Here is a 115343-nt window from a genome sequence, read left to right as displayed (position 1 = left end):
AACAACTAAACTGGATAAATGCCGCCGGGATGGTATGGGTTGCCGAGTTACCTTCAATAACAAAGCTGCCAAAATGGATGCTACTACCGCACGTCCTAACCCCACAAAGGTAGAGTCCAATTCAGCCACTGCAAGCAGGGTTAGCGCATCTCAAACCCTATTGACAGGGGAATTACAGTAGAGGAGAATAGTTTGCTATGGATGCTGCTAACACAGAAACCATGTACTGATCATTCATAGCAGCTCGCCTTGACTTTTGTCGAATACTGCGATGAAAAGTTGGTTCTCGGTCTAAGGCATTGAGGGCAATGCGACGTAATAAAGCAAAGTTTTGTGGACTGTGCATAGAACGAATCCGACATTCATCTTCATGAAAAGTGACATCTAATGTCCAATGAACAGAGTTTTCAATCCCCCAATGCTGTCGAATTGCACTACCAATTTTGTTAGCATCACTATCAAGACTAGTAATGTAAAATTGAACTTCATGGGTAGTTTTATTCCAATGCTGAATCTTACGAACTACCATGACTACTGTTGTTAGTCCTACCCACTGGTTTTGTTCATGAAGTGCTGGTAGTTGTGATAGTAGAACAGTATAACAGGTGCGATTTTCGATGCGGTGATGTCCTTTTTCAACCCGTTGACTAATACTGACATCAACACCTTTAAAGTCTAAAGATTGTGCTATTTCAAACCAATTTTTTACTTGTTGATGTAGCGTGGGATGATTATCTTTTAGGCTTAAAATATAATCAGCATTTCCGGCTATGATTTGTTCGGCAATTGATTTTTGCGTACCCATTGCATCAATGGTGATAATACAGCCAGACAAGTCCAGAGTCTCTAATAGTGCTGGAATTGCCGTGATTTCATTCGATTTACAACTGACCTTTGTTTGTCCTAGAATCAACCTATTTTCACTCTTCCCATGCGCTGACTGTATGTAAGGCTTTTAGTTTCGATTCTCGGTCATATGAGCCTCGATGAGTTTTACCATCTATAGCAACTACTTCTACACCCAATTTCTCCACTAATGATTGCACCCAATTCCGAAAACATTGCTCAAATTCTTTGGGGTTTATTCTCTCAAATACTCTTCTAAATGTATCTGGACTGGGTATTCCTTCTGGTAGTTCTAAAAATGTCTCTAACCACTCTTTTTTACTTAATCCATATTCTTCAATATCTTCCCAACCTTCAGCCCCTGCTATAACTGCCAACAAGGAAATAGTGATAATATCGGTGAGTAAATGCAGTCGAGTCCTTTCTGCTCTAGGGTCTTTTATTTCCGTAAAGTGTTGCTGAAACTTACTGGTAATCTCTTTACTGTCTACACTGGGTGTAACAGATGTTCTGGTTTTGCACTTCTTCTTAAATCCTGTTGACATTGCTTAGATACATTGACTAGATGGGTTATGTATTAACTTACCTTGAGTTGTTTCACTTGAACATCCTCCCACATATCAAATAAATCCCCTTGTCAATAGGGTTTGAGATGCGCTAACCCTGCCACTGCAAGGCGTGTTGCTGGAAGTGTCAAACTAAATATTAAAACACCCAGAAACCCATAAGCTAAACCCAATGTTTCTGCATCTATGCTTTCATTGATTTTATGGTTACGGACAAATTGATTGCCAGACTTGATTTTCATTTTTTTATCTTAAACAAGATAGGAAATATGCAGTATCTGTTCCCTTTAACTTTGCATTTTACCTTACAAAAAAAGGGAATAGGGAACAGAAAGTGTCCTGTTATCTGTTCCCTAAAACTTTAGTTCTGAGTTTAGAGCTTCAGTCAAAAAACATCTTTTTTTTAAGATGTTTAGCCCGAAGAAAACAGTGTCCAAATTTTCAATATCATGTTTTTAAACATGAGTTTTTTCTGGTCTCTGTTGCCCGCGATGCAATGAGCTTGTCGAAGTGTTCCCTGTTCCCTCTGAAACAGACTTTGCCGAATTTCTAGTATAATTCTGCACGTTATCTGGTAATTCAATCTCCGGTGATAAACGCGGATCTGGTATAGGCGTTGTGGTTGTTAATTGTAATGGCAATTCTCCCGCCCACACGCTTAAAGCGTAATCTTCCTCATCGTCGATTGGTGGTCCTGTTCTCACTTTGGCAGAGGCTTCTGTTATGGGTAGTGATAATACCAGTGTTCCGGCAAATTCCTGACTGGTGGGAGGACGCACCTCGTCCCAGCGACCAGAAACAACGTGTTCGGTAAATGCTTTCAATGCTGCTAATTTTTCGGCTTCATCTTCCACAACGGTTGCAGTTCCAAAGATGACAACAGAGCGAAAATTCATTGAATGATGAAAAGCTGAACGCGCTAACACTAACCCATCTAACAAAGTGACGGTGATGCAAACTTCGATACCCTGTTTCAGGTTTCGCAACATTCGACTAGCTGGGGAACCGTGGATGTACAAACACTCATCTATTCTGCCGTAGGCAGTAGGAATCACAAATGGTTGAGAATCAACTACAAATCCGACATGACAGACTAAGCCTTCATCTAAGATTTGGTAAATCTCTTGGCGCTCATACTTTGCTTTGTGAGGTAATCTTTTGATTTGATTACGTTGGGTAATTGTTAATAAATCAGACTGGGTTTCAGTTGGTAATGAATTCATATAGCAATCCGGTTTGATTGGTAAAATTACTGGTTAGGGCAAGGAATAGGGAATAGGCAAGAATGGAACTTCTTGTGTAGGGAATTTTTAAGTGTTTGTGCCTGTTCACTTAAAGGAAATCAATTAAGAGAATGCAAATCTAGCTTCATTAGATTGCTGTTCATAAATCCCAATTGTGAATAAACAGGTTCACCATCTGGTGAGGCATTTAAAACTGCATGGGTACAACCAATTGTTTTCAGATAGTTCATCGCTTTTTTTGTCAATTGGGTGGCAATTCCCTGACGACGGTAAGCTGGTTGCACATAAACGCCCCAAATATATCCATCGCAGCGTTCTCTCGCTTTCATGATATTTGGATACAATCCAGCAAATCGTTGACAACCGACAGAACCGACAATGAGACCATCTATTTCTGCGACAAATGCCTGATATTCTAGTTCTCGACGGGCATGATCAATAAAGTGCAACACTGTGTCCAACCAATCGGCTGTAATTGCTTCAGGAGAAATGCCGATATCTAGCCACATCTGATAAAAGTGTTCTGCAATTAGGGTATCTTCCTGGGGAGTTTCTGCCCTAATCTGAATCTTCTGTTGGGTTAGCATCATTGAGTTGTTGAAATCCTGTTATGACTAAGTTAGTCAGTTAAGTGGACTTTCACAAGAGCCAATTTTATACTTTTATATAAGTCCACTTGGAGATTCATATCGTGTCCGGTTAAACACTTATCATTAAGACAGCAAGGGTGCAGGGTGCTTTCTCGCAGGGAGAGAGAATTCTCCGCTTGTTGCACAGATGCCTAAATTACAACTAATCAGTATGGATTTAGCGATGCCTGCGGCGGGCGAAGCCATCGCTCTAGATAGTCATCTACCACAATCACTTCATCAACAAATCTACGAAGAATTACGACGGGCAATTTTGACTGGGCGGTTACTACCACGCCAAAAAATTCCCTCCACGCGATCGCTGGCTAAATCTCTAGGCATTTCCCGGACAACGGTAACACAGAGTTATGAACAACTTTTGAGTGAGGGCTATTTACAAACAATTATTGGTTCTGGTACTTATGTCTGCGCTCAACTACCTGATGACCTGCTGCATTCTGTGCCTGTGATTACGGATGAAAAACAGAATGCTTCCCCTATTCAGCTTTCACAGCAAGGAAAACGCTTAACCAAGACACTATTCTCATTACAAACAGAAGTGAATACTGCCCTCAGTTTTCGCTATGGAAGACCTGCGCTGAAGGATTTCCCTAGAAAACTTTGGTGTAAGTTGTTGTCACGGCACTGCAAGGCAGATTTAGAGTGGTTGGACTATGCGACGGATTTTCAAGGATATCTGCCCCTACGAGTGGCGATCGCTCATTACTTAGCACGAGCTAGGGCTGTACACTGTGATCGCGAACAAATTATTATTACCAATGGGACTCAACAAGCTTTGGATTTAGTGATGCGGTTGTTGGTTGATCCGGGTGATAGTATAGCGATGGAAGACCCTGGATATTTGAGCGCCCGACGGGTGTTTCTCAGTCATGGTGTAAATTTGTTGCCTGTGCCTGTAGATGCTTCTGGTTTGATGGTAGAAAAACTGGCAAACAGCGATGGAGAAAGAATTCGCATTGTTTATGTTACTCCTTCCCATCAGTTTCCTACTGGCTCTACTCTATCTCTACCCCGGCGTTTGGAGTTGCTCTTATGGGCGCAACAGCATGATGCTTTGATTTTAGAAGATGATTACGATAGTGAGTATCGTTATGGCGATCGCCCTATTCCTGCTCTCCAGGGATTAGACCAGAGCAATTGTGTGATTTATATTGGTACTTTTTCTAAGGTTTTGTTCCCTTCGCTGCGAATAGGTTATCTGGTTGTACCACCACATTTAGTATCGCTGTTTGCCCAGGTGAAGTGGTTGAGTGACAGACAGCTACCAACTTTAGAACAAAAGGTACTGGCAGAATTTATTGCTGATGGATATTTGGAAAGTCATATTCGGAAAATGCGCTCTCTATATGACCAACGCCGTCAAGTTTTGGTTCAAGCATTAAATACACACTTTGGCGAACAAGTTACTATTTTTGGTGAAAATGCAGGTATTCATATTATGGTGAAATTTGACACTCATTTGAGTGATGAAACCATAATTGAGCGTGCGGAAATGGTGGGAGTGGGTTTGATGTCTGCTCGTTCTTCTTATCTTAATTCGTGGAGTCACGAAGAGGAAAAGGGGCAGGGGGCAAGGGGGAAGACCGGGACGGAGCTTGGACTCTGCCCCGTATAAGCGTCCTAGAAGGACAGGGCTTGTTCCCCCCGCTCCCTGCTCCCTTTCCCCCTGCTTTTTCCGGTCAAGGTGAATTTATTTTCGGCTATGCTGAACTGGATGAAATGCAGATTCAAGAAGGTATTAGTCGATTGGTTGAGGTTTTTAAGTAGTTACGCCAAATCAGTAATCAGTGGTCAAGTCCGTAGTAGCAATGAGAGCATATCTATACGAAGGTCAACATAATTCGTAATTGATAATAATGCCGACCGCAGGCTATCGCCAACGTAATTCGTAGTTACAATCAATGGGGGCTTGTACCCTCTTTAATTACGAATTACGAATTACGAATTAGTAATTATTTGATCAATTTATAGCTCAAAATGGTTATCATGACAACAGAATTGAACATCAACTGCTGGGGATAAAACTCAAGAATGCGAGCTAAAATACGGGATACAGAAATCTATTTTGATGTTGACGGCTGTGGTTTGGTGGTTGAAGAACAAGGAATACGTCAGAAACCTGTTGCTTTCATAATTCATGGAGGACCTGGAGTTGATCATACAAGTTATAAACCGTGCTTTTCTCCCCTGGTGCATCACCTCCAGTTAGTCTATTTTGATCATCGGGGGCAGGGAAGGTCAGCCTGTGGACCAAAAGAAACCTATACCCTAGATAATAATGTTGACGATATGGAAGCTCTACGCCAATATCTAGGACTGGAGAAAATCGTTTTAATCGGTTCTTCCTATGGAGGTATGGTTGCTCTTTCTTATGCTGTGAAGTATCCCCAAAATGTTTCACACTTGATTGTCATTGCCACAGCAGCTAATTCCCGGTTTCTAGAACGCGCTCAGGAAATTCTGGCAGAACGGGGAAACGAAGAACAAAAAGCGATCGCTCTTCAACTTTGGTCTGGTAATTTTGAGAATGAAGAACAGCTACGCCAATTTTTTCGGGTGATGGGTTCAATGTATTCCCAAAGCAATGAACGAAAATTAAATTCCCCAGACTCAGACGAAACAATCCTCTCAGTTGATGCCATTAATGTTGCCTTTAGTGGCTTCTTAAATGACTACAATATCCTCAACGAATTACATAAGATTACCTCACCAACTCTTGTGATTGCAGGGCGGCATGATTGGATTTGCGCCCCAGAGTTTTCTGAAGAAATTGCTCAAGCTATTCCTAATGCTCAGTTGAAAATATTTGAAAACAGCGGCCATTTGATTCGTGTTGATGAACCACAATTAATGTTGAATGAAATTGCTAGATTTTTAAGTTTTGGTAATTTGGGGAACACAAAAAAATAAATTACGCAATTTCACTCCAATCAAAACGACTTTTCTGCCCCCTGCCCTAAAAGCGATTGGGTATTTTTTTATTTGGAAATCCCTTGATGTTCTATCTCATCCGGCATTTATGCAACACCAAAATTATCTGTTTATTTTCAACATTTGGTTGCCACCTTTTTGAAATTCATAAGCAACTGGCTGGACTTTTACATCAAACTGTTGACTAGAGAGGTTTTTGATCACTAACTCAAGATAAGGTGACGGTTCACAATCAAGTTTCAATAATGGAAAAATCCTCACTTCTTTTGAGATTCTCAAGAGTTCATGAATAGATGCAATATGAAAATCAAGAGATAGGTGATCTGAATAAAGAAATAGTAGATGAGAACAAACACATAGTTCAAATTGATTATCAGCTAGTTCTAATTTTGGTAGAGATTGCCACAAATAACGCCCTTTTATTCTACCGATTTCATAATCTAGCAAAAATTTCTCCATTGCGGACAGACGAGCATAACCAAGTTGTTCTGGATCATGAAAATTATTCCAAACATAGTGGTCTACATTTTGCTTAACTTGCGAGATGATTGGTTCATAAGTTTCTTGTACTCGTTGTCTAATTTGGTTTCCAGAGAACTCATAAATGGGATCAATGGAAACAACTGAATATCCAAGTTCTGTCATTTCAGCATTGAAACTTGCTGGACCATCACCACAGCCAAGAATTTTCTTGTTTAGGTCTGTTGCAGATAGATTAAACATTAACTTATACTCTTGTAGTGTTCTACCCCAAGGCACAACTTCATTTAATTTCATAATTTTTCTGATTTAGTGATTGACAAGCTAGACCACAGATACCAACAAGCGATTGTGCGGTAGGGTTTCCAATTTTCTCCTAATTTTTCTACAGTTTGTTTGTTAGGAATTTCTGATAGACTATAAAGGCGATGGATAGCATTACGAATACCCAAGTCATCTACAGGTAAAACATCCCAACGATGTAATCTAAACATCAGCAACATCTGTACTGTCCACCGTCCAATTCCCTTAACTTCAGTTAAGATTTTGATGATATTTTCATCATCCATTAACAGCAAATCATCTATGTGGGTAATTTATCAAATCGTTGTGCTAAGTCTTTGAGATATGAAATCTTAGGACGAGAAATGCCAACTTCTCACAAAACATCGTCTGGGGTGTTGAGAATCTCGCTGGGGGTTAAAACAGTGTAAAGTTGTAAAAATCTCTGGTGAATAGCTGTTGCTGCTTTACCTGATAATTGTTGGTAAATAATAGACCGACAAAGTGAAGATAATAAATCCCCTGTTTGCTGGACTTGATTGAGTCTACACTCCCCCACCTGTTCTATTACCTCGGCTAAAATTGGATCTGCTTGTTTTAATGTGTCAATAGCAACTGCGTAATTCATGAAAATTTGAAGTCATCCACTCTGATTGGTTAATTGGTTATAATTCCCACATCTGTGCAAAAATTTAACAACCGTTTCCCTTCGTTTTTAAGGTCTTATACTTTCCTTTGGAGAGCATATAGAGCAAAATTCAGGAGTTAGTCCTATGGCTACAGCTTGCATGACGACGTAGGAGTCACGAAGAGGAAAAGGGGCAAGGGCAAGGGGGAAGACCGGGACGGAACTTGGACTCTGCCCCGTATAAGCGTCCTAGAAGGACGGGGCTTGTACCCATGTTCCGCTCCGCTCCACCCAGAGGGAAAGGGCTTGTTCCCCCTGCTCCCTTTCCCCCTGCTTCTTGCGGTCATACACTACGCGGCACGTCTAAGTTTTCAATCTAACCCTTCTAAGGGTGAAGGGTGGGTTTCACTGTTAAGAGTTCCCTTTTGCCTATTCCCTCTGACTTCTTGACTTCTTGACAGACTACTAGCTTTCTACTTCATTTACTTGCGATATGCTGTAAGTTTTTTGTGTTGCTCCCCGTTATCCTGATAATTACTGAAAAAAAAATCAACCATGCCAAAAAACTGGATTATTAAACCAATATAATGCCCTTTTTAACACTCAAAATAATCTCAACCTACCCAGAGAAATTAAAGCTGACCAGTACGGAATAAGATTTGCCATTATTGTTGATGAAAATCTGATTAAATTTGAGATAATTATGGAAGGACGTATTGAATTAGGAGAAGCAGATTATCCCAGTTGGTCGCCTGTCCCATGCTTAAATCAAATTGACAGTTTTGCGGAAAAACTTTTAGCTAATTCTGACAGATGGAATGATTCCTCGGTAGAGTCGAGAGATTTAATTGATTTGGCTATTCAAAGGCTCAATTCTCCCATTCCTCAAGCAGCTATTGAGAAGGCAGAATCAGCTTATCCTGTAATTGAACCTTTAAAAAAAGCGATATCCTTTTTCCAAAATCACCCCAATTATCGAGATAAATGTTTTACGGCTTTGGGAATTGCCGAACCCAGTAAAATTATTGATGGTATTGATTTAATGGCGGCTGATTTCAATTTAAACAAGACACATCGAACATTTAGCGAATCTCAACAAGACTGGAAATGACGAAACTATTTGCAATTAGGCTTAAACCCAATGAAGATTTAAAGCACAGCCTCAAGTATTGGTTGTTTTTCTGATTCAGCCGTCAACACAGTGTTCCAAGCTATTGCAGCCAAACTGAATAATGCCTTACGTCTTCTCAATGTGCTTATATTATCTAAATACGGAGCAACGAACTGTTGGAGAATTTCTGACATTTTTGGAGCGCCCTTGGGTTCTATCGGTATATTTGCAGCCAATTCCCCAAATCCCCCCTCTTCCATCTTCTTTCTCAGTGCTTCCAGATTTTTATGTTTCTCTTGGGAACTCTGTTTTACGATTTTCATAACCCAAAACAATATTAACAAATAGTTGTGTCTCTTATTTTACTTGATATTGAGCGATGTATTTCCCTTGCACGTAGTTGTGGTTTTGACATTCATATTTCCAAGTGCAAGATATGAGTTATGGCCAAAATTGTGATGAGTCTTCTATAGTTTGAGATATGCCCCATCGTACTCATCTCAAAAAGCTGTATGGTTGCTCTATCAGGGATTGCTATCCAAAGCAAAATTTACGAAAGCTCTAATTCTCTGGTGTATCGGGGCATCAGCGTGCAACATGAGCGGGCGATCATCGTCAAAATGCTCAAACAAGATTATCCCTCTTCTCAAGAATTAATTCGCTACAAACAAGAATATAAAATTACCCGTTCCCTTAATCTGGAAGGTGTGGTCAAGGCATACAGCCAGCAGAAGTATCAACGCACGCTCGTCATTTTATTGGAAGACTTTGGTGGAGAATCTATCGAAAGATGGATGCGGGAACGCTCAGAATTCCGCCCAATGCCCCTATCCACTTTTCTGCGGCTTGCCATTGACCTCACACACATTCTGGGCAAAATCCATGCCGCCGATATCATTCACAAAGATATTAATCCAGGAAATATTGTTCTCAATCTAGATACTGGTGTTGTCAAAATTATTGACTTCGGGATTGCCACTCAATTTAACCGTACGAATCCGACGTTCAAAAGCCCTCATGTGTTAGAAGGCACACTTGCTTACCTGTCACCAGAGCAAACAGGGCGGATGAACCGTGTGCTCGATTACCGCACCGATTTTTACTCGCTCGGTATAACGTTCTACGAATTGCTCACTGGGCATCTGCCGTTTTCAACAACAGACATTCTTGAGTTAGTTCATTGTCATATTGCCAAACCACCCATTCCGCTGCATGAAATGAATGCAGCGATTCCTAAACCCATTTCAGATATCGTTCTGAAGCTGATGGCGAAAAATGCGGAGGATCGCTATCAGAGTGCCTGGGGCATCAAAGCGGATTTAGAAAGATGTGTTCACCAACTAGCAGAAACAGGGCAAATTGATGGCATTGAGTTAGGTCTTCAAGACATTTGGAATCAGTTTCACATTCCCCAAAAACTGTATGGACGCGAAGCGGAGATTGGAGCATTATTGGCGGCATTTGACAGAGTAGCAGGAATGGGGAATGTTGACGAAGCCTGCCGACCAGAAGAAGGTATAGAAGATTATCAGTTCAAAGTCGAAATGATGTTAGTCTCTGGCTACGCTGGCATTGGCAAATCAGCATTGGTGCAGGAACTCTACAAACCAATTACGGCAAAACGCGGCTATTTTATCTCTGGTAAATTTGATCAATTTGGGCGCAATATTCCCTACAGCGCGATCGCTCATGCCCTGCAAAAATTGGTGCAGCAACTGCTCGGTGAACCAGCCGAGCGAGTGCAACAGTGGCGATCTCGACTGCTCAAGGCGTTGGGAACTAACGGACAAATCATCAGTGATGTGATTCCTGAAATAGAACTGATTATTGGTCAGCAACAACCTGTACCCGAAGTTGGAGCGACGGAGGCTCAAAATCGCTTCAATCGAGTTTTTCAGCAGTTCATTCGAGCGTTTTGTTCAAAAGAACATCCCTTGGTGATCTTCTTGGACGATCTTCAGTGGGTAGATTCGGCAACCCTTAAGTTAATCGAGTTGATGATGACGGATGCAGAGACACAATACCTGTTTCTGATTGGGGCATATCGAGATAACGAGGTTAACCCATTACATCCATTAATGATGACACTGGAGGGACTTAGAAAAGAGAGAGTAATAATCGGTCAGATTACATTAGCACCTCTAGGACTGAAAGTAATCGCACAACTCATTGCCGATACCTTACAGAGTGACATCAGTACAGTCAGTCCACTGGCAGAATTAGTGCTGCGGAAAACAGGCGGGAATCCCTTCTTCGCTAGTGAGTTTCTGAAAACGCTATACACAGAAAACCTCTTGAATTTTGACTTTGAGCATCTTTGTTGGCGGTGGAATATCACTCAGATTGAAGGCGAGAACATTACTGATAATGTAGTGGAGTTGATGCTGGGCAAACTGAAAAAACTGCCTACAGCGACACAGCAGGTATTACAATTAGCAGCTTGCGTAGGGGCTAATTTTGACTTAAGCACCCTCTCGATTATCTGTGAAAGCTCACCCAAAAAAATTTTCTCAAAGCTGGTAACAGCAGTTCAGTCTGGTTTAATTGTGCCTATATCTGAGTTAGATAAACAACTATTGGTTCAGGATTATAAATTCCTGCATGATCGCGTACAGCAAGCTGCTCATGCCTTGATTGATGAGTCGCAAAAACAAGTGGTTCATCTCCAAATTGGTCGTAATCTCCTCGAAAAAACTTTACCAGCGCAACTATCAGAGCGGTTGTTTGAAATTGTGGATCATCTCAATCATGGAATTGAGCTTGTTACCGATCAAACCGAACGAAATGAAATTGCTCAATTAAATTTAGTTGCAGCTCAGAAAGCAAAGGCAGCTATCGCTTATAGTGTAGCAAAAAAATATTTAGCGACAGGGCGAGCGTGGCTGGTAGCTTCTAGCTGGCAAACAAACTACGATTTGACCTTAGACCTATATTCAGAAACTACAGAAGTTGCGTTCCTCTGTGGCGATTTTGTAGAGGTAGAATCCTGGATGGCGATCGTTTTACAAAAAGCCAAGACGGTTCTCGATACAGTCAAAGTTTACGAAATCAAAATTCAAACCTACATCGCACAGGAGCAGCTATTAGAAGCGATCAATACTGGATTGCAAGTCTTGCCACAACTGGGTATCAGTTTTTCTAAAACCCCTAGCCAGTCAGATATTCAGTGTGAACTCAACGCGATCGCATCACTCTTCAAAGAGAAGCAGAGCAAGGATTTGGTTCATTCGCCGAAAATAGCCGAGCCTGACAAGTTAGCGGCGATGCGAATCCTATCTAAGATAACGCTTCCTGCCCATCTTGCTGCCCCCGATATGCTGCCACTATTTGCATCTAAACAGGTCAGCTTATCAATCCAATATAGCAATGCGTTGGTGTCTCCGTTTGTCTATGCCTTGTATGGATTCATTATTTGTAGGACGATCAAAGACATTGAGTCTGGCTATGAGTTTGGGCAGTTAGCTCTAAGGCAGTTGTCACGACCTGATACCCAAGCGCTCAAAGCCAAGACATTATTGAGTGTCAATATCTTTATCATCCACTGGAAAAAGCACTTTAGAGAAACATTGCAGCCATTACTAGAAGGCTATCAAAGTGGTTTGGAAACAGGAGATTCAGAGTTTGCCGCCTACTGTGCCGAAGTTTACTGCTTGCAATGCGTCTTTGTAGGCAAGGAACTCGTGGAGCTTGAACGCGAGATCAGAATGTACAGTGAAGCAATCTGTCAACTCAAACAGGAAGCAGCACTCACTTGGAATCAGATGCATCATCAGGTTGTCTTAAATTTGATGGGACGCTCGGTCAATCCTATCTGTCTAGTTGGCGAAGCCTATAATCAGGAGAATAGACTGCGACAACATAAAGCAGAAAATAATGGAACCTCAATCTTTTTCGTACATTCCTACCAACTGTTCCTCTGCTATTTATTTTATGAGTATTCCCAGGCAGTTGAAAACTCAATTTTAGCAGCAGAGTATGTAAGCTATCTGTCATCGACACCCCCTGTTCCTGTGTACTATTTCTATAGCTCTCTAGCAAGACTGGCGACCTATCTTGAAAGCAATACTCAAGCGCAGGAAAAGATATTTGAAGAAGTTGCAGTTAACCAAGAGAAGATGCAGCAATGGGCATATTATGCGCCCATGAATCATTTGCACAAATATCATTTAGTCGAGGCAGAGAAAGCACAAGTTTTAGGTCAGTGGTTTGAAGCAGAAGAGTTCTATGAACAAGCAATTCAAGGCGCTAAAGACAATGACTACCTGCAAGAGGAAGCTCTAGCCTATGAATTGGCTGCCAAGTTTTACCTGATACGGGGTCGAGAAAAGATTGCCCAAACCTACATGAAAGAAGCTCGGTACTGCTATGAGCGCTGGGGAGCAACAGCAAAGGTCAAAGATTTAGAAACTCGCTACCCGCAGCTATTGCCTCAATCATCGGGTGTGGATTGGCAAGTAAGTCACACGACTTCTGGAACGACCTCTAGTCGCTCAAACAGCGCTTTTGATTTGGCGGCCGTAATGAAAGCATCACAAGCGATTTCGAGTGAAATTGAACTGGATCAGTTGCTCCGTTCTTTGATGCAGATATTAATCGAGAATGCTGGCGCACAAACAGGATTTCTGATTTTGGAAAATTCAGGAGAATGGGTAATTGAAGCGTCTGGTGAACTCAGTAACGATGACAATATCCATGTTACACAAGTGCTGCGATCGCTCCCAACCGCGAATCACCTCCCTGAATCAATCCTTCAGTATGTGATTCGGACTCATGAATCGGTCATCTTAAATGATGCAACTCGTGAAGGTAATTTTATCAATGAGCCATACATTCAACACCACCAAACTCAATCCATTTTATGTATGCCGCTGCTGAATCAAGGTAAGCTTGTCGGTTTACTGTATATAGAAAATCAATTGGCAACTGGGGCATTTACACCGGAGCGATCACAGGTTTTAAACCTATTATCAACCCAGGCAGCGATCGCGATCAAAAATGCCAAACTTTACTCAAAGCTCCGCACGAGTGAAAGTCTGATGACTCAATTTCTGGAAGCCGTCCAGGTGGGAATTGGTGTCTTGGATGCGACAGGTCGCCCTTACTATGTCAATCAACGAGGAATTCAGCTACTGGGAAAAGGTGTTGATCCTTCCGCAACACCAGAGGATCTTGCAGAGATTTATCAAGTTTATCTGGCGGGGACTGAGCAAAACTATCCAACGGAGGAAATGCCAGTTGTTAGAGCGTTGAGCGGTGAACATACCAGAATTGACGATATGGAAATTCACCAAAACGACAAAATAATCCCAGTTGAGGCATGGGGAACTCCTATCTTTGACGAAGTGGGCAATGTGGCTTATGCAATCACAGCCTTTCAAGACATCACAGAGCGAAAACAGACAGAACAACTATTAGCAAATTACAACCGCACCCTGGAGCAGCAGGTGTCCGAACGAACGGCGGCTTTACAGGAAAGCGAAGCTGCGCTGCGCGATCAAGAAAAAGAGTTACGACTGATCACCGATGCTCTCCCCGTTTGTATCTTTTATACAGATTCTAATCAGCGTTATCGATTTGTTAACCATACCTGTGAGGTCTGGTTACGGTACAGCCGAGATGAAATTCTCGGTAAGCATAACCGTGAAATTCTGGGTGAAGAGGCTTATCAAGTTGTTGAGCCGTATATTAAGCAAGCACTGGAGGGACAGATCACAACTTATGAAGTAGCACTTTCCTATTCGTCTGGCAAAAAGCATATCAGTGCTATCTATATCCCCGATTTTGATCGTAATGCTCAGGTGAGAGGGTACTACGGTCTGATCACAGACATTAGCGAACAGCGAAACGCTGCACTGCATGAACGCAAACGTGCTGAGGAAGCCTCGATTTTAGAAGAGCGCAACCGCATGGCGCGGGAAATTCACGATACGCTAGCCCAATCCTTCACAGGCATTCTGGTTCAAATCGGAGCAGCCACGCAGGTGATAGAAGACGATTTAGAAGCAACTCAGGCACACCTAGAAATAATCGATGAATTGGCAAGAATCGGACTAGCTGAAGCACGGCGCTCGGTGACAGCACTTCGTCCACAGCTATTGGAGGAGGGCGATTTACACAGCGCTCTGCATCGCCTCGTGACTCAAATGAGAGCTGCTGCCGATACTGCTCTGATTTATAAAATTACAGGCACATCCTTCCCATTGCCAGCCGAGGTTGAGAACAACTTACTCCGAATTGGACAGGAAGCATTAACCAATGCCATCAAATATGCGAATGCTAGCAAGATTCGGGTTGAGTTGGTGTATGAAGCTGCACAATGTATCTTGTGTGTTAAAGATGATGGATTAGGCTTTGGGGTTGGCAGTATCCCATCTGCCGACGGATTTGGACTACTAGGAATGAGTGAACGTGCCGAACGCATTGGTGCACAACTGACCATTGGCAGCCAGCCTGGGCAAGGAACAGAAATTATTGTCGTTGTAAATCGAGAGGGAGAATCATGATGAGTTCATCTACTCCGATTCGAGTTCTGATCGCTGATGACCATTATATTGTCAGACAAGGATTGGCAACCATCATTAACCGCGATCCAGAAATGACGGTGATTGCTCAAGCAGAAGATGGACAGCAGGCGATCGCGCTGTTTCAAGAATATCAACCCGATGTTGCGCTAATGGATTTACGAATGCCCCAGATCGGAGGCGTTGAAGCTATTACAGCGATTCGTGCTGAATTTAAACAGGCTCGAATTATGGTACTCACCACCTACGATGGCGATGAGGATATCTATCGCGGCTTGCAGGCTGGCGCTCAAGGCTATCTGCTTAAGGATGCAAAACCCAATGAACTGCTGAATGCAATTCGCAAGATTCATAGCGGGCAGAAGTATGTGCCACCAGAAGTAGGGGCAAAATTAGTGCAGCGGATGAGCAATCCAGAACTGAGTAACCGAGAGCTAGATGTACTCCGTTTGATAGCGCAGGGAATGAGTAATCTAGACATTGGTGCTGCTTTGAGTATTGGTGAAAGCACGGTCAAGTCTCACGTTAATCGAATTCTCAGTAAATTGGGAGTGAACGATCGCACTCAAGCTGTGATTGTTGCCATTAAACGCGGGATTGTGAGTTTGTAAGCAAGCTGTACTTTAGTTTGAATTTAGACCCCAACTTTAGTTGAAATCAAACCTCCGGCTTGAGATGGATGGATGTATCAATCATTTTGTCGGACAAAAGTCTCAACTCTGAGTGGACGACAAGCTAGTGTTAATTCTCTATATTGAATTCATGCAAACACGAATCGCAAAATCGCAATTTAGTTACAAAATTTAAGTTTTTTTTTATACAGATCGTCAAAAGAGGATTGTATGGCAATCGTTTGCGATGAGTATTCTTCCTCTCGGAGGTGACAGTGATTTATGATCACAGTTTCTTATTCGTCCCACCTTCCAGTTATGAGCATATTCAAGGTGAGCTGGATGCCACCGCAGTGCTGGTGATGTATGGGGACTATCAATGTTCTCAAAGTGCGGATGTTTATCGACTAATCAAAGTCATTCAGCGACAGCTTAATTCTTCTTTGGGAGAGAATTATGTCTGCTTCATCTTCCGTCATTTTCCCCAGATCCAGATCCACTCTCACTCGCAACATGCGGCTGAAACGGCGGTCGCGGCTGCGGCTCAAGGTCAGTTTTGGCAGATGCATGACCTGTTGTTCAGCCATTCGCAAGAATTGGGAAACGGCTATTTGGTGGAGTATGCCAATCATCTAGGACTCGATATTTCCCGATTTTTGCAAGATCTATCGAAACAAGCCCACGTTGATCGCATTAATAAAGATATCGAAAGTGGCTTGCAAAGCGGAGTAACGACTGCCCCAGCACTGTTTATTAATGGAACTCGATATCGCGATCGCTGGAACATTAAACAGTTGATGGCAGCGATGATCACTGCAAGTAACTGAAACTTTCAAACCAATATATATAGGAGTCAGTATGAGTACAATCACGACTAAAGACGGTACAGAAATCTATTATAAAGACTGGGGCAGAGGACAGCCCGTTGTTTTCAGTCATGGCTGGCCCCTAAATTCTGATAGCTGGGAAGCTCAGATGTTCTTTTTGGCAGACCACGGATTTCGCTGCATTGCTCATGATCGTCGAGGACATGGGAGATCAAGCCAACCCTGGAACGGAAATGAGATGGATACCTATGCTGATGATCTTGCCATGCTGATGGAAACGTTAGATCTGAGCAATGCAACCTTAATTGGTTTCTCCACAGGCGGCGGAGAAGTTGCTCGTTATATCGGTCGCCACGGCACAGCACGAGTCGCTAAAGCTGCGCTCATATCCTCCGTACCGCCACTGATGCTGAAGACAGAACATAATCCTGATGGACTAGCCATTGAGGTGTTTGACGGGCTGCGTGCTGGCTCATTAGCTGATCGATCGCAACTCTACAAAGATCTTGCTAATGGGCCATTCTTCGGCTTTAACCGACCAGATGCTAAAGTTTCGCAGGGCGCGATCAACTGGTTCTGGTTGCAGGGAATGCAAGCAGGACATAAGAACGCATTCGACTGTATCAAGGCATTCTCCGAAACAGATTTCACCGAAGATCTCAAAAAGTTTAACGTACCGACCTTAATCATTCATGGTGATGATGATCAGATTGTGCCGATTGGTGCCGCTGCAATCGCCTCATCAAAACTTGTGAAGAATGCCACTTTGAAAATCTATCCCAGCGCACCTCATGCCCTACTCGACACCCACAAAGATCAACTCAACGAAGATCTCCTCGAATTCCTCAAATCCTGACCGGAAGAAGCGGGGGGAACAAGCCCTTTCCCTCTGGGTGGAACAGAACGGAACATGGGTACAAGCCCCGTTCCAGTCTTGCCCCTTTTCCTCTTCGTGACCTACTCAACCAACACCATCATGTCAAAACTACTCCACATCCAATCCTTGCCGCGAAAATAGCTTCCGTATTTTAATCTTAACTATCGAGAAACATCATGAAACTTGAAGCAAAAGTAGCCGTTGTCACTGGAGCATCCAAAGGCATCGGAGCCGAGATCGCCAAACAACTCGCGGCGGAGGGCGCGTCTGTGATCGTCAATTACGCCTCCAGCCGAGACGGTGCTGACCGTGTCGTGGCGGAGATTACCGAAACCGGAGGAAAAGCCATCGCTGTGCAGGCAAATGTCTCGCAGCAAGCGGACATCATCCGGTTGTTCAAAGAAACCATCGGAGCCTACGGAAAGCTCGATATTCTGGTCAACAATGCCGGGATTTACGAGTTTCTTAACTTGGCTGAGATTACCCCAGAACACTTCTACCGCCAGTATGACCTCAACGTTCTGGGGCTGATCCTCACCACCCAAGAAGCTGTCAAACATATCGGTCCCGACGGCGGATCGATCATCAACATGAGTTCGGTGGTCAGCACGCTGTCGCCCGCCGGGTCTGCGGTGTACAACTCCACCAAATCGGCAGTGGACGGTCTCACCCGCTCTTTTGCCAAAGAACTCGCGCCCCGAAATATCCGCATGAACTCAATCAATCCAGGATTGATTGAGACCGAAGGATTTCGCGCCAGTGTGATCGCAGGCCATGGTGATGCCGTGGCATCAGCCACGCCGTTGGGGCGCATGGGGCAGCCTCAGGATATTGCTCCTGGTGTGGTGTTCCTAGCCTCCAACGACTCGTCGTGGATGACTGGCGAGACCCTTTACATCACCGGAGGGCTTCATTGACCCCATGAAGAAACTACAGCTTACCCATCATGCCCCCGCCTATCTGCGAGTGTCGATCAACAATCCACCCCTCAATCTCTTCGATCCAGAGATGAGTGATTCGTTGCAGGAATTAATCGCTACTATCGAGGGCGATGAGGATCTCAAAGTCGTCGTTTTCGACAGCGTGGTGCCGGACTATTTCATGGCACATGTCGATCTCGCCAGAGTTGCCGAACTGAGTACCGAGCCTGGCCCCACCGGTTTGTCTCCATGGCCGGATGTCGCGCTTCGATTGCAACGTGCGCCGTTCGTGACAATCGGAGTCCTGCGCGGTCGAGCCCGCGGTGTGGGCAGCGAGTTCCTCCTCGCCCTCGACATGCGCTTTGCCAGCCGCGAGCGCGCAATCCTCGCCCAGATCGAAGTCGGCTGTGGAATCATCCCCGGCGGTGGCGGGCTGGAGCGGCTGCCATCATTGATCGGCCGCGCCCGTTCCATGGAAGCCATAATTGGCGGTGAGGATTTCGATGCGGACACCGCGGAACGCTACGGCTGGGTCAATCGCTCAATTCCGGACGCGGAGCTTGACGGCTTTGTCGAGCGGCTTGCCCGGCGGATCGCCGGGTTCGACCGCCAAGCCATTGCCGCTGCGAAACAATCGATCAACGAGCGCACGGGACTCCCAACCTTGGCAGATATCAGGAGCAGCGAGACAAAATTTTTCGAGGCGGCGGCTCGCTCCACCACCCAGAGGCGCATAAGCTCTCTGTTGCAAAGTGGATTGCAGCAGCCCGGTGATTTAGAACTCCGTCTCGGTAAACTTCTCGGACCCTAATATCAATCAAACCATGATTCCAACCATGCCCGAATTCACACCCCCTGGAAATCCTTCATTTGATAATGTCTGTCGCTTTTTAGCAGAGTCATTTTCAGCCGATTTCGCCACCTGGTTAATCGGTGAATCTATTGAACTCACCCAACTCAGTCCATCAGAATTATCCCTATCAGGATGTATACATTTCTGACAAGTGAAAGTTATTCGTCATTTATAGCAATTCCCAATCTCATGAAATACACCCCACCCGCGCTGTCGCGCACCCTCCCCTTACCAAGGCTACCGTGTACACACAAGTGATCTGATTACCCAAAACAAGCCCTGGCGATTATAAATCACGGCTACACAAACAAAGTCCACCTGCGTGGACTAAGAAACAATACTGTTTTTCAACCCACGGAGGTGGTGAGACCAGTCCTGTAGGCGGGTCTCCCGCCGTAGGGAACTGGCGAATCCGAAGGAGTTTTGCCTGTGTAGTTGCGGTTTCTAACCGCCGATTTAATCTTAAATAGGACTTGTGTGTACACTGTAGCCTTACCAAGGGGAGGGTTGGGGAGGGGTAATTTTGTATCTAACTAGAGTGGGAAAGGCTATATCAATAAGCAATAATATTCAAAATGTCGTGAAAAAATGTGCTTTTAGCTAGGCATATTACAGACATGATTAAATTAAAACCCTTTTAGTAAACGTTGAATAGAAACTTTAATTTCTGGAAATGCTAACGGAGATATTTCACCTAAAGTCAAGGTTAATTCTTGGGAATAATTACTATTTATTGGCTCTCTAAACACTTTGACTTGTTGATTCTTTAAATCTACTACCCAATATTCAGAAATTGATGCAGCAGCATAGGTTTTGCGTTTTACATCTAAATCTTTATTCAGGGTAGTTTTAGAATATTCGATTAACCAAAATATATTTTCAGGATAAGGATGGCGACTGCGATAAATAGCACGCTGTGGTTCAAAAGAGTGCTAAATCTGGTTCTGGTTCTGAATTACTTTCACCAATAGTAATAGGTTTTGCATCTCTTACCAATGCTTTTGAACCGAGTAATTCCCGCAAATACTCAGCAGACTCAGTATTAATTTGTGCGTGTTCTGGTCCTTCCGGTACCATGTTGATAATTTTTCCATTAAGTAGTTCAACCTGACGACTAGCTAAAGGCGCCAATTTCAATCATGCGATGATAGTCGTCTAAACTCCATTTAGCAGTAGTAACTGTCATGGTGAGTTTTCCTTGCATCCAGGGTGTGATTTTCATTTTAATCTCAAAATTCAATACAAAGATGAGATATTAGGTACTGTGAACGGGTATCACTGCCGAACTGGATAATACAACCCATCTTCAGCCTGAAATTTCCACCCCAACTAGGATCTGCGTTATTTAGAAGAATGTGATCCATGGTTATATACACGTAAATAAATCCCTTAAACAACATCAACAACGTTCTTGCAAGAGATTGTTGCACAACGTTGTATAAAGAGTTTACATATTTATCCAACAACGTATACAATGTTCACCCCCTTCAGAACCAAACAAGTGAGCATATATGCAAGTCAAAAAGGGAATAACAACCGAAGGAAAAGAAATTTGGATGGTTTTAAATGATGATTACTCTCCCGTAATTCCAATCTATGACTATCTGCGTTACTTAGAAAATAAAAATTACTCACCAAACACGATAAAAGCTTACGCTAGAAATCTGAAGCTTTATTGGGAGTTTTTGGAATCATGAGAAATTGATTGGATTCAGATAACAATTTTGAAGCTATCCGAATTTATACATTGGTTAAAAACTTCCTCATCAAAAATAATTAATTTATCTTCATCAAAGATGGGAAGAACAGAGAAGACTATTAATCATATATTAAAAACCGTTAAATTATTTTATGAATTTCAGACGAGATTGGGAGTTACTGAACCTATTAACTTCTACCACGCTAAAAGAATAGATCCTTCTAAATTGAAGTACAAATCGTTGTTACATCATACACAAAAAGGAATAATTAAAACCAATATTCTCAAATTGAAAGAACCTAGAACTTTCCCTGGATGCTTGACAAAAGAACAAGTACGTAAGTTGATTGATGCTTGTAACAATATTAGAGACAAATTTTTAATCTGCCTACTATACGAAACAGGGATGAGAATAGGAGAAGCATTAGGGCTAAGGCACGAAGATATCTTCTCTAAAGGAGTTAACGAAATTCATGTAACCTATAGAGATGATAATGCCAATCATGCTAGAGCCAAAACAGGAAGTAGAATAATTCATGTCTCTAAAGATTTAATGCGAATGTATTCAAATTATTTAGTAGATAATTATCCGGACGTTGACAGCGATTATGTATTTGTCAATTGTTGGAAACATCCATTGGGAGAAGCAATAACAAAATCCAATGTGGATAATTTATTTATTCGTCTAGCTACAAAAACAGGAGTTAAAGCTTATCCCCATCTTTTGAGACATACTCATGCTACAGAACTAATTAGAGCAAATTGGGATATGGCCTATGTACAAAAACGGCTAGGTCATTCTGATATCCAAACAACAATTAATACTTATGTTCATCTCACTGATGAAGATTTAGCCTTAAAATATCAAGAATATTTGGAGAATCAAAATCATGATTGAATCTGCACAAATCAAATTTTCATCATCTCCATCTCTTGAATTCAACCCAACTGAATTTTTTGCATCTGATATATGGACTGCTGAGAACTTAGGATTAAGAGTACATCCAGGTAACACGGAGAGTAAGTTATACTTTCATCGCATCAAGCAAAAATGGTTAAAAGATTTAGTGAAAAAATATATTTTTTATCGCAGCATCAATCTACAATTTTCCAGTCTTTGTAGAAATTTAAAAGCTCTCAAGAATTTTGGATTATTTTTAGCCAAGTTTTTGCCAGAATTAATCAATGCCAATCAAATTAATGAAAAAACTTTAAATGAATACTACATCTACTTAAAACAAAAGCAATTTAAACCGTCCCATTTAAAAAAGGAATTAATTACCTAAAAGTGTTTCTAGATGTAGGTAATACTCAAGATTGGTTTAATGTTTCCTATAGATTTTTAAATGATTGGATAGCTACAGCAAATAGGGAGATAAAAGTAATACCTCGGTTTATTCCTAATGATGTACTTCAACAGCTTAACCAGCATCTTGAAGCTTTACCAGAACCAGTTCAACGAATGGTGTTAGTGATCCAAGAATGTGGATTGAGGGTAAGTGAGCTTGTTGGTCTAAATTTTAATTGTTTACAGGAAGATGCTAAAGGAGGATGGTTTATTAAGTTTATACGGTGGAAGATGAAAAAAGAAGATATTATTCCTATTTCCAATGAACTAGCCGGAGTAATTAAAGCACAACAAAACTACATTATTAAGGAACTAGGGCAGAATTACAAATACTTATTTTGCACAAGTAGCCAACATTTCAATAACAAAGATTTAGCAGATTTTAATCCTCAGCCCCAAATCATGATATCTCAAAGGTTTAATGACTATTTAAATTGGTTAGCTAAGAAGTTTGAAATTCGTGATAGCTCTCAAGAAATCTGGCATTTCCAAAGTCATCAGTTTCGTCATACTGTAGGAACTAAAATGATTAATAACAATGTTCCACATCATCATATTATTCAGCGATATTTAGGACATAGTTCGCCAGCTATGACTTCAGTATATGCTCGCATTATGGATTCTACTCTTAAACAAGAAATTAAAAATTATCATAGCAAAGTAGTGAATATTTCTGGACAAGTCATGGAATCAAAATTTCCCGAATTAGACAATGATACAGAACTGCAATGGATGAAAAAGCAAGTTTTAGGTGAAGTTTTAGGTGAAGTTTTAGCTCATGGTTATTGTGCTTTACCTGCACATTTAGACTGCTCTAAGGGTAATGCTTGTCTTCAGTGTGGTGATTTTCGTACTACCAAAGAGTTTTTAGATAAACACAAAGAACATCAAGAACGTACTCGTAAAGCCTTGGAAGTAGCAACCAACAACAACTGGAAGCGCCAAGTTCAAATTAATGAGGAAGTTCTAAGTAACTTAAACAAGATTATTGATGAGTTGGAGAAAGATTCTCATGAATGAGGCTAAAAATAAACGTTTAGCTGCTCTGAGTAATGCTGCTTTAGAGAAAAAACGTTTAGCTGCTGAGGCAACAGATAAAGCTATTAGAAGCTTAACTATCTCAAATCAACCGATAACTGTAGCTAATGTAGCAAGATTAGCTGGAGTTTCTACTAGTTATATATACAAATACCCAGAGTTAAGAGAAAGAATTAACTCACTGAGAACACAACAACATCCAATTAGATTGTCACAAAATACAGCATCTATTTCTTCTCAGGCTACAGTAATCTATACTCTCCGGGAAGAAGTTAAACGATTAAATTCTCTGTTAATAAAGTCGAAACAAGATAATCAGTTACTGATTGGTCAAATTTATCAGCAACAAGATAGTCAAAAGCTAATTGAGCATTTACAGAGCGAAAATAAAAAACAAGCAGAACAAATACAGCAACTTCATCAGGAAATTAAATTAATCAATCAAGAATTGAAAATTTCTCCCAAGATTTATTTGTTGTCAACCATCCTAGTCAATCTACTTCTGAAGAAATAAATCCTGTTAAAATGGTTGACAAGATTATTAATTCTGAAATAACATTTCAATTAGAGAAGATGGGAATTAAGCTCAATCCAGGATTAACTGAATTAATTGAATCATCAACAGAGGAACAAGTACAATATGCTATCGCGGTAGTCAAAGAAACTTTATCTAAAGGTACAAAAGTCAGATCAAAAGTTGGATTATTTAAAACATCATTAGCTTCTGTTTAAACACCCATAAGATTAGCTTTAAATATAGGCACGTTTAAAACAGATAAAGCCGCAATGATGTTCTACGTTGTGTAAACTCTGCATAACGTCAACCCCTTGTACAGTAGGCATTGTGTACGTTGTGGTGTATATAACCATGGATCACATTTTTGAGTTGCTTTGGGAGCAAGGCTTGTGTGTACACCGTAGCTACCGACTCCTCTAGTTTGAGCCAGTTCTTTTAATCTTGTGTGTTTGTCATCTGGTAAACGGATAGTTAAAGTACACATTTTTTTAGCTCCTAATGATTTCTTCGGGTTTTAATATTGATAAATTCGGAAATTAGCAATTCCGCATTTTGGAAATCTTTGATGTTATTAGTAGCAATAATTTCTGCATTCCCAGCAACGGCTAATTCAATTAAGTGGTTGTCAGATCAGATCAGTGAAACAGTGCTAAATCAGAATGATTATGAAATATTTCAGGGACATAAATATTTTAGTTTTCTTCCAAAGTAAATTATCTTTGGTGTTGATTTGATTAGTACTTAACATCCCTAGATTTAATTAAAAACCCGTTGCTATATCAGTATTTGGTATCTTTGCTATTTAATTTAACTGGAGTTTAGACTAAATTTTTTTGTAGGCTCAAAGCCTTGTCTGGAGAGACTTTGGCGGATTAAGGGGGGAGATTAGTCTAAACTCCAGTATTTAATTATTTGGCTCTTGCGTTCTTTTTATGGTGATTGAGGATTGATTATAACAAAACCCTTACGGGGCAAGGATTATAAACAATTATGCCCATATTTTCAATAAAATGCCCACACAATATAGCCTTTCCCACTCTAGTTAGATACAAAATTACCCCTCCCCAACCCTCCCCTTACCAAGGCTACCGTGTACACACAAGTCTTGAAATCATACCTAACGCTTGGTTTTGCCACTCTAAATCCCAATTTTATAGAGAGATGGAGGTTTGAGTTTCGCAAAATATCAGGCATTTCAGGGGCTAAAAAACCTGAAACCTATGAGGCAACCACTTGTGTGTACACGGTAGCTTACCAAGGGGAGGGTGCGCGACAGAGCGGGTGGGGTGTATTTCATGAGCTTGGGAAAGGCTATAAGGCTTTCAATGGTTTTGAACCAGGTTTTCTATAAAAAGAACCGAAGAGCCAATTATTTTAGCTAATATTAAACATTAATTCTTCATGCCTAGTCCAGCAAAACCAAGTTTTTTGAAATTACTGCGGAATAAATTTGGACTTTTAAGGACATTAGTGTTTTATTATTGCTTGATTATAAAATATTAGAGATTGACTTAGATTTTAATCGTATTGTTTAATTTTATTGGAAACAATTTATTAAGGAGTAGCTGTACAATGGCTAAGATTGTGATCTCAGATATCCATGAACCTAAGTTAGATAATTCTTTTTTAGCTGAACTTTCTTCCCAAGAATCTGATCTTATCGTTGGCGGCGGACTTCTTGGAAGAATAATTGGATCTGTTATAGGAGGCGTTGCCGGATTTTTACTGGCTGGCCCAGCTGGTATTATTGGAGGTATATCCGCTGGTGGTGCTTTGGGTGATGAAATTCAAGACGCTTTATAGCAATAATCTTGAATACAATACAGTTTTGATAAAGTGGGAAGTTTTTAGAATCCCTTTCAGATAAACATCCCAGCAGTACAAGACTCAACCCTGTTAGTGAACTGGCAGGGTTTATTTATGTAAAATTCCTGACGGGATAATGATTCCTACCAGTGGTTTCTGTCCCAATGTAAATTCCCAGGATTCACTACTAATAGAAAAGCTGAAACTATCGCCTACATCAATTAATCCTGACTTGGTTAGTGGGAGTTCACAGGCAATCATTGATTGTCTAACTCTCCACCAGTGAGAATCACATACCCTTACACCGAGCAATGTTTCGTAAATAATTCGCTCCTGTTGTTCCATAAAATTTATGCGTTATGCGTTAGTTGAATTTTGCATAAATGCAGTGGATGAATTGCACATAACGCGTATCTGCATTTCATATCCTGCATTTTGAGGATGGATGCCTGATCAACTAGGGTATATATGCGTTATGTGCATTGCAAATTTTGGCGGTTTTCATTCCTCCATTGCTTGATATTTGGTGCTTTTGCCTATGCGCTTGACTTGCATAGTGGACATGATGCTATACTAATCATCAAGTACATCACTTGTCAATATAGTATATTGGTGATGTACTTAAGACGTATTGGTGCTGATAGATGATAATGGCAGTTAGATAGACAAATGATGCTATTATTCATGGCTACCAAACGACCTAGAACAACTATCAGCTTTGACCCTGATGAGTACGTGGCACTGGAGAAGTGGGCTAAATCTGAATTTCGGTCAGTCCCTCAGCTAGTAAGTGCAATAGTCAAAAGGGCGCTGCTTGAAAAAAACCAATTTGAGGTAGAAATACAAAACCAAAAATAAAGTTAGCGATTTACTGAGAGTGGGCGTTTCGTCATCGCCAACCAACAACGCCAAAAACAGAAAGGTAGGTAAATTATGGTTCAAGTCTTACCTAAAATCAAGCTAGTAACCTTTGAGGAGTTTGCCCAATGGAAACCAGAGGGAGGACGGTATGAACTGCATGACGGGGTAATTATTGAGATGTCACAGCCTACAGGGGAGCATGAAGATATTGTCGGTTTTTTGGCACTAGAAATATCTGCCGACATTAAGCGATTACATCTTCCCTACTTCATTCCCAAAACTGCACTTGTCAAACCACCTGAAAATGAATCCGGTTATTCACCAGATATATTGGTGGTCAATCGCCCCAATCTCGTAAATGAACCTCTGTGGAAAAAGCAATCTACAGTTACTCAGGGTGCGTCAATCCCCTTGGTGATTGAGGTAGTTAGCACAAACTGGCGTGATGACTATTTCACAAAACTAGGTCAATACGAAGCTGTAGGCATTCCAGAATACTGGATTGTAGACTACGCTGCATTGGGAGGTAGGCGTTTTCTTGGCAATCCTAAGCAACCCACTATCTCAATTTACTCGTTAGTTGAAGGGGAATACCAAGTTAGTCAGTTCAGAGGTGACGACCAGATAATTTCAGCAACCTTTCCAGAGTTGTCCTTAACTGCTAACCAGATTTTTCAAGCTGGTAGTTAGGGGATGCTGAATAAATGTAAAACCTATATAAATCAAGGGATATAGGGGGATAAGATACAATAAAGTGCAAGGAATAAGTGATGAAACCATCAAAAACCGTTCATTTACCCAAATTTGAGACTTTCCAGAAGCCAAAACTGTAGAGAACAATTGGCAACAGTTTGAGCTTGATTGTGATGGACGCATTATTAGCGTCAAAGTCAAACCCAAAATGTGGAAGAAGCTAACGGATGCACAGGCAAACTTTCCGATGTGGGTAGCGGCTATTGCCGGGAAAATGGGTGAAGTGACTGATAACGGGTTTGTGCTAAATGAGCCTAATATCCAGGTTTTTGAGAAATAGGCGAATTGCCTTGAAAGTGCAATTAGTAATAAGTGTGATCGCTCATTTCCCCTCTTACCTAAAATCAGAAATCTTTATATTACGCGGCTTTGAGCAACTGAGAATAGTAGCTTTATTTCCGCCGCGTTGTACTAATACCCTAACCCCGCATCACTGCATCTAACAATAAACCAGCATCAAAACGCACAGGATCTGTGCAAGGTAGCCCGGTTTCTATTGTAGTTTGAGCGATCGCACTCCTGGCTTCAGCTTCATCTAAATTTCTAGTATTCAACGCTATACCCACCACAGGAACTTTAGCAAAAGCACCCGCAGCACTAGCCACCATTTCATACATTTTAATTACTTCTGGTAATGGTGGAATTGGTACATGAGGATTATTGCGGTTATGAGTTTGTCCTGCTTGATGAACTAATACCAAATGTGTTGGTTGAGAACCACGAATTAACGGTAAAGTTGCAGTCGAACCGGGATGCAACAAAGAACCTTGTCCTTCAATTTGCAGAATATCGTAGTGTTTACCAAAACGCATTACCAACTGTTCTACAGCACCCGCAGCAAAATCTACCCGCACAGCATCCAAAGCTACACCATCACCTTCTAACATTAAACCAGTTTGGCCAGTTGCCAAAAACTTAGAACGCCAACCCCGCAACTTTGCAGCCCAATGTAATTCTAAACTAGTGGACATTTTACCAATCGCCATATCAGTCCCCACCGTCAACACCCGACGACAGGGAAGAGTCCGGGCTAACCCGGAAGCGACATCTAAATTAGCCGGTTCTTTGCGTACATCCCAAATTAACTGTCCTGGTTTTAAAAGTGCATTCAACTCCGGGATATTAGCTAAAGGTGTGTGTAAACCGTTAACCAAAGACATTCCCCCTTTAAGAGCCTCTTTAATATCAGGCCAGTAATTATCTGGTACTAACCCACCTTTGGGAGCAATACCAATTACTAATACTTCCGGCATATACTGAAACGTTGCCGCTACAGATGCCACAATGGGAACATCACGCTTGATACCTGTTAACTCTGATAAAGATTTACCAACAGATTCACGGTCAATAACTGCGACAATTGGGGCTTCACTGTAGCGTAAAATGGACAAACCGGTTTTACCCTGAGTACCACTGAGTCCCTCATGCAGTAAAATTGCTGTTTTTTGATTAAGCGGCAGACGCACTATATTTTACTCCCAAACCAGGTAAATCATTAGGTAAAACTCGTCCTTCATGCACCACTGCACCCATAAAAGGGTCATCAATTAAATTGAGGTGGCTATCTAAATCTAAATAATCAGCTAAAGGTGCAAGTTGTAAAGCTGCTGTATTAGCCAGTGAACTATCGGAATAACAGCCAAACATCACTTTTAAACCATGTGCTTTGGCTGTATGTACCATTTTCATGGCTTCGCTTAAACCCCCAGATTTCATAAGCTTGATGTTGATACCATCCACATAGTCGGCTAATTCAGGAATATCAGTACTGGTAAAGCAACTTTCATCTACAAAAATTGGTAAAGGGGAATGCTCCTTCAGGGTAGCTAAATTGTTTTCTTGACCCCGTGGTAATGGCTGTTCTATATATTTTATACCTAAATCAGCTAACCAAAGAGACATTGCGATCGCATCTGCGAGATTCCAACCCCCGTTAGCATCTACAAATAATTCTGTTTCTGGTGCTTCTTGCTGCACAGCTAACAACATTTTCCTGTCTGCATCTATCCCTGCTGGGGAACCTAACTTCACTTTTAACAGCCGCACATCCATGTATTCTAACCAGTCTCTCGTCCTCGCAGCAGCCCCTTCTGGGGAATTAATACCAATTGTTACCGAAGTTGGTGCGATCGCCTTTCTATCCAGTCCCCAAAGTTGCCATAGAGGTAGCCCCAGATGTTTACCCATCCAATCATACAGAGCCATATCTACAGCCGCCCTAGCCGCAGAAGGAAACTGTTTTTGAGCCAATACTTTCTCTATCTGCTGCCGTTCCCAAGGGCTAAATGCTTGCAATATAGGGGTGATTTGCAGCAAAGATTCTTTTATTGTATCAGTAGATTGTCTGCGATCGCCCACACCAAAAGGTGATGCTTCCCCCCAACCTTCAATCCCATCATGGGAAATCTGCACCCACACATTAGTTGTCTGTGCTGTTGTTCCTCTACTAATGGTTAATGGAAATCGTTTGTTAACAGTGAATAATTTGACAAGTATTTTCATATTCAAGATTTATGCTCACGCAGAGACGCTGAGGCGCTGAGAGAAGGATGAGAATGTTACAATTTTATTGTGTTGACTGTATATCTTAACTGTAAACATGACTCATTTACGAAAATGGAAAACCTTAGCATCAAACATGATTATAGATCATCACTGGTGTAAGGTTAGACAAGATAAAATAGAATTGCCTAATGGGCAAATTATAGATGACTATTTTATCAGTATTAAACCAGATATTGCACTGGTTTTACCGATTACTAATCAACAAGAAATAATTTTTGTTCGTCAATACAGACACGCTGTAGGGGAATTTTTTTTAGAACTACCCGCAGGAAACTTTAATCCCACCAAAGAAAGTGCAGAAATAGCAGCAATCAGAGAATTAAGAGAAGAAACAGGTTATACTATCCAGAATTTACAAAAAATTGGCACTCTTTATGACAAACCGAGCAAAGACACCAATCAAATACATTTATTTTTAGCAACAAATGCCGTCAAAGTAGGCGAACAAAATCTAGATATTACCGAAGAAATTGAAATTGTTTTAATTCCCATAAAATCAGTATTAGATAAAATTTCTCAAGGAGAAATCTCTGTAGCTGGAACTGTAGCAGCCCTTTTCTTAGGTTTAAATTTCCTCAAGCAGGGATAATTACGAATTATAAATACCGTTTTATCTCGTTTATCTCGTTCCCAGTCTCCGACTGGGAATGCTATATATAGGCTCTGCCTAAAGCTATAGTGGTATGCACTTGAATGAGTTACATCATAGCCCCCTCATCGCTTGCAGGGAGGGGATGAGGTTCTTGTATCTCACTCAACCGAGAACCGCTATATAGCAATTCCCAAGCGCATGAAATACACCCCACCCGCGCTATCGCGCACCCTCCCCTTACCAAGGCTACGGTGTACACACAAGTAATCCTGGCATAGGTTTGAGCCTTTTTTCAGCCGGAAATTTAAGCTTCACCACCGCATAATTTCAGAATTAGGGAGTTAACATCAGTTGTGAGTTGAAGATTACGGCTTAACTTGGCGGTTAGTCTGGCTATAAACCTCAAAAAATTCGTGTAATTCATGCTTTGGTTTGGGGTCTGCGGTGACTTGAATCCTTTTCTCAGGACTGGAAACCATCTCTGGATAAGGATGTGTGTACACCGTAGCCTTACCAAGGGGAGGGGTAATTTTGTATCTAACTAGAGTGGGAAAGGCTATATCATGGGAAGGCAGAGCCTTATAGAATTCATTCCCATACAGAGTATGGGAACGAGAAATAATTACGAATTACGAATTACGAATTACGAATTATTTATCTTGCCCATTGCTGTAAAATATAAGCGTAAAAAGACTCTTTATCTACTTTATCCATCGCGTAAATTTTCTTACCTCCTGATACTACTTTAGTTCGTCCTTGGCTAACACCAGTAGTAATAATTTCTGTTTCCCATTCTCGCAATTCATAAAATTCAGGTTTACCTAAATAAGCCGCTGCCAAAACATCCCAAAAATAATAATCTTGATGTGCAACTAAAGCATAACATTGACCTGCTAAATCTGAAATAGGATATTGGCGTTGTCTAGTAATTTTTTTTAATAACTCTAATGCCATAGGTACATTATTAGTTAAATCCAAAGGACACATAATAACTTCAATTTGTGTTTCCCAAACTCGTGCGGCTGAAACTGCATCCCAATAAACATTCCATTCCGCAGAACCATCTTGTCCTGCTTCTAGACTTTTTTCCACATTTCCTGGTACATTCAAAGCACCTCCCATCCAAACAATTTTGGCAATTTTTTCTTCAATTTCCGGTGCTTGATCTAAAGCTACAGCTACAGTTGTTAAAGGGCCAGTTACCATCAACGTGACTGGTTCTGATGCTTCCCGTAACACCTGCACCATAAAATCTTGACCTGTTTGTGCAACTAAAGGCGTGTTAATAGTTTCTTCTTGATTGAGAATAGGTAAACGATCAATAATAAAAGAATCACGACGATAAAGACGAGGAAAAGGATTAATTCCCCGCACAGTACTTTCTGCAACTGGAATATGAGAAAATCCCATTAAATCAATAATTTTACGAGTAGCACTAACAGATGCTTGAATATAACAATCAGCGGGAGTTGCAACAATGCCAAGAAGTTGGATATGATCCATTGTCAGCAATAGCATAGTTGCTAAATAATCATCTACACCGCCATCATGATCTAGTAATACCAGTTGTTTTTTCATATCAGGAGTTTATCAAATGGACGAATTTATGCAAGCTGCAATTAGCGAAGCTAAACAAGGCAGAGAAGAAGGGGGAATCCCTATCGGTTCTGTTTTGATCAAAGACGGTAAAATTATCGGTAAAGGACATAATAAGCGGGTACAAGATGGTGATCCTGTCACCCATGCCGAAATTGATTGTTTAAGGAATGCTGGGAGAATTGGCAATTACAAAGGTACAACATTATATTCTACCTTAATGCCTTGTTATTTATGCGCTGGTGCGGTGGTACAATTTGGCATTAAAAAAGTAATTGCTGGAGAATCAAAAACCTTTCCTGGTGCGAAAGATTTTATGATTTCTCATGGGGTGGAAGTCGTTGATTTAAACCTTGATGAATGCGAAAATATGATGAGTGAATTTATTACAGAAAAACCAGAATTATGGAATGAGGATATTGGGAATTGAAGAAGTCGGGAATCTGCTACGTTTTAGCAGGATTAAAAATCTATCTCAGAGATAAGGAGTAATTCTAACTTGGAAACTGAAGATTTAAATATTTTATCGGCAGATAACCCTTTAACTAATCCAAAAGATGACAAATTAGGATATGCTTCCTTTGCTGAGAATCTGGCTAAAAGCATTTGCAAAATGTCTCCTTCAGATGGTTTAGTGATGGCAGTTTATGCTCCTTGGGGTTCAGGTAAATCAACCTTATTAAATTTTATAGTTCACTATCTTGAACAGAAGCCAGAAGAGGAACAGCCGATTATTGTACCTTTTAATCCCTGGTGGTTTTCAGGACAAGAAGATCTCACTAAAAGCTTTTTCGATCAATTGCTAGGTGTTTTATATGATAAATGGCAATCTTTAGATGCAAATGCTAAAGAATTACTAACAAGTTTGGCTGAAAGGGTTGCACCAATTCCCGGTTTATTGACAAAAGGCTTTGCTGCGACTGTAAATACAATAATACAACCAAAAGATATCCATAAATTAAAGAAAGAGGTAGAGGAATTACTGAGGAAAGAAAATAAGAAAATATTGATCGTAATTGATGATATTGATAGGCTGACTGCTGAAGAGATTAGACAACTATTTCGAGTAATAAAAGCAGTCGCTAATTTTCCTAATGTTATTTATCTGTTGCTATTCGACAAAGAAGTTGTCGTTAAAGCACTTGAAGATATACAGAAAATTGATGGTGAAGCCTACCTTGAAAAAATTGTTCAAGTTCCCTTTGAGTTACCTCTTCCAGATAAATTCTCACTTCGCAAAATATTTGAAGTAGATATAGAGAAAATATTTGCTGATACTCCAGAAGAGCTATTTCAAGAAGACCATTGGCGAGATGTCTATTTGCAAGGCATAGAACATTTTATCACTACACCTCGCAGTATTCGTCGGTTAATAAATACTTTGATGGTAACATATCCAGCAGTCAAGGGAGAAGTTAACTTTGTTGATTTTATTGCAATTGAAACTATCAGAGTATTTTGTCCATTGATTTACAATATAGTCCGCCATAATTCTGAATTATTTTCGGGTTATATGCTTTATGAGACAGCCTCTAGTTATATGAGTGAAGAAGAACGTAAAATATTTCATGATTCTTGGATTAGCCAAATCAATAAGAAGGATAAAAAAGCAGTAAAAAATATAATGAGGCTAATTTTTCCCGGAATCAGAACTCCTATAGAACACCCAGGTGTCATCATAATGAGTCAGGAATTAGCAAAAGATAATAACCAACTTCGTATATCTGTTGGAGAAATATTCCCTCGATATTTTCACCTATCAATACCAGAAGGTGATATATCAAATTCTGAAATGAAAGCTATATTAACATTAGCAAGTGATTCTCAGGCATTTGCTGAAAAATTATTAGAATTTTCCAATCAAATCCGCCCTGATGGTACAAGTAGAGTAAAATTGTTTTTGAACCGTTTGAGGGATTTGGATGAAAAAGATATTCCTTTAAATTGTGTCCCTTCAATTTTAGAAGCTTTATTTAAAGTTGGTGATAATCTGCTGAGATTAGAGGATCAAATAAACTCAAGTTTTGCTATGGGTAATGAATATGAAATAGAGTTTTTGATTCATCAGCTTTTAGAAAGAATAGAAAAAGAGAAACGTGGGATAATTCTTCAGGAATCAATGCAAAAAGGACAAGCAATATTTACAATAGTTTGGCAAGTTATTTCTCTTGGAGAACAGCATAGTAAATATGAAGCTACAAGGAGTAAACCCGAAGAAGAAAGGCTTGTTAATTCACAACAACTAGAAGAATTAGAGCAAGTAGCTTTAGATAAGATAAAAAAAGCTGCATATCAAGATAAAATACAGTTCAACTTTTTAAAAGTTCCTAAATTACGATCTGTACTAGCTTTTTGGCGTGATTTATGTGGCGTAGAAGAAATCAAACAATGGGTTCAAAAAGTTATTGAAAAAGACAAAGATTTAGTAGAAGTAATAGAAAATAATTTTGTCCAAAATACAAAACTTTATAGACTATATCCTCAGTGGCTTTCATATTATTTAGAAGCATCTGAAATTATTAACAGAGTTAGGAGTTTAGCAGAAGATACAGGTTTAGCAGAAAATCAGAAACTAGCTCTACAGCAATATATTAAAGAATATGAAATGATAGAAAGAGGAGAAAGTCTAAGTCAACCATTTCCTTAAAATCAATAATTATCCATGTAGCGTGTGTTAATCAAATATTATGCACCGTTTTTTATTAAAATTTAATTGTCTGAATCAGGATATCCAGGATTAAAGGATTAACAGGATTAATTTTCATATTATTATATTACATAGAAAGAAGCATAATTGACAGATGGAGGACTATGATTCCAATTAATGATGCTCAACAGCAGTTACAGGATCTAATTGATTCGGTGAATCAGTCTCATCAACCCATTATTATTGCTGGACAAAGTAGCAATGCAGTATTATTATCGGAAGCAGATTGGGCATCTATACAGGAAAGCCTCTATCTTCTCTCAATTCCGGGGATGCGGGAATCAATTAAAGAAGGACTAGCAACACCGATTGAAGAATGTGATCGGGAGTTACAACAGTGAGTTAGAATGAGGATATTGGTAATTGAAAGTAGAGATATATTGAACACGCCTACATTAGTAAAAACTTCTCTAAAGTCATTCTATCAGGTAAAGAACTCTGCGCCCCTAATTTTGTTGTTGCTAAAGCACCTGCTGCTGCACCCCAAATCACTGCTTCGCGTAAAGGGAGTTTGTGAAAAAGTGCTGCTGCTAAACCTGCATTAAAAGCGTCACCAGCAGCAACTGTATCAACTGCTTGAACTGGAAAAGCTGGGATAAAGAAATTTTGATCAGTAGTGGCACAATAAACACCTTTTGCACCCAACTTTATCACCGCACACTTTACTCCCCGTTGCAATAAAATAGTTGCTGCTTTTGCTGCTGTTTCTTCTCCATTGACAGGAAAACCTACTAATTGACTCGCTTCTATTTCGTTGGGTGTGATAATATCTATGAGTGGGTAAAGTTCATCTGGTAATTGAGATTGTGCTGGTGCAGGATCAAGAATTACGGTAATATTTGCTTTCCTTGCAGATTTGGCAGCTTTAACAACGACATCAATCGGAATTTCTAATTGTAAAAGTATGGCTGTTGCTTCTGGTAATAAATGAGTTAATCTTTCTATATCATCTTGATTAACTTGTGCATTTGCACCGGGAATGACAACTATGTGATTTTCTCCACTATGATCTACAGTGATGATAGCAACCCCAGAACTAACATTTTCAGTAATTAAAATATTATTAGTTTGGACACCGGAGACTTGCAAATTTTCGATGAGTTCTTCACCAAAACTATCAGCACCTATACGTCCTATCATGTGGGTAGGAATTCCCAATTTTGCTAATGCGACGGCTTGATTTGCACCTTTACCTCCTGGTGTTTTAAAAAAGGTTTCTCCTAGTAGGGTTTCACCAGCAATTGGTAAGCGGGGGGTTGTTGTTACTAAGTCTATATTGATGCTGCCAAAGACGATAATAGTCATAATAAAGTGAAAGGTTTGAAAACCAGGGACGTATTGCGATACGCCCCCACAGGCTAAAATTTACCTGTAAAGACCCGTTCGGCTGGCCCGGTCATGTAAATTCGTTGATCAACTTCTGACCATTCGATTTCCAAAAGACCGCCTGGTAATTCAATTGTAGCTGTGCGATCGCACAAATCATTCAAAACTCCAGCCACCAAAACAGCGCAAGCACCTGTACCACAGGCTAAAGTAATACCCGCACCTCGTTCCCAAACCCGCATTTTTAAATAATTACGGTTAACAACTTCAATAAATTCTGTGTTGATTCTTTGGGGAAAAGCTGGGTGATGTTCAAATTTGGGGCCAATGGTTTCTAAAGGAATAGCCGCAACATCCTCAACAAAAGTGATACAGTGAGGATTTCCCATACTGACACAGGTAACATCCCAAGTTTTTTCTGCCACTTCTAGAGGTTGATTAATCACCTTACTATCAGCAGCAGCAAGAGTAGTAGGAATTTCTTGCGCGAGTAACCGAGGTAAACCCATATCCACCTTAATTTGACCATCATCAGTGAGTTGGGGAGTCATCACACCTGCTAAAGTATGAATGCGATAATAGTCTTTAGTGCGGGATACACCTTCTAACTCAGTTAAAAATGCTGCCAAACAACGAATGCCATTACCGCACATTTCTGGTTCTGAACCGTCGGAATTAAAAATCCGCATAGTGTAGTCAGCACCATTTTCACCTGGTAAAGCAAAGATAACACCATCAGCGCCAATACCAAAATGGCGATCGCACCACTTCACAGCTTCCTCTGGTTTAATGACTGGTGTAGAAGCAGAACGGTTATCAATGAGGATGAAATCGTTACCCAGACCATGATACTTAGTAAATTCGATTGCCATTTTTCCCTAGATGAATTATCAAAGATAGATGAGTGCTGATTTAAACATTATCCCTCGTACATATATCATTACCAAAAATGGCAACAACCGACTTTAATACGAGCCTACCTAGCATTCGACAAGTGCAAACTTGGATTAAACAAAAACCAACAGTCGAATTCAAACTAGTGACTGGGGACCTAATCATAGGTCAGGTTTTTTGGCAAGATCACAATTGTGTGTGTATTGTAGATAGCAACAACGAGCAAATAATTGTTTGGAAACTAGCGATAGTCTATATGAAATCTCGCAGTGAAGCAGTATTAGAAAGAGGATTAATTCCACGAGAAGCCAGCGTTGAAGTTGCCAACATAGACTAGCAGGAAGGAAAGAGGCAGGGGGCAGGGAGCAGAGGTGAAGACAGCTTAATTCAGTTTTTAAACTTTTTTGCAATGTACGCCTTACACAAGCAAAATTACTTATCCTTCTTCCTTCTTCCTTCGCGGTTCATTTAATCCATATTCTTCTTGTAGCAAAAGAGTAAAAGCTAATTTAACATCCCCCACCGCTACGGAATCACAGGTAACTCACAAGAAGGAGTAAAAAATTCTTGGAGTTCATTCAAACTGGTTAAACTACCGCAAAGCAGAACTTGATCACCTATTCTCAAATCCATATTGCCACGAGGAAAGCGGATAAATTTGCCATCTCGCCGAATTGCCTGGACTTTTACCCCATAATGTTCATCAACAGTTAAATCTGCCAGAGTTTTGCCCAAAATAGGACAATTTGCGGGAACACTTATCCATTGACAAGCATTACGTTCTCCAGGAATAGCAGCATTTCCCTGAGCAAACTCTGCTAAAGCTGCTAATTCCTCACTGGCACCCACAACTAACAAGCGATCGCCCGCTTCTAGTTTAATCTGACTATTAGGATAATCAATCTCCTCCCCAGTATGGCGACGAATAGCCATTAAACTCACCCCAATGAGATAGCGCATATCGGCTTCTTCTAAAGTCATCCCAATCAACGGAGAACCCGACGGTAAGTCATACCAACGACGATTTAAATCGCGGGTTACTTCCTGTAAATATTCAGAAACCTCAGCAGCAGAACGTTCAGGACGCAAATCTAAATAATGGTCTTTGCGGATTTCCTGCATTTGCTGTTGTACCACTTCTGGCAACAAACCAACACGACTGAGTAAGTAAGTAGCCATTTCTAAACTAGCTTCAAACTCTGGTTGGACAACTTCCCTAGCCCCCAATTGGTAAAGGATCTCAATATTTTTATCTTGGGTAGCACGGACAACTAAATCTAATTCCGGTGATAATTCCAAAGACCGTTTCAAGCATAAACGGATACTAGCAGGATCTGGGAGAGCGATCGCCATTCCTTGAGCATCATTCACCCCAGCAGTTTCCAAAACATGAAAACTCACCCCATTTCCATAAACATAAGGTATTCCCGCATCCCGTAATTGCTGAATCCGACTTTCTGCTTGATCAATGACTACCACAGGTAAATTATTTTGTTGTAACAACTTCACCAAATTCTTACCAATGCGACCATAACCGCAGACTACTATATGGTCTTGGCGTGGTAAATCTTCCGAAACATCACGCACCTGATCTTCTTCTAAATAAGGTTTCAACCAAGGCATTGATTCCGCAAAATTGAATAAAAATGGTACCAACCGCAAAACAAAAGGAGTCAACATCAGCGTGACTGCGGTAGTTCCCAAAATTAGTAAATATATGCGTCGGGACACCAACCCTAAAGCCTGTCCTTCACTAGCCAGCACAAAGGAAAATTCCCCAATTTGTGCCAGTCCCAACCCCACAATTAAAGCTGTTTTCAGTGGATAGCCGAACAATTTAACTAGGGGAGTGATAATTAAAAATTTACCAATAAAAACGAGTCCCACCAAGCCGAGAATCAATTCTAGATTGTTCCACAAAAATACTGGGTCGATTAACATCCCAATAGCAGCGAAAAATAAACTAGCGAAGATATCCCGTAAAGGTTCAACAATAGTTAGAGTTTCGTCAGCGTATTCCACCTCAGAAATCATCAAACCGGCGACAAATGCCCCCATTTCAATTGATAAACCCAAATATTCAGTCAGTAGGGCAATACACAAACATAAAGTCACCACCCCTAATAAAAATAACTCCCGGCTTTCAGTGCGGGCTATGAGTTTAAGCAAAGGGGGAATTAACCAAATTCCGGCCACAACTGCACCGGCTGCAAATAGACCAATTCGCACCAAAGCTGTTAGTACTGCCATCCCCAGGACTTCTCCAGGTTCGTGCAGGGCTGGTAATACTGCTAACATCAGCCCCAAAGCCAAGTCTTGGACTACCAAAATCCCTAGCATGACTTGACCGTGGGGTGTTTCTGTTTCGTTGCGTTCCATCAAGCACTTGAGAACAACTGCGGTGGAAGACAAGGACAGAATTGAACCTAAAAATACACCTTTTGCGGGTAAAGTTCCCCAAGCACCTGTGATCCCACACACCAAAACGGTGATGAGAATAGTGAGGATAATTTGTAGTCCACCTCCTCCAAGTGCGATCGCTTTTACTTTCTTCAGTTCCCCAAAGGAAAACTCCACACCCAAAGCGAATAACAAAAAAGCCACTCCAAACTGAGCCAGAGTTTCTACCTGCACAACCTCTTTAATTACCCCCAGTCCGGCAGGCCCCACGACCATACCGCCAATCAGATACCCCAGCAGTACAGGTTGTTTTAATAAAGCAGCCAGCAGTCCACCACAGGCAGCGACTGCAAGAACCGACACCAAATCAACAATTAACCGAAAATCCTCTTGCACCAGTTTTTATCAGAACTATGAAGAACTATAAGAATCCTAAATCATTTGTGAAAAATCTTAAGTAGTGTAAGTGGGCATTTCCCAACTATGTAAATTTCAACAATCAAATAGGAATCCTATATATCAACTCAGCATACAAACTTTTATGTCCTTCAGGGGAGGGGAGGTGAATATGTTTATATAATCAGCGGCGCGAGAAAGAAATTAGTAGATGCTTTTAAATGTGTTTTCATATTTTAATGAAACTTTCTCAGCGTGGTTGATTGAGCAAATCACTCAACTGAGTTCCTGTATAATTTGGCATCCAACCCTCTACAGTTGTGAAATAGCGAATCACTTTAAAATTCAACAATGCAGAAGGACTACTCCAGTGTTCAACTGCCGATGGAATGTGAATATAGTCTTGTGCCTCAATTAATAGCTTTACTTGACTACCATCAGGTTTAACAAAACCATAAATCATCTCTCCTGCTAATAAATAGACAGCTTCAGCCGCAGTATGAGTGTGGTAACGTCCATAGGTTGCTATCAGTGTTTCTAGATTGGGTGAACCTGGATGAACATTCAGCAAGTCACACCATACATAACCGTTTTCTTGCTGTAGAAACTCAAACACACTGTTATGCAGTCCCACAGCATAACGCTTCTCTGCTTCTGTCACCACATCTTGGTCTAGTAGGTGTGGAAACAGCAACGATGTTCCTGGGTCATAATGTCTGATTTCGATTCCTAAAGGTGCTAATTCATCTATTATTAGATTTAAATCAGTCTCAATCGTCCCGTCGTCCAGTAATAGAGTCGCCATGACAAAATCAAAATACTAAATAATCTGTTAAGGATAGTATACTTAACTTTACATAAAAACGCCACTATTCCGACCGAGTAAATGGCGTTTTTTAAAATACCTAATTTTCATAAGTGTATCTTATAAATTTACTCAGTGGAGTGATGCTAAATACTACTTTTAGTTCTAAACTAGTACAAATAAACTGCATCAAGAACGAATGTCTGACCTAATTTTATTTTGGCATCGCCGGGATTTACGTATTTCCGATCATACAGGACTGGCTAAAGCCAGAGAACAGAGTGCAAAGGTAGTAGGTGTGTTTTGCCTTGATCCTGATATTTTACAACGAGATGACATAGCTCCAGCTAGAGTCACTTATATGATTGGATGTTTACAAGCACTGCAAAAGCGATATAACCAAGCTGGCAGTCAATTGTTAATTTTGCAAGGTAATCCAGTCAGCGTCATTCCCGATTTAGCGGCAGCATTACAAGCAAAAGCAGTATTTTGGAATTGGGATGTAGAACCATATTCGCAAACACGAGATATAGCCGTTATTGATTCTTTAACAGAAAAAGGGATTCAGTTTCTCAACCACAATTGGGATCAGTTACTTCATTCACCAACAGAAATTTTTAGTGGTTCTAAAACTCCCTATACTGTTTATACTCCTTTCTGGAAAAATTGGATTAGTAAACCGAAAGCAACTCCAGTAGAAACGCTACCAAATTTTGCAGGTTTAACAGCACAAGAACAAGAAATTGCTCAACAAGCAGGTGCAATTAATTTACCTTCTGCTCAAGATTTAGGCTTTATTTGGGATGGAGAATTAGTTATTGAACCAGGGGAAGCAGCAGCACAGGAACGTTTAGAAACTTTTACCCATTCTATGATAAATGGATATCAAGAACAGCGCAATTTTCCTGCCATTGATGGCACATCACAATTAAGTGCAGCTTTGAAATTTGGTGTCATTGGTATCCGTACTGTTTGGCAGGCAACAATAGAAGCATTAGAAAATAGTAATAGTGAAGAAGTAACAGCAAGTATTCGCACCTGGCAACAAGAATTAGCTTGGAGAGAATTTTATCAACACGCCATGTACTATTTCCCAGATTTAGCTGATGGCGCATATCGAGATAGTTTCAAAAGTTTCCCATGGCAAAATAATGAAAAACATTTTCAAGCTTGGTGTGAAGGGAAAACGGGTTATCCAATAGTTGATGCAGCCATGCGGCAATTAAATGAAATAGGTTGGATGCACAATAGATGTAGGATGATAGTTGCCAGTTTTTTAACTAAAGATTTAATTATAAATCCCCAATGGGGAGAAAAATATTTTATGCAGAAACTCATTGACGGTGATTTATCTGCTAATAATGGTGGTTGGCAATGGAGCGCTTCGAGTGGCATGGACCCGAAACCATTACGGATTTTTAACCCAGCAAGTCAAGCACAAAAATTTGATGGAGAAGGGGAATATATTCGCCAATGGGTATCAGAATTAAAATCTGTAGATACAGAGTATCTAGTAAGTGGTAATATTACACCTTTAGAGCGTCGTTCTATTGGTTATCCTGCACCAATTGTAGATCATAAAAAGCAACAGGCTTTGTTTAAGGAGATATATAAAGAACAGAAAGCTACGATTTAAAACTACGCCCTACTCCCTTAAATAGGGGATCTACAAGTGTTAGATACCACACGACAAAGTTTTCAAACATCCTCTAACGGCACGCTCCGCGAACAGCAAGTCCTAATTATTAAATTATTCCCGTTAACAGTTTTTGGATCATATTTGCCATCTGTTTCAGTTTTACGGGTTTACTTAAATACTCGTTAGCACCAGCTTGGAGACATTTTTCCTTATCACCGGGCATAGCTAAGGCAGTAAGGGCAATAATTGGCATCGAGACTAGTTGAGGATTAGCGCGAATCTGGCGTATTGCTTCTAAACCGTCCATATCTGGCATCTGGATATCCATGAGAATAAGATTGGGGGTTTGAGTAGTAGCCTGAGCGATCGCTTGATGTCCATTATTTGCTAGGATCAACCGATAGCCACAAGCTTCAAGATAGGCACAGAAAGTCTCAATATTGTCGGAATTATCCTCTGCTAGAAGGATCACTGGTTGCTTAATTACTGGTTCAGGGGTGACATCCGTCTGCTGTAGGTTCTCCATAGTGGCTGCAAATTGCATTACACTGGAACCAAGAGAAGTTTGTGGCTTAGGACTTACAGTCCGTCTGGGGATGTGAGGTAAACGCACAGTAAAGCAACTACCTTGGTCTAGTTGGCTATTGACAGTGATGGTAGCACCATGAAGTTCGACGATTTGCCTAACTAAGGTTAGTCCTAACCCTGTACCTGCATACTTACGATTCAGGCTGCTGTCAATTTGCATAAAGGGCTGAAAGAGTTTATCTATATCTGTAGCGGCTATGCCAATGCCTGTATCAATAATGGAAAAGTAGAGGGAATAAAGAAAATTTGGCTGATCTGGAGGACAACTTTCATCTGATCGATAGACTTCTAAATACTCTAGACCAACATCCAGTATCACCTGGCCACCGGCAGGAGTAAATTTAACTGCATTCATGAGCAAGTTAATCAAAACTTGTCGCATCCGTCGTTCATCGACAATGATTTCTCCCAGATCTTCTTGAAAAGTAGTTTTAAGTTGAAGATTTTTCTGCATTGCCTGTTGTTTGACAAAGGCCAGACTGGAGTTGCACAGTTGTAGAACAGAAACAGAAGTCATGTCAAGTTCTACTTTGCCGGCTTCAATCTTCGAGACATCCAGAATGTCGTTAATCAATTCCAGTAGGTGTCTGCCACTGCGTTCAATCGTCGAGATCGATTTTTTCTGGCGTTCATTGAGGTTTCCAAAAACCTCCTCCTGTAAGCTTTCAGATAAACCCAGAATGGCATTCAGGGGGGTGCGGAGTTCGTGACTCATGTTGGCAAGGAACTCATCTTTGAGGCGGGTAGCACGAAGCAGTTCAGCATTGGAACGTTCTAACCTCTGTTCATATTCCTTGCGAACCCGGATATCACGGATAATAGTCGAGAAAAACTCTACCACTCCTTGGGGAGATTTATGGGCGATGAGCAATTGTGATACGGGAATTTCTTCTCCTTGGGCGTTCAGTAATGCAGTTTCTCCCACCCAAGTGCCATTAGCGATCGCTCCAGGTAATCCTTCTTCCAACACCAAATTTAGCGCCCATTGGGGATGATAATCAGAAATACGTCTGTCTTTTACTGATGCGTCGCTATCTAAACCCAAAAGTTTTCCAAACTCACGGTTGTGCCAGAGTATATTACCATCAGCGTTGGCCATGCCAATATAATCGGTAGAGGCTTCTAGCATGGCAATGAGTCGGTTTTGTTCTTGTTCTAGACGTTTACGTTCGCTCACATCTTTCATAAAGCAGTGATTGCCAATGAATTCCCCCTGCTTGTTATAGGTAGAAATCATCGTTACTTGCTTATAAAACACTGTGCCATCTTTGCGAATCCCCCTGGCCTCGGCTTCTACTTTGCCCATTTTCAGCATTTGGTAATAAGCAGCTTCCATGTAGGCAATGTCTTCTGGATGCACGGTTTGTTGCCACATCATGCCAATCATTTCATCTGGTTCATAGCCACAGGTATGAGCATAGGACGGATTAATAGAAGAATAATATCCTTGTGTATCTAACCGCGAGATTCCCTCAACAGCATTTTGCATTGCTGTATTCATTTCTTGCAGTGCGGCTGTTCGTTCTTCAACCTTAATTTCTAGTTCCTGGTTTAACTGTTCCAATGCTTTCTCTGTCTGGACACGCACATTAACATCCTGTACAGTGCCAAATAATCGTTTAATCATTCCCTGATCATTAAGTTCGGCTCTAGCGATCACTTCTACGAATCGGAAAGAACCATCAGGCTGCAAGGCTCTCAGCTGTAGTTGATAAGATTCTCCTTGATAGATTGTCCGTTCCACGGCTTGGTGAAGTTTTTCAGCATCTTCTGGATGGTAAAGTTGCAGGTTCTCTACATAAGTAGGTTCTCCCAAAGACGGATCACGTCTTAAAATTCGGAATAGTTCCGCAGACCAGGTAATTTTTTCAGTTTCAATATCAAATTCCCAGTTGCCAATCTTGGCTACTCGTTGGGCTTCTGCTAAACGAGATTGACTTTGGAGTAGGGCAAGTTCGGTTTGCTTGCGTTCAGTAATAGGCGTGCTTGTACCAACAATGCGATAAATTCGGTCTGAAGCATCTTTGATTGGGGTTAAAGTGGTAATCCACCAGGTGATGCTTCCCTGAAAGAAAATAGATTCTTCATAACAAATAGGGACTCCAGCCTGGACACAATCAGTATAATTTTGTTTTATTGCTGTTTTTGGGGATTTTCCTTGCATTTCTTGAGTCAACATCCCCGTTAAACGTTCGCAGGCTGGGTTGAATGTCAGAAATCGAAATTCGCCATTTTCTAAAACATCGATGGTAAAAACGGCTTGTTCTATGCCTTCATAGATGCCGCGTAAAAACTCTTCTTTTTCCCGCAGGGCTGCTTCTGCTTTTTGCCGTTCTGCTAGTTCAGTTTGGGCTTTTTGGTGAGCAGTGGCGTGTTGAATAGCGATCGCTAGTTGGATAGCTATTTTGTCTAACAAAGTTAAATCAGTAGTATCCCAGTGGCGATAATCTGCACAGTGATGCCCAATTAACAATCCCCACAGCTGTCCCGAAACCAAAATTGGCACAACTAAATTAGCTTTTACCTGATATCGCTCTAAAAGTTGCACGTGACATTCTGCATAACCGGTTTTGTGGATGTTATCAATAGCAATAGTCTGCCCTGAGCTAAACATTTCTATTATCTGCTGCTGAAAACAGGTATCTTCAATGCAATGGGCGATGGATGCAGCCCAGCCTTCACCAACGGACTCAGCGACAACAATACCGCTCCAATCTGGCTGAAATTGATATACAAGGATGCGATCGCACTTTAAGAACTTCCGCACTTCTGTAACGGTTGTGCTGAGTATTTCCTGTAAGTTCAAAGAAGATCGAATTTGAGTAGAAGTTTTGGTCAGCAAACGTTCCCGTTCTATTTGTACTTCTAAAGCTGTGGTACGCTCTGTTACCTGGCGTTCTAGTTGCTTATTACGGGTTTGCAGTAACTCTAGTTTTTCAGACTCCAATCGAGATACTTTTTCTTCTAGGGTTTCTACCATGCGGTAGATTTCCATCGGATTCAGCACATTTAATAAACTTGTCTGGGTGACAATGCCCAATAAGCTATTTTCTTCATCTGTCACCACTACTCGATTAATTTGTCGTTCCTGCATCAACATCCGTACTGACCATAGGGAAATATCTCCCCCCACAGAAAACACAGGGGTACTCATGACTGTCTGTGCCTGTATAGTAGAAAAATCTAGCTCTAAGGCTAAAAACTGGACGATATCTCTCTCAGTGATCATTCCTACAGGAATCAACCGCTGCTCGTTGGCGATTACAATCACTACTGAACTCACCCGATTTGCCGTCATTAATTGAGTTACTTCAAATATGGTGGCGGTGGGTTGAGTGTGAATTACCTCTGTAGTCATCACCTCCGATGCTACACGCAAATGTAATAAATCAATGGGGCGTAACAGTTGCCGCAAGCTCTCAGGGGTAATCAATCCTAGTACTGTTCCCTGTTTATTTACCAAGGGCAAATGGCGAATATGATGACGCTGAAATAGATTAAGAGGCACAAATAGGTTAGTGAATTCTGAAGCTTCCAGAGTCAGTACTGGAGATACCATAACTTCAGAAATGGTTAAACCTGCTAGATTAATTCCTTGAGAACTCAGTCGCACCAAATCGCGCTCAGTGATAATCCCCATCAACTGATTGTTTTCCACGACCAGTACACAACTACTTTGAGCATGAGCTAGTATTAGTTCTGCTTCTGCGTTGATTTCGCAACTAAAAGAGCAATTTGTACCACCAGCACTCATCAAAGTGATAGCTTCTACCACACAGGCAGTTGGTGCGATCGTCAGAGGTTGGCGAGAAATTGCAGGTTCTAAATCAATTGCTGTCAGAATAGTTCCAGCCACCTTGTTACCTCATCCAGAAATGGTGGTTTTGCTTCTTACCTGCTAGGATATAGCGGTTTTATATAGACAATATCTATGCTTACAGCAAATAGAGTTGATTGTAGACAGACAGAAAGAGAGTTTATCAATTTTTGCACAGATGAGCTAATCATAAACTAATTAACCGGACTTGATAGAGCGGTTATCTATCGGTTGAGTGAGATACAAGAATCCCTCCCCGCAAGTGATGAGAGGGCTATGATGTACCTCAAGTTAGATACAAAATTACCCCTCCCCAACCCTCCCCTTGGTAAGGGTGCGCGACAGCGCGGGTGGGGTGTATTTCATGAGATTGGGAATTGCTATATTATGAGACGCTACTAATAACTATCAAGACAGAATTAATTATATATTGCTTATTTGCCAATTCTTTGCCAGTCCAGAATTTCCGACAGATTTTGTGTAATTAATTCTGTACGATTACTTAAGTGTCACAATTTGCGCCAAAATAAACTTTAATTGCCACCATAATTACAGTATCCACTTATACTATTGCGGCTTATGTCATCACCCATTGACCATCCGCTCAACATTCAAGTCAGCTTACCGTCCGATCATCCCCAGTTATTGGCAGGATTAGATCATTGGCTAAGTTTGGGTTTAATATCTGATGCCCAAGTTAAGTATCTATGTCGCCAGTATCTCGTTTGTGCAGTGGTATTTGCACCCCAAGCCGAACTTGAACAACAAGTAGCTATGACTACGCCTACATTTGTAGGTAGACAATTAATTGCGTCCTTACCTCCAGAACCGAGACCACCAGCAAAACCCAATTTCGTCACCTCAATGTTGCAGTCATTGGGAGAAGAGTTGAGTGTCCGCTGGTTGCTGTTTTTAGGGATATTTTTGGTAGTAGTTTCCTCTGGAGTGCTGGCCGCAAGTCAGTGGGAAAGGTTTCCAGCGGTTGGACAGTACGGGGTTTTATTAGCTTATACTTTGAGTTTTTGCGGTTTTACCTTCTGGGCGGGTAAACAAAGTAACTTAAGATTGACAGCACAGACTTTGTTAATTGCGACTTTGTTGCTAGTTCCGGTCAACTTTTGGGCAATGGATAGCTTGAAGTTGTGGCAAAATCCTATTAATTGGGTGGTGATGGCTTTTGCTGCTGTGTTGTTATCGACAATGACTATTTTACTTTGTTGCGATCGCACAATTATTAATAATTTCCCCAGTGGTAAATTACCTTTGGTCAATATTCTGGGTTTGAGTTATCTGCATTGGGGTTGGAATTTAGCTGGATTTCCCCTAATTGCCGTATATTTGGCCATGGTCGGCACAACTATTATTACTGTTTATCAAAACCCACAACAAAATCAAGGTGAACAGCGTTTTAGTGGGAGTTTTGGTTTATATAGCTATGTAATTATTTATGCTTTAGTATCTCTGTTAACACGGGCAATTTTTCTAACCGACGTAAATATCACTCAGTTGGGTTTAGCTATTGGTATTTGTGGTGGGTTAGTGATGTGGTTATCAGAAAAGAATCTCACCCCCAACTCCCAAGCAGAGAAGAAGAAAAGAAAGACAACAGAAGCGACTTCACCTCCTGAACTCACCTTACTTTGGGAAAAGCTAGGGGAAATTTTGCTGTTTTTAGGTTGGTTGATGTCGGTATGGACACAACCAGCACAAGCTGTGGTTGTCAGTGGTATAAGTTTGTGGGTTTGTAGCCGTCGTTTACAAAGGTGTAGTTTTAAAGTTGATGTCGCGGCTATTTTCTTGATTGGCTTACAAACAACTTGGCTAATTTGGCGGTTAGTACCTGATCAACTACAGCAATTAGCAATTAATACAGCTACTTATCTTACCCATTCTCAAAATCAACCCTGGGCATTATTGAGTATTGCTTTATTTCCTTACATCATTTTAATGTTGGTGTTAACAGATCGTCTCTATCGTGATCAAAAGCAGGAATTAGCAACGTTTGGCGAACAGCTAACCCTATTACTAGGGGTTTGTTTAACGATGTTCGCTTTACTAAATCCTATATTACTAACTCTCAATTTACTATCTTCTACCATCACTCTGGCTCTTGTCACTAAACGCCATTCTTTCCTGCCTTTTCTAGTTTATTTAACTCATATCACCGGAATTTTGACACTTTTTTCTACTATCAATTGGCTGTCACCAAATTTAAATCAGGAAATTTGGGCAGCAATTTTGTTAACTGTGATGGTTGCAGAATGGGTATTTAGTCTGGGTGCAGGCATCTGGAAACGTAGTGCTTGGTATATTGGTTTAGGGCTGGCTGCTTTCAGTTTTGCCTTGTTATTTGTAAATCTGCAATCATCTACCTATGGCGTGATTTACAATTACAACAATTACAACCGCTGGGGAGTAATTTGGTTAATTACACCTATAGCATTAACAGGTTTAGGGATTCGCACTACAGAACAGCGTCGCATTATTAATGCTTATTTGAGTATTTTAGCTGTCATAGTTGCCCAATTTCTCACTTTACTCCTACCAGAAACCCGATTAATTGGTTTAGGTGTGGGTATAGGTGTGATGTTTGTGAATACTAGCTATTTGAGAAAAGAAGAGACTGCGGGGTTAACAATTGGTTTTGGGTTGGGTTTTATTGCAGCCTTATTGTGGAGTTTTCCAAATTTAGCAGTATCTACTTGTTTGATAGTGGGAGCTATAAGTACCTTAAGTTTATGGTTAGGGCGTACCGGACTTTTACGAAAAGGTACAGAATTAGCGGTTATTTATGCAGCTGCGAGTGATAAATGGGCGATCGCACTCACTATTCTAGAATTATTAGGCATCACCGTACATTCATTCCTCATTTATTCAGGAAATACCATTGCCGGAATCCCCTATTTGATCGCCACAGCTATAACTTTAACCGCAATTATCTATCGCAGTTGGCAACAACCAACAAACTGGGCATTTTATGGTATCGGTTGGTGTTTAGAATTATTAACCGCCGAAATACTAGGGTTTGGAGAACACTCAATTATTAAAATCGGCATTGCCAATATCGCCCTTGGTTTAACAACCCAACTATTCGGGGAATGGTGGCGACGAAAATATCAATCAACAAACTTACCCAGTAGTTTCCACATTCTCCCACTCATCTATGGTGCATTTAGTGTCCTGTTGCGATTAACTACCTTCACCGACTGGACAGGTTTATATAGTTTAGGTGTAGCCTTAATTTTAATTGGCGTAGGACGCAGAAGAGAAGAATTCAAACCCCTGCTTTACTTCGGCATCATTGGTGTATCCATCTCTGCCTATGAACTCCTCTTTTATCAAATGTCCCAAGCCTCAGGAGGAGCATTAGGTGATGGATTAATTGCCATGTCAGCCCTTGGTGCTACCATCATGTATGCTTACCGCATCCTCTCTCCTTGGCTGATTAGTTACTTACGTCTCACTCCTGGAGAACTCAAAAATATTGCTCATCTACATTGGGTTTGGAGTAGTTGCTTATTCCTAGCTGCTATTACAGTTCCCATTCAAATTAACCTCTCTGTAGGAATAGGCACAGGGATATTTTTGATGCGCTATGCCATTTGGCAAGGAAGAAAAAACACTCTAAATATTCCTGTACAGAGGTATTGGGGCGTAGAAATAGATGAAATTTGGGTTTACCTGGGTTTAATAGAAGCAGCCATTGTAAATATTTACTTGCAGCAGTTACCCGTATTAAGTTTTATAGGTAAACTGTTGCTGCCTTGGCGTGGTGCATTAGCTTGTATAGTCGCCTACTTCCTTTACATCATACCTTGGGAAAATTGGGGTTGGTCAAAAACACCTTGGCAACGAGCCGCATACATCTTGCCATTATTTATTATTTGGCAAACCCAACAACAAATCTACCCCATTACCCTCGTTCTGTGTGCTGGGTTTTATATCTTTCTAGCTATAGTCACATCACAATTGCGTTTTACATATCTGAGTGTGGCATTAATTGATTGGGCTTTATTTCGTGAATTTAATCATTTAGGCCTTACAGATAGCTTGTGGTATGTCACACCTATTGGTTTATCTTTCTTATATATTGCCCAAATAGATCAACAACTCAGACTACCCGAATCTAAATCAATTCGCCACAGCTTACGAATGCTAAGTAGTATTTTAATTTGTGGCTGGCCAGTCTTTTTCCACCAAAATCTCCCTCTCATACCTGGAATTTTCAGCCTCATCGCCATTTTTGCCGGATTAGCTTTGCGAGTACGTGCCTTTCTCTATGTTGGTACAGCCGCTTTCTTGATCACCAGCATTTATCAATTAGTGATTTTCAGTCTTAGTTATTCCTTTCTAAAATGGATAGTAGGTTTGCTAGTTGGTATTCTCTTAATTTATATTGCTGCCAACTTTGAAACCCGACGTACCCAAATAAATATCCTCATTCGCAACACCATCAACGAATTTGAAAATTGGGAATAGGTTAATTATCTAAAGAAGCAGAAGGAGTATATAGCAATTCCCAAGCTCATGAAATACACCCCACCCGCGCTATCGCGCACCCTCCCCTTGCCAAGGGGAGGGTTGGGAGTGATTTTCAGTCTTAGTTATTCCTTCTTAAAATGGATAGTAGGTTTGCTAGTTGGTATTCTCTTAATTTATATTGCTGCCAACTTTGAAACCCGACGTACCCAAATAAATATCCTCATTCGTAACACAATCAACGAATTTGAAAATTGGGAATAGGTTAATTATCAAAAAAGTAGAAGGAGTATATAGCATTTTCTAGTTTAATGAGGTACAAATTTATCTGCGGTTATCTGTGTTCATCTGCGTTTAATTTTTACTTCTTGTATCTCACTTGAATGGGAATTGCTATATATTGGAAATACCTGCGAAGAAACTCTAACAGTAAAGACAAAGTGATGAAAGAACTAGGAAAAGAGCGATCGCTTTACGAGCAGGATATTCTGCTATGGGTGGAAGATACTGTGACTAAGCTCAAAGCAGGAGATTTTCAGAATTTGGATATTGAGAATTTGATTGAAGAGGTAGAATCCTTGGGGATTTCACAAAAAAGGGAACTCAGTAGTCGTTTGCTCGTTTTACTAGAACACTTACTCAAACGCCTGTATGTTCCGTTATCCGAAAATTATCGAGGCTGGGAAAAAACTATTCGCAATCAACGTAATGGACTAGAGCTTTTGTTTCAAGACGCACCTAGTCTTAAAAATCAGTGGCATACCAGCTTTGATAATGCTTGGAGAATTGCCCTCAAAACTGTGCGTAAAGAATATCCACAGGTTACTTTTCCCGAACAGTGGCAATATCCATCCGATTTAGAAACAATGCTTAATCTAGATTTTTGGGAAGAAGAAAGCTAGAGAGGTCAAAAATCATGACAGTAGCATGGGATGAACTGGTATTTAAATCACCATACTTAGCAGTACTGAAAGCAAAAGAATTGCTACAGGAAGGCCAAATGACAGAAGCCTACAATATTTTGGAGAGTTTAGCCGAGTCAATGGGACGATCAGAAAAGAGGGCAGTGATTAGTCAACTAACTCGACTCATGCTACATATAATCAAATGGAAATGTCAGCCTGAAAAACGTAGTGCCAGTTGGGTGATTTCGATTCGTTCGGCGCGGCGAGAAATTGCAGATAGTCAAGAGGAGATGCCAAGCCTCAATAGAGATTTTTTAAACTCAATTTGGGATAAGTGTTTTGCGGCAGCCAAACAGGATGCTAGAGACGAAATGGGTAAAAAGCCAGAAATTTTAGTTCTGAGTTGGGATGAAGTTTTTGAACAAACATATACACTTTGGGATGATTAAAATTACGGCTTTGATGACAAGTATCTCACCACAAAACATAACGAAACTAGCGATAAGGAACTTAATTTTAAGTGTGTTGGTTAATGTGGAGGTATATAGATGAGAATAACTGCTGAGGAGTTGTTGCAACGCTATGCTGCTGGCGAGAGAGATTTTTCTAGAATCAGCTTGAGACGTGCTAATTTGCAAGGAGTCAACTTGAGTAATATAAACCTGAGTGGGGCTGATTTGTACGCTGCCTGTTTGAGAGGCATAAACCTGAGTAATGCTAACCTCACTAGTGCCAACCTGCTTGATATCTTATTGGAGGAAGTCGAGTTCGATGATTCTAACCTCAGTGGTGCCAACCTGGGCGGTGCTACTGTCAGAAACTCCAGCCTAAAGCGAGTCAACGTTGAAAGTGGCAACTTGACTGAAGTTTGTATGGATTGCGTTGATTTGGCAAGTGCTAACTTCAGAGGAGTTTCCTTTGGTGAAACATCCTTCTACAACTGTAACCTCAGAAATGCTTTTGCAGACAGAAATAGCCTGTGTGCCTGCTATTTGAGTAAAACCATTATGCCTGAAGGAGATCTCCTCACCAACGTGATTGAGGAATAAAGTGGAGGCAGGATAAAGATCGGCTAAAAGTGGCGTACTAATAGGCAATAATCCGTTATCTCTAGATTCAATTGCTTCTTGAATATCATTTAGTGCGATCGCTGATCTTGTAGGTTGGGTTGAGGAACGTTCACGTAGTGTGCCGGAGGCATAACCCAACATTAAAGATATCTAAAAGAACTGAAAACTATAAATTAACTATACAAATATTTCTACATCAACAAACTTTTGGAAGAAATGTAAAAGGGGAAAAAGAAGAACAAAGCATCCCTTCCCCAAATTTAGGGAAAATCAAAAAAGATTTATGGTAACTGCCTCAACTATACAAACCCTTAACCCACTCCCATTCCTTACTCAAACCATCCCTCAGAGAAACTTGTGGCTGATATCCCAGAATTTTCCGCGCCTTAGATACATCAGCAGCAGTGTGACGCGCATCTCCCATCGCTTTTTCAATATGGTTGCGTTTGATAGGCTTACCAACAATTTCCTCGATTGTATCTAATACTTCCGCCAAAACTACTCTGCTACCACCACCAATATTAAAAATTTCCCCTATGGCTTCTGGTACAGTAGCAGCAGCTAAATTAGCAGCAACAGCATCACTGACAAATGTAAAATCTCGCGTTTGCTGTCCATCACCATACACAGGAATTGCTTCATCCTCTAAAACAGCTTTAAAGAACTTATGAAATGCCATATCTGGGCGTTGTCTTGGCCCATAAACAGTGAAATAGCGCAAGGATACAAAAGGTACACCAAAATTTTTATGGTATAGTCCACACAATCTTTCAGCCGCTAACTTGGTAATACCATAGGGTGAAACTGGTTGAGGAGCAATTTTTTCATGAGTAGGTAATAGTTTCGGCATCACCATATACACTCGATGTAGAAGCAAATACTAGCCTTTTCAGAGATTTTGCATCTTTTGCAGCTTCTAACAACACTTGTGTAGCACTAATATTGCGTTCAGTGTAAGCCCGAAAGCCTTGTCCCCAAGAATTTCTCACCCCAGCTTGTGCTGCCTGATGATAGACTACCTCTACATCTTGGAGAATTTTTGGTAAATCTAAAAATTGAATATCGCCTTCAATTAAGGTAAAGTTAGGCGATCGCTCGCAGGTAGCAATATTTTTTCGCTTTAACAGTGGATCATAGTAATCATTAATTTCATCAATGCCAATTACTTCTTCTCCCTGTTGCAATAACCTATCAACCAGGTGAGAACCTATAAACCCAGCGGCTCCAGTAACGATAATTTTAGTCATGTCGCTTAGTTTTTGATTTTTTTGATTTTTTTAAGCAGAGTCGAGCCAACTATTCAACAGTTAAACTAATTAAGGATATATTTTTAAGTACTCGTGTTCATCTTTACTTAAAAAATACAGGAATTAACAAAATCATTACAATTTTAATTTACAGTGATGAATTTTACTTGTGAATAAATTCATCAAAATACCAATTAATTCAGTCGTATGATCACGAAAAATATTACCCAACTCAATTTTAGAGGAATTTTTACCCGATTCCCAATCTCCAATTAACCCTTGATTAGAAGGATAATTAATGAAAAAATTGATCTGCGAGTAGCCTTGAGGCTTTCTCGTTTCGCAAGAGACGCACGAGGAAATCAGTGAAGGTTTTAATTGTAGGTAATGGGGGACGTGAACACGCTCTAGCGTGGAAGCTGTTGCAATCCAAGAAAATTGAGCAAGTTGTCTGTGTACCTGGAAATGGGGGTACAGCAAGTATGGAAGGTTGCCAAAACTTGCCCCTCTCAGTTAATGACTTTGCAGGTATCAGTCAATTTGCTTTAGAAAAGGATATTTCTTTAGTAGTGGTGGGGCCAGAAGTGCCATTGGCCAATGGCATTACAGACTATCTCCAAAGTCAAGGACTGATGGTATTTGGCCCAGTTAAGGCAGGAGCGCAAATTGAAGCTAGTAAGGCTTGGGCTAAGGCTTTGATGCAGAAAGCCGGAATTCCTACAGCCAAGGCAGCGGTATTTACAGAAGCAGCAGCAGCAAAATCTTATCTAAAAGCAGAAGGAGTGCCAATAGTTGTCAAAGCTGACGGACTAGCCGCGGGGAAGGGTGTAACAGTTGCTCAAACTTTAGAACAGGCAGAAAATGCCATTGATGCGATTTTTCAAGGGCAGTTTGGCAGTGCAGGCAATTTTGTTGTTATTGAAGAATGTTTGTTAGGAGAAGAGGTTTCTGTCTTAGCATTAACAGATGGTTTAACAATTCGTCCGTTATTACCTGCTCAAGATCATAAACGCATTGGGGAGGGCGATACAGGAGAAAATACTGGGGGAATGGGAGCCTATGCTCCAGCGCCTATTGCTACAGTGGAGTTGATGGCACGGGTTCAAACTGAAGTTTTAGAAAAAGCGATCGCAGCTTTAAGAACCGCAGGTATTGACTACCGAGGCGTTCTGTATGCTGGGTTAATGGTTTCACCTGATGGCAATTTTAAAGTTTTAGAATTTAACTGTCGCTTTGGTGATCCAGAAACGCAAGTCATATTGCCATTACTAGAAACACCTCTGGAAGATTTGCTCTTGGCTTGCATTCAACAGCGTTTAGGAAAAATGCCTCCAATTGTTTGGCAACAAGGGTCTGCCGCTACCGTAGTGGCTGCTTCGGGTGGTTATCCTGGAGATTATGAAAAAGGTAAAATAATCACCGGTATTGAGGAAGCTGAAACTGCCGGAGCAATCGTGTTTCACGCCGGCACGAACTTAAATACAGCCCAACAAATCGTGACAGATGGTGGTAGAGTTTTAAATATCACTGCAACGGGTGAAAATTTCCCCCAAGCGATCGCTCAAGCATATGCTAGTATCAAACACATTCAATTTCCAGAAGTATATTACCGTAGAGATATCGGTCATAGATTCCTGAAAAACGAATAATTAAGTTAGCAAGTTAGTAGTTTTTCGATTTTTCCACCACCCTATCATTACCCTTCGCCATTTCTCCCTAACACTTTTGTAGAATTAACTGCTAATTTTTAAGTTGTTAGGGTAGAAAACACAGAACTATTAACAATAATATTTTAAGTATATTTTAAGATGCTGGCTTTTTTAACAACAATCCGAGATGCATTTGCCAATGGCGTATCGAAAACACTCGCTCATTGGTGGTATGAGTTCACCCTCCAAACCAAACTCCTAGCTGTCGCCACCTTGGTCGTTTCCCTGGTAATGAGTGGTCTCACCTTCTGGGCAGTGAATACAATTCAGCAAGATGCACGTCTCAACGATACCCGCTTTGGTCGTGATCTAGGACTACTACTTGCATCTAACGTTGCCCCACTCATTGCTGATCAAAATCTCACAGAAGTTGCCCAATTCTCCCAACGCTTCTATAGCAGCACCTCCAGCGTGCGTTATATGCTTTACGCCGATGAAACCGGAAAAATCTTTTTTGGCATTCCTTTTTGGGAACCAGAGGTAGAAAACTCCCTCACCATCAAGCGAAAAATCCAACTACCAGAAGATTATCCTGGAAATGATGATCAACCAATGGTACGTCAACATAATACTCCAGATGGTGTAGTCACCGATGTATTTATCCCTCTAATCGTCAATCAGAAATATTTAGGTGTCTTAGCAGTCGGTATCAACCCCAACCAAACCGCAGTCATATCTACCAACTTCACCCGTGATGTCACCATAGCCGTCTTCATCACTATTTGGGTCATGGTGATTTTAGCAGGAGTAATTAACGCCTTAACCATCACTAAACCAATCAAAGAACTACTCGTAGGCGTAAAACAAATTGCTGCTGGAAATTTTAAACAGCGAATTGACTTACCTCTAGGAGGAGAATTAGGTGAGCTTATTTTTAGCTTTAATGAAATGGCAGAACGGCTAGAGCGCTATGAAGAGCAAAATATTGAAGAACTGACAGCCGAAAAAGCCAAGTTAGAAACCTTGGTTTCCACCATTGCTGATGGTGCAGTATTAATTGACAATAATATGCAGGTAATTTTAGTCAATCCCACAGCTCGGCGAATTTTTGCTTGGGAAGGGATTGATGTAGTAGGTAAAAATGTCTTGCATCATCTACCTCAAAGCGTGCAAATAGAAATCACCCGCACACTATACGAAATGGCCGCAGGAGAACGTGAAAGCGCCGAATTTCGTATCCCCCTCGACCAACCCACCAAACGCACAATCCGTATTCTCTTAACTACAGTACTTAACCTACAACGAGAAAGTATTAAAGGTATCGCCATTACAGTTCAAGATATCACCCGCGAAGTAGAACTGAATGAAGCCAAAAGCCAATTTATCAGCAATATCTCTCACGAACTGCGAACACCCCTCTTTAACATCAAAACCTATATAGAAACCCTACATGATTATGGTGAAGACCTGGATATAGAAGAACGACGTGAATTTCTCGAAACTGTCAATCATGAAACCGACAGACTCACCCGGTTAGTCAACGATGTCCTAGATTTGTCAAAACTTGAATCCGGTCGTACTTACAATTTTGATGGTGTTGATTTAGCGCAAGCACTAGAGCAAACATTACGTACTTACCAACTCAATGCTAGAGATAAAGGAATTGAACTCGTTCAGGAAGTTGCTTCTAACCTACCTCTAGTTATTGGTAATTATGATTTATTATTGCAAGTATTTGGTAACCTCATCGGTAACGCTCTGAAGTTTAGCCCAGCAGGGGGCAAAGTAGCCATCCGAGCCTACCAGGTAAATCCTCAACTCCACTCCACCTTTTCTGCTCCTGACGTAAACTTTGCCCTCTCAGAACTGCGACACGAAGATAATTCTCGTTCCAAAGTGCGGATAGAAATCAGTGATACAGGAATTGGTATTGGGCCAGAAGACCAACAAGCCATCTTTGACCGCTTTTTCAGAGTAGAAAATCGAGTTCACACTCTCGAAGGCACAGGTTTAGGTCTGTCCATTGTCAGAAACATCATGGAAAGACATCACAGTCAAGTTAATTTAGTCAGTGAAGTTGGTGTAGGTACTACTTTTTGGTTTGATTTAGACATTGTTGAAGAAGAAGTATCACCACCCCTCCTAGAAACTACCAATGAAGCTTCTGAAGTTACAACAACCTGAAGCTTGAGCAGAGAATTTATTTGGAATTTTGAATTGTACATATATTCATTGCTAGGATGCTAGGATGCGGACAGAGCAATGAGCAGACATACCAAAAATATAAAAATCAGTAGCAGCAAAGCTTGATGGCGTTGAAGCCAGTTTTTTACAACTACTATTCCACTGTTTTTACTCTGCTGTAGCAATAACTCTAATTTACTCTCTTCTAAATTTTGATAAAGCGTGCAGCTTTTGGCATAAGGACGTTGAATAAAATTACAACTATCATCTTGGTGATAGACGCAGCTTTCACACAAATAATAGTCCCCATTCGCTTGGTGTAAGGGAACTCCAGGGTGTCCATAAGCTTTGAGAGTAATCCGGCAATAGGGACAAGAAATTGCCTGACTATCAATAGTTTGATGACATCGGGAACAAGATACAGTACTCAAAACCTGAAGGAAAAATAGGTTAAGTCAACATTCTGATTCTAGCTATTTATGCAAATAAAGAGATACCCGCACATAGTCAAAGGATGAAACCCTTTATCTATAGGGCTATCAGCCATATCGAGCCTGTTCATAGAACCAACGCGAAAAAAAGTTTTCAAAACCCCTTGACAGAAAAGAGGAAGAATTGGTATGTTTATTAGGTGAGGGCAAAAGCCCAATGCGCTGAACCGAGAAAAGATAATAATACTTTGAAAGAATAAAGACGACCATTCCTCGTCAAAAAATCAACTGAACAATCCTGGAAAGAGAAATAGAGGATTGAAGAGGTTAAAGAATTAGAGCTTAAGAAGAACGAACCAAAATGGAGAGTTTGATCCTGGCTCAGGATGAACGCTGGCGGTATGCTTAACACATGCAAGTCGAACGGAATCCTTAGGGATTTAGTGGCGGACGGGTGAGTAACGCGTGAGAATCTGGCTTCAGGTCGGGGACAACAGTTGGAAACGACTGCTAATACCGGATATGCCGAGAGGTGAAAGATTAATTGCCTGGAGATGAGCTCGCGTCTGATTAGCTAGTTGGTGGGGTAAGAGCCTACCAAGGCGACGATCAGTAGCTGGTCTGAGAGGATGATCAGCCACACTGGGACTGAGACACGGCCCAGACTCCTACGGGAGGCAGCAGTGGGGAATATTGGACAATGGGCGAAAGCCTGATCCAGCCATGCCGCGTGAGTGATGAAGGCCTTAGGGTTGTAAAGCTCTTTTGTCCGGGAAGATAATGACGGTACCTGAGGAATAAGCATCGGCTAACTCCGTGCCAGCAGCCGCGGTAATACGGAGGATGCAAGCGTTATCCGGAATGATTGGGCGTAAAGCGTCCGCAGGTGGCCATGTAAGTCTGCTGTTAAAGAGTCATGCTCAACATGATAAAAGCAGTGGAAACTACAGAGCTAGAGTACGTTCGGGGCAGAGGGAATTCCTGGTGTAGCGGTGAAATGCGTAGATATCAGGAAGAACACCGGTGGCGAAAGCGCTCTGCTAGGCCGTAACTGACACTGAGGGACGAAAGCTAGGGAGCGAATGGGATTAGATACCCCAGTAGTCCTAGCCGTAAACGATGGATACTAGGCGTGGCTTGTATCGACCCGAGCCGTGCCGTAGCTAACGCGTTAAGTATCCCGCCTGGGGAGTACGCACGCAAGTGTGAAACTCAAAGGAATTGACGGGGCCCGCACAAGCGGTGGAGTATGTGGTTTAATTCGATGCAACGCGAAGAACCTTACCAAGGCTTGACATGTCGCGAATCTTTCTGAAAGGAGAGAGTGCCTTCGGGAGCGCGAACACAGGTGGTGCATGGCTGTCGTCAGCTCGTGTCGTGAGATGTTGGGTTAAGTCCGCAACGAGCGCAACCCTCGTTTTTAGTTGCCAGCATTAAGTTGGGCACTCTAGAGAGACTGCTTAGAGTGACAAACCGGAGGAAGGTGAGGATGACGTCAAGTCAGCATGCCCCTTACGTCTTGGGCTACACACGTACTACAATGCTACGGACAAAGGGCAGCTACACAGCGATGTGATGCTAATCTCATAAACCGTAGCTCAGTTCAGATCGCAGGCTGCAACTCGCCTGCGTGAAGGAGGAATCGCTAGTAATTGCAGGTCAGCATACTGCAGTGAATTCGTTCCCGGGCGCCTTGTACACACCGCCCGTCACACCATGGAAGTTGGTCACGCCCGAAGTCATTACCCCAACCGAAAGGAGGGGATGCCTAAGGTAGGACTGGTGACTGGGGTGAAGTCGTAACAAGGTAGCCGTACCGGAAGGTGTGGCTGGATCACCTCCTTTTTAGGGAGACCTAATCCATTGAGAAATCGAACACAATCAGTAATTAGATTCTTAATTGGTCTATCCTAGGTCGGTCGAGATTGGTTGAAAACTTTCAAAGTATTATTATTGGTTTGGTGAGACTGAATTAAATTGGAAAAGAGTCAGCAACTGACAGTTAGTCAGACTGCTGGATAAAAACCAGCCAGAACCTTGAAAACTGCATAGTAACGCGAATTAGCAGGCAGACGAAACTGAGTACTGAGGAAAGAGTACCGAGTGATGAGTTTTTCACTCATTGTAGAGTAGGAAAGAAACAGGAAAGCAGAAAAGTTTGCGAGTCGAAAAAATGTAATGAAGTGGTCAAGCTAATAAGGGCTAATGGTGGATACCTAGGCACACAGAGGCGAAGAAGGACGTGGTTACCGACGAAATGCTCCGGGGAGTTGGAAGCAAACTATGAGCCGGAGATATCCGAATGGGGCAACCCTATGTACTACCTGCTGAATATATAGGCAGGAAAGAGCCAACCCAGCGAATTGAAACATCTTAGTAGCTGGAGGAAGAGAAATCAAATAGAGATTCCCTAAGTAGTGGTGAGCGAAAGGGGAAGAGCCTAAACCAAAGGGTTTACCTTTTGGGGTAGTGGGACAGCGAGATCGAATCTGGAGGCTAGACGAAGCAGCTAAATACTGCACCAGAGGGGGTGAAAGTCCTGTAGTCGAAAGTCAAAGGATAGTAGCTGAATCCCGAGTAGCATGGGGCACGAGGAATCCCATGTGAATCAGCGAGGACCACCTCGTAAGGCTAAATACTACTGTGTGACCGATAGTGAACCAGTACCGCGAGGGAAAGGTGAAAAGAACCCCGGAAGGGGAGTGAAATAGAACATGAAACCATTAGCTTACAAGCAGTGGGAGTCCGATTAAACGGATGACCGCGTGCCTGTTGAAGAATGAGCAGGCGACTTATAGGCACTGGTAGGTTAAAGCGAGAATGCTGGAGCCAAAGGGAAACCGAGTCTGAAGAGGGCGATAATCAGTGTTTATAGACCCGAACCCTGGTGATCTAACCATGGCCAGGATGAAGCTTGGGTAACACCAAGTGGAGGTCCGAACCGACTGATGTTGAAAAATCAGCGGATGAGCTGTGGTTAGGGGTGAAATGCCAATCGAACCAGGAGCTAGCTGGTTCTCCCCGAAATGTGTTTAGGCGCAGCGGTAATGATTATATCTGGGGGGTAAAGCACTGTTTCGGTGCGGGCTGGGAGACCGGTACCAAATCGAGACAAACTCTGAATACCCAGAGCACACATTGCCAGTGAGACAGTGGGGGATAAGCTTCATTGTCAAGAGGGAAACAGCCCAGACCACCAGCTAAGTCCCCAAATCATCGCTAAGTGATAAAGGAGGTGGGAGTGCACAGACAACTAGGAGGTTTGCCTAGAAGCAGCCAACCTTAAAAGAGTGCGTAATAGCTCACTAGTCAAGCGCTCCTGCGCCGAAAATGAACGAAATTTAAGCGATGTACCGAAGCTGTGGACTTAGATATTGTCTAAGTGGTAGGGGAGCGTTCCGTCGTAGGTAGAAGCAGTAGCGGCAAGCAGCTGTGGACGAAACGGAAGTGAGAATGTCGGCTTGAGTAGCGCAAATGTATGTGAGAATCATACACCCCGAAACCCTAAGGGTTCCAGAGCCAGGTTCGTCCACTCTGGGTTAGTCGGACCTAAGGCGAGCCGAACGGCGTAGTCGATGGACACAGGGTCAATAATCCCTGACTATGATGTGGGAGCATGACAAGGGACGCATGAAAGATAGCCATACCCTGATTGGTTTGGGAGGAGTTTACGAACTCCGCATGGTGATGCGATTGTGCCAAGAAAAGCTGGTCATGTGATGAAGACATCATACCCGTACCCGAAACCGACACAGGTAGGGAGGTTGAGTATACCAAGGGGCGCGAGATAACTCTCTCTAAGGAACTCGGCAAAATGGCCCCGTAACTTCGGAAGAAGGGGTGCCCACCTAAGAAGTGGGTCGCAGTGAAGAGATCCAGGCGACTGTTTACCAAAAACACAGGTCTCCGCAAACTCGTAAGAGGACGTATGGGGGCTGACGCCTGCCCAGTGCCGGAAGGTTAAGGAAGTTGGTCAGCGAAAGTGAAGCTAGCGACCGAAGCCCCGGTGAACGGCGGCCGTAACTATAACGGTCCTAAGGTAGCGAAATTCCTTGTCGGGTAAGTTCCGACCCGCACGAAAGGCGTAACGATCTGGATGGTGTCTCAGAGAGAGACTCGGCGAAATAGGAATGTCTGTGAAGATACGGACTGCCTGCACCTGGACAGAAAGACCCTATGAAGCTTTACTGTAGCCTGGAATTGTGTTCGGGCTTCGCTTGCGCAGGATAGGTGGGAAGCGAAGAAGTATTCCTTGTGGGGAATATGGAGCTAACGGTGAGATACCACTCTGGCGAAGCTAGAATTCTAACCCATGACCGTAAGCCGGTCAGGGAACAGTTTCAGGTGGGCAGTTTGACTGGGGCGGTCGCCTCCTAAAAGGTAACGGAGGCGCGCAAAGGTTCCCTCAGCACGCTTGGAAACCGTGCGACGAGTGTAAAGGCATAAAGGGAGCTTGACTGCAAGACCGACAAGTCGAGCAGGTACGAAAGTAGGCCTTAGTGATCCGACGGCGCAGAGTGGAATGGCCGTCGCTCAACGGATAAAAGTTACTCTAGGGATAACAGGCTGATCTCCCCCAAGAGTCCACATCGACGGGGAGGTTTGGCACCTCGATGTCGGCTCATCGCAACCTGGGGCGGAAGTACGTCCCAAGGGTTGGGCTGTTCGCCCATTAAAGCGGTACGTGAGCTGGGTTCAGAACGTCGTGAGACAGTTTATCCATAACCGGTGCAGGCGCAAGAGCATTGAGAGGAGCCTTCCTTAGTACGAGAGGAATGGGAAGGACGCACCGCTGGTGTACCAGTTATCGTACCAACGGTAAACGCTGGGTAGCCAAGTGCGGAGCGGATAACCGCTGAAAGCATCTAAGTGGGAAGCCCACCTCAAGATGAGTGCTCTCACTACTAATAGTAGGTAAGGTCACGGGCAGAACACCCGTTCATAGGCTCTAAGTGGAAGTACAGCAATGTATGTAGCTGAGGAGTACTAATAGACCGAGGGCTTGACCTCTTAAATCATTACATTTTTCGCGTTACTTGCAGTCTTCAGGGTTTTGTTACCCAACAATCTTTCCTGGTGTCTATTGCGCGGTGGAACCACTCTGACCCCTTCCCGAACTCAGATGTGAAACGCTGCTGCGGCGACGATAGTTTGGGGGTTGCCCCACGCCAAAATAGCTCGATGCCAGGTCTATCAATTACTAAAGCCTCTTCTCGATTTGAGAAGGGGCTTTTTGGTTTTTCATCTTTCCTGTTTTCTCACTCAAACTTGCCGAAGGTGCTGGTTGTTCCTTTTTGAATAATTGCTTCTACCGTAACGTTGTTGACGGTGACTGTGACTGTAGCTTCGTTGGAAATGGCGTTGTTGTCTAGGACGTTGATGATGCCTAATAAGTGTCCCATTTCGTGGAGGATGGTGGTGAGCAGGTCGTATTTGCCTGCGGCTTCTCCTGTGGTGGCTCGGTAGGCTGTGTCGGTGAGGGTGGTGGTGAATTCGCTGTTGTCGTTGGGGGTGGGGTCTATGAACCAGCCGATGCCGTTGGCATCATGGTCGATGAGGATTGTGTCGCTGTTGGGGCGACCTTGGGTGTCGTAGGTGGTGATTTGGGCTTCGGCTAGTTGTCCGGTGGGGAGGTCGGTGATTTGCAGGGTGAGGTTGAAGGTGGGGTCGAAGAGGGTGGACTAGAGGGTTTTAGCGGTAGAGTTGATGGTATTGGTTGATGTAGAGGATGAGGTATGGAAAAAAAAGTCATAGAGGTTGAAGAGTTGCTGCGCCGATATGCTGCTGGGGAACGAGATTTCGCCTGGGTTAAGTTGCGTGTTCCTGATAGAGGGCAGGACTACTATTGGGCTATGGGGGCTGGTAGTCTTTTGAACGGAGCTAATTTGAGTGGGATTAATTTGAGTAATGCTGACCTCAGATACGCTGGCGAGATGAATGGTATCAACTTGAGTGATGCCAATTTGAGTGGTGCTTACCTGAGCGAGCAGTTCATGAGAGATGCTAATTTGAGTAGGGCTAATCTTAGTAATGCCCACATGACCAAGGTTTCCTTGGATAGAGCCAACCTGAGCGGTGCTAATCTGAGTGGTGCCAATTTGTCCTTCTCCCAACTTGGTGGTGCCAACCTGAGTGGTGTTAACTTGAGATCTGCCGATTTGGGTAGATGTGGTTTGAGTGGGGATTTGAGAGGTGTTGATTTGAGAGGTGCCGATTTGCACGCTACCGATTTGATGAGTATTGACTTGACTGGAGCTAACTTGAGCAACGCTATTTTGGAGCGTACCTACATCAAAGATGCTAACTTGACTGGGGTTAATCTGGAAGGTGCCAAGCTGGAGGGAGTTACTTTCATTAATACCATCATGCCAGATGGTACTATTCGGAATGAAACCCCACGAAGATAGCATTGTTTCTGTATCAGTGCGATCGCTGATCTTGTAGGTTGGGTTGAGGAACGAAACCCAACATTAACGATATCTAAAATAATTGACCAATATAAATTAGCCATACAAATATTGTAATTGTTCAAACCATAAGTTTTGATTGACTGTCAATGTATTTTCATTATGCTACTTTTTGAAGTGCGGAATGTGGGTTGTAAGTAACTTGAGTACAAAAGAAAGTCCCTCCCTCTACCTTAGCTCTGCGGTATTCCATAGATAATATTTCAGTACGATCGCGCAGACGCTGACTTCTGAGTTCGTTTGCTTGTAGGTAGGGTTGAGAAAGGCTAACAAAGAAAAGTATCCCTCTTTTGGGGCTGTATATGCCAAAATCCTATAATTTTTATCCATCAAAAAACCTGAAACCCTGATCTGTAAAGGCTTTACTCAGATTACGCTTTGGGAAGCTAAATCCCTGTAAAATACGTTCATCTCTCCAATACCTTGTCCATTTTCGGTAGGTTGGATTAAGCGACAGCGCAACCCAACGCATTTGTTGGGTTTCATGCTTCAACCCAACCTACAAATCAAGGTTTTTTCCAATTTGGACAAGGTATTGCTCTCAAAACCCAAAAAGTCTTGAGAAATTCAATTAGGGGATTTCAGCCTATTTCGTTGTAATTTTACTTTGCAACATTATCTTTTTACTCATACAATTTTAGACTAGGTGAAGTTCGTAAGAACAGAACCTTAAATTAATAAGTCCGTTAACAGGTCAGGGTGTAAGAGCTATCACTAAACTACAAATGGTAGATAGGATAAATGATATCGCTTGGCAAGCTCACCAGGGTAGCGTCGCTGCGATTATTCAACTGTTGAACGAAAAGCTAGTTATGTCTGGTGTCAGAACTAGAGCTATTTTTGCTGATGGTGTCTTACAACTTTTGTGTGAGGCTGCTACTGTAGAGCAACTTGAGCAATCTACGCTGGTACAAAGAATTCAGCAGATTCTTGATTCGACTGCACCGCGTAACATTCGCAAAGTCAATATTAACAGTCGAATTGTGCGTGAGGAGCAATTACTATGGTTGGAGGAAATTAACCGCGATTCTGAAAATCAATTACTGTGGTCACAGGAAATTACACTGGTACAGCCGGGTATTGTCAAACAATTAATTCAAGATTTTACAGCAGCCTATGCTGAATTAGGAAAACCGATTTTGCCCAAAGGCCAATCTTTACTGTCTACACCATATAAACATAAGACCTTAACTAAACAACTGATTATAGGGTCTACTGGTTTATGCACAGTGCTTTTACTGGCTTTGCTGGTTGATTTTGTAACCGGAAATCAACTAAAAAAATTTTTACCGTTATACATTTCCTCGTCTTTGAGGACAGCCAACGGAATTAAATCACAAGTATCACCTCATGCTATCAATAAAAATTTGTCTAACCCGTCCAATAATGATGTGTTGGGTGACGCATTTGCAGATGCTGTGAGACTTGCTAACCAAGCTTCTGCTTCTGGTAAAACAGCTACAACTTCAACTCAGTGGTTAGAATTAGCAGCTAGATGGCAAAGAGCTTCTGATTTAATGAGTCAGGTTCCTCCTAATCATACCCGTTATCAAGAAGCTCAAATTAGAACTAAGTTATACAAAAAATATAGTGAGACAGCCCAGAAAGAAGCTGAGAAGATGACATTTTAAGTTGAGCGTTTTGTTTGGAGACAGTTTTTAGACATCTGGTGGTAATTAAATGTGCGTGGCTTGAAACCCTTGTAGAGACGTTCCGGTGGAACGTCTCCACAGTCAATCATTTTCGGAGATGTCTATTAAATACTCATTTCTAACATCCGTTGCATTGGCCGCAGTGCAGCGAGACGAATTTCCTCTGACATGGTTATTTCGGGGGTGCGATTTTTCATTGCTAAATAGAGTTTTTCTAAGGTATTTAACCGCATAAACGGACATTCGTTACAATTACAATTATTCTGTGGAGGTGCGGGAATAAAGTGCTTCTCAGGTGCTAATTTTTGCATCTGGTGGATAATTCCTGGCTCTGTAGCGACGATAAATTCCTGTGTATGACTGTTTTGACAATAATTAAGTAGGGCTGCTGTAGAGCCAATAAAGCTGGCATGACGCAAAACACTGGTTTCACATTCTGGGTGTGCGATCGCTTCTGCTTCTGGATGTATAGTTTTTAATTGGACTATTTTCTTTTCGGAAAACGTCTCATGGACAATACAGCTACCTTGCCATAACAGCATTTCCCGTCCGGTTTGTTCAATTACATACCTTCCCAAGTTGCGATCTGGGGCAAAAATAATCTCTGATTCTTCAGGTATTTGCTGAACGATTTTCACAGCGTTGGAACTGGTGCAGATAATATCGCTCATAGCCTTAATTTCGGCGGAGCAGTTAATATAGGAAATGACTAAATGATTTGGGTGTGCGTCTTTGAACTCTGCAAACTCCTGGGGAAGACAACTGTCTGCTAAAGAACAACCAGCATTTAAGTCTGGTAGCAGTACCAATTTATTAGGATTCAGGATTTTGGCTGTTTCTGCCATGAAATGAACGCCAGCAAACACAATCACATCTGCATTTGTCTGTGCTGCGGCTTTGGCTAGTTGCAAGGAGTCGCCAATAAAGTCGGCTATATCTTGAATATCGGGGTCTTGATAGTAATGCGCTAATATTACCGCGTTGAGTTCTGTTTTTAGCTCCTCAATAGCGGCAAATAAATCTAATGGTAGTGTACCTTGTGGTCGAGCAAGTGTATTTGTAAACACAATTAGAAACTGCTTTTTTTACAATGAGATGATCTTGTGGATTCAATTATAGTAGTTTTTACCAAAAATAGTGGACGGTTGATGTCGGCAATTTATGTGCAAATCGGTTGGAGTTTCATATCCTGGAGATATACGGCTTTTTAAAGTGGCATGACCAGTCAGAAAACTCAATCAAAACCTGTGAAAATTGCTGTAATTGGCGATGTTCACGATCAATGGGAAGTAGAAGACGGCATAGCACTCAAGCATCTGGGTGTAGACTTGGTGCTATTTGTCGGGGATTTTGGGAATGAATCGGTGGAAGTGGTCAGAGCGATCGCATCTCTGGATATTCCCAAAGCAGCGGTAATGGGCAACCACGATGCCTGGTACTCGGCCACTGAATGGGGACGCAAAAAATGTCCCTATGACCGCACTAAGGAAGACTGGGTACAGGAACAGCTAGATTTATTGGGAGTGTCCCACGTCAGTTATGGTAAATTGGACTTTCCTGATTGGAATTTAACTGTGGTGGGTGGTCGTCCTTTTACCTGGGGTGGGCCAGAATGGAGATTTGCAGAAATCTGTCAGGAACGTTACGGTGTCTCTAGTCTGGAGGAGTCCGCAGATAAAATTGTTAAGGTGCTGAAAAGTACTGCTTATGACAACATTATTTTTCTAGGACATAATGGACCGAGTGGATTAGGCGATCGTCCTGAAGACCCCTGTGGTAAAGATTGGCATCCTATTGGTGGTGATTTTGGTGATCCAGATTTTGCTGAAGCCATTTCTCAAAGTCTCAACATGAAGAAAACCGTTTCTCTAGTCGCCTTTGGTCATATGCATCGCACTCTCCGCCATACTAAGAAGGTGCAAAGGAAGGCTGTGTTTAGAAGTCCAGAGGGAACAATTTACCTAAATGCCGCTACTGTACCCCGGATTATAGAGGAAGACGGTGTAAAGTTACGGAATTTTTCTCTGGTTTCTTTGGAGGAGGGTGTGGTAACAAAAGCTTCTCTGGTTTGGTTAGGTAAAGACTTCCAGGTGGCTGCTGAGGAAATTTTTTATAATTCTTCCCCTTCAGTAGTGCCAACTGTGTAATTATAGGTTATGATATTATTTGTCAGTTTTTGTGTTACACAATTCTGACAAATAATTTGGAGAGGTGGCAGAGTGGTCGATTGCGTCTGACTTGAAATCAGATGAGGTGAAAGCTTCCGGGAGTTCGAATCTCCCCCTCTCCGTTGATTAATTTAGTCGTATCGACTAACGAACTTTGCTTACCTGCTTGCGTAAACTTTGAACAGTAGATATTACTTGTTGTGCAACCGTATCTATTTCTTCCACTGTATTAAATCTGCCAATTCCAAACCGCACCGAAGCATAGGCTAACTTTTCTGAATTTCCCAAGGCTGTCAGAACATAGGAAGGTGCAGTATTTGCCGAAGAACAAGCAGAACCAGAAGACACGGCCATTAATTGTTGTAAACCCAGAGAAAGTGCAGCACCATCTACACCCTCAACACTGATATTTAAGTTTCCTGCTAATCGTTTTTGAGGATGACCATTTAAATAAATTCCTTCTACAGTAGATAAATGTTTCCACAATCTTTCTCTTAATTCCATTAGCCGCTGGTTTTCTGTTTCTTGCTCTTCTAAAGCAATTTCCACTGCTTTACCAAAACCGACAATCTGCGGTGTATACAAAGTACCAGAACGCATTCCCCGTTCGTGTCCACCTCCGTGTTGCTGGGAAGCTATTTGAACTCTAGGGTTACGTCTGCGAACATATAATGCCCCAATACCCTTTGGCCCGTATGCTTTATGGGCAGTGAGCGACATTAAATCAATGTTCATCGCTTCCACATCTAAGGGAATTTTACCAATTGCTTGGGCTGCATCTGTGTGAAAAATGATTTGGCGTTGATGGCAGATTTCTCCAATTGCTGCCAAAGGTTGTAAAACCCCAATTTCATTATTTGCCGCCATCACAGACACTAAAATTGTATCAGGACGCAAAGCTTTTTCTAAATCGTTTAAATCAATTAATCCATCTTTTTGAACTTGCAGAATTGTGATGCCAAAACCCAGACTTTTTAAATATTCGCAAGGATCTAAAATTGCTTTATGTTCCGTTGCTACAGTAATAATATGTTGACCTTTTTGGAAATAAGCTTCTGCTATACCTTTAATTGCTAAATTATTAGCTTCTGTTGCACCACTGGTAAAGACAATTTCTTCTGGTGTGGCGTTAATTGCAGTTGCTAGAATTGCTCGTGTTTGTTTAACAGCAGCTTCTGATTCCCAACCGTAAATATGACTAATACTAGCAGCATTACCAAACTTTTCAGTAAAGTAAGGAATCATTGCTGTTAATACTCTTTCATCTACAGGAGTGGTTGCATGATTATCGAGATAGATAGGACGATTAGACATAATTAACTCAAAATTTGACCTATTTTTTTTAAAATTCTTAGAACTTGATCAAGTTCATTATTTCAGATATAGCAATTCCCAATCTCATGAAATACACCCCACCCGCGCTGTCGCGCACCTTCCCCTTACCAAGGGGAGGGTTGGGGAGGGGTAATTTTGTATCTAACTAGAGTGGGAAAGGCTATAATAGAGGTGCTATTTCTATTTTAAAAGCTCTGGATAATTATGTTATTTTATTAACATGACACAGTGAGATAAAGTTTAAAGTACTTAACATTTTGAAAAAGAATGATAAAACTACTGTAGAAAATTTAACAAAATCCTGAGTAATTCGCAAAAATTCCTCTGTGGAAGCGTGTCAAGTCAGAAATACCTATTGCCAGAAAATCTGTAGTTATAGATACATGAATTTTATTGCTGTCAAAACTGTGAGCAAATTTATTGTAAAGGGTGATATCATGCACGATTGCAAGGGTTGATTGACGTGATAATAGGTAATGGGGAATAGGGGCTGGGAAATAGTTTTGGTGATTCGATACCCAATGCCCAATATACAATGCCCTATTGGGAAAATGCCATGACGTTAATATTAGCTCTTGATTTTGGTGGAACTAAACTGGCAGCAGCGACGGTGAAAGCTGGTTCTAGAGAGTGGTTACGCCATAAAAATTGCCTCTCACCTGCAAATGCAGATGCCTTGAGTGATGTAGAAATTATGCGATCGCTCATTGACTCTGTGCTAGATAGAAGTAAACCTGATGCTATCGGTGTCAGCTTTGGTGGCCCAGTAGACGCAGCCACCGGACTAGTCAGGCTTTCTCATCATGTGCCTGGCTGGGAAAATATTCCTCTCAAACTACTGCTAGAAGAAGAATATCATGCTCCTGTTAGCATAGATAATGACGCTAATGTGGCAGCTATCGGCGAACATCGCTTTGGCGCTGGACAGGGATACGATAGCCTGTTTTACATCACTATCAGCACCGGCGTAGGTGGAGGTTGGATACTTGACGGTAAGCCGTGGCGGGGTGCATTAGGTATGGCTGGGGAAATTGGTCATATAGTTGTAGATCCCGCTGGGCCAGTATGTTTGTGCGGAAAAAGGGGATGTGTCGAACGTTTAGCTTCTGGCCCCTATATGGCACAAAATGCACGGGAACTTTTAGAGAAAGAAGCTCATCATTCCCCAGCTAGTACAAGAGGAGAAATACTCAGGGATTTAGTAGGTAATGACTTAAACCTGATCACAGGACAAGTAGTCAGTACAGCAGCTGCTCAAGGGGATGAATTAGCACAGGCAGTTTTATACAAAGCCGCTTGGGCGCTAGGTGTGGGTATTGGCAATGTCGCCAACCTGATGAATCCTCAACGCTTTGTTTTAGGTGGTGGTGTCACTAAAGCTGGGGATAGTTTTTGGGCAACAGTACGCAAGGTAGCACAAGAAACAGCATTACCTGAAGTTAATTTTGAAGTTGTGCGGGCGTTATTAGGTGATGATGCGCCATTATGGGGGGCTGTTGCCTTGGGTTTAGATGTCAAAAGGCTCTCGATACAATAGACTTCACAACCTTGGACTTTGATTTTTATTTCAAAAAGCGATCGCATTTGGTCATCAATAAGATTTAAGTGATCTCAGTGAGATCACCTTAAATCAATCTAGTTGAACTACTATATTCTGTAGTGTAAAGATTTTCCCGTAAACATCTTTACATTCTTTGGAGTTAAAATTTACCTGAATTGTCACAATATCTAAAAATTCACAGGGCTAATCATGCAACTGGACTTTATAACTCAGTTTCTACCCCCTTATGTTAGTGGTTTTCCAGCTTTTGGAATCCTTATACTCCGATTAATTTGGGGAAGTGCAATGGTTTTATATGGATGGACTAAGGTCAAAAATCCATTTAATTGGATGAAAGAAGAAGGTATGCCAGAATTTCCCAGTATCTTGCAGTTGCTGGGTGCATTGGCTGTCTTTGGTGGAGGTATTGCGATTATTGCTGGATTTATGACACCGTTAGCGGCATTGGGTATTGCCGTATCAATGGGAATTGCACTTTCTATTCATTGGACTGTTTTTCACGATCCATTTGTGAAGTATCCACCCAATCAACCAGGGCCTTCCTATGATGTGCCTTTTATTTATTTTGCGATCGCACTTATGTTTATCTTTTTAGGTCCTGGTAAGCTTTCGATAGATTATCTGTTATTCGGGTAATCAGCTACTGTTAACGGTGTAGGGAGTGCGTTAGCGTATCCCTACCGAAAAGTAATCCTTGATGATTAGAAAAAGGTAGCTTTCTCTGGAATATACCTATGTTGTTGGTAATTGATTCTACAGCTAATCCGCAACTGGAGATCATTCTGGACTACCTTATCTGTGTGAAGTGCGATGCCTGCGGCAGTTCTCTTATTGTTAGGCAAACGCAGATAGTGAACTTTTGCTTACTTACTGACTACTGTATATTTTCTTTTCTGGAATTTCCAGGATATCGTCAAAAACAATTGACGACTTATTAATATTAGGACTTATGCACAAGTCCCTAAAAAAAACGTTTGCGTAGCGTGCGTGCAGCGCATACCACAGAGGCACAGAGAAATGAGGTTTCGAGAAATATTTTGCGTAAGTTTTGGATATGTTCAAGTGAATCCAGCTTGATATCTGCGAGCGCAAAGTGGGAAGGAATAGAAATTGATGAATAAGAATACAGAAAGGATCTGAGAAAGTAATGCTAAAAGCCGTAATTGGACACAGTAATGATCCAGAGACAGAAGTAGCGATCGCAGAAGTATTGGAGCAATGCCTGAGTGGACTGGCTGACATCTGCCCTCAGTCTGGAATTTTGCTAGCTGCCCTAGATTTTAATCATGTTGAAATCTTACGATGTATTCATCAGACCTTTCCAGGTATTCAATTAATCGGTGGAACAACAGACGGTGAAATCTCCTCAGTTTTAGAGTTTCAGCAAGACTCTCTTGTTTTAATTCTATTTTGTTCTGATGAAATAGAATTTCATGCGGCAGTTGGTCGTCATGTTTCCTCCGATCCTATAGCGATCGCTCAGAAAACTGTTCAAACTGCCCAAGCACAGGCTCAGTATCCAACCTCTTTGTGTATCACCACTCCCGAAAGTCTGACTACCAGTGGACTCTTAATCCTGCAAGGATTGCAGCAAGCCTTGGGAGCAGAAGTCCCTATTGTCGGTGGTACTACCTGTGACCAATGGCAGTTTAAGCAAACCTACCAATTTTTTGGAGAAGAAGTCCTCAGCGATGCCTTGCCCATTCTGTTACTCTCAGGTCACTTATTGTGGGGACATGGGGTATCAAGTGGTTGGACACCAATTGGCAAAAAAGCAATGGCTACCAAAATCGAAGGGAATGTGCTTCATGAAGTCGATGGACAACCAGCCTTGGAGTTCTATCGGGATTATTTAGGTGACATTCGCCCCTCTGCCGCCTATAGATTAGCAGTTTTTGAACCCAACCGAGATACTTGGTACATGAGATCTTCCAATGGAGACTACAACGAAGCCTCCGGTAGCATTACCTTTTTTGCGGATATTCCACTCCACTCGGAAGTTCAAGTCGTAAGATCTAATCGGGATGAAATAGTTGATTCTGCTCGTCTCTCTATGCAGCAAGCACTTGAGCATTATCCCGGAATTCAGCCAACCGTAGTGTTATTATTCTCCTGCACTGGACGAATGCACGTACTAGGAACCAGAGCCAAGGAAGAGTATCAAGTATTGCAATCTGCAATACCTGCTGGGGCAACTTGTGCTGGTTTTTATACCTATGGTGAAATTGCTCCGTTGCGACCCCATGCCGAAGCGCAATTTCACAATGAAACTTTCGTGACCTTACTATTGGGGGTGGAGTAATCCAATCCACCATGGATAATCTGTCTTTTGAACAACTGCAACAACGGTTGAAAGACTTGGAAAAGCATAATCGCCTATTGCAGAAAAAATTGGATCGATCAGAATGCAATCGGGTGGAGTTGGAAAACTCCTATGAAATCCAATCAAAGCTAGTCAACAGAGTTATTCAAGGCTTAGAACAATCAAGAGCAGAAGCCGAAACCCGTAACCAAGAGCTACAGGAAGCATTCAATAATCTGCAAATGATACAAACAAAACTGGTGGAATCTGAAAAAATGTCTGCCTTAGGTGTGTTGGTAGCAGGTATTGCCCATGAAATTAATAACCCCATTAACTTTATTCATGCCAATATTGACTACGCTTATACGTATGTGCAGAATTTGATAGATTTGCTTTATCTCTATCAGCAGATATACCCTGAGCCAAATGATCAGATTCAAGCTTTGATGCAGGAGTTAGATATAAATTTTGTTGTTATTGATTTGTTTCAGCTTTTAAATTCAATGAAGACAGGTAGCGATCGCATCACTAATATTGTTTTAGGATTACGCACCTTCTCCCGGTTGGACGAAGCAGAATATAAACAAACAAATTTGCACGATGGCTTGGATAGTACTTTGATGCTTCTGCAACATCGGTTAAAGGCTAAAAGCAATTGTCCCCCCATTACTGTGATTAAGCACTATGGTAACTTGCCCCAAATCCCCTGTTTTGCGGGGCAATTGAATCAGGTATTTATGAATATTTTAGCTAATGCGATTGATGCAATTGAAGAACGTTATTCCCAACAAACGCCAGATGAAAATCAAAATCATCCTGGTTGTATAACAATTAGTACATCTATAGTTGATTCACAATGGGCGAAAATAGCGATCGCTGATAATGGATTAGGTATGCCTGAACAGGTTCGACAGAAGATATTCAATCCCTTCTTCACAACAAAACCAGTTGGTAAAGGAACAGGTATGGGTATGGCAATCAGTTATCAGATTATCATTGAAAAACACAGAGGTAGATTGGATTGTCTCTCTAAAATGGCAGAAGGAACAGAGTTTGTGATTCAAATCCTTCTTAAACAGTGAATCTGCCATGCAACGTTCAGGAGTCAGGAGGAAAAATAGAATAATCTAGAATCTAAAAAAATGTTTGAATTTCCATGGTATCAAGGCAGATTACCTGCATATTATCAAACTTGAATATCCATCAAAGCATTGATTTATAAAGGTTTTAGCCTTATATGGCTATAACTTGCGTGACGACGTAGGAGTCATACACCACACTACGCCATCAGCAAGCCCTTATCCCCTGATATATTTCAGATATCAACGTTGATATTTTCAATCTGTCTAGCCGCTTTCTCCCAAAACTTGGCTGTAATCTCATCCTTCCAATTATTTCGGAGATTTTCTGCTTTTTTGTGGCAGATTCGTTCTAACATTTCTAGGATAGCGGCTAATGTCAACTTATCGACTAATTTTTCCAAAACATCCATATCATCGTTTTTCATCACAGAAACCTCCTGAAGGTTTTAAACTCTGTTCAAATGGTAACGGTGTTTTGCAGACATTCTGCCAAGACTTTTAACCAATCAAATTCTCTGACGGTTTTTATTCTCAGGTTTTTATCGGGTAATGCGGAGAATTTTATCCCGCTGTGGAGGGCAATTTCCTCGTCCATCACAGTTACTGGTGCTGACATATAATTCACCATCTGGCCCCATAATCGCCTCTCGCAGTCGTCCATATTGACCTTGCAAATACACCTCATGACGCTCAACTTGTTGGGAAAACTGGGGGTTGAAAACGACACGCTGCAAATGTTGAGAACGGAGGGTAGCAATAATTAAGCTCCCTTTCCACTCAGGAAGAGAATTACCAGTATAAATTGCTGCACCACCAGGAGGTAAAGCTTCACGCCAAACAATCGACGGAGTAACCATTCCTTTCTTTGATTCACAACGGTAGATAGTAGGCCAACCCAGATTATCTCCTGCTTTTGCTAAACTGAGTTCATCGTGACCCCTTCTACCCAAATCTCCACTAGGTCCGTGGTCTGTTACCCATAGAGTCGATTGATCACGCCAATCAAACCCCTGAGTGTTGCGAATCCCAGTGATATAGACAGGATTTTTAGCAAATGGATTATCTGGGGGTACTTGTCCGTCAGGAGTCACACGCAGAATTTTACCAGCAAGACTATTTACATCCTGGGAACTTTGCGGTTCTCTGGCATCACCAGTACCAATATAAAGCATTCCATCTGGTCCAAAGCGAATACGACCACCGTTATGAAATTGTGCTACGGGAATATTATCAACAATTACTCGATCTGGTGAAGCACTGAGTCCATTCTGCGATAGTCGCCATCGTTCAACGCGATTAACCTGTGATCCATTTTTATCAGCGGTATAGTAAATGTAAAAAAATTGGTTGTCGGTAAAATTGGGATGAGTGGCAATACCAAGTAAACCATCTTCACCACTCTCTGTCACATTGATAGTAGCCACTGGTTTAGGAATAAGTTTACCACCCCGCACCAGGCGAACTCGTCCAGGTCTTTCCGTGACTAACATATCTCTATTTGGCAGGAAAGCTATTCCCCAAGGAACTTCTAGACCTGTTACCACTTCTTCTACCCGCAGTTTTACCTGTCCTGGGGAACCGAAGCCATTTTCTACTAAAGTACAGGCTTGATTGTTAGTAGTAGTTTTTTGGCTGACTTGTTCAGAGGTTAGTGTTTCTTGATTGTTAGTGTTTGCAGAATCAGTTGTTGGTAAGTTGCAAGAAGAAAGTCCTAGTAGGATTAGTCCAAAAAGAATTTTTCCTGGAATAAGCATTCTGATTAGTTTCATGATTTGTCATCTTCATATAAGAAAGTACAAATTCTGATTAAGCCAAGGAAAGGTAGTTATGAAAAAAATGCTTAAAACACCTCATTGGGAGCATTTCACCTTTGCAGTAGTAATTTAATTTTAGGGTAATTCGTGGGAAATTGGTTTTAGAGGTGCTATAGCATTTTGTTATAAAGCTGAGAAAATTTCTAAAAATTGCGTGGCTGTAATAATATCAACTCCTCCAAAGGGATGAAGTTCTAATAAATCTTTGTCTCCTGTGATGATATGAGTTGCATTACCATTAATAGCAATTTCTAGAAATTTGTCATCTTTTGGATCTCTACACTTTTTGACCCTCTGGACTATTTCAATTTCTTCTGATTCAAGTTTGAATATAGATAAGAGGATGTTTGAAAACTTTGTCGTGTGGTATCTAACACTTGTAGATCCCCCTAAATCCCCCTTTTTAAGGGGGACTTTGAGAAATTTAGCCCCCCTTAAAAAGGGGTTGGGGGGATCTCAATCAATTCTGATACTTTTCAAACATCCTCTAAGAATTGAGTACGAATGCTCAGAGAAATATATTTATCGAATTTTGAGCGATTGATAATTTCTTGTATTTCTTGAAAAGTCGCATCTGAAAATAAAATTATTCCTAAGCTTTTGGCTTTTTTGAATGCTATACTAAAAACGGTTGGAAACTTTACTTTTAAACGCAGAGGTTCGCTGAGGTAAACGCAGAGTGACGCAGAGTTTTTATTGAAGTTTTTCCTTTGAATCTTGTTATCTATAAAGTCCAGATATTAGCCGTTTTTAGTATACATCTGGAATAGATGACTTAATCAAGATGGCACTAACTAAAATGTTTGTATCAATAACAAACCGCAATTCATCCATTCTGAAGAATCTCATCTAAAATTTCTTGAGGTAATCCCCGGTCTTTGGCTTGTTCTTGCATTTCTTGAATAATGTCATCTAGGGATTTATCTTGAATAATTAGTTTAAGCAAATCGTTAACAATAGTCTGAATTTTTTGTTGTTTTTGCGGTTCTGCTTCTTGATAAGCTTTGGCAATTTCTGCATCAACTTGAATTGCAATTGTTTCCATATTTTAATAGAAAAATAAATGTAATTTATTTAATTATAGCATTGAACAGCGACAAGAGAGGTGATTGTATTATATCTGTATCCAATAATTACATTAAGTTTACCTATGTTCGCTCCCTTGTTTCAGCTTGATGACGTAACTCACGAGAGTATGCTTGACTATTAGTAATATTAAAAAGTGAATTGATTACACCTTCATTTTCCCAATATTCAACAAGTTCTGATCCAGTTTTGGGGAGATTATCTGCAACTTTTCTTGTAAATAAAATGCGTAAAATATATTCGGATAACGGTACATTGAGTTGAGAAGCTTCGGTGTGAAGTTCTTTTTCTAGTTCTGGTGGTAGATTCAGGTTAATACTCATCTTGCTCTTTTATTTTGATTCTCATTATATCCTGTATAAATCAACATAAATAGGGCTTGCTGTAATAGTTGGGGGTAAATCATCAGTCCAGGTGCGAAATACCATTGCACTACCACCTGCGTAGGGTAAGCAGAATAAGCGTAATTTGGCTTGGGGGTTGGCGACAAGTTACCCAGGAGTTGAAGGTAGTTTTGGTTGTCATAATGGTTTTTTAAATCACTAGATATTTTTCAAAAATTGCGATACTCCCGATCTAATATATGATTTAAATGTATCGCTGGTTTAAAAAATAAATTAAGTACAATCCTTCATGCGTCGGGACTCTATTTTTTACAAACTGTTTCAACAATCTCCCACTTTACTATTTGAATTCTTGACAAATCCTCCGCAAAATGCAGATGCTTATAGATTTGATTCGGTAGCTGTTAAAGAACCCAAATTTGAAATTGATGGGGTATTTCTCCCACCAGAAAATGAAGGTGCGGGAGTTGTCTATTTCTGCGAAGTGCAATTCCAGAAAGATGAACAGCTTTACGAAAGAGTATTTGCGGAATCTTCACTTTATTTCTACCGCAACCGTGCTAGATTCAGTGACTGGCAAGCTGTGATTATTTACCCATCTCGTAATATTGAACAAAGTGAGATTTATCCTCATCGAACCTTACTCAATGGGAACCAAGTGCATCGAGTGTATTTAGACGAATTGGGGGATATTCGTCAATTACCTTTATGGGTAGCACTGATGGTACTCACTACAGTTGAAGAAGAACAAGCACCAGAAGCCGCAAGATATTTGTTAACCAGAACCAGTCAAGAAGTATCATCTCCAGCAAGTCGCGTCATAATAGAGATGATTACGACGATTATGGTATACAAGTTTGAACAACTAAGCCGTATGGAGGTAGAGTCTATGTTAGGGATAACACTAAAGGAAACAAGAGTTTACCGAGAAATCAAGGAAGAAGGACGAGAAGAAGGACGAGAAGAGGGACGAGAAGAGGGACGAGAAGTTATGGCTAATGCAATTTCCCGACAATTGACTAAGCGGTTTGGGAAATTATCTGAGGAAATGCGCTCTTCAATTTCTGGTTTAGCTTTACCTGTTTTAGAAGATTTGAGTGAAGCACTGTTAGATTTTAGCAGTTTAGCTGATTTGTCATCTTGGCTAGAGGCGCAAATCAATTAATAGGATAAGTTACCCAAGAGTTGAAGGTGGTTTTTGTTGTCATAATTGGGTTTAGGTGTGGATAATAAGATTTAACTAGGTTTTTTAGATATATTCACTGACTCACTATTATGACAGGCATTGAACCTTGGGTAATATCAGGTGTTAGCGGTTTAGCAGTTCCCATTTTCCAATCTCTTTGGGGAAGCGGTGGTAAATTTATGGGAATGTTTGGTAAAACCTTGGATGAAAAAACCAAAGAGGTAATTTTTAATGCTTCCAAGCAATATGTCCAGAACTATGCAGAAAGACACGGTATTCTTAAAGTATTGGGAATGCGTGAACCTGTCAAGCTAAAATCTGTGTATACAGCCGTGCAGTTTTTAAATGATGATGCTATTCGTAGTTTTGCATCTATTGAAAAATTAGAACAATCATATCGTGAAGCAAAAATACGGAAGTTGAAATCTGGAGATTGTGAAAAATAAGCAGGAATTAAAGTCGCTAATGAAAAACAATATCTGATGGTTTTGGGTGAACCAGGTGCGGGTAAGTCTACTTTTTACGGAAGATGGGACTGGAAGCACTCAAAGGTAAAAAAGGAGGATTTAAACATGGTTGTATTCCGGTTTTTATTGAATTGAAAAGGTTTACATCTAGTGATATCAATATTGAAAAATTTATTATTGATGAGTTTGATATTTGCGGGTTTCCAGTTCCAGATAAGTTTACAGCTAAAGCTTTGGAACAAGGTAAATTATTAATTCTTCTGGATGGCTTGGATGAAGTTCCCAGTCAAAACTTAACTGAAGTCATCAACCAAATTCAAAATTTTGTTGATAAACATGATCAAAATCGTTTTATAGCTTCCTGTCGTACAGCAGATCATCGCCATAATTTCCGGCGATTTAGTGATGTGGCTATGGCTGATTTTGATGATGAACAAATTCAGAAATTTATTAATAACTGGTTTCATGGAGAAGATGATAAACAAGCACAAACAAGTCATAAATGTTGGGAATTACTACAAAAGCCAGAAAACAAAGCTGCTAAAGAGTTGGCACATACGCCTTTGTTGTTGACTTTTCTATGTTTAGTTTATGACCGTTCGCAAAACTTTCCTAATAACCGTATCGAAGTTGGTTGTGTTGTACCATTACATAGCACAACTGTAGCCTTGGGAACGCTCAAAAGTATTCTCAATGAAGCTAGAGTTTCAGTGGAAGAATTTCTAGAAAATATCTAATTTATAACTATGCAAACAATTGATAAAAAGTCAACTAAAAAAACTTGGGCAAATGCCATATCTCAACCTGGAACCGAATTTCCTCCTACGCAGTTACCTGTGATTGCTGGTAAAATTCCTGATGGTTTGCGGGGTACACTTTACCGCAATGGTGCAGCGCGACTAGAAAGGGGTGGTGTGTCAGTGGGACATTGGTTTGATGGAGATGGGGCTATTCTGGCTGTCCATTTTACTGATGCTGGTGCCACTGGTGTCTATCGCTATGTGGAGACTGCTGGTTATCAAGAAGAAACTGCTGCGGGTAAATTTCTGTATGGTAATTATGGCATGACTGCACCAGGGGCTATTTGGAATCAATGGCGTAAACCAGTTAAGCACGCTGCAAATACTTCTGTTTTGGCATTACCTGATAAACTGCTGGCATTGTGGGAAGGTGATAATCCTTATGCGTTAGATTTACAGACTTTAGAAACGCAAGGGTTAGATAATTTAGACGGTTTGGCGAAAAAACAACCTTATTCTGCACATCCTAAAGTTGATTATGCCACGGGAGAAATTTTTAATTTTGGTATGACTCCGGGAGCAAATGCGATATTAAGTCTCTACAAAAGTGACTTGACTGGCAAGATTGTGAAAACAGCTAAGTTGACATTAGAAGGTTTTCCTGTCATTCATGATTTTGTGTTAGCGGGACAATATTTAATATTTTTTGCGCCTGCGGTACATTTGAATGTTTGGCCTGTTTTGTTGGGAGTTAGTAGTTACAGTGATTCTCTGCAATGGCTACCACAAAAAGGAACTAAGATTTTAGTAATTGATAGAGAAACTTTATCTTTAGTGAGTGAAGGAGTTACAGAACCTTGGTTTCAATGGCATTTTAGCAATGGTTATGTTGATGATAGCGGTACGGTAATTGTAGATTTTTCCCGTTATGCAGATTTTCAAACTAATCAATATTTAAAAGAGTTGGCATCTGGAGAAACTCAAACAGTTGCTAAAACTACGTTGACGCGGGTACAACTTAATCCGCTAACAGGGAAGGTGACGGGAATTGAAACTCTGTTAAATAGAACTTGTGAGTTTCCTAATGTGCCAAGGCAAAATGTGGGTAAGTTCTCTCGTTATAGCTATATGTCTATTTTTCGGGAAGGAACGGATATTGATGGGGAAATATTAAACGGTATTGCTCGTTTTGACTATCAAACTGAAACTCTGTCGGAAGCAGACTTGGGTGAAAATTGCTATCCTTCTGAGCCTCTTTTAGCACAAAATACTCACAACCTTGAGCAAAGTTGGATTTTGACGGTGGTTTATGATGGTAATACTAATAGTAGCGAGGTTTGGATATTCGAGAGCCAACGCTTGAATGATGAACCAATTTGCAAACTAGGACTACCTAGTGTAATTCCCCACAGTTTCCACGGTACTTGGAAACCTGGTTAAAATAATTCATAATTCGTAATAATTTGATAAAATGCTTCGATGTTAAAACTAAAACACCCCCAGAAGACAAAATTAGGGTGGTCTTTGGATGAGCGAGATCCAAAGTTCATCGAAAATCTCATGCCTGTATTAGGCGTTTTATATAACTACTATTTTCGAGTTCAAACCAGTGGTTGGGAAAATCTCCCAGAGGGAAAAGTCTTTGTTGTTGGTTCTCACAATGGAGGACTAGCTTCCCCTGATACATCCATGATGATGTATGACTGGGTGCGTCGCTTTGGTGCAGAAAAACCACTTTACGGTTTAATGCATCCTAAAGTCTGGGAAGTTGTTCCCCCGATTGCAGAAATGGCTATGAAAGCTGGAGCTATTATGGCTCACCCCAAAATGGCTTATGCGGCTTTGCATTCTGGGGCTAGTGTGTTGGTTTATCCCGGTGGGCCAGAAGATGTATTTCGACCTCATCAAATGCGGGACAAAATTTATTTTGCTGAACGTCGGGGATTTATCAAACTGGCTTTGCGTGAAAATGTGCCAATTGTACCGGCTATTTCCTGGGGTTCTCATGACACTCTGATTGTGTTGGCTGATGTATATGAAGTTATGCAGCAATTGCATAAATGGGGGATGCCTTGGCTGTTTGGGGTTGATCCTTTGGTTTTTCCCGTTTATCTGGGATTACCTTGGGGTTTAGCAATTGGCCCGCTGCCAAATATACCTATGCCAGTGCCTATGTACACAAGAATTTGTCCACCAATTGTATTTGAACGCTATGGTAGGGAAGCCGCAAGCGATCGCTCTTATGTTAACGAATGCTATGAGTTAGTGAAAAGCCAAATGCAACAGGAGTTGGATAATTTAATCAAGTTAGCTAGTTCGTAGTTATAGCAGGAGTTCGGAGTTCGGAGTCAGGAGTTCGGAGTCAGGAGAGAAATCAGAGTTTGAGTAGTTTTTAGGTAAGTTCCCTAACTGTCAAAACCTAAATCAACCTAAATAAATGTCGTCTTTAGTATATTGTCAAGGAATAATAGTATGGGTAACTGGCTAAGGTATTGCAGTGCTGGGAATAGTTATTGTTTCTCACAGTAAACAATTAGCTTTGGGAGTGCGGGAACTAGCCGCACAGATGGTTCAAGGACAAGTTCCTCTTGCTGTCGCAGCAGGTGTTGATGATCCTGCAAATCCACTGGGTACAGATGTAATGCAGGTTTATGAAGCGATCTCATCTGTATTCTCTGATGACGGTGTTCTAGTTCTGATGGATTTGGGTAGTGCTTTAATGAGTACAGAAATGGCTCTGGAGTTTCTACCCCCAGAACAGCGAGAAAAAATATATCTTTGTGCTGCACCATTGGTAGAGGGGGCTGTTGCTGCTACTGTTGCCGCTGCTGCGGGTATGAATATCCAGGAAGTTATGGCAGAAGCAAACGGGGCGTTAGGAGCGAAAGCCACACAGTTGGGTTTAGACGCGCATCCAATACTAGTGGTGAGTAGTCAACCCATCACTAACACCGAAGTTGCCACCAGAGAAATACGGCTAAAAGTCAGTAATCGCTTAGGTTTACACGCTCGTCCTTCTGCCCAATTTGTTGCTACTGCATCCCGCTTTCAATCACAAATCCAGGTACAAAATTTAACCAGAAAGACAGAAGCTGTCCGGGGTGATAGTATTAATCAAGTTGCCACCTTGGGGGTACGTCAAGGACATGAATTGCGGATTACTGCCACTGGTGTTGATGCCCAGGAAGCCCTGCAAGCCTTACAAGCATTAATTATCAACAACTTTGGCGAAGATGATCGCATTCCTGAATTAACCGCACCTCCCCAGGAATTTGTTGCCCCTACTCACGGTGAACTAGCAGGAATTGCGGCTTCTCCAGGAGTTGCGATCGCACCATTATTTCATTATCAATCTGCCTCAGTTGCAATAACCGAATATCATATAGAAAATGTAGAAATAGAGTGGCAAAGATTACAATCTGCTATACAAATAGCAAAACAGGAAATTGCAACTTTACTCTCACACACATCTATTCAAATTGGTGATGCGGAAGCGGCAATTTTTGATGCTCACCTGCTATTTTTAACAGATCCTGTCTTGCTCGATGCCGCACGTCATCATATAGTAGAACAACATCTGAATGCGGAATTTGCTTGGCAAGCCGTAGTTGATGAAGTAACGAATTCCTACCGCAGACTTGAGGATGTTTACCTACAGGAACGAGTTGATGATGTGGTCGATGTGGGTAGCAGGGTATTAAGAATATTACTGGGTAATGCTCCCACTGACTTACAACTGACAGAACCATCAATTATAGTAGCAACAGATTTAAGCCCCTCCGATACGGCCAAACTTGATCCAGCTAAGGTGATGGGTATTTGCATGACTTCTGGAAGTGCGACTTCTCACAGTGCGATTATTGCCCGGACATTGGGGATTCCTGCGGTTATGGGTGTAGATGCTCAGTTGTTAAACTGGGAAAATGGGACTTTGATCGCACTAGATGGCGAAATCGGTAAAGCTTGGGTAGCACCAACTGAAGATAAATTAAATATACTGATAGCCAAGCGTCAGATATGGCAGCAAGCCCAAGCAAAAGCTAGAAAGCTGGCACACAAACCAGCAATTACCCATGATGGTCAGCACATTAAAGTCTTTGCTAATATTGGTAGTATTGCGGATGCCCAAGCGGCAATAAATCATGGTGCTGAGGGTGTGGGATTACTTCGCACCGAGTTTTTGTATCTAGAAAGGAAAAATGCACCGGGTGAAGAGGAACAATTAGAAGTTTATCAAGCCATAGTCAAGGTTTTAGAAAATAAACCGTTAATTATTCGCACTTTGGATATAGGTGGAGATAAACACCTTCCTTATCTGAGTTCGGGAGTGACAGAAGCTAACCCGTTTTTAGGTGTGCGGGGAATTCGGTTTTGTTTAGAAAATCCCCAATTATTGAAAACTCAGTTACGGGCAATTTTACGCGCTAGTGTGGGAAATAGTATCAAAATTATGTGGCCGATGATTGCCACTTTAACAGAATTACGGGCAGCTAGGGCAATTTTGGAGGAGGTACAGAAAGAACTGCGACAAGGGGGGATTAGTTTTGATGAAACAATGAAAGTGGGGATGATGATAGAGACACCCGCAGCAGTAGCCATAGCTGATCAATTAGCCCAGGAAGTTGACTTTTTTAGTATTGGGACAAATGATTTAAGCCAGTATGTTATGGCAGGCGATCGCACAAATCCTAGAGTAGCAACTTTAGCCGATGCTTTGCAACCTGCGGTATTGCGAATGATTCAGCAAACAGTTCAAGCTGCTCATACTGCTAATATCTGGGTAGGATTATGTGGAGAAGTAGCAGCAGAAACCATAGTTGCACCCATTTTATTAGGTTTAGGAGTAGATGAACTGAGTGTCAATCCCCAAGCCATAGCCCCACTCAAACAGGTAATCTCACAGATAACCATAGCAGAAGCTCAAGCCTTAGCTAAAGTAGCACTACAGCAAGACTCAGCAACTAGCGTCAGAGAACTACTTTATCCCATCGGTTAAAATCAAATTCTCCTCTTTCCTCCGCGTTCTCTGCGTCCTCTGCGGTTCGTTATTTAAACCAAATCCTTCAACTTCTGAAAATCCCCATTCATCACCTGCCAAATTTTAGTTCAATTTCCTCAGTAGTTTTTGAATTTTGAAAATCAAATTTATCAAACTGAATTTGTGGTGCTGCGAGAAAAACTTTGAGTGGGACACGTTGACAATTGGGAGAAGAATCTAAAATTTGTGAAGGATACAATCGCAAAGGCCAGCTATCCAGAATTTTATGAACTTCGAGAAACTCAACAAACCCATAATAAAGAATGCGACAGATAGTTTGAGTAAAATCTATAAAAACCTAACAAATCTCTAAAAATGTTGGGTTGCGTTCCTTAACCCAACCTACACATCATTAATTATTATCTGAAAATGCAAAATTAGTTGAAATTGGTTGAAAATTAGAATTTAATTCCTAACTGTCCATTGAAACCACGTACAGAATTATAACCAGCACCAACAAAAACGTGTTTAGTTGCGTTGGCTTGGACACCACCGGAGAAAGCCACACCCTTATCTTCTGAATAGTAACCAACTCCAACATAAGGAGAAATTACAGGTAAATTGATGAATTTTAGGATATCTACACCTGTTGCACCGTCAGCACCAGTTCCCACCTCAAAACCCAAACTAAAAGCCTTCGCACCCACAGCATAGGTAACATCACCATCTTTTCCTCCCACGGAAACCCAAGGTTGGGGTACAATTTGTGCTGATGCTTGACTGGGGTTCAACAAAACAAACAAACCCAGTGATGTAATGAAAGTTTTGATTATAATTACTGGTTTCATTTATTGCTCCTCACTATTTGCTACAATAAATAATCATGACGTATTTCACCTAAACTAAGTGCCTGAATATTTTCGGTATTGCTATTTATTTTTCTATACAGCAGTTTGCGTAGTTATGAGGTACCAAATCTAAATTGAAACCTATACATGAAGCCAGTTTTACTCCTGACTCCTGACTCCTGAATTCTGCTGTATATTATTGGTCAATTTCTTTTGCTGCATTCCAACCATTCATACTGGGTGGAAAACCTCGCACATTGTCATAACCTAAAAGATGTAATGACATAACTGCCATTGCAGAACGATAACCAGAAGAACAGTAAACTACTACAGGCTTTTTTTTCGGAATTTTGTCCAGGTTTTGTACCAATGTCCGCAGGGGAATATTAATAGCATCACCAATATGACCCAATGCATACTCAGAAGGTTCTCTGACATCCACCAAAACAATATCATCTTGTTTTAGTATCTGTTTCAACTGTGTCACTTTCCCTACGGTGTAATAGTCTCCAGGAATGGATTTGAGATAACTATCTACTGTTGTTTTCAGGTCAGTATTAGCAGTGGAAACTACAGCAATTTTCTGTGTTGCTGCTAAGGCTGATGCGTCGTAGCTAACACCAAAAAAGGCATAAATAAATATGCACAAACTCGATATAATTACAGTTAAAAAACGTCGAATTTTCATGAGTCTTAATCCTTGCTAGTACAAACTTCCAGCCCTCATTGCCTCTACTCCATCATCCCACCACTAATATTAAAAACTTTCGTGTCTCAATGACTGGGAGAGCAATGCTTACGCCTTGAGGAAGCGATCGCAGATTTAGCTCTCCATAAAATCAAACTACTATACCCACCAGGGTTTTTCACCAGTCCGGGGGTCAATTTCTGTCCAAGGTGAAATGCGGATATACTCTTCTTCCACCTTCACACCAACAAGCTTGAGAGGAAGAGGTGCAGGTCCCCGTACTACTTTCCCATCAGCATCATAGCGAGAACCATGACAGGGACACTGAAATTGATTGTCATTGGCATTCCAAGGAAAGGTACAACCCAAATGCGTACAGTTATCGACAATTCCCCAAGGATGCAGAGTGCCATCAGACTGCATTGTTAGATAGGTAGGTTCTGTTGCTAAACCTCCAACTAAAGCACGAGTTCCAGCCGGTTCAGTCAAAATCTGTTTCGCAGGAATGAGATTTCCATGAATATCTTTAGCGAAAATAGAACCATCTTCACTTGCTTCTGTAGGGGCAACAAAGAATTTAGCCGCAGGATATAGTAAGCTGCTGGCTGTAGTGGCAACAACTGCACCTGTCAGAAAGTTTAGAAGTTGTCGCCTCGACATTGAGGGACTTTCTATAGGAAGACTTTTGGTCATGAATTTATACCTCCTAATTTAAGTATAATTCTTGAGTCCATTGGTTAATGTTTTGCTTCAGTAAACATTATTTATATTTCTATTATATTACTATTTAGTAATTTGCTCAAAGAGTAAATTAGTCTGTCTCAAAGATCATAAATGCTGTAAATTCTTGACAGAGCAAGCTTTTCAGACAAAAGATGCGCTCAAAACTCCTCTTGGTGATGAATTCTTATCTTTTTCACATTCATCAAAGTAAAACTCAATCCCAGCCTAGATTACACACCGTTTATCACCCCTCAACCTCTCTGGCTATAAAATATTATTTCAGCATAATATAAAAATTTACTTGACAAACTATATAACTATGCAGTTAAATAAAGACATAAGGTTAACTTGCCTTGAACAACGATTAACCTCGGAATTAAAAATTATGACTATTTCTCTGCAACAAAGCCAAAGTAACAATCTTTGGGATAAATTTTGCAATTGGATTACCAGCACCAACAACCGGATGTACATTGGTTGGTTTGGTGTACTGATGATTCCTACACTTTTAACAGCAACCATTTGTTTCGTTATTGCTTTTATTGCCGCACCACCTGTAGACATAGATGGTATTCGTGAACCGGTGAGTGGTTCTTTACTCTATGGGAATAACATTATTACTGCTGCGGTTGTTCCTACCTCCAATGCTATTGGATTGCACTTTTACCCCATTTGGGAAGCCGCTACTTTAGATGAGTGGTTATATAATGGTGGCCCTTACCAATTAATTATTTTCCATTTTCTGATAGGTATTTTCTGCTACTTGGGTCGCCAGTGGGAATTATCATACCGTTTAGGGATGCGTCCTTGGATTGCGATCGCCTACAGCGCACCTGTTTCTGCTGCCACTGCGGTGATATTAGTCTACTCCATAGGTCAAGGTTCCTTCTCTGACGGATTGCCTTTAGGAATTAGTGGTACTTTTAACTTCATGTTTGTACTGCAAGCAGAACACAACGTTCTCATGCACCCATTTCATATGTTGGGAGTAATTGGTGTCTTTGGTGGTGCTTTATTCTCTGCCATGCACGGTTCTCTAGTCACCTCCTCCTTAGTGCGAGAAACCACTGAAAACGAATCCCAAAATCAAGGTTATAAATTCGGACAAGAAGAAGAAACCTATAATATTGTTGCGGCTCACGGCTATTTCGGCAGATTGATCTTCCAATACGCATCTTTTAACAATAGTCGTGCTTTACACTTCTTCTTAAGTGCTTGGCCAGTACTTGGTATCTGGTGTGCAGCCTTGGGTGTATCCTCTTTTGCCTTTAACCTCAATGGCTTTAACTTTCACCATTCCCTTCTTGATTCTCAAGGTACTGTAATTAATACTTGGGCTGATATTTTAAACCGCGCTAACTTGGGAATTGAAACAATGCACGAACGCAACGTTCATAACTTCCCCTTAGATTTAGCTGCTGGGGATATTCAACCTATAGCTTTAGTTGCTCCTGCTATTCACGGTTAATTGATTCTGAATTCAGTTTTTTCTAATCCTATCAAAAACAGTCCAGGCAACCCAAGTAAAAAATACTTCGGGTTGCTTTTTCATAGATGAATTTTTTCTCATGAGTTATTTAAAGAAGTTTCATGTATCAGTGTGACATTAATAACTGTAACCTTTCACAAACACTTTAACCATCATGCTAAAATCAATTACTGGTGTAGCAATGACATTGATCGGACTTAGCACTAGTCTGATGTTCCCTCACGTTGCGATCGCAGAAGAAATAGCTTGTCAAGGAAGCTTAGGTGCAATCACCGTTGATAATGTGAAAGTACCTCAAGGCAAAACTTGTACACTCAAAGGAACAACTGTTAAAGGAAATATTGTTGTCGAACGCAGAGCAACCCTCAAGGCTATAGGTGCAAAAGTAAATGGCAGTATTCAAGCAGAGGGAGCAACTCTAGTAGATGTAAATTCTAGTGCTACCGTGGGTGGAAGCATCCAAGTCAAGCAAGGTAGTGCTGCTCGTGTGGTGAGTACACGCGTTACTGGAGATGTGCAGTTCGAGTCAAACTCAGGAAAAATGGTTGCTAACCAAAACCAAATCGGCGGAAATTTACAAGCCGTTCAAAATACTGGGGGAGTGACAATTCAGAAAAATCGCATTAATGGCAATTTGCAGTGTAAAGAAAATGCTCCTAGTCCAGTTGGTGGCGGTAATATCGTTCAAGGTAGTAAAGAAGATCAATGTGCAAAGTTATAACAATCACAGTGATTTTTGAGAAGAATACTTTGATAAACTCCACTTTCATTTACTAACTCTGTACCAAGAAGCGATGCCTACGGCGAGGGAAGCGTCGCTTCTTGGTAAAATTGTTTGACATAATTAGAGGATGTTTGAAAAGTATTCGGTTGTATCAAGATCCCCCCTAACCCCCCTTAAAAAGGCTACGGTGTACACACAAGTGATCTGATTACCCAAAACAAGCCCTGGCGATTATAAATCACGGCTACACAAACAAAGTCCACCTGCGTGGACTAAGAAACAATACTGGTTTTGCCTGTGTAGTTGCGGTTTCTAACCGCCGATTTAATCTTAAATAGGACTTGTGTGTACACCGTAGCCCCGTAAACGGGGAGGGTTGGGGAGGGGTAATTTTGTATCTAACTAGAGTGGGAAAGGCTATATGAATAACTAGATTTAATTCATAACTGTAATTAGTTTTATGTGGAATTATCGAAAAACTATATTTACTTCTATTCGGTCAAGAATTTTTATTTTTTATTTTATTTTATTATCTTTATTTTTAGTTATTACAGTACCGTTAATATTCAGATTTGTATCTTCTGCAATTGCTAATCGAGTTACTGAAGATATTAGAGAAGAAGTAGAGATATTAGAAGGACTCCTTGATAATGACAGTCGTATTAAATCTAAATTAGCTCTCAAGAATCAAGAAATAAAATATCCAAAAGATGCTGGGCAACTCGCTAACTTGTTTAATATTTATCTCTCACGACGCATCCCAGAAGATGACACTTATCTTATCGGTGTCTTGAATAAAGATTTTTATCGATCCAGTCCAGAAGCACTGCCTAAGATATTGCAGCCTGAATCACCATTGATGCAGTCCTTGATAAAAATACAAACATTCCAGGAGGGAATTAAACTACAACCTAATACGAAGACTGGCAATATTCTATATATCGTTAAACCTATTCATTTTCAAGAACAGATTATTGGACGTTTGATAGTTGTCCATGCTGTACGTGGAGAACAAGAAGAAGCTTTTGATACCCTCAAAATAGTTTTTTGGGTGATGATAGGTGTCTTTATCTTATCTGTTGTTGTTACCTGGTTTATGGCAGGAAAAGTCCTTTCTCCTCTTAGCTCGATTATTTCTACAGCAATTAAAATCACTGAGACAAATCTCAACGAACGAATCGAAGTACAAACAAGTGGAGAACTGGCTGAATTAACAAACTCTTTCAACGCCATGATGAATCGTTTAGAAGCTGCCTTTGTTAGTCAACGACACTTTATGAATGATGTCGGTCATGAACTCAGAACACCTATCACAATCATTCGAGGGCATTTGGAACTAATCGATCTAGATCAGGCTTCTGGTATTGAACAGGACACCATTAATTTAGTAATTGACGAGATTGACCGCATGAGTCGGCTGGTAGATGATCTGAGTTTATTGGCAAAGTCTGAGCGTCCAGACTTTTTACTACTAGAAACCATTGATGCTCAATCTTTTTTAGACACACTATCTACCAAAGTACAGGCTTTAGCTCATCGGAATTGGCAATTTCAGATCAAGGTCAAAGGAGTATTGGTTGGCGATCGCCAACGTCTTACCCAAGCAGTGATGAATTTAGCTCAGAACGCTGTCCAACATACCCAGGAAAGCGATCGCATTACATTAGGTGCTTCTCTCAATCATGGGAAATTGAGAATATGGGTTCAGGATACGGGAGAAGGAATTGACCTCTCTGAGCAAGAACGCATTTTTGAGCGGTTTGCTCGTGTCAAGAATAGTCATCGTCATTCAGATGGTTCGGGGTTGGGATTATCAATTGTCCGAGGCATCGTAGAAGCACACCGTGGCTCGATTCAACTCCAAAGTCAACCAGGAACAGGATCAACCTTTTTAATTGTCATACCCCTTAATCCTCTTCAAGCATAGAAAGAAAATCAATGTCACAAATTCTGATTGCAGAAGATGAACCCCGCATTGCCTCCTTTATCGAAAAAGGTCTTAAGAGTCACGGTTTTATCACCACTGTTGCTACCGATGCCCAAAAGGCAGTGTCATTAGGGCTAAGTGGTATGTTTGAACTTCTGATCCTCGATTTAGGACTACCTGGTAAAGATGGCTTTGAAGTCTTGAAAGACCTGCGTGGGCAAGGTGCAACTCTACCCATCCTGATTTTGACTGCCCGTGATGATCTCCAAGATAAGGTATTTGGTTTAGAAGCTGGTGCAGATGACTACATGACAAAACCCTTTCGATTTGAAGAGTTACTTGCCCGTATTCGAGTTCGTCTCAGAACAGTCAATCAAATCTCTACATCAGAACAATTTACTCTGAATGCTCATAATATTGTTTTAGATTTGAGAACTAGAAAAGTAAAGGTAAATAATCAGTTAATCGAACTACCTTTCCGTGAGTTTATCTTAGCGGAAACTTTTTTTCGTCATCCAGGACAGGTTCTAAGCCGCCAGCAACTGCTTGATAGAGTCTGGGGATATGATTACGAGCCTGGGTCGAATATTGTCGATGTCTATGTTGGATATTTGCGAAAAAAATTAGGTAGCAACCTCATCGAAACCGTTCGTGGAGTAGGTTATCGCTTAAATCCATGAGAAGATTCTTAGAGGATTGCTATAGAGTAATTAAAGCTAACTATTCCACCAATCGATCTACAGTCAAAATTTGATCATCAACAACTAACCCAACTTCGGGATTGGCTGTTACCGATGCTGGTGAATGGACAGGTTAGCATGAAGTAGGGTTTGCTGATAGAGTAACGTGGCGTAAGCCATAAAAGCTATCTGTAAACGCGATTAATAATATTAAAATATAGACAAATCGGCAATCAACTATCAAGGAACTAAATGATGCAACAGATAGACATTACCCAAGTTCAAATTCAACTACCTCAATTATTTCAAATTGCCCTGCAAGGAGAAGAGATCATTATTACCCGTAATAATCTCCCTATCCTCAAAATCACGCAAATATCACCTACTAAAAGACGACAACGGGGCAGTGCCAAAGGACAGATAAAAATTGCTCCCGATTTTGATGCTCGTCTCGAAGAATTTAAGGAGTATATGTAATGAAAATACTCCTAGATACCCATACCTTTTTGTGGTTTATTAACGACAGTCCCGAACTCAGCAACAACAGCGTTAATTAAACTTAAACTTAGCCTTACACAATTTATTTGACGTAAACATGATATTGCAACTACAAATTAAATCCGATTCTCCCGATATTGAAATTGTCCAAAATTTAATTAGAACAGCCATTGAATCTGAGATTAAAAGCTTACAACGCTCATTAGCAAAAACCAATAACTTATTGATGGAATTTGAAGCAAAATATCAAGTTTCGTCCGAGTTTTTTTTTCACGCATTGGACAGCAGAAGACCTAGAAGGAGGTGACGAAGAATATGTGAGTTGGGCTGGGGAGATAAAAATCAAAGAAAAATTAACTAATTCTCTGCAAAAGTTAGAAGCAATTGAATATGTTACTCAACAATTACCAAGCTAATATTATTTCTGTTATTCAAAAATATGTGAATCATTGATGGATATTATCCTTTGATTTTTCGGTAGATACTAGATTAACTTATGTGGGTTTTATCCAAGGTAATTTATAATTTTTGCGTAGTGGTGCATTACAGCTTGCATCCTATAGCGCACCCTACAATATTACTATTTGCCATAATAAATAATCATAACGTATTTTACCTCAACTAAGTGCCTGAATATTTTCCGTATCGCTATCTCAAACCAAAATAGATAATCATCTTCTCACCTTAAGAATCTAAATACACTCTTTCAAAAGGTTGTTTTCGATAACGACGGTAAATATCAAAATCAGTATCTAATGTAACGATTGCGGCAATATTGAGTCTTTCAGATATAGTAATTAAGGATAAGTCAGCAAAATCGCCTGGTAAGTCAGCATATTGTTCGTTGAGTTCTCTAATCCTTGTAAAGTCTTGTGATACCAGAGGAATACATTGATAAAGCTTTTGAGCTAAATCTTTGAGAAATTCATTTTGTGTACGATAATCCCTACTTAAAAGGTACATGACTTCAGTTACACAAGCAGTGGTGGTAATTAGTTCACTCGAACATTGTTCAAAAAAATTACAAACGGATTCATTATAATTATCTTTGACGCTGTAGTAAGCGAATAAAATACTGCTATCTGTCAGAATAATGGGAGGATAGTCCTTCATTAATTATGTTTTTGATGACGATTTTGGATATATTCTGCAACGGTTCTTTTACGATTTTCTCGTAATGATAAATCAGGTGAAGCATCCTGTAATAGATATTTCGGGTGGCTTCCTCGTCTTTGAGCTAAGGTTTGACGAGGTTTTAAGGTTTGCCAATGTTGGTAAATTAGTTTTTTTAGCAGTTCTTCAGAGGTAATATTCTCTTGGGTAATGATTTCTGCCAAGTAGCTTTCTGTTTCTTGATCTAGGTTGATAGATAACATTTTCACTTTGTGCAATAGGTTTATATATCCTAAATTATACTGCGGCTACTGTTGAAATGAGAGCTTTTTGAGAAGGGACTTATTACCAGAAAACGTGATAGTTCAAGCTATTGAGCCATTAATACAGAAGCAATACTTGTCAGTTAAGCTCAAAAAATAAAATGATGTAGGTTGGGTTGTTCGCGTCAGCGTTGCGGAGCAATGGAACGAAACCCAACATTAGGTTGAAGGTATTCTGTCCATTATCGGGTTTTTCGGTGTGTTCTTGCTGGGCGATATCTAAATCAGCTTTGGCGGACTCGGCTTGCTGGAGGGGAAGATAGACAAGGGCGCGATTGAAATCTTGCAGACCTTCCTCGTAGCGTTCCATTAAGCGATAGGTATTACCTTGATTTGCGATCGCAGATAGACGAATCTTTATATTTAGTATTCATTCTAATGCCTAAAAAATATGATAATCTTAATGGCTTATTGATAGTTTTTCTGCAAGAGTGAGGTGTAAGTTAAGTATGGATACAACTATTATCATCACAATAATTATTGCATTCGTTTTAATTGTAATCGTTTATCTTCTCCGCGATCGCCTAACAGACCTTTCTGTGAATGGAAAAGAAGGCACGATGAAAGTTAAAGCCAAGGCAAATGAACAAGTACAAGATGATCCACCAGTAAACGTCGTGTTTAAGGGCAATAAACTACGAGGTGAGGGCGAATATCGGATGCGAGATGCTGATTTTTTGGAAAACGATGTTGACGGTAAGCAGAAAGTGGAATTGGGTTATGATGAACCATTGAAAGACTCTACCGACAAAGACAACTCGTAAACGCTGGATCAATGGCAAAACTGCGTAAATTAGCGAACCGTACAAAGGAACTGGAAATATTTCTAAAAATGGCACAGGGCAAGCATGATTGCCGCATTATGCTCATTGAAGGAGAATCAGGCATGGGGAAAACGTCTCTTCTTAGCCGATTTCGACAACAATGTCCAGATGAAGTGAAATATGTGCCGTTTGATTGTAAAGGATTAGATAGTATTGCGGCATTTTTGTCGGAAGTTGTGAATGATTTGGGACGGGCGCAATTTCCAACTTTTGTAAAACAGCTTAGAACTTTTACACAAGGAAGTGTTGATTTTTCTGAAAATGATATTGCCGCAGAAAAAATTTCCATAGCAATTAACGGTACTAATATTGATCCACAAGCACAGGAGCATCGTTTACGGCAGTTACATGATGCTTTTTTTGATGATTTAGAGAGATTTGAGCATCAAATAGTAATTGCGCTCGATACTTACCAAATGGCGAATGAATCATTACAGAATTGGATTGAAAGTATATGGTTAAGAACTGTCGAACGACGTTTAAAAAAGTTTGTAACTGTTATTGCTGGGCAGGCAATTCCTAATATCAATAATTCAGTTTGGGGTCATGAATGTGAACATTTTAAACTGACTGCAATTGATGATTTAACGGCATGGTGCGAGTTTTGTTCAGATTTACCCGATCATGCGATTAAACCGATCTTAATTGGGTTTAAAGGTCATCCTAAAAATGTTCATGAAATGTTATTAACAGTGATAAACAGTGGTCAGTATTGAAGAGATACTAAAACGAGTTCAGCAAGCCGAGACGGAGACAGAACGGCAATGGATTTTGCTGGAATTGCAAATGAGTCAGATGTCTGATGAGTTGGTATCCATGCTTTGGGCGGCGGCAATTCCCCATTTTTTTGACGCTAACATTTTAGCAGCATTAAGACCAGAGTTAGCAGAACAAGCAGAGAAATTGTATGAGAATTTAAAAGCATTAACCTTTGTCGAAAAATTTCCCCAACATGGATATAACATCCATGAACTAACGCGAAATGTGTTATTAAATCAACTTTGGCAGCAGGATAAAAGTGAACTTTTGAGTCTATCCCAACGAGCCGCTGATTATTTTTTTGCTGACAAAATGTCATCAGAAGAAGATGTGGAATTTTGTTATCATGAGATTCTCAATGAAGGCAAGGCACAGACTGGAAGATTATTAGATAGGGGCATTGATTGGTGGACTTATCATCAAGTTGAGCGTATACAAGCTGCGGTACAAGTCTTTTTAGAACATGAAATAGCTGGCAGATTAGATACCTTTGGGAAGGGATTTTCCCTCCATTTACAGGGACTCATCAAAATGCGTTATAGGCATTCTCTAGAAGCAGAGTCATTTTTGAGTCGTGCGGAAACTCTTTACCAAGAGATAAACCTGAAAAACCCGCGTTATATTACTACCTTGTTACGAGATATTGGTAATACCAAGAAAGATCAGGGTGATTATGCCAGTTCAGTTGATTTTTATAAAAAAGCTCTCTCAATTAGTGAAGAGCAATTAGGAGAAAATCATCCTGATACTGCTAATAGTCTCAATAATTTAGCGGGAGTTTATGAAGATAAAGGACGATATGAGGAAGCAGAATCCCTCTTTCTTCGCGCCCTGAAAATTCGTGAAGAGCAATTAGGAGAAAATCATCCTCATACGGCTAATAGTCTCAATAATTTAGCGGAACTTTATCGAAATAAAGGACGATACGAAGAGGCAGAATCCCTCTTTCTTCGCGCCCTGAAAATTCATGAAGAGCAATTAGGAGAAAATCATCCTGATACTGCTACTATTCTCAATAATTTAGCGTTACTTTATAAAAATGAAGGACGATATGAGGAGGCAGAATCCCTCTATCTTCGCGCCCTGAAAATTTGTGAAGAGCAATTAGGAGAAAATCATCCTCATACTGCTACTATTCTCAATAATTTAGCGATAGTTTATCAAAATGAAGGACGATATGAGGAGGCAGAATCCCTCTTTCTTCGCGACCTGAAAATTTGTGAAGAGCAATTAGGAGGAAATCATCCTGATACTGCTAATAGTCTCAATAATTTAGCGGAACTTTATCGAAATAAAGGACGATACGAAGAGGCAGAATCCCTCTATCTCCGCGCCCTGAAAATTCGTGAAGAGCAATTAGGAGAAAATCATCCTCATACTGCTACTATTCTCAATAATTTAGCGATAGTTTATCAAAATGAAGGACGATATGAGGAGGCAGAATCCCTCTTTCTTCGCGACCTGAAAATTTGTGAAGAGCAATTAGGAGGAAATCATCCTGATACGGCTAATAGTCTCAATAATTTAGCGGAACTTTATCGAAATAAAGGACGATACGAAGAGGCAGAATCCCTCTATCTCCGCGCCCTGAAAATTTGTGAAGAGCAATTAGGAGAAAATCATCCTGATACTGCTGCTAGTCTCAATAATTTAGCGTTACTTTATAAAAATGAAGGACGATATGAGGAGGCAGAATCCCTCTTTCTTCGCGCCATGAAAATTTATGAAGAGCAATTAGGAGAAAATCATCCTGATACTGCGGTTAGTCTCAATAATTTAGCGGAACTTTATCGAAATAACGGACGGTATTCAGAAGCAATTCCATTATTAGAAAGATGGAAAGATATTCAACGTGAACGTCAAGAGACTCGAAATCAATCGTATGCCGAGCGTATTTGGACACTAGGAAGACTTTATGAAAAATGTCAACAATTTCCTGAAGCAATCGCCACCTATAAAGAAGCATTATCTATCTTTGATCATTTTTTAGATCCTAAGCATCCACGAAGACTTTTATTAAAAAGTGACTTAGGTCGTTTGAAAAAGAATATGAAAAAAGTAAAAAAAGCAGGACTTGAACATTAATTCAGCCTTAGCTTGTCCTTACTTACAAAAGCTTGTTAATAGGAGCTTACTTTCTGAATTTTATATGTTGTAATTGTGCTATTACAGACAGATTTTGATAAATTTGTTGCGGGGATGGAATCAATCCCCTAAAATACTACTGCGTCCCTCTACATCCTCTCCAATACCTTAATCCCCAATAAATCTAATCCGAGTTTCAGCGTTTTCGCTGTCAAATCACATAACATCAACCGCGACGTTCTGATTGGTTCTTCAGATTTCAGCACCGGACAATTTTCATAGAACTTGTTAAACTTATCGCTGAGATTATATATATAATCACATAAACGATTTGGTAATAAATCTTGTTCAACTTCACTAATCACTTCATCAAGTTGTAATAAGTGTTTTGCTAAAGTTAATTCTGTATCTTCTCTGAGAATAATTTTAGCATCTGCTCCCAAATTACCAAAGTCAATATTACCTTCTCGACTAATGCCTTGAGTCCTCACATAAGCATATATCATATAAGGTGCTGTATTTCCTTTGAGAGCAAGCATCTTATCATAACTAAAAACATAATTGCTAGTGCGATTTTGGCTTAAGTCTGCATATTTGACAGCACTGATACCAACCACGTCAGCAACATTATTAATAAACTCTTCGGTTTCTTCTCTACCTTCTTCTTTTAATCTCGCTTCTAAATCTGCACGAGTGCGAGAAACTGCTTCATCTAATAAATCTCTTAATCTTACAGTATCCCCAGAACGAGTTTTAAATTTCTTACCGTCATCTCCTAAAACCAAACCGAAGGGAACGTGAACTAATTCTACATCATCAGGTATCCAATTTGCTTTTTTTGCTACTTGCATAAATTGAGCAAAATGGTTTGTTTGTCCTGAGTCTGTAACATAAATTATCCGTTTGGCTTGATCTTTTTGAATGCGGTAACGGAGGGATGCTAAATCTGTGGTGGCGTAGTTATAACCACCATCTGATTTTTGCACAATTAAAGGTAATGGTTCACCTTCTCTATTTGTAAAACCATCTAAGAAAACACATTTTGCACCTTGGTTTTCTACTAATAAACCAGATGTTTCTAAGTCTTCTACAACTGCTGATAAAAATGAGTTATAAAAAGATTCTCCGCGTTCAATTAATTTGACATTCAGCAAATCATAAATTATTTGAAACTCTTTTCGTGACTGTTCACATAATAATTTCCAAGCATGAAGTGTATCTTCTGCACCTGCTTGTAATCTGACCACTTCTTGACGTGCAGTTTCTTGAAAATCCGCATCTGCATCAAACCTTTGTTTAGCTTGACGATAAAAATTAACTAAATCACCAATATCTAAAGCGTCAGCGGTGGTAAGTGCTGCTGGGGAAACTTCCCGCAAGTAAGTAATTAACATCCCGAATTGTGTACCCCAATCACCGACATGATTTAACCGCAATACATCATGTCCACGAAATTCTAAAATCCGGGCTATGCAATCACCAATAATTGTAGACCGCAAGTGTCCGACGTGCATTTCTTTGGCAATATTCGGACTGGAAAAATCGACAATTTCCTTTTGGGGATTTTTGGCTTTGGGAACTCCTAACCGAGGATCTGCTTTAATTGCGTTCAGTTGTGCTTCCAGGTAGGATGTTTGCAATTTTAAATTAATAAAACCAGGCCCAGCGATTTCTGGTGGTTCGCAAATATCTGATATATCTAGTTTTTCTACAATAGCAGATGCGATCGCTCTCGGTTGCATTCCCAATTTCTTACTCAGGGATAAAGCCACGTTCGCTTGAAAGTCACCAAATTTAGGATTACTCGCACTCACCAAAATCGGATCTACCCCGGTGTAGTCAGCGCCAAACGCAGCTACCAAAGCCTGTGCTAATTTCAGTTTAAGTTGTTCTTGTGTAGCGTTCATATTTAAATATAATCTGTTTAAAGCCGGGATATTCACAAATGCTTGATTATTCTAGCCTTAAAATATATTCATCTCAGCATTTGTTTTCGTTGAATACCCCCTCCTCCTCATTCCTTTCTTCCCTCCGTGTTCTCTGCGCCTCTGCGGTTGGTTAAAGATTTTTTCCCGCAGAACCAGACAGATATTAACTATTGACTCACACCGAGATTTTGCACAACGGACATACCCTGAATTCGCCATGTACCTTCTTTGCGAATCAAATCATAACGCACTCGCAACCGTTCCTGAGAAGACTTTTTATTCTGACCCAGTTCAAAAAATTGCGTAACTTCCTTAACTGTAGCTTCTACCACAGCGTTATCTGCAACACTAGGAATCTGATTAACAAATTCGACCTTCAAATCATGCTCATACGTGCGATAGCGGCTGTCTTTGATATCTTGCTGGACAATTAGCCGCCATTGTGATAGAGCTGAACCAGTCAAAATCTGATCTAAACGATTAATTTCATGATTGGGGCCCAAGGCTGCGGCTTTGGTAGATAGCCAAGTTTGAATTACTTCTTGAGCGATCGCATTTGTTAATATACCCTCAGCTACTTCTGGTTCGCTATTGGGGTCAGGAATGCTAATCGGTGGTTGACTTAGTTCTATAGCCAAAGGTTCGCCCTGTAAAGATGGTCTAGGGAAAAACAGATTGTTTAACCATCCAAAAGCTGTGGAAACTAGTAACCAAAAAACTAATAAACCCCCCAAAGACAAGAAAACCATCCAAACTAAGCGGGTTTTTGCATCTAAGCTGTGAGCAAAAGTGCGCCTTGGTCGAGATTGAGATGGACGATATTCCCCAACACCTCGATTGTTAGCCGCAGTTGGCTTGCGTCGTTTCCGCTTTTGAAGTTGACCGGGTGCAGTTGTCTGAGTAGGGACATTCATATGCTGATGATTTCCTTTGGCTACTACTTCCGCTGTCGGCGAATGTTCTCCAGGCATTTCTGGTGTTTGACTACCATTAGGTCTAGGTGAAGTATGCCATCGAGGTAGGGAGAAATGTCCAGATTCGGGTACTTCACGGCTGACTGGTTCTGCTAACTCAGGATCAGGTGTGTGATTAATAGGTCGAGTAGTTGCATGGTTATGGTTGTGATAACGGGGACTATTTATTGGTGGTGGGGTTAAAGGTTGGTTGTTAATTGCAGACCATTCATGAGTTGTTTGGCTATCCGTTGGTAAAGCTTCTAAATAAGCTTGTACCTGGGCATCAGCAAAGTAATCTTTTAAAGAAGCTTGCTTTCTGACTAAATCCCGAAAGTGAGGAAATACCTCTTGTTGTAACCACTGTTCACAGTACAAACAAAGTCCTGGTAGCAAGTCTGGCGAATCTTGGGATTTTTCCCGAATAATCGCTAAGGCTTCATATTCTTGACTTAATTCTAAAACACGAGTGGCTTCTTCGGTTTGTCCCAATAACAAAGCACATAGGGATTGTTCTAAATGCACATCTTGGCGTTTACCCAGACGAATCAGCATTTGCTTGGCTTGGCGAATTAAAGCTGGTTGACGTTGGGTAAAACCCCTGGCGATTAAGGCATAGACTGCTAAATATGTAGCAACTGCGGAGGGGCGCTTGCTTTCGGCTTCAAATAGTTTATGTTGTTCTGTAACTGTTAAATGATTGCGTAACTGCTGAATAAATCTGAGAAAATCATCTATATTTAAGCCGGATTGATCATTGCCAGCGCCATCAATTCCGCCCCGTTCTTCTAAAATATTCTGTAATAATTCCAAGCCTTGACGGCGTTCCTTAGTCTTCTCTTGAGGTAGTGCTAGTAACTCCAGAATGCGATATGGTCGCAACTTACAAAGATCCGCTGCAATTTCTGATTGCACGCTAGGGAATATGCCTTCGCGCATTAATAATTCTTCCCCGGTTTCTAAAGATATGGCCGCATTTTCATAATGATTTTGCTGCCATTGTTCACGTCCTAGTTCTAGGCAAGCTAAAGCCACTGTGAGAATAATATCTGACAGTTCAGGACTAGCTGAGTATTCCTCGCCGGATCGATGACTACCGACTTTGACACCGACTCCATTTTTATTGACCAGGTATGGACGACCTAATTTGAGTACTAGTTCGTATTCCCCTAACTCTTGCAGGAGTAATAAAGCACCAACTAATTCCTCAGGGGCAATTTCGATGCTGAGACTTTGAACATCGTGATTACGGCTGTTGTTTTCGGCGCGATTTTCTAATCCAGATGTATGTGCTGCCCGATCTGGATCATAAGCGTGGGCGAGATAAATCTGGTCATACCTGCTGCGTTCTTTGGAATCTGATAAAACCACGTAAGCTTCTTCTATGAGTTGTTTACGAGAAGAGATGGCTGTAATTGAATACTCGCGTCTGGGCAATTGAACAATGCGATCGCTGTATGCTTGCCGCAATTGCTCTTCACTTGCCGCTAACGGTAATCCTAAAATTCGGTAGTAATCGAGCGGAATTCGCACAGCCTACTTCCCCTGCACCGTGGTCGCGTAGTGTCTCCTAGAGATAGACATAGTTCACCTAGATGATTCCAGGTATGTAAAACCGTGCCATAATAATAGCTTTATTAATACCGTGTCAAGTATACACCTGAAGTGTATATTGTCACAGTTCTTTTTGTTTTTTTCTACCACAGTAAGTCATATCCTCAGAGTTGATTTTTGGCTTTGGCGTAACCCCCCTAAGGTATCGCACCTAGCTTATGATTTGAACTCGCCTCAGAAGCTGTAGCCTTTAATTGTGATTCTTAGTATATGCTGCTGCAACATAAATACACCCTTGTTATCCCTCAACATCTGCAAGCCCAAGTACCGCTTTTGGTAGTGGTCGAGATGTTGCACCCAGTGTAGTCTAAGATTTATGATCTTTTTGGGTTGCTGCCAGTCAGGTAGTTGAATAAACACTACCAGCACTGGTTAGTTATGGATAACTAAAAAAAACAATATATCACGATTAAAATTTAATGGCAATTACATAGTCTAAAGTGATTTAAGTTACATATTAGATTTTTCTCGGTAAGATAGCGGGCAGCCAACAGGCATCTCAACTTTTGAAAATTGTTAATAGTTATGCAGACAGACCGCTATCCGAATTGCTAACGTTAAAGACTTGCAGAGCGATCGCCAAAAGCGACGGTTTTTACCTTCAACTTTCTTATAAAATTTGATTGTTGACTCTTACCAACCCTGCCTTACTTCTTATAGCTATTTAACTTTTACGATAGGGATACTTTACAATAATGGTTCAAGAACGCACGTTACCCACATTTGATGCTGCCACCGTCCAAATTACCAAAGCCGAAGGCTTAGGCTTATACGAAGACATGATCCTCGGTCGCTTTTTTGAAGATAAATGCGCCGAAATGTATTATAGAGGAAAAATGTTTGGTTTTGTCCACCTGTACAACGGTCAAGAAGCCGTTTCCAGCGGCATCATCAAAGGAGCAATGCGACCCGGTGAAGACTTCGTTTCCAGCACCTACCGCGACCACGTTCATGCTTTGAGCGCAGGAGTGCCAGCAAAAGAAGTAATGGCAGAATTATTTGGTAAAGCCACAGGTTGCAGCAAAGGGCGCGGTGGTTCTATGCATATGTTTTCTGCCGAACACCGCCTATTAGGTGGCTATGCGTTCGTAGCAGAAGGTATTCCCGTTGCAGCTGGTGCAGCATTTCAAAGCAAATACCGCCGGGAAGTACTAGGAGACAAAAACGCCGACCAAGTAACAGCGTGTTTCTTTGGAGATGGTGCAGCTAACAACGGTCAATTTTTCGAGACATTAAACATGGCAGCACTATGGAAACTGCCAATCCTGTTTGTGGTAGAAAATAATAAATGGGCGATCGGCATGGCTCACGAACGGGCAACTTCCCAACCCGAAATTTACAAAAAAGCCAGCGTGTTTAACATGGTAGGCGTAGAAGTAGACGGAATGGACGTTCTCGCAGTCCGTCAAGTAGCTCAAGAAGCCGTAGCCCGCGCTCGTGCTGGAGAAGGCCCCACCCTCATAGAAGCCATGACCTATCGTTTCCGTGGTCACTCTCTAGCCGACCCAGACGAACTCCGCAGCAAAGAAGAAAAAGAATTCTGGTTTGCCCGCGACCCCATTAAAAAATTAGCTGCTTACTTGCTGGAGAAAAAACTAGCAGACGAAGCAGAATTAAAAGGCGTTGAAAAGAAAATTCAAGATATCATCGACGAAGCTGTGAAATTCGCCGAAACCAGCCCCGAACCAGACCCAAGCGAGTTATATCGCTTCATATTTGCAGAAGACGTTTAAATTAGGTAATGGGTGATGGGTCATGGGTAATAGGTAAGATTTTTTCCAGTACCCAATCACCAATCACCAATCACCAATTACCAATTACCAATTACCAATCACCAATCACCAATGTTTACCATCTCCATTGAACAGCAACAATACAAAACCTACATTCTTTCTGATGATAGTGCTGGTACACAAATAGAAGTTGTACCTGAACGGGGTGGTATTATTACCCGTTGGCGTATTCAAGATCAAGAAGTCTTTTATTTAGATACTGAACGCTTTACCCATCCAGATTTGAGCGTCAGAGGTGGAAATCCGATTTTATTTCCTCTTTGCGGTAACTTACCAGATAATACTTACACCGTTAACGGTAAACAGTACACTATCAAACAACATGGTTTTGCTCGTGACTTACCTTGGGAAGCAACTGAGCAAAAAACTGATGGTAAAGCTAGTTTGACCGTCGTTCTCAAAAGTAACGACGAAACCAAAGCGGTTTATCCTTTTGACTTTGAACTGGCTTTCACCTACGAATTACAGGGTAATACCTTAGTAGTACGTCAAGAGTATAAAAATCTGTCATCCACACCAATGCCCTTCTCGGCTGGTTTCCATCCCTATTTTCTCTGCGGTGATAAATCTCAGATAGATGTGGAAATTCCTTCCGTGCAGTATCAAGACAATAAAACCAAAGAATTTAACGCTTTTAACGGCAAATTTGACTTTAACCAAGATGAAATTGATTTTGCCTTTGGAGGGTTAACTAGTAAATCTGCATCTGTGACAGATAACAGCCGTAAATTAAAGCTAACCTTAGATTATGATGATTTCTCTACCTGGCTAGTTTTCTGGACAGTGAAAGGGAAAGAATTCTACTGTCTAGAGCCTTGGAGTGCTACCCGCAACGCCTTCAACACCGGGGAAAATCTGACTGTGTTAGCACCAGGAGCTAGTTGCACAGCCTCTTTCCAGTTAACAGCAAATTTTTTCTAGAAACCCCTTGACAAAACCCATGCTTTTGATGGTATATTGGGAAAGTTGCAAATCACTGCAAAAGGGTCGCTAACTCAACGGTAGAGTACTCGGCTTTTAACCGATTAGTTCCGGGTTCGAATCCCGGGCGACCCATAAAAAGCTGAAAACAATTTTTAGATGTTTAAAATGATTCAAAAAAGATGCATCTTCAGCACCTTTTATTAATTCTAGGACTTACGCACGAGTTACGGAATAACGAACCGCAGAGGAAACAGAGGAATAGAAGTTTGAGAGTTTTTTGCGTAAGTCCTAAATTCCTTTCGATGACAAAAGAGTTGCATCTTTTTAAAAAGAGCGCTGATTATTGAGTACTACCGAATAACTTCATTCACAGGTAATACATCGTGAAAATAATTATAATCAACGTAGCGATGTCCATCCGGAGTCCGGTGCATAATATCAACAAATCTACTATTCCATAAAATATCATTAGCAGCATAACTATGACGAGCATGGACAACCTGCGCCACAGTTTCATCAATACCACTAACAGAAACCATTAGCAAGGATTGTGTTTTAACTAGTGATTCTGATGTCATCCCAAACAAAGGGCTAGATTCATCAATGATATGCATAATTGTCCAAGATAAAGAGAAATTAGGTGTTTGGCTTCTGACTAACTTGAGATCATGAATTTTCCGTAAAGACCCTCCATCTTGATTTACTTCATCACGCATTAAATACAGCCGTATCTGTGCCTCTAAAATCATATTGCGGCGCTGATTTGCGGTACGAAATAATAGAGTGGGTAATCCTTCCTGTGACATAATTACCGCTACACGGCTAAACATCACACGGGCAGTTGGTCGGGAAAAACGAGCAAAAGCTAATCCTGTCATCACAGCAATTCCCACCACACCAATCATCGCCTCAATAGTGACTATGATATTGGCATAAGTTGTTGTTGGATACATTGCACCATAACCAATAGATGCCAAGGTTTGCACACTAAAAAAAAAGGCATCTAGAAAAGAACCAGGTTGAGCATTAGCAATACAATCTCCTCCTAATCTATAGGCTAAGGCAAATAGAGTATTAATAGCTACATAAAAAATACAAATTAGGAGCAAGAAGCCAGACCAAGGAATAGTTAGCAGCAAATGATAAGGATCACGCCAGTATGAATGCCATACACCCATACCCATAATTTCAAATTGTCCATTACGAACTTGAATGTGAACTCGTGGAATTATAGGCTGTTGGTGCTTTTGCGAAGGTTTTTTGTGTCTAAATTTCATGAATAGTATTTGAAAGCATGGTGAATGGTACTATGGCTGGAGTTGAATACAACCATAAAGCAAAAACCCGGTGGTTATTAATTACTGATGAATCGCAATTTTTGGATTACTGCTTTAATTGCCTTTGTTAACTCCCTGAGTCTGACGATTTTAATTCCTATTATCTATCTTTATGGCAAACAATTTGGTCTGAGCGATTTCCAAACCAGTTTATTATTTTCTATTTACTCTATAGCTCAATTTTTTGCAACTCCTGTCATTGGCAAACTTTCTGATCGTTTTGGCAGGAAGCCTTTATTAATAATAAGTTTAGCCGGGACTGTCATTGCCAACTGTATAGCTGGAACGGCAACAACTGCAAGCCTGTTATTTTTTGCACGATTTTTGGATGGGATCACCGGTGGTAATGCTTCTGTAGCTCAAGCAGTAATTTCTGATATTACCAGTCCCAAGGATCGCGCCCATGCATTTGGTATTTATGGGGCTGCAATGGGTTTAGGTTTCGTTTTAGGCCCAGCTATCAGTTTATTAGCACAGCAAAAGTCTTTGGGAACTGCATTTTTAGTTTCTGCTGGAGTTGCGCTTGTGGCTTTGTTGATGACTATTTTCTTCTTACCCGAAACTCTCAAAAATAAAGCTACAAAATCTAGTAATATATTCGATTTAGGTTTAGGAAATTTAGTCAAGGGTTTAGTAATGCCAGGAGTTGGCATTTTACTATTTATTAATTTCTTAACTGGCACGACTTTTACTATGTTTACATATGCTTTTCAACCTTACTTCATCAAGGTTTTAGCTCAAACTAGCCAGTCTTTAACACTCCTGTTTTTAGTCTTTGGCACATTAGGCGTAATTATGCAAACTTGGGGTGTGTCTGTGATGATCAAGAAATTTGATGTAGTTAAAATTTTGTTTTTAGGTCTATTTTTTCGTAGTCTGTCATTTGCATTAATGCCAGTTTGGCCAAATATTACCTATTTTATAACTATCAGTATCTTATTTTCCCTGTTTAATTCTCTCGTACAGCCAATGATTAGCACTTTAATTTCTCTCAATGCTAAACCTGATCTTCAGGGAACTGTATTGGGTTTAAATGCTTCTTATTTAAGTATTTCTAATGGTATTGGGCCTGTAATTGCCGGACTGATTGTCAAACAATCTGACCCCATCACCTATGGCTATCCTTTATATTTAGCAGGAGGACTAACATTTTTAGTTTTAGCTTTTGCAATATATAACCAAAAAAGATATACACCTAGTAATTTATAATTCCTTAAAAAGGCGGGCAATGCCCACCTAATCACTAACTAGAAGTACAACGATTAAACCATTCTTGATATCTTTGTTGCTGAGATTCATTTTCTACGAGAATTGATATTTTTATGTGCTGGCAACCCTGATTTTTTTCTAGGTTGATAGCATTTAAAAGTAAGCTGGCAATTTTTGGTGAACTGAACTCTCCACTAACAATTAAACCACTTTCAAAATTAGTCACTTCCGATGTTTTTGCAGCCGTTAAAATTTCCGAAATCTCTCTTTCATTTAAATCTATCTCGGCTAGTTGTTTGTGTTCTGGGCTTACTTGTTCAATAATCAATTTTTCCCGACGGATGGGAATTTGTATCATCTGAGTTTCGATTTGTTTGCGAACAATGACCTCTCCAATTTTGTGTTTGCTATGATCAACAAACAATCTTTCTTCTAGAAGAGGAATAATTTTTTCTTGCTTGTCTATGGAAAGATCTTTTTCTTGTTGTTCGCCAGGTGTTTCTGAATTTAAATATTCAATCATATACTTTTTCAATGTGGCTATTTTTGGAAAACAAATTTATGGCAATGAATAGAGTCTTAATACTTGGTTTTTGTATTATGAAAAGTCAGGTTACTAGCCGTTTTGAGTATATAGCCTTTCCCACTCTAGTTAGATACAAAATTACCCCTCCCCAACCCTCCCCTTACCAAGGGGAGGGTGCGCGACAGCGCGGGTGGGGTGTATTTCATGAGCTTGGGAATTGCTATATCTTTTCAGTACAGAATATTGATATTAAATGTTTGGTAGTCTGAATTTAATCCATTCTTTCTTTTTCTGAATGCTGGCAACTATCCTTAAAATTACAAGTACAGGTAAAGCTCATAAAAAGCCTCACCTGCACTGGCTTTAATTAGTTATGAATGAATTCATTTTTATCAAACAATACTTACGCAAGATGTGACCGAAAACCTGATTCTTCCGTAGCGGTAATTCATGAATTACCGCTACTTTCGTTGTGTTATGCGTAAGTCCTATCAAAATCAAAATTATCGTTCTTCAATAGGTAGATTAGGCGCATTCACATCTAATTCTTCACGACGCACAGTTGCTTGAGTTTCAACTGTGTCTTGCTCTACAACTTTTTTAACTCTAACTTCTTCACGGACAAATGCTTCTTTACGAATTTCTGGTGTTTCTTCGTAAATTTCCACGCGAGCTATTTCACCTTCTCGGAAGCTGGCTTCACCAGAAGCTACGGTTCTACCAGCATCTTCAGGTGTCACACGTTCAACAACAACGCGTTCTCTTTCCACTGGTACTGATACTCGTGCAGTTTCAGTTTCTACGTGCTTACCAACAGTAACATCCCCCATTTTGCGGCGATGTTTGCTGGTAATTAGCCGCTCTTGATACAATTTCAGATTTTGATTATTTTGCTCATTTAAATCAAACAAATCGGGTTCCTGTTCGTAGCGATAAGTATCACGGTTGTACGTTGGTGTAGTTCTGGCGGGGGTTGTTCCTACCCCTGTGAATGATTCTACAGGTGTTGGTGATTCTAGGGGTGTTGGTGATTCTACAGTTGAGGTGCGGTGCTGGGGATTGCGATATACTCCACGTACCTGTTCCTCATAGTCGTAATCTGTTGTTAGACGTTCGTTAAACTCAGGTAAATTTTCCGCTTGCTCTCTTGTCAAGCCAATGGCATAAACACGTTTAGTATTATAGTCGATGCGGCTACGTCCAATCGGCAGCAAAACTTTCTTTCCAAAGATCCAGAAGCCTAAGTCAATTACTAAATAACGAAAGTTTCCTTCTTCATCAACTAAAGCATCATGTACAGTACCTATTTTTTCATCTGTTCTATCTGTATATACTCCTAAACCCTTAATGTCATTACCTTCAAAAGTATCGCGGTACTGAGGATCAAAATCTTCTAATTTGTAAAGAACCATTATACTTTACCTCGGAATATTATAGCATTTTCTGACTTCTATCCTAGGAATTCATTAGTTATTTTTCCTCTTTCTATTGAATGAATTACATGAATATAGGTTCATCAGAAGTTATAGATATTGCTGGTGATGGTAATACGAATATTCAAGGATATTTGCAGAATCATGCTGTAATTTGCTTCCTATAGAGTAGGTACATAGTGCAGTGTGCCATCTCCGATTAATCGCTTTAATCACTCAAACCCCAGATTCTTGGTTGTTATTGCCACATCTAACTACAGATTTACTTTAATATAGCCTTTCCCACTCTAGTTAGATACAAAATTACCCCTCCCCAACCCTCCCCTTAGTAAGGGGAGGGTGCGCGACAGCGCGGGGGGGGTGTATTTCATGAGCTTGGAAATTGCTATATGTATAGCAATCCTATTTGATTTTAAAATATATGTAGAGTAGAAAATATCCATCAAAACCCTAAATGTATTTCACCAATTCATTACTATTTCTCTATTACGCTAGGGTTTAAGAATGTAAAACTCGTACACAAGTAAATTAAATAGGATTGCTATAGTTGATAAATTTCAATCAAATCCAGTCAAAAATCAGGAATTTTACACTACTATTATGTAAACGTTTTTAGTGATTGACTTTATCACTATTTTCCTGTAAATGTAATGTACCAGAAGTATCAATATCTAACTCTTCCCTGCGAATGACTTCTTGAGCTTCTACCATATCTCGATCTACTACTTTTCTTACTCGCACTTCTTCTCGAACGAATGCTTCTTTATGAATTTCTGGTGTTTCTTCATAAACTTCTATGCGAGCTACTTCCCCTTCTTGAAAATGGATTTCATTAGGATTTACTAACGTTTCTGCACCTGTGGGTTGGATTCTCTCGATAACAACACGTTCTTTTTGAATAGGTACTGTAACTCTTGCTGTTTCTGTTTCAATATGTTTACCAACTGATACTTCTCCGGTTTTAACACGGTGTTTATTGGTAATTAAACGTTCTTCATAAAGTCTGAGAGTTTGATGATATTGCTCGTGCAAACCATATAAATTCGGTTCTTGTTCGTAAGTGTAATTTTCAGGATTATAAGTTACAGCAGCGCTGGGAGAACGATAAACGCTGCGTACTTGTTCTTCATAATCATGATCGACAACTATGTTGTCATGGTACTCAGGTAATTGTTCTACTTGCTGTTTACTTAGTCCATCAACATAAACACTTTTTGCTGGATAATTAATGTGAGCAAGTCCAATAGGTAGTAATATTTTCTTCTCCAAAGAATTAGACTCTATATTGGTCTCAATAACTAGATATCGAAATCTTCCGTCATCATCAACTAAGGCATCATTGATTGCGCCAACTTTTACTCCACTTTCTGTATAGAGATGCAAGCTTTTAATATCATCTCCATTAAAGGTTTCTCGATAGTTGGGGTCAAAATTTTCAAGTTTATGAAGCGGCATACTGTGTTTCCAAACAAATTGTTCATATTTCTATTTACTATAGTAGGAACTATTTTTCTATTTTTCCTCTTGCTGATGACTGAAGTTAGGAGAGATATTACATGGCTGATATAGCAATTCCCAAGCTCATGAAATACACCCCACCCGCGCTGTCGCGCACCCTCTTCTTACCAAGGGGAGGGTTGGGGAGGGGTAATTTTGTATCTAACTAGAGTGGGAAAGGCTATAGAAATAGAACTAAAGATAGAGAAGTAGACAGAAAGGAAGCAATACTACTAGGTTAATATGCACTATCTTTGGAGATCGATTTTAAATACTTAATATAGCAATTCCCAAGCTCATGAAATACACCCCACCCGCGCTGTCGCGCACCCTCCCCTTACCAAGGCTACGGTGTACACACAAGTAATCCTGGCATAGGTTTGAGCCTTTTTTCAGCCGGAAATTTAAGCTTCACCACCGCATAATTTCAGAATTAGGGAGTTAACATCAGTTGTGAGTTGAAGATTACGGCTTAACTTGGACGGTTAGTCTGGCTATAAACCTCAAAAAATTCGTGTAATTCATGCTTTGGTTTGGGGTCTGCGGTGACTTGAATCCTTTTCTCAGGACTGGAAACCATCTCTGGATAAGGATGTGTGTACACCGTAGCCTTACCAAGGGGAGGGTTGGGGAGGGGTAATTTTGTATCTAACTAGAGTGGGAAAGGCTATATTATGTATGGTCAAATGCTGTTCATAATAAAATACACTTCAGTTACAGCGGATTTCGTACATACCTAGCGGGCAAGATGCCCGCACCACAAGAGTTTCATTATTCAAGTTTGTATCTCATGTAAATGAAATCCGCTGTAAGGATTTTCGTAGGTTAAATTGAACGAGGAGAAATCCTAAAAATCCTTGAAAATGTTGGGTTTAATTCAATGTGAATAATTTAAATATTCTGCGGTATATTCTGTTTATTCTTGTTGAGTATCTTTGATAATTTCTAAGGCTTCATCACACCAATCTATCCATTCTAATTCATAACGAATACCAGCATTTAATACTAAATGTCTGAGTTTTTCTTTTCTAGTTAATGCTTCTGGATTAGGGAATTTCTCTTGCTCAATTTGTCGATATTTGGACAATTTTTCTATATGTATTTGACGACGGCGTTTTACATCTTCTATCAGTACACTAGCTGGTACTAAACTACCAGAAAAAACTTTTACTAATATGTCTTCTCTAATTATGTCGGGTTCGCTGGGTTGTCGCATCCATTCTAATAAATGCTGTTTACCTAGTTCTGTAATTGAGTAGATTTTTTTATCTAAGCGTCCTTGACGGGGAATAATCTCGGAGACTATTAACTCTTGTGATTCTAATTTGTTTAGTTCTCGGTAAATTTGCTGCTGTGATGTGTTCCAAAAACAACCGATTGATTCGCTAAATACCTTGGAAAGGTCATAGCCACTATGGGGTTTTTCAATTAAACAGGTCAAAATGGCTTGCGGTAAACCCATAAAAACTACTTGACAGATATCTTCTTTAGGTTACACTAAATTTTGTATACAACAAGTTGAATAAAAATAGTTTAATTAACTTAATTGAGTAAATTAGCTCAGGTGGTGACTTAAGTGCAGAATTTTTACCCAGACTCTAAGCGAACTGACAAAAGCCCTGCGGGTATCCAAAAAAGATCGCTAATTATCAGTACTCTAGTTTTAGCTGTCACCAGTATTGCAGCATCATCATATTTTTTAATCAGTAGACAAAATAGCACCCAGCAAGATAACACCCTAGCAGCAGAAAGTCTTCCAGCAATTAAAGCGGTTACGGCTTTGGGAAGAATTGAACCCCAAGGGGAAGTGATTCAAGTGTCTGTGTCGCAAATTGCAGGTAGTAACCGAGTTGATAAACTATTAGTTAAGCAAGGTGAAAGTATTAAAAAAGGACAAGTAATTGCTATTTTGGATAGTAGCAATCGCCGTTTAGCCGCACTAAATCGCGCCAAGCAACAGGTCAAAGTAGCCGAATCTCAATTAGCACGGGTAAAAGCTGGCGCAAAACAGGGAGAAATTGCCACCCAAATAGCGACAGTTAGTGAATTAGAAGCAGAATTACGTCAGCAAAGTGCAGCAAGAATAGCCACAGTCAAACGATTGGAAGCAGAAGTAAAAAATGCTCAATTAGAATATCAACGCTATGAATATTTACAAGTAGAAGGTGCTATTTCTACATCTATTCGTGACAGTAAAAAATTAATTTTAGAAACAGCACAAGCAAGTTTAAAAGAAGCTATTGCTAACCGGATACAAACATCAGAAACTATCAGAGAAAAACTCAAACAAGCCAGTGCAACTTTAAATCAAATTGCAGAAATACGTCCCACCGATATCCAAATAGCAGTAGCCGAAATAGAAAGTGCAAAAGCCGCAGTCCATGAAGCCCAAGCAGATGTAGATTTAGCTTATGTGCATTCTCCCCAAAATGGAAAAATTCTGAAAATTCATACTTGGGGAGGAGAAATTGTCAGCGATAAAGGCATTGTAGAAATTGGACAAACTGAGCAAATGTATGTAGTTGCTGAAGTATATGAAGCCGATATTAATAGCGTAAAAATAGGACAATCAGCAACTATCACTCAACTCAATTTACCGGGAAGATTAGCAGGAACTGTTGAAGAAGTAGGATTATTAATCGCCAAGAAAGATGTACTCAATACTGATCCTGCGGCTGATATAGATGCGCGAGTTGTAGAAGTTAAAATTCGCCTCAATCCAGAATCTAGTCAACGAGTTAAGACTTTAACTAACTCTAAAGTAAAAGTAGCAATTCAATTATACTAAAAACGGTTGGGAACTTTACTTTTAAACGCAGAGGTTCGCTGAGGTAAACGCAGAGTTTTTATTGGAGTTTTTCCTTTGAATCTTGTTATCTATAAAGTCGAGATATTAGCCGTTTTTAGTATAAATAATAATTCGGATTAGAAAAAAATATGTGGAAACGTAAAATACCACTAGCATGGTTACAGTTGTCAAGAGAAAAATCCAGAATGCTAGTTGCTATTGCTGGTATTGCTTTTGCAGATGTGTTAATGTTTTTACAACTTGGTATTCTTGAAGCTTTATTTGATGGTGCAGTACAACTACATAACAGTTTAGAAGGAGAAATTGTTTTAGTTAGTTCTCGCTATAAATCCTTAATTTCATTAGATCAATTTTCCCAAAGGAGATTATATCAAACATTAGGTTTTACAGGTGTACAATCTGTAAGTCCTATTTATTTAGGTTCTCTTCCCTGGAAAAATCCTGATAATCAACAAACTTGGAATATTTATGCTATTGGCTTTAATCCAGAAGAACAAGTAGTAAATCTAGCTGGAGTTAAAGAGAATTTAAACAAATTAAGAGAGGCAGATACTGTTTTATTTGATCGTGGTTCTCGTAAAGAATTTGGTACTGTTGTTTCCCAAATTCAAACTAATAATACTGTCACCACAGAATTAAACAATCGTCAAGTTAATGTTGTGGGTTTATTCCGTTTAGGTACTTCTTTTGGTGTAAATGGAAATATCATCACTAGTGATGTCAATTTTCTGCGTTTATTTGGAAAAAAGAGAGAGAGAGGATTAATTGATTTTGGATTAATTAAGTTAGAACCTAGAG

Annotated in this window: 102 protein-coding genes, 2 tRNA genes, 3 rRNA genes and 3 pseudogenes (2 of these 110 only partly in view); 64 read left to right on the top strand and 46 right to left on the bottom strand. The window is 40.7% G+C overall.

Annotated elements, in window-relative coordinates:
- The 5 genes and pseudogenes from ACOWPH_RS28025 to ACOWPH_RS28005 all read right to left on the bottom strand — a co-directional run.
- Nucleotides 1-129, bottom strand: the 5' end (the start) of a protein-coding gene (locus ACOWPH_RS28025; protein ID WP_052334506.1) for a DMT family transporter. 663 nt of this gene lie to the left of the window's left edge; 129 of the gene's 792 nt are visible here — the first part of the coding sequence; its start codon is at nt 127-129; the stop codon falls past the left edge of the window.
- A gap of 43 nt (nt 130-172) precedes the next feature.
- Nucleotides 173-1391: pseudogene (locus tag ACOWPH_RS28020) on the bottom strand (ISAs1 family transposase).
- A 92-nt stretch (nt 1392-1483) separates the two neighbouring features.
- Nucleotides 1484-1654: a hypothetical protein gene (locus ACOWPH_RS28015; RefSeq protein WP_171815766.1), complete on the bottom strand. Its 171-nt coding sequence runs from the start codon at nt 1652-1654 to the stop codon at nt 1484-1486.
- 213 nt (nt 1655-1867) lie between these two features.
- The gene (locus tag ACOWPH_RS28010) at nt 1868-2635 is read right to left on the bottom strand and encodes a pyridoxamine 5'-phosphate oxidase family protein (RefSeq protein ID WP_015213370.1); all 768 of its coding nucleotides are present in this window, start codon (nt 2633-2635) and stop codon (nt 1868-1870) included.
- A 119-nt stretch (nt 2636-2754) separates the two neighbouring features.
- Nucleotides 2755-3246, bottom strand: coding sequence for a GNAT family N-acetyltransferase (locus tag ACOWPH_RS28005; RefSeq protein ID WP_015213369.1), 492 nt, complete (start codon nt 3244-3246; stop codon nt 2755-2757).
- A 187-nt stretch (nt 3247-3433) separates the two neighbouring features.
- On the opposite strand from ACOWPH_RS28005, the gene ACOWPH_RS28000 reads away from it, so the two are divergent.
- On the top strand, nt 3434-4921 hold the full coding sequence (locus ACOWPH_RS28000; RefSeq protein ID WP_015213368.1) for a PLP-dependent aminotransferase family protein: 1488 nt from the start codon (nt 3434-3436) through the stop codon (nt 4919-4921).
- A gap of 416 nt (nt 4922-5337) precedes the next feature.
- Nucleotides 5338-6216 (top strand): alpha/beta fold hydrolase, encoded by an 879-nt coding sequence (locus ACOWPH_RS27995; protein ID WP_015213367.1) that lies wholly within the window; start codon nt 5338-5340, stop codon nt 6214-6216.
- A gap of 123 nt (nt 6217-6339) precedes the next feature.
- On the opposite strand, the gene ACOWPH_RS27990 is transcribed toward ACOWPH_RS27995, so the two are convergent.
- The 3 genes from ACOWPH_RS27990 to ACOWPH_RS27980 form a co-directional block, all read right to left on the bottom strand.
- On the bottom strand, nt 6340-7014 hold the full coding sequence (locus ACOWPH_RS27990; RefSeq protein ID WP_015213366.1) for a hypothetical protein: 675 nt from the start codon (nt 7012-7014) through the stop codon (nt 6340-6342).
- Entirely contained in the window at nt 7011-7286 is a 276-nt protein-coding gene (locus ACOWPH_RS27985; RefSeq protein WP_242043228.1) for a DNA-3-methyladenine glycosylase family protein, read from the bottom strand. Before ACOWPH_RS27985 ends, ACOWPH_RS27990 begins: the two co-directional genes overlap by 4 nt.
- A gap of 89 nt (nt 7287-7375) precedes the next feature.
- Entirely contained in the window at nt 7376-7627 is a 252-nt protein-coding gene (locus tag ACOWPH_RS27980; protein WP_242043229.1) for a hypothetical protein, read from the bottom strand.
- A gap of 631 nt (nt 7628-8258) precedes the next feature.
- On the opposite strand from ACOWPH_RS27980, the gene ACOWPH_RS27975 reads away from it, so the two are divergent.
- The gene (locus ACOWPH_RS27975; protein ID WP_342342684.1) at nt 8259-8738 is read left to right on the top strand and encodes a nucleotidyl transferase AbiEii/AbiGii toxin family protein; all 480 of its coding nucleotides are present in this window, start codon (nt 8259-8261) and stop codon (nt 8736-8738) included.
- A gap of 38 nt (nt 8739-8776) precedes the next feature.
- Here the strand turns inward: ACOWPH_RS27975 and ACOWPH_RS27970 are convergent, their stop codons facing one another.
- The gene (locus tag ACOWPH_RS27970; RefSeq protein ID WP_015213365.1) at nt 8777-9061 is read right to left on the bottom strand and encodes a hypothetical protein; all 285 of its coding nucleotides are present in this window, start codon (nt 9059-9061) and stop codon (nt 8777-8779) included.
- Between the two features lie 189 nt (nt 9062-9250).
- On the opposite strand from ACOWPH_RS27970, the gene ACOWPH_RS27965 reads away from it, so the two are divergent.
- The 7 genes from ACOWPH_RS27965 to ACOWPH_RS27935 all read left to right on the top strand — a co-directional run bounded on the left by ACOWPH_RS27965 (nt 9251) and on the right by ACOWPH_RS27935 (nt 19495).
- Nucleotides 9251-15241 carry an AAA family ATPase gene (locus tag ACOWPH_RS27965; protein ID WP_015213364.1) on the top strand — a complete coding sequence of 1997 codons (5991 nt, stop codon included), beginning with the start codon at nt 9251-9253 and terminating at the stop codon, nt 15239-15241.
- Nucleotides 15241-15870 carry a response regulator gene (locus tag ACOWPH_RS27960; RefSeq protein WP_042464657.1) on the top strand — a complete coding sequence of 210 codons (630 nt, stop codon included), beginning with the start codon at nt 15241-15243 and terminating at the stop codon, nt 15868-15870. Before ACOWPH_RS27965 ends, ACOWPH_RS27960 begins: the two co-directional genes overlap by 1 nt.
- A 275-nt stretch (nt 15871-16145) precedes the next feature.
- On the top strand, nt 16146-16697 hold the full coding sequence (locus ACOWPH_RS27955) for a DsbA family protein (RefSeq protein ID WP_015213362.1): 552 nt from the start codon (nt 16146-16148) through the stop codon (nt 16695-16697).
- 31 nt (nt 16698-16728) lie between these two features.
- Nucleotides 16729-17553 (top strand): alpha/beta fold hydrolase, encoded by an 825-nt coding sequence (locus ACOWPH_RS27950; RefSeq protein WP_015213361.1) that lies wholly within the window; start codon nt 16729-16731, stop codon nt 17551-17553.
- A 197-nt stretch (nt 17554-17750) separates the two neighbouring features.
- Nucleotides 17751-18491 (top strand): SDR family NAD(P)-dependent oxidoreductase, encoded by a 741-nt coding sequence (locus tag ACOWPH_RS27945; RefSeq protein ID WP_015213360.1) that lies wholly within the window; start codon nt 17751-17753, stop codon nt 18489-18491.
- A gap of 4 nt (nt 18492-18495) precedes the next feature.
- Nucleotides 18496-19305, top strand: a complete 810-nt coding sequence (locus tag ACOWPH_RS27940; RefSeq protein WP_015213359.1) for an enoyl-CoA hydratase/isomerase family protein — start codon at nt 18496-18498, stop codon at nt 19303-19305.
- Between the two features lie 25 nt (nt 19306-19330).
- A complete protein-coding gene (locus ACOWPH_RS27935) occupies nt 19331-19495 on the top strand; it encodes a hypothetical protein (protein ID WP_171815765.1) in 165 nt (54 codons plus the stop codon).
- A gap of 478 nt (nt 19496-19973) precedes the next feature.
- Here the strand turns inward: ACOWPH_RS27935 and ACOWPH_RS27930 are convergent, their stop codons facing one another.
- Together ACOWPH_RS27930 and ACOWPH_RS27925 are read right to left on the bottom strand one after the other, a co-directional pair.
- The gene (locus ACOWPH_RS27930) at nt 19974-20210 is read right to left on the bottom strand and encodes a Uma2 family endonuclease (RefSeq protein ID WP_342342683.1); all 237 of its coding nucleotides are present in this window, start codon (nt 20208-20210) and stop codon (nt 19974-19976) included.
- A gap of 58 nt (nt 20211-20268) precedes the next feature.
- Nucleotides 20269-20424, bottom strand: a complete 156-nt coding sequence (locus ACOWPH_RS27925; RefSeq protein ID WP_422665644.1) for a hypothetical protein — start codon at nt 20422-20424, stop codon at nt 20269-20271.
- 434 nt (nt 20425-20858) lie between these two features.
- On the opposite strand from ACOWPH_RS27925, the gene ACOWPH_RS27920 reads away from it, so the two are divergent.
- The 6 genes from ACOWPH_RS27920 to ACOWPH_RS27895 all read left to right on the top strand — a co-directional run bounded on the left by ACOWPH_RS27920 (nt 20859) and on the right by ACOWPH_RS27895 (nt 24164).
- Nucleotides 20859-21044 carry a site-specific integrase gene (locus tag ACOWPH_RS27920; protein WP_216087736.1) on the top strand — a complete coding sequence of 62 codons (186 nt, stop codon included), beginning with the start codon at nt 20859-20861 and terminating at the stop codon, nt 21042-21044.
- A 99-nt stretch (nt 21045-21143) separates the two neighbouring features.
- Nucleotides 21144-21944: a tyrosine-type recombinase/integrase gene (locus tag ACOWPH_RS27915; RefSeq protein WP_216087737.1), complete on the top strand. Its 801-nt coding sequence runs from the start codon at nt 21144-21146 to the stop codon at nt 21942-21944.
- A complete protein-coding gene (locus tag ACOWPH_RS27910; protein ID WP_422665643.1) occupies nt 21937-22332 on the top strand; it encodes a hypothetical protein in 396 nt (131 codons plus the stop codon). Before ACOWPH_RS27915 ends, ACOWPH_RS27910 begins: the two co-directional genes overlap by 8 nt.
- Before the next feature lie 2 nt (nt 22333-22334).
- Nucleotides 22335-23414: a tyrosine-type recombinase/integrase gene (locus tag ACOWPH_RS27905; protein ID WP_422665642.1), complete on the top strand. Its 1080-nt coding sequence runs from the start codon at nt 22335-22337 to the stop codon at nt 23412-23414.
- Nucleotides 23407-23946: a hypothetical protein gene (locus tag ACOWPH_RS27900; protein WP_422665641.1), complete on the top strand. Its 540-nt coding sequence runs from the start codon at nt 23407-23409 to the stop codon at nt 23944-23946. The genes ACOWPH_RS27905 and ACOWPH_RS27900 overlap by 8 nt, the downstream gene beginning before the upstream one ends.
- Nucleotides 23947-23957: 11 nt before the next feature.
- Entirely contained in the window at nt 23958-24164 is a 207-nt protein-coding gene (locus ACOWPH_RS27895; RefSeq protein WP_422665640.1) for a hypothetical protein, read from the top strand.
- A gap of 62 nt (nt 24165-24226) precedes the next feature.
- Here ACOWPH_RS27895 and ACOWPH_RS27890 read toward each other — a convergent pair whose 3' ends face one another.
- Nucleotides 24227-24433 (bottom strand): CopG family transcriptional regulator, encoded by a 207-nt coding sequence (locus ACOWPH_RS27890; RefSeq protein WP_015213357.1) that lies wholly within the window; start codon nt 24431-24433, stop codon nt 24227-24229.
- A 4-nt stretch (nt 24434-24437) separates the two neighbouring features.
- A pseudogene (locus tag ACOWPH_RS27885) lies at nt 24438-24579 on the bottom strand (PIN domain-containing protein); the annotation flags it as partial.
- A gap of 942 nt (nt 24580-25521) precedes the next feature.
- Between ACOWPH_RS27885 and ACOWPH_RS27880 the strand changes: the two are divergent.
- Nucleotides 25522-25752, top strand: coding sequence for a hypothetical protein (locus ACOWPH_RS27880; protein WP_096713090.1), 231 nt, complete (start codon nt 25522-25524; stop codon nt 25750-25752).
- A gap of 111 nt (nt 25753-25863) precedes the next feature.
- On the opposite strand, the gene ACOWPH_RS27875 is transcribed toward ACOWPH_RS27880, so the two are convergent.
- A complete protein-coding gene (locus ACOWPH_RS27875) occupies nt 25864-26100 on the bottom strand; it encodes a hypothetical protein (RefSeq protein WP_015213356.1) in 237 nt (78 codons plus the stop codon).
- Nucleotides 26101-26439: 339 nt separating this feature from the next.
- Between ACOWPH_RS27875 and ACOWPH_RS27870 the strand changes: the two genes are divergently transcribed.
- Both ACOWPH_RS27870 and ACOWPH_RS27865 read left to right on the top strand, forming a co-directional pair.
- Nucleotides 26440-26613 carry a hypothetical protein gene (locus ACOWPH_RS27870; protein WP_171815779.1) on the top strand — a complete coding sequence of 58 codons (174 nt, stop codon included), beginning with the start codon at nt 26440-26442 and terminating at the stop codon, nt 26611-26613.
- A gap of 75 nt (nt 26614-26688) precedes the next feature.
- Nucleotides 26689-27306 carry a Uma2 family endonuclease gene (locus ACOWPH_RS27865; protein ID WP_015213354.1) on the top strand — a complete coding sequence of 206 codons (618 nt, stop codon included), beginning with the start codon at nt 26689-26691 and terminating at the stop codon, nt 27304-27306.
- Nucleotides 27307-27788: 482 nt separating this feature from the next.
- Here ACOWPH_RS27865 and ACOWPH_RS27860 read toward each other — a convergent pair whose 3' ends face one another.
- Nucleotides 27789-28835, bottom strand: a complete 1047-nt coding sequence (locus ACOWPH_RS27860) for a DUF1611 domain-containing protein (protein ID WP_015213353.1) — start codon at nt 28833-28835, stop codon at nt 27789-27791.
- The gene (locus ACOWPH_RS27855; protein ID WP_015213352.1) at nt 28819-29871 is read right to left on the bottom strand and encodes a dipeptide epimerase; all 1053 of its coding nucleotides are present in this window, start codon (nt 29869-29871) and stop codon (nt 28819-28821) included. Before ACOWPH_RS27855 ends, ACOWPH_RS27860 begins: the two co-directional genes overlap by 17 nt.
- 97 nt (nt 29872-29968) lie before the next feature.
- Here ACOWPH_RS27855 and ACOWPH_RS27850 point away from each other — a divergent pair, with 97 nt between their 5' ends.
- Nucleotides 29969-30523: an NUDIX hydrolase gene (locus tag ACOWPH_RS27850; RefSeq protein ID WP_015213351.1), complete on the top strand. Its 555-nt coding sequence runs from the start codon at nt 29969-29971 to the stop codon at nt 30521-30523.
- Nucleotides 30524-30891: 368 nt separating this feature from the next.
- Here ACOWPH_RS27850 and ACOWPH_RS27845 read toward each other — a convergent pair whose 3' ends face one another.
- A complete protein-coding gene (locus ACOWPH_RS27845; protein ID WP_190645351.1) occupies nt 30892-31029 on the bottom strand; it encodes a hypothetical protein in 138 nt (45 codons plus the stop codon).
- A gap of 151 nt (nt 31030-31180) precedes the next feature.
- Complete coding sequence (locus tag ACOWPH_RS27840) at nt 31181-32104, bottom strand: nucleoside hydrolase (protein ID WP_015213350.1); 924 nt, start codon at nt 32102-32104, stop codon at nt 31181-31183.
- A gap of 16 nt (nt 32105-32120) precedes the next feature.
- Between ACOWPH_RS27840 and ACOWPH_RS27835 the strand changes: the two genes are divergently transcribed.
- The 3 genes from ACOWPH_RS27835 (at nt 32121) to ACOWPH_RS27825 (ending at nt 35170) form a co-directional block, all read left to right on the top strand.
- Nucleotides 32121-32552 carry a nucleoside deaminase gene (locus ACOWPH_RS27835; RefSeq protein WP_015213349.1) on the top strand — a complete coding sequence of 144 codons (432 nt, stop codon included), beginning with the start codon at nt 32121-32123 and terminating at the stop codon, nt 32550-32552.
- A gap of 69 nt (nt 32553-32621) precedes the next feature.
- Nucleotides 32622-34769, top strand: coding sequence for a KAP family NTPase (locus tag ACOWPH_RS27830; RefSeq protein WP_015213348.1), 2148 nt, complete (start codon nt 32622-32624; stop codon nt 34767-34769).
- A 164-nt stretch (nt 34770-34933) separates the two neighbouring features.
- Entirely contained in the window at nt 34934-35170 is a 237-nt protein-coding gene (locus ACOWPH_RS27825; RefSeq protein ID WP_015213347.1) for a type II toxin-antitoxin system Phd/YefM family antitoxin, read from the top strand.
- Between the two features lie 49 nt (nt 35171-35219).
- Here ACOWPH_RS27825 and rbsK read toward each other — a convergent pair whose 3' ends face one another.
- Nucleotides 35220-36134: a ribokinase gene (rbsK, locus tag ACOWPH_RS27820; protein WP_015213346.1), complete on the bottom strand. Its 915-nt coding sequence runs from the start codon at nt 36132-36134 to the stop codon at nt 35220-35222.
- 53 nt (nt 36135-36187) lie between these two features.
- Nucleotides 36188-37027, bottom strand: coding sequence for a diaminopimelate epimerase (gene dapF / locus ACOWPH_RS27815; protein WP_015213345.1), 840 nt, complete (start codon nt 37025-37027; stop codon nt 36188-36190).
- 77 nt (nt 37028-37104) lie between these two features.
- On the opposite strand from dapF, the gene ACOWPH_RS27810 reads away from it, so the two are divergent.
- Nucleotides 37105-37386: an Hfq-related RNA-binding protein gene (locus tag ACOWPH_RS27810; RefSeq protein ID WP_015213344.1), complete on the top strand. Its 282-nt coding sequence runs from the start codon at nt 37105-37107 to the stop codon at nt 37384-37386.
- Nucleotides 37387-37574: 188 nt separating this feature from the next.
- Here the strand turns inward: ACOWPH_RS27810 and ACOWPH_RS27805 are convergent, their stop codons facing one another.
- Both ACOWPH_RS27805 and ACOWPH_RS27800 read right to left on the bottom strand, forming a co-directional pair.
- Nucleotides 37575-39845 carry a cation:proton antiporter gene (locus tag ACOWPH_RS27805; protein WP_015213343.1) on the bottom strand — a complete coding sequence of 757 codons (2271 nt, stop codon included), beginning with the start codon at nt 39843-39845 and terminating at the stop codon, nt 37575-37577.
- A 250-nt stretch (nt 39846-40095) separates the two neighbouring features.
- Complete coding sequence (locus ACOWPH_RS27800; RefSeq protein WP_015213342.1) at nt 40096-40650, bottom strand: acireductone dioxygenase apoprotein; 555 nt, start codon at nt 40648-40650, stop codon at nt 40096-40098.
- Nucleotides 40651-40849: 199 nt separating this feature from the next.
- Between ACOWPH_RS27800 and ACOWPH_RS27795 the strand changes: the two genes are divergently transcribed.
- A complete protein-coding gene (locus ACOWPH_RS27795; RefSeq protein WP_015213341.1) occupies nt 40850-42286 on the top strand; it encodes an FAD-binding domain-containing protein in 1437 nt (478 codons plus the stop codon).
- A 109-nt stretch (nt 42287-42395) separates the two neighbouring features.
- Here the strand turns inward: ACOWPH_RS27795 and ACOWPH_RS27790 are convergent, their stop codons facing one another.
- Nucleotides 42396-46733, bottom strand: coding sequence for a PAS domain S-box protein (locus tag ACOWPH_RS27790; RefSeq protein ID WP_015213340.1), 4338 nt, complete (start codon nt 46731-46733; stop codon nt 42396-42398).
- 540 nt (nt 46734-47273) lie between these two features.
- On the opposite strand from ACOWPH_RS27790, the gene ACOWPH_RS27785 reads away from it, so the two are divergent.
- The 5 genes from ACOWPH_RS27785 (at nt 47274) to ACOWPH_RS27765 (ending at nt 53127) form a co-directional block, all read left to right on the top strand.
- Nucleotides 47274-51173, top strand: coding sequence for a hypothetical protein (locus tag ACOWPH_RS27785; RefSeq protein ID WP_015213339.1), 3900 nt, complete (start codon nt 47274-47276; stop codon nt 51171-51173).
- Nucleotides 51174-51221: 48 nt separating this feature from the next.
- Nucleotides 51222-51437 (top strand): hypothetical protein, encoded by a 216-nt coding sequence (locus tag ACOWPH_RS27780; RefSeq protein ID WP_042464641.1) that lies wholly within the window; start codon nt 51222-51224, stop codon nt 51435-51437.
- Nucleotides 51438-51616: 179 nt separating this feature from the next.
- Nucleotides 51617-52075, top strand: a complete 459-nt coding sequence (locus ACOWPH_RS27775; RefSeq protein WP_042464639.1) for a DUF29 domain-containing protein — start codon at nt 51617-51619, stop codon at nt 52073-52075.
- Nucleotides 52076-52089: 14 nt separating this feature from the next.
- Entirely contained in the window at nt 52090-52527 is a 438-nt protein-coding gene (locus tag ACOWPH_RS27770; RefSeq protein ID WP_015213337.1) for a DUF29 domain-containing protein, read from the top strand.
- Between the two features lie 99 nt (nt 52528-52626).
- Entirely contained in the window at nt 52627-53127 is a 501-nt protein-coding gene (locus ACOWPH_RS27765; protein WP_015213336.1) for a pentapeptide repeat-containing protein, read from the top strand.
- A 316-nt stretch (nt 53128-53443) separates the two neighbouring features.
- On the opposite strand, the pseudogene ACOWPH_RS27760 reads toward ACOWPH_RS27765, so the two are convergent.
- Nucleotides 53444-54395 (bottom strand): annotated as a pseudogene (locus ACOWPH_RS27760) (NAD-dependent epimerase/dehydratase family protein).
- 365 nt (nt 54396-54760) lie between these two features.
- Between ACOWPH_RS27760 and purD the strand changes: the two are divergent.
- Both purD and nblS read left to right on the top strand, forming a co-directional pair.
- The gene (gene purD, locus ACOWPH_RS27755; RefSeq protein WP_015213334.1) at nt 54761-56044 is read left to right on the top strand and encodes a phosphoribosylamine--glycine ligase; all 1284 of its coding nucleotides are present in this window, start codon (nt 54761-54763) and stop codon (nt 56042-56044) included.
- 159 nt (nt 56045-56203) lie between these two features.
- Nucleotides 56204-58228, top strand: a complete 2025-nt coding sequence (nblS, locus tag ACOWPH_RS27750; RefSeq protein ID WP_015213333.1) for a two-component system sensor histidine kinase NblS — start codon at nt 56204-56206, stop codon at nt 58226-58228.
- Nucleotides 58229-58287: 59 nt separating this feature from the next.
- Here nblS and ACOWPH_RS27745 read toward each other — a convergent pair whose 3' ends face one another.
- Entirely contained in the window at nt 58288-58659 is a 372-nt protein-coding gene (locus ACOWPH_RS27745) for a zinc ribbon domain-containing protein (protein ID WP_015213332.1), read from the bottom strand.
- Between the two features lie 358 nt (nt 58660-59017).
- Between ACOWPH_RS27745 and ACOWPH_RS27740 the strand changes: the two genes are divergently transcribed.
- From ACOWPH_RS27740 to rrf, 3 genes are all read left to right on the top strand, one after another.
- Nucleotides 59018-60504, top strand: a 16S ribosomal RNA gene (locus tag ACOWPH_RS27740).
- A gap of 340 nt (nt 60505-60844) precedes the next feature.
- A 23S ribosomal RNA gene (locus ACOWPH_RS27735) occupies nt 60845-63669 on the top strand.
- A 62-nt stretch (nt 63670-63731) separates the two neighbouring features.
- Nucleotides 63732-63849, top strand: a 5S ribosomal RNA gene (gene rrf / locus ACOWPH_RS27730).
- The 16S, 23S and 5S rRNA genes sit together here, the layout of an rRNA operon.
- A 68-nt stretch (nt 63850-63917) precedes the next feature.
- Here rrf and ACOWPH_RS27725 read toward each other — a convergent pair.
- Entirely contained in the window at nt 63918-64061 is a 144-nt protein-coding gene (locus ACOWPH_RS27725; protein ID WP_171815778.1) for a hypothetical protein, read from the bottom strand.
- Between the two features lie 333 nt (nt 64062-64394).
- On the opposite strand from ACOWPH_RS27725, the gene ACOWPH_RS27720 reads away from it, so the two are divergent.
- Together ACOWPH_RS27720 and ACOWPH_RS27715 are read left to right on the top strand one after the other, a co-directional pair.
- The gene (locus ACOWPH_RS27720) at nt 64395-65066 is read left to right on the top strand and encodes a pentapeptide repeat-containing protein (protein ID WP_015213331.1); all 672 of its coding nucleotides are present in this window, start codon (nt 64395-64397) and stop codon (nt 65064-65066) included.
- A gap of 785 nt (nt 65067-65851) precedes the next feature.
- Nucleotides 65852-66757: a hypothetical protein gene (locus ACOWPH_RS27715; RefSeq protein WP_015213330.1), complete on the top strand. Its 906-nt coding sequence runs from the start codon at nt 65852-65854 to the stop codon at nt 66755-66757.
- 125 nt (nt 66758-66882) lie between these two features.
- Here ACOWPH_RS27715 and nadA read toward each other — a convergent pair whose 3' ends face one another.
- The gene (gene nadA / locus ACOWPH_RS27710) at nt 66883-67845 is read right to left on the bottom strand and encodes a quinolinate synthase NadA (RefSeq protein WP_015213329.1); all 963 of its coding nucleotides are present in this window, start codon (nt 67843-67845) and stop codon (nt 66883-66885) included.
- 150 nt (nt 67846-67995) lie between these two features.
- Between nadA and ACOWPH_RS27705 the strand changes: the two genes are divergently transcribed.
- Nucleotides 67996-68925 carry a TIGR04168 family protein gene (locus ACOWPH_RS27705; protein ID WP_015213328.1) on the top strand — a complete coding sequence of 310 codons (930 nt, stop codon included), beginning with the start codon at nt 67996-67998 and terminating at the stop codon, nt 68923-68925.
- 58 nt (nt 68926-68983) lie between these two features.
- Nucleotides 68984-69068, top strand: a tRNA-Ser gene (locus ACOWPH_RS27700).
- Between the two features lie 22 nt (nt 69069-69090).
- Here ACOWPH_RS27700 and ACOWPH_RS27695 read toward each other — a convergent pair.
- The gene (locus tag ACOWPH_RS27695) at nt 69091-70260 is read right to left on the bottom strand and encodes an IscS subfamily cysteine desulfurase (RefSeq protein ID WP_015213327.1); all 1170 of its coding nucleotides are present in this window, start codon (nt 70258-70260) and stop codon (nt 69091-69093) included.
- A gap of 577 nt (nt 70261-70837) precedes the next feature.
- Here ACOWPH_RS27695 and ACOWPH_RS27690 point away from each other — a divergent pair.
- The 4 genes from ACOWPH_RS27690 (at nt 70838) to ACOWPH_RS27675 (ending at nt 75226) form a co-directional block, all read left to right on the top strand.
- A complete protein-coding gene (locus ACOWPH_RS27690; RefSeq protein ID WP_042465712.1) occupies nt 70838-71818 on the top strand; it encodes an ROK family protein in 981 nt (326 codons plus the stop codon).
- A 213-nt stretch (nt 71819-72031) separates the two neighbouring features.
- Nucleotides 72032-72478, top strand: a complete 447-nt coding sequence (locus ACOWPH_RS27685) for a DoxX family protein (protein ID WP_015213325.1) — start codon at nt 72032-72034, stop codon at nt 72476-72478.
- Nucleotides 72479-72989: 511 nt separating this feature from the next.
- Complete coding sequence (locus ACOWPH_RS27680) at nt 72990-74144, top strand: FIST signal transduction protein (RefSeq protein WP_015213324.1); 1155 nt, start codon at nt 72990-72992, stop codon at nt 74142-74144.
- A gap of 11 nt (nt 74145-74155) precedes the next feature.
- Nucleotides 74156-75226: a sensor histidine kinase gene (locus ACOWPH_RS27675; protein WP_015213323.1), complete on the top strand. Its 1071-nt coding sequence runs from the start codon at nt 74156-74158 to the stop codon at nt 75224-75226.
- A 233-nt stretch (nt 75227-75459) separates the two neighbouring features.
- Here ACOWPH_RS27675 and ACOWPH_RS27670 read toward each other — a convergent pair whose 3' ends face one another.
- The 5 genes from ACOWPH_RS27670 to ACOWPH_RS27650 all read right to left on the bottom strand — a co-directional run bounded on the left by ACOWPH_RS27670 (nt 75460) and on the right by ACOWPH_RS27650 (nt 78449).
- A complete protein-coding gene (locus ACOWPH_RS27670) occupies nt 75460-75651 on the bottom strand; it encodes a hypothetical protein (protein WP_015213322.1) in 192 nt (63 codons plus the stop codon).
- A 114-nt stretch (nt 75652-75765) separates the two neighbouring features.
- Entirely contained in the window at nt 75766-76995 is a 1230-nt protein-coding gene (locus tag ACOWPH_RS27665; protein ID WP_015213321.1) for a PQQ-dependent sugar dehydrogenase, read from the bottom strand.
- Between the two features lie 168 nt (nt 76996-77163).
- A complete protein-coding gene (locus ACOWPH_RS27660; RefSeq protein ID WP_280514231.1) occupies nt 77164-77373 on the bottom strand; it encodes a putative toxin-antitoxin system toxin component, PIN family in 210 nt (69 codons plus the stop codon).
- 493 nt (nt 77374-77866) lie between these two features.
- On the bottom strand, nt 77867-78085 hold the full coding sequence (locus ACOWPH_RS27655; RefSeq protein WP_015213320.1) for a hypothetical protein: 219 nt from the start codon (nt 78083-78085) through the stop codon (nt 77867-77869).
- Between the two features lie 103 nt (nt 78086-78188).
- Nucleotides 78189-78449: a hypothetical protein gene (locus ACOWPH_RS27650; protein WP_015213319.1), complete on the bottom strand. Its 261-nt coding sequence runs from the start codon at nt 78447-78449 to the stop codon at nt 78189-78191.
- Nucleotides 78450-78759: 310 nt separating this feature from the next.
- On the opposite strand from ACOWPH_RS27650, the gene ACOWPH_RS27645 reads away from it, so the two are divergent.
- The 6 genes from ACOWPH_RS27645 to ptsP all read left to right on the top strand — a co-directional run bounded on the left by ACOWPH_RS27645 (nt 78760) and on the right by ptsP (nt 85859).
- A complete protein-coding gene (locus ACOWPH_RS27645) occupies nt 78760-79635 on the top strand; it encodes an Rpn family recombination-promoting nuclease/putative transposase (protein WP_015213318.1) in 876 nt (291 codons plus the stop codon).
- A gap of 110 nt (nt 79636-79745) precedes the next feature.
- The gene (locus ACOWPH_RS27640) at nt 79746-80102 is read left to right on the top strand and encodes a hypothetical protein (RefSeq protein WP_052334504.1); all 357 of its coding nucleotides are present in this window, start codon (nt 79746-79748) and stop codon (nt 80100-80102) included.
- Nucleotides 80103-80185: 83 nt separating this feature from the next.
- Nucleotides 80186-80860, top strand: a complete 675-nt coding sequence (locus ACOWPH_RS27635) for an NACHT domain-containing protein (protein ID WP_052334503.1) — start codon at nt 80186-80188, stop codon at nt 80858-80860.
- Nucleotides 80861-80869: 9 nt separating this feature from the next.
- A complete protein-coding gene (locus ACOWPH_RS27630; RefSeq protein WP_015213317.1) occupies nt 80870-82303 on the top strand; it encodes a carotenoid oxygenase family protein in 1434 nt (477 codons plus the stop codon).
- A 39-nt stretch (nt 82304-82342) separates the two neighbouring features.
- Nucleotides 82343-83185 (top strand): lysophospholipid acyltransferase family protein, encoded by an 843-nt coding sequence (locus tag ACOWPH_RS27625; protein ID WP_015213316.1) that lies wholly within the window; start codon nt 82343-82345, stop codon nt 83183-83185.
- A 175-nt stretch (nt 83186-83360) separates the two neighbouring features.
- Nucleotides 83361-85859 (top strand): phosphoenolpyruvate--protein phosphotransferase, encoded by a 2499-nt coding sequence (gene ptsP, locus ACOWPH_RS27620; protein ID WP_015213315.1) that lies wholly within the window; start codon nt 83361-83363, stop codon nt 85857-85859.
- A gap of 440 nt (nt 85860-86299) precedes the next feature.
- On the opposite strand, the gene ACOWPH_RS27615 is transcribed toward ptsP, so the two are convergent.
- The 3 genes from ACOWPH_RS27615 to petC all read right to left on the bottom strand — a co-directional run bounded on the left by ACOWPH_RS27615 (nt 86300) and on the right by petC (nt 88070).
- Entirely contained in the window at nt 86300-86689 is a 390-nt protein-coding gene (locus ACOWPH_RS27615; protein WP_015213314.1) for a hypothetical protein, read from the bottom strand.
- A gap of 196 nt (nt 86690-86885) precedes the next feature.
- Nucleotides 86886-87377 (bottom strand): rhodanese-like domain-containing protein, encoded by a 492-nt coding sequence (locus ACOWPH_RS27610; RefSeq protein WP_015213313.1) that lies wholly within the window; start codon nt 87375-87377, stop codon nt 86886-86888.
- Between the two features lie 159 nt (nt 87378-87536).
- Nucleotides 87537-88070 (bottom strand): cytochrome b6-f complex iron-sulfur subunit, encoded by a 534-nt coding sequence (gene petC / locus ACOWPH_RS27605; RefSeq protein ID WP_015213312.1) that lies wholly within the window; start codon nt 88068-88070, stop codon nt 87537-87539.
- Nucleotides 88071-88485: 415 nt separating this feature from the next.
- Here petC and psbA point away from each other — a divergent pair, with 415 nt between their 5' ends.
- The 6 genes from psbA (at nt 88486) to ACOWPH_RS27575 (ending at nt 93834) form a co-directional block, all read left to right on the top strand.
- Complete coding sequence (gene psbA / locus ACOWPH_RS27600; protein WP_042464629.1) at nt 88486-89568, top strand: photosystem II q(b) protein; 1083 nt, start codon at nt 88486-88488, stop codon at nt 89566-89568.
- A gap of 175 nt (nt 89569-89743) precedes the next feature.
- Nucleotides 89744-90310, top strand: a complete 567-nt coding sequence (locus ACOWPH_RS27595) for a hypothetical protein (protein ID WP_015213310.1) — start codon at nt 89744-89746, stop codon at nt 90308-90310.
- Nucleotides 90311-90773: 463 nt separating this feature from the next.
- Nucleotides 90774-92240 (top strand): sensor histidine kinase, encoded by a 1467-nt coding sequence (locus ACOWPH_RS27590; protein WP_015213309.1) that lies wholly within the window; start codon nt 90774-90776, stop codon nt 92238-92240.
- A gap of 11 nt (nt 92241-92251) precedes the next feature.
- The gene (locus ACOWPH_RS27585) at nt 92252-92920 is read left to right on the top strand and encodes a response regulator transcription factor (RefSeq protein ID WP_015213308.1); all 669 of its coding nucleotides are present in this window, start codon (nt 92252-92254) and stop codon (nt 92918-92920) included.
- Between the two features lie 252 nt (nt 92921-93172).
- Nucleotides 93173-93397: a type II toxin-antitoxin system Phd/YefM family antitoxin gene (locus ACOWPH_RS27580; RefSeq protein ID WP_015213307.1), complete on the top strand. Its 225-nt coding sequence runs from the start codon at nt 93173-93175 to the stop codon at nt 93395-93397.
- A 254-nt stretch (nt 93398-93651) separates the two neighbouring features.
- Complete coding sequence (locus ACOWPH_RS27575; protein WP_242043037.1) at nt 93652-93834, top strand: hypothetical protein; 183 nt, start codon at nt 93652-93654, stop codon at nt 93832-93834.
- A gap of 268 nt (nt 93835-94102) precedes the next feature.
- On the opposite strand, the gene ACOWPH_RS27570 is transcribed toward ACOWPH_RS27575, so the two are convergent.
- The 3 genes from ACOWPH_RS27570 to ACOWPH_RS27560 all read right to left on the bottom strand — a co-directional run bounded on the left by ACOWPH_RS27570 (nt 94103) and on the right by ACOWPH_RS27560 (nt 95164).
- A complete protein-coding gene (locus ACOWPH_RS27570; RefSeq protein ID WP_015213306.1) occupies nt 94103-94531 on the bottom strand; it encodes a type II toxin-antitoxin system VapC family toxin in 429 nt (142 codons plus the stop codon).
- Nucleotides 94531-94794, bottom strand: coding sequence for a hypothetical protein (locus ACOWPH_RS27565; protein WP_015213305.1), 264 nt, complete (start codon nt 94792-94794; stop codon nt 94531-94533). Before ACOWPH_RS27565 ends, ACOWPH_RS27570 begins: the two co-directional genes overlap by 1 nt.
- Nucleotides 94795-94933: 139 nt before the next feature.
- Complete coding sequence (locus ACOWPH_RS27560; protein WP_015213304.1) at nt 94934-95164, bottom strand: hypothetical protein; 231 nt, start codon at nt 95162-95164, stop codon at nt 94934-94936.
- A 139-nt stretch (nt 95165-95303) separates the two neighbouring features.
- On the opposite strand from ACOWPH_RS27560, the gene ACOWPH_RS27555 reads away from it, so the two are divergent.
- From ACOWPH_RS27555 to ACOWPH_RS27545, 3 genes are read left to right on the top strand one after another with little or no spacing between them, the layout of a single operon-like run.
- On the top strand, nt 95304-95618 hold the full coding sequence (locus tag ACOWPH_RS27555) for a hypothetical protein (protein ID WP_015213303.1): 315 nt from the start codon (nt 95304-95306) through the stop codon (nt 95616-95618).
- Nucleotides 95619-95629: 11 nt separating this feature from the next.
- The gene (locus tag ACOWPH_RS27550) at nt 95630-96394 is read left to right on the top strand and encodes an ATP-binding protein (protein WP_015213302.1); all 765 of its coding nucleotides are present in this window, start codon (nt 95630-95632) and stop codon (nt 96392-96394) included.
- Nucleotides 96381-98522: a tetratricopeptide repeat protein gene (locus tag ACOWPH_RS27545; RefSeq protein ID WP_250973249.1), complete on the top strand. Its 2142-nt coding sequence runs from the start codon at nt 96381-96383 to the stop codon at nt 98520-98522. Before ACOWPH_RS27550 ends, ACOWPH_RS27545 begins: the two co-directional genes overlap by 14 nt.
- Before the next feature lie 149 nt (nt 98523-98671).
- Here the strand turns inward: ACOWPH_RS27545 and argS are convergent, their stop codons facing one another.
- Together argS and ACOWPH_RS27535 are read right to left on the bottom strand one after the other, a co-directional pair.
- The gene (argS, locus tag ACOWPH_RS27540; RefSeq protein ID WP_015213300.1) at nt 98672-100429 is read right to left on the bottom strand and encodes an arginine--tRNA ligase; all 1758 of its coding nucleotides are present in this window, start codon (nt 100427-100429) and stop codon (nt 98672-98674) included.
- Between the two features lie 188 nt (nt 100430-100617).
- Nucleotides 100618-102936 carry an IMS domain-containing protein gene (locus ACOWPH_RS27535; protein WP_015213299.1) on the bottom strand — a complete coding sequence of 773 codons (2319 nt, stop codon included), beginning with the start codon at nt 102934-102936 and terminating at the stop codon, nt 100618-100620.
- 776 nt (nt 102937-103712) lie between these two features.
- On the opposite strand from ACOWPH_RS27535, the gene pdhA reads away from it, so the two are divergent.
- The 3 genes from pdhA (at nt 103713) to ACOWPH_RS27520 (ending at nt 105866) form a co-directional block, all read left to right on the top strand.
- Entirely contained in the window at nt 103713-104750 is a 1038-nt protein-coding gene (gene pdhA, locus ACOWPH_RS27530) for a pyruvate dehydrogenase (acetyl-transferring) E1 component subunit alpha (RefSeq protein ID WP_015213298.1), read from the top strand.
- Between the two features lie 111 nt (nt 104751-104861).
- Nucleotides 104862-105731 carry an aldose 1-epimerase gene (locus tag ACOWPH_RS27525; RefSeq protein WP_015213297.1) on the top strand — a complete coding sequence of 290 codons (870 nt, stop codon included), beginning with the start codon at nt 104862-104864 and terminating at the stop codon, nt 105729-105731.
- Between the two features lie 63 nt (nt 105732-105794).
- Nucleotides 105795-105866: transfer RNA gene (locus ACOWPH_RS27520), tRNA-Lys, on the top strand.
- 218 nt (nt 105867-106084) lie between these two features.
- Here the strand turns inward: ACOWPH_RS27520 and ACOWPH_RS27515 are convergent.
- Nucleotides 106085-107011, bottom strand: coding sequence for an ion channel (locus ACOWPH_RS27515; protein WP_015213296.1), 927 nt, complete (start codon nt 107009-107011; stop codon nt 106085-106087).
- Nucleotides 107012-107098: 87 nt separating this feature from the next.
- Here ACOWPH_RS27515 and ACOWPH_RS27510 point away from each other — a divergent pair, with 87 nt between their 5' ends.
- The gene (locus ACOWPH_RS27510; RefSeq protein WP_015213295.1) at nt 107099-108280 is read left to right on the top strand and encodes an MFS transporter; all 1182 of its coding nucleotides are present in this window, start codon (nt 107099-107101) and stop codon (nt 108278-108280) included.
- A gap of 34 nt (nt 108281-108314) precedes the next feature.
- Here the strand turns inward: ACOWPH_RS27510 and ACOWPH_RS27505 are convergent, their stop codons facing one another.
- From ACOWPH_RS27505 to ACOWPH_RS27490, 4 genes are all read right to left on the bottom strand, one after another.
- Nucleotides 108315-108803, bottom strand: a complete 489-nt coding sequence (locus ACOWPH_RS27505) for a DUF2382 domain-containing protein (RefSeq protein WP_015213294.1) — start codon at nt 108801-108803, stop codon at nt 108315-108317.
- Nucleotides 108804-109309: 506 nt separating this feature from the next.
- Nucleotides 109310-110218, bottom strand: a complete 909-nt coding sequence (locus ACOWPH_RS27500; protein WP_015213292.1) for a DUF2382 domain-containing protein — start codon at nt 110216-110218, stop codon at nt 109310-109312.
- Between the two features lie 633 nt (nt 110219-110851).
- Nucleotides 110852-111694: a DUF2382 domain-containing protein gene (locus ACOWPH_RS27495; RefSeq protein ID WP_015213291.1), complete on the bottom strand. Its 843-nt coding sequence runs from the start codon at nt 111692-111694 to the stop codon at nt 110852-110854.
- Between the two features lie 958 nt (nt 111695-112652).
- Nucleotides 112653-113198, bottom strand: coding sequence for a PadR family transcriptional regulator (locus tag ACOWPH_RS27490; protein WP_015213290.1), 546 nt, complete (start codon nt 113196-113198; stop codon nt 112653-112655).
- A gap of 114 nt (nt 113199-113312) precedes the next feature.
- Here ACOWPH_RS27490 and ACOWPH_RS27485 point away from each other — a divergent pair, with 114 nt between their 5' ends.
- Both ACOWPH_RS27485 and devC read left to right on the top strand, forming a co-directional pair.
- Nucleotides 113313-114524: an ABC exporter membrane fusion protein gene (locus tag ACOWPH_RS27485; protein WP_015213289.1), complete on the top strand. Its 1212-nt coding sequence runs from the start codon at nt 113313-113315 to the stop codon at nt 114522-114524.
- 149 nt (nt 114525-114673) lie between these two features.
- A protein-coding gene (devC, locus tag ACOWPH_RS27480) for an ABC transporter permease DevC (RefSeq protein ID WP_015213288.1) crosses the window boundary here: on the top strand, nt 114674-115343 show its 5' portion. 491 nt of this gene lie beyond the right edge of the window; the window shows 670 of its 1161 coding nt (coding positions 1-670); the start codon lies at nt 114674-114676; its stop codon lies beyond the right edge, outside the window.

Source organism: Anabaena sp. PCC 7938 (genome assembly GCF_049315035.1).
Lineage (GTDB): Bacteria > Cyanobacteriota > Cyanobacteriia > Cyanobacteriales > Nostocaceae > Anabaena > Anabaena cylindrica.
This window is presented reverse-complemented; position numbering and strand designations above follow the sequence as displayed.

Coding starts and splice junctions, on each gene's coding strand:
- ACOWPH_RS27900 (WP_422665641.1), top strand. CDS start 23,407: ATGAATGAGGCTAAAAATAAACGTTTAGCTGCTCTGAGTAATGCTGCT.
- ACOWPH_RS27960 (WP_042464657.1), top strand. CDS start 15,241: ATGAGTTCATCTACTCCGATTCGAGTTCTGATCGCTGATGACCATTAT.
- ACOWPH_RS27695 (WP_015213327.1), bottom strand. CDS start 70,260: ATGTCTAATCGTCCTATCTATCTCGATAATCATGCAACCACTCCTGTA.
- ACOWPH_RS27910 (WP_422665643.1), top strand. CDS start 21,937: ATGATTGAATCTGCACAAATCAAATTTTCATCATCTCCATCTCTTGAA.
- ACOWPH_RS27635 (WP_052334503.1), top strand. CDS start 80,186: ATGGGACTGGAAGCACTCAAAGGTAAAAAAGGAGGATTTAAACATGGT.
- ACOWPH_RS27630 (WP_015213317.1), top strand. CDS start 80,870: ATGCAAACAATTGATAAAAAGTCAACTAAAAAAACTTGGGCAAATGCC.
- ACOWPH_RS27870 (WP_171815779.1), top strand. CDS start 26,440: ATGGCTACCAAACGACCTAGAACAACTATCAGCTTTGACCCTGATGAG.
- ACOWPH_RS27925 (WP_422665644.1), bottom strand. CDS start 20,424: ATGGTACCGGAAGGACCAGAACACGCACAAATTAATACTGAGTCTGCT.
- ACOWPH_RS27555 (WP_015213303.1), top strand. CDS start 95,304: ATGGATACAACTATTATCATCACAATAATTATTGCATTCGTTTTAATT.
- ACOWPH_RS27665 (WP_015213321.1), bottom strand. CDS start 76,995: ATGAAACTAATCAGAATGCTTATTCCAGGAAAAATTCTTTTTGGACTA.
- ACOWPH_RS27680 (WP_015213324.1), top strand. CDS start 72,990: ATGCTAAAAGCCGTAATTGGACACAGTAATGATCCAGAGACAGAAGTA.
- pdhA (WP_015213298.1), top strand. CDS start 103,713: ATGGTTCAAGAACGCACGTTACCCACATTTGATGCTGCCACCGTCCAA.
- ACOWPH_RS27990 (WP_015213366.1), bottom strand. CDS start 7,014: ATGAAATTAAATGAAGTTGTGCCTTGGGGTAGAACACTACAAGAGTAT.
- ACOWPH_RS27725 (WP_171815778.1), bottom strand. CDS start 64,061: ATGGGACACTTATTAGGCATCATCAACGTCCTAGACAACAACGCCATT.
- ACOWPH_RS27645 (WP_015213318.1), top strand. CDS start 78,760: ATGCGTCGGGACTCTATTTTTTACAAACTGTTTCAACAATCTCCCACT.
- ACOWPH_RS27945 (WP_015213360.1), top strand. CDS start 17,751: ATGAAACTTGAAGCAAAAGTAGCCGTTGTCACTGGAGCATCCAAAGGC.
- psbA (WP_042464629.1), top strand. CDS start 88,486: ATGACTATTTCTCTGCAACAAAGCCAAAGTAACAATCTTTGGGATAAA.
- ACOWPH_RS27495 (WP_015213291.1), bottom strand. CDS start 111,694: ATGCCGCTTCATAAACTTGAAAATTTTGACCCCAACTATCGAGAAACC.
- ACOWPH_RS27770 (WP_015213337.1), top strand. CDS start 52,090: ATGACAGTAGCATGGGATGAACTGGTATTTAAATCACCATACTTAGCA.
- ACOWPH_RS27800 (WP_015213342.1), bottom strand. CDS start 40,650: ATGGCGACTCTATTACTGGACGACGGGACGATTGAGACTGATTTAAAT.
- nblS (WP_015213333.1), top strand. CDS start 56,204: ATGCTGGCTTTTTTAACAACAATCCGAGATGCATTTGCCAATGGCGTA.
- ACOWPH_RS27525 (WP_015213297.1), top strand. CDS start 104,862: ATGTTTACCATCTCCATTGAACAGCAACAATACAAAACCTACATTCTT.
- ACOWPH_RS27775 (WP_042464639.1), top strand. CDS start 51,617: ATGAAAGAACTAGGAAAAGAGCGATCGCTTTACGAGCAGGATATTCTG.
- argS (WP_015213300.1), bottom strand. CDS start 100,429: ATGAACGCTACACAAGAACAACTTAAACTGAAATTAGCACAGGCTTTG.
- ACOWPH_RS27825 (WP_015213347.1), top strand. CDS start 34,934: ATGATTCCAATTAATGATGCTCAACAGCAGTTACAGGATCTAATTGAT.
- ACOWPH_RS27895 (WP_422665640.1), top strand. CDS start 23,958: ATGGTTGACAAGATTATTAATTCTGAAATAACATTTCAATTAGAGAAG.
- ACOWPH_RS27580 (WP_015213307.1), top strand. CDS start 93,173: ATGATGCAACAGATAGACATTACCCAAGTTCAAATTCAACTACCTCAA.
- rbsK (WP_015213346.1), bottom strand. CDS start 36,134: ATGACTATTATCGTCTTTGGCAGCATCAATATAGACTTAGTAACAACA.
- ACOWPH_RS27670 (WP_015213322.1), bottom strand. CDS start 75,651: ATGAAAAACGATGATATGGATGTTTTGGAAAAATTAGTCGATAAGTTG.
- ACOWPH_RS27490 (WP_015213290.1), bottom strand. CDS start 113,198: ATGGGTTTACCGCAAGCCATTTTGACCTGTTTAATTGAAAAACCCCAT.
- ACOWPH_RS27780 (WP_042464641.1), top strand. CDS start 51,222: ATGAAATACACCCCACCCGCGCTATCGCGCACCCTCCCCTTGCCAAGG.
- ACOWPH_RS27855 (WP_015213352.1), bottom strand. CDS start 29,871: ATGAAAATACTTGTCAAATTATTCACTGTTAACAAACGATTTCCATTA.
- ACOWPH_RS27970 (WP_015213365.1), bottom strand. CDS start 9,061: ATGAAAATCGTAAAACAGAGTTCCCAAGAGAAACATAAAAATCTGGAA.
- ACOWPH_RS27835 (WP_015213349.1), top strand. CDS start 32,121: ATGGACGAATTTATGCAAGCTGCAATTAGCGAAGCTAAACAAGGCAGA.
- ACOWPH_RS27950 (WP_015213361.1), top strand. CDS start 16,729: ATGAGTACAATCACGACTAAAGACGGTACAGAAATCTATTATAAAGAC.
- ACOWPH_RS27585 (WP_015213308.1), top strand. CDS start 92,252: ATGTCACAAATTCTGATTGCAGAAGATGAACCCCGCATTGCCTCCTTT.
- ACOWPH_RS27650 (WP_015213319.1), bottom strand. CDS start 78,449: ATGAGTATTAACCTGAATCTACCACCAGAACTAGAAAAAGAACTTCAC.
- ACOWPH_RS27510 (WP_015213295.1), top strand. CDS start 107,099: ATGAATCGCAATTTTTGGATTACTGCTTTAATTGCCTTTGTTAACTCC.
- ACOWPH_RS27995 (WP_015213367.1), top strand. CDS start 5,338: ATGCGAGCTAAAATACGGGATACAGAAATCTATTTTGATGTTGACGGC.
- ACOWPH_RS27765 (WP_015213336.1), top strand. CDS start 52,627: ATGAGAATAACTGCTGAGGAGTTGTTGCAACGCTATGCTGCTGGCGAG.
- ACOWPH_RS27850 (WP_015213351.1), top strand. CDS start 29,969: ATGACTCATTTACGAAAATGGAAAACCTTAGCATCAAACATGATTATA.
- ACOWPH_RS27640 (WP_052334504.1), top strand. CDS start 79,746: ATGACAGGCATTGAACCTTGGGTAATATCAGGTGTTAGCGGTTTAGCA.
- ACOWPH_RS27720 (WP_015213331.1), top strand. CDS start 64,395: ATGGAAAAAAAAGTCATAGAGGTTGAAGAGTTGCTGCGCCGATATGCT.
- ACOWPH_RS27715 (WP_015213330.1), top strand. CDS start 65,852: ATGGTAGATAGGATAAATGATATCGCTTGGCAAGCTCACCAGGGTAGC.
- ACOWPH_RS27965 (WP_015213364.1), top strand. CDS start 9,251: ATGGTTGCTCTATCAGGGATTGCTATCCAAAGCAAAATTTACGAAAGC.
- ACOWPH_RS27570 (WP_015213306.1), bottom strand. CDS start 94,531: ATGAAGGACTATCCTCCCATTATTCTGACAGATAGCAGTATTTTATTC.
- ACOWPH_RS27920 (WP_216087736.1), top strand. CDS start 20,859: ATGCAAGTCAAAAAGGGAATAACAACCGAAGGAAAAGAAATTTGGATG.
- ACOWPH_RS27625 (WP_015213316.1), top strand. CDS start 82,343: ATGTTAAAACTAAAACACCCCCAGAAGACAAAATTAGGGTGGTCTTTG.
- ACOWPH_RS27595 (WP_015213310.1), top strand. CDS start 89,744: ATGCTAAAATCAATTACTGGTGTAGCAATGACATTGATCGGACTTAGC.
- ACOWPH_RS27685 (WP_015213325.1), top strand. CDS start 72,032: ATGCAACTGGACTTTATAACTCAGTTTCTACCCCCTTATGTTAGTGGT.
- ACOWPH_RS27840 (WP_015213350.1), bottom strand. CDS start 32,104: ATGAAAAAACAACTGGTATTACTAGATCATGATGGCGGTGTAGATGAT.
- ACOWPH_RS27560 (WP_015213304.1), bottom strand. CDS start 95,164: ATGGAACGCTACGAGGAAGGTCTGCAAGATTTCAATCGCGCCCTTGTC.
- ACOWPH_RS27880 (WP_096713090.1), top strand. CDS start 25,522: ATGGCTAAGATTGTGATCTCAGATATCCATGAACCTAAGTTAGATAAT.
- ACOWPH_RS28010 (WP_015213370.1), bottom strand. CDS start 2,635: ATGAATTCATTACCAACTGAAACCCAGTCTGATTTATTAACAATTACC.
- ACOWPH_RS28000 (WP_015213368.1), top strand. CDS start 3,434: ATGCCTAAATTACAACTAATCAGTATGGATTTAGCGATGCCTGCGGCG.
- ACOWPH_RS27915 (WP_216087737.1), top strand. CDS start 21,144: ATGGGAAGAACAGAGAAGACTATTAATCATATATTAAAAACCGTTAAA.
- ACOWPH_RS28015 (WP_171815766.1), bottom strand. CDS start 1,654: ATGAAAATCAAGTCTGGCAATCAATTTGTCCGTAACCATAAAATCAAT.
- ACOWPH_RS27980 (WP_242043229.1), bottom strand. CDS start 7,627: ATGAATTACGCAGTTGCTATTGACACATTAAAACAAGCAGATCCAATT.
- ACOWPH_RS27590 (WP_015213309.1), top strand. CDS start 90,774: ATGTGGAATTATCGAAAAACTATATTTACTTCTATTCGGTCAAGAATT.
- dapF (WP_015213345.1), bottom strand. CDS start 37,027: ATGGCAATCGAATTTACTAAGTATCATGGTCTGGGTAACGATTTCATC.
- ACOWPH_RS27785 (WP_015213339.1), top strand. CDS start 47,274: ATGTCATCACCCATTGACCATCCGCTCAACATTCAAGTCAGCTTACCG.
- ACOWPH_RS27810 (WP_015213344.1), top strand. CDS start 37,105: ATGGCAACAACCGACTTTAATACGAGCCTACCTAGCATTCGACAAGTG.
- ACOWPH_RS27675 (WP_015213323.1), top strand. CDS start 74,156: ATGGATAATCTGTCTTTTGAACAACTGCAACAACGGTTGAAAGACTTG.
- ACOWPH_RS27655 (WP_015213320.1), bottom strand. CDS start 78,085: ATGGAAACAATTGCAATTCAAGTTGATGCAGAAATTGCCAAAGCTTAT.
- ACOWPH_RS27690 (WP_042465712.1), top strand. CDS start 70,838: ATGACGTTAATATTAGCTCTTGATTTTGGTGGAACTAAACTGGCAGCA.
- ACOWPH_RS27515 (WP_015213296.1), bottom strand. CDS start 107,011: ATGAAATTTAGACACAAAAAACCTTCGCAAAAGCACCAACAGCCTATA.
- ACOWPH_RS27875 (WP_015213356.1), bottom strand. CDS start 26,100: ATGGAACAACAGGAGCGAATTATTTACGAAACATTGCTCGGTGTAAGG.
- ACOWPH_RS28005 (WP_015213369.1), bottom strand. CDS start 3,246: ATGATGCTAACCCAACAGAAGATTCAGATTAGGGCAGAAACTCCCCAG.
- ACOWPH_RS27505 (WP_015213294.1), bottom strand. CDS start 108,803: ATGATTGAATATTTAAATTCAGAAACACCTGGCGAACAACAAGAAAAA.
- ACOWPH_RS27705 (WP_015213328.1), top strand. CDS start 67,996: ATGACCAGTCAGAAAACTCAATCAAAACCTGTGAAAATTGCTGTAATT.
- ACOWPH_RS27940 (WP_015213359.1), top strand. CDS start 18,496: ATGAAGAAACTACAGCTTACCCATCATGCCCCCGCCTATCTGCGAGTG.
- ACOWPH_RS27500 (WP_015213292.1), bottom strand. CDS start 110,218: ATGGTTCTTTACAAATTAGAAGATTTTGATCCTCAGTACCGCGATACT.
- ACOWPH_RS27610 (WP_015213313.1), bottom strand. CDS start 87,377: ATGAAAATTCGACGTTTTTTAACTGTAATTATATCGAGTTTGTGCATA.
- ACOWPH_RS27550 (WP_015213302.1), top strand. CDS start 95,630: ATGGCAAAACTGCGTAAATTAGCGAACCGTACAAAGGAACTGGAAATA.
- ACOWPH_RS27890 (WP_015213357.1), bottom strand. CDS start 24,433: ATGTGTACTTTAACTATCCGTTTACCAGATGACAAACACACAAGATTA.
- ACOWPH_RS27935 (WP_171815765.1), top strand. CDS start 19,331: ATGCCCGAATTCACACCCCCTGGAAATCCTTCATTTGATAATGTCTGT.
- ACOWPH_RS27985 (WP_242043228.1), bottom strand. CDS start 7,286: ATGGATGATGAAAATATCATCAAAATCTTAACTGAAGTTAAGGGAATT.
- ACOWPH_RS27615 (WP_015213314.1), bottom strand. CDS start 86,689: ATGAAACCAGTAATTATAATCAAAACTTTCATTACATCACTGGGTTTG.
- ACOWPH_RS27865 (WP_015213354.1), top strand. CDS start 26,689: ATGGTTCAAGTCTTACCTAAAATCAAGCTAGTAACCTTTGAGGAGTTT.
- ACOWPH_RS27795 (WP_015213341.1), top strand. CDS start 40,850: ATGTCTGACCTAATTTTATTTTGGCATCGCCGGGATTTACGTATTTCC.
- petC (WP_015213312.1), bottom strand. CDS start 88,070: ATGACCAAAAGTCTTCCTATAGAAAGTCCCTCAATGTCGAGGCGACAA.
- ACOWPH_RS27565 (WP_015213305.1), bottom strand. CDS start 94,794: ATGTTATCTATCAACCTAGATCAAGAAACAGAAAGCTACTTGGCAGAA.